This window comes from Haloquadratum walsbyi J07HQW2, from assembly GCF_000415985.1.
In the GTDB taxonomy this organism is placed as follows: Archaea; Halobacteriota; Halobacteria; order Halobacteriales; family Haloferacaceae; genus Haloquadratum; species Haloquadratum walsbyi_B.
This window is the reverse complement of the sequence record NZ_KE356561.1, coordinates 1,485,487-1,600,829: the sequence shown is the minus strand read 5'-3', so window position 1 is coordinate 1,600,829 and position 115,343 is coordinate 1,485,487. Positions and strand designations below refer to the sequence as shown.

Sequence of the window (115,343 nt, the reverse complement as noted above, 5' to 3'; positions counted from 1 at the left end):
CTTCAGGAAGGTACTCACGTACAAGGCGAAAGTCGAAGGTATCGAGGTGATGGAAGTGTCTGAGCGAGATACGTCGAAGACGTATTGTATCTGTGGTAGAAACGACGACAGTCAGCGTGTCGAACGCGGCTTATAGGTGTGCGGGGAACACAACGATGCGTTCAATCCAGACGTGAATGGGGCAGGGGCGGAGAACATTCGTTTCGATATAAACAACAGCGAAAGTAACTCCGAGTCCTCGTCAGAGGATATGTGTACCGGCTGGTCGGCACAGTCTTCAGTCTACCTGTATGACCTCTCCTGCGGATTCCAACCGCAGACGGAGGTAGTGGACTGTAGATGTTAATATCCCCACGCTTAGGATTCCTCCGCGTGAACGCGGAGGAGGATGTCAAGACTGTGGAATCAACGAGTATCAACTTGCGATAACGCCTTGACAGGGACATCAGTCTGTGCGCGTGCTTTTTTAATTCCCCTTGTCCCGGCAGCAATAAGCGCGAATACGCCTGTGAGTTTCGCATCCGCCTGCTTGACAATGTCAAGTAACAATTCCTGTGTTTCCCCTGATCGAATTAAATCATCAACGACAAGAACTGACTCTCCAGTTTCGATTGCACACGCAGGAAGATAGTATGTTAATTCAATACCTGATGTAAGACGCTGGCGAGATTCTATAAACTCCTCAACGGCGGTTTCTTTAGATTTCTTAGCGTATGCAACGCGGGAATCGAAGTAACTCGCCATTGCTGCACCGAGTGTAATCCCATCTGTCGCAGCTGTCAATACAACATCTGGACGCTCAAACGCGAACGTGTCTGCAGCAACAGGAGCAACGAGATCAAGAAATGACTGATCAAATACAATGCTTGAATTGTCTACATAACCCTCATTATCAACTTCGACTCGTGCATGCAACTCAGTAGCGAGTGCTTCCTGTCCAACATCATCAACCAGTTGACTCGCACGATTCGCTCCTGGAAGGACATGTCCGTTGACGTATCGATTGAGGTCCCCAGACGGTAACCCGGTTAATTCAGCAAGTTCGTCATATGTCCGCGTTTCTTTCAGCATCCGAAGAACGGCTATAGCCTGTAACTGTAATGCTGCTTTCTCCGCGCGATTCATGTGTTTGTTCCCACGGACATGTATGTATGAATACAGCGATACATGTAGACTCCAGGACACGGATGACCGTGTTCAGCCGTCTGTACTCTCATTTCAGGTCGCTTCGAGTGTCTGTATATATCATGTGTCCTCTTTATCGACAAGTAAATCAGTGGCTGTCACGAGTGATTCCATTTCGATGTTATTTGACTCAAGACGCTCATGTGCACCTTCTTGTCTATCAACAACGACGAGTACACGATTAACACTCGCCCCTGCATCTCGAAGTGCATTCACCGCTTCAACTGCACTTGTTCCGGTCGTTGCAATATCTTCAATTACAACAACTTCTTCATCTGCATCCAGTCTTCCCTCAATTCGATTTCCTGTCCCGTACTGTTTTGTCTTCTTTCGAACAACGACATATGGTTGCCCTGCAACCGTACTTGTCACAGCAACGAGTGGAACAGCACCCAGTGCGACACCAGCAAGAGTCGTACCATCAACCCGGTCGGCAAACGCGGATGCGATTACCTGTAGACACTCTGGGTCAGTTTCAAATAGGTACTTGTCTACATAATATTCTGAGGTCCCCCCGTGTGAAAGTTCAAATTCACCATACTGGACAGCATCAGTATTTCGAAGGGTATCAACAATATCGTCGGTTGTCGGTGATTGTGATGGTGTCATTATCAAAGTCGTTGGTACAATCCTACTGTCCAACAAATTAAACCGGACGATTCAAGACTCATATGCACCAACTGATCTGACCACACGTGGTAGATCAAATCTACAGGTAATTATCTATTTGATACAAATGGCGCTCAAACCGAATATCGTTAAATTCTCACGTGAGTGTCAGAGGATACATCTTTCTTAATTAGTACGGTTCTTGTTTGAGTCCAAGTACATATGCTCCGGCATTTGTTCCAACGTGCAACACTGGTGTTAAAACGAGTACAGCAACCATGACAGGCAGTGTAAATGTTACAATAGTCCAACGGGGTGCAAGAACGGTCGCACAAAAAATCGCCCCAACGACGAAGTCAAGCTGATCAACGACAGGAAATGGCACTCCTCGCTGTCGACCGCTCTGACGCTTAATAAATGAGGCAGCAATATCACCAAGCATCGCCCCAAATGAAAGCCCTACAGCTGCCCCGAGCGAAAATGGCTCAAGATCAGCCCCCATACGTGTGAGAACCGGAAGTATTCCATTTAATCCAAACGCGACTGCTATCCCAACAAAGGTTCCAACAACCGTTCCCCGCCACGTCTTTCCATCACCGAGCACTCGTCGATCATCAAGTGTGCGCCCGCCATCAATCGGCGCTCCGCCGCCAGCCAGCACCGCAACGTTATTTGGAACATACGCTGGCAGCATGGTCCATACTGCAGTGGTGACTACTTCGATAATCATACTGATAAGTTATACAGAGTTCATAAAGTCAGTACTGATACGCGTTTATATGCAGTTGCTGTATTATATCTCTACCAGTAGTTAATGCATGATCACTCAGACCTGAATTAGATGACTCCATCACTACAGGAGTGACACATAGGACAATACAATGTTCAATAATTAGACCAAAGATACGTTCTGATACGTAACTAGATCAGTATTATCTATCAGTGCGTCTGTATCCATCAAGTAAATATATAAATCTTGTAATTCTGTCAGAATGGTAGATTTCATCGAAGACCGAAGATGGAGATACGCACTAGACGCTGAATTGGATTCAATATATTTTATTCAACGCTCCATATTCTCATGATTAGATCCTCCGAGAATGTATGTGTGTTATTGGTCGATAAAAAACCCAAAACTGAACCAGTGGATATCATAAATAAGTTGATTGGGAATCAACTGCAGGAATATAAATAAGAGTCACTTTATATCTTCACAGGTGAAATTTAGTACAATCAATGTCTTCCTGGAGACGTGATTTCGCGAGTGGGCTTGTCGTTGTTATTCCGATATTGGTTATACTAACCGTGGTCAATTACCTTTACTCGCGAATTGTCGGACTACCCTTCGTCCGACGACTGCAAGAGCCATTTGGATTCTTTGCTGCCATTATTATCTTTGTGATGTTAATTTTCTCTGTTGGATACTTGATGCGAACAACAGCTGGACGACTGATTGAAAATTATCTTGATGCAGCGATGAATCGTGTCCCGCTCATTCGCGTTCTGTATAATGCATCGAAACTTGCTGTCGAAACGGCACTTAGTGGCACTGAAGAGCTCCAGACGCCTGTCAAGGTCGAAACGTGGCCTGGAATGCGTATGACGGCATTTAAAACAGGAAAAACGACAGCAGATGGTCGAGAGGTGTTATTCATGCCAACCGCGCCCAATATTACCACTGGATTTATTATTGAAGTCGATACTTCAGACATCACTGAAACCGATGAGACTGTTGAGGAGGCACTGACACGAACATTATCAGCTGGGTTCGGGGATGGGGATGAGAATCGTAATACAGGCACTGATATCTCTGCAGGAGCCGACTTTGGTAATACTGGAAACATCGACTCAACAGATAAGTAGTGGGACTACGAGAATGAGGACGACTGCATTAATTAAAAACTACAGACGTATGTTGTTTTAGTGGACCACTTCGGAATCAATCCTTATAACATTCGCCTCAATAGACTCTAATCTCATATTTACACCTGTCATATACTGCCTACGTTTAGTTTATTTGAGTCTCCCAGGATGAATTAGTCTCAAATAATCAACAGTCGATTCCGACAAAGATATATGATGATTCAGATAGCCGGCGCGTACAGCTCAGACATAACTAAACCACTCTGCATGTGCATCTGTCTCTCGATTAATAAGATCAAAGAATGCCTGTTGGAGTTCCTCTGTCACTGGACCTCTGCCTCCATCTCCAATTACAACATTGTCGACCTTTCGAATTGGTGTCACCTCAGCAGCTGTACCGCTGAAAAACAACTCATCAGCAGTATTAAGCTCACCACGTGATATCGTTGCACGGTCATGGACAGTGTATCCTCGATCTTGAGCAAGTTCAATGACAGTATCACGAGTTATTCCATCGAGAATGCTTTCTGAAAGCCCTGGTGTATATATTTCTCCGTCACGAATCATAAAGATGTTTTCTCCAGGACCCTCTGCAACATTACCCTCCTTATTAAGTACAATCGCCTCAGTATATCCGTTTCGTCGTGCTTCTTCGCCAGCAAGCAATGAATTTACATACAGACCGGTCGTTTTTGCGTTCGTCGGAATCTGACTTGATGCGTGCTTTCGCCACGAGGAAATCATCACTTCAACACCATTCGTAAGTGCCTCCTCACCAAGGTATGCTCCCCACGGCCATGCAGCAATTGCAACGTCAACTGGATTATCGCCCGGACTCACGCCAAGTGAACCATACCCGTAGAATGCGACCGGGCGGATATAACATGACTCTAATTGTTCTCGACGAAGTAGTTCTAATGTTGCTTCTGTGAGCTCCTCTCGCGTGTATGGGATCTCCATATCATATGGTTGTGCTGATTGGTACAACCGTTCGAGATGTTCATCCCATCGAAAGATTGCAGGACCATTTTGCGTATCATAACACCGCACACCTTCGAAAACACCCGTCCCATAGTGAAGTCCGTGCGTAAGAACATGTACCGTTGCATCATCCCAATCGACAAACGACCCATCCTGCCAGATCGTTTCGACATCCATCTCGTTAAAATCCATATGTCGTCGTTTGCGGTCTGACGTATAAAGAGTGCCCGACAACAGCTTTTCAATAATCGTCTTACTCAGTCCGTATGCGATAATTATAAATTATCACTCATTTCGTTTGTAAGTCGACGATCGATTTCTTATGTATACAATGAATTCAAATCAAATATACTGATACTATCCAAGTTGATCATCACCCGATATAAATAGTACTGATGATCGTCATAGATATGCTGTATACGAACCCTAAGCTAGTTCTTCAACTAATGTAGCCCCATCAATAAATGCCATATCGTTCTCGGCGGCGTATGTCTGTGCATCGGCGGGTGCCGTTGCGTTTCCAGTTGTATCATCAAGCATCTCACAGACAACAACCGCCGGTGCGCAGTCAGCCACATCAGCAAGTGCAAGTCCTAGTTCTGTGTGACCTCTTCGGTCCGATAATAACCCTGGTGCTCCCCGAAGCACATTGACGTGTCCAGGCGTCCGGAATTCAGCCGCAAAGTCCTCAGCAGTGTATTTACCGGTATCTGCTGCTGCTGCAATGACACCAAGACGCTGAATTGTCTTTGCCCGATCATCATCAGTGATACCAGTGAATGTTTCACGATGATTCACCGGCAATGAAAATGATGAGCGAGTATCATACCCAAGGTCATGATCTGCTGTGGCAGGGTGTTCCAATACATCCTCTAAGAACGGCAACTCAAGCGTTGTTGCAACAGCATCCGATACTGCAGTGCAGATCAATCCCCCAGCATCATTGCGAAGCCGAGCGATGGCATCTGCATCAATAGCGCGAGCAGGATAGATGATATCGGTCTCACCTTCCCGGTCGGTAAAATCGTGAATAAGCACCGGCTCATCGTTGCTAAATGCTGTCACCGCATCGGCAATGACCTCACTCGATTCAATATGTGTGTTAGTTGTAGTATCCATATTAGCAGCACCCGGATTAATATCGGTATTCGTATGCACTTCTATGAGACCGTGATCTGAATATTGTTCTTTTAGACATATTCATTTATTATCCATCACAGCTACTGTGTTATTGAATTGCGATAAACTCATTCTTTAGGTTTTAATCGCACTGTAAGGTTCTCTCCGTCGGTAAGATTCAAACTATCCCGAAGCCGATTTGGCGCGATAACTTCAAGTTGTGTCTCATCATGATGCGTTCGCTCCGGGACAATAATATGTGCCGTTCCTGCAGTTTTCTCAGTGAGTATAATCTCAGCCGGGTAGCATGTTGCTGGACCAAACGTTCGTTCTTCATCCTCCCAGCCGTCGATTTGAATCCCCGTGAGAGACGAAACAGCCGCCCGTGTTCGCGTACTATCATCATCAAGATCAATATTAAGCGTTCCAGGGAATGGCTCATATCCAAGTCGCTCTTCGAACTGCTCCATATACCCGGATAATGAGATATAATGACGTCCTTCACCCATCCCGCTTGTGACGGTTCCAGCGAGTTCAACAACTGATGAGTTGTCTTCAAATATCTCCTGATACTGTGTATACTCTTTATGAAGCGCTGTTTCACCGTCTTCGGTCAGTGAAACCCACTGTCCATCCGTGACAACGTCACGGTCAAGATACCCTGCCGTCTGAAGTCGTCGAAGTCGTCGTGATGCAGTCTGAGTTGACACCTCAAGTTGGTCACTCAGTCCTGAGCAAGATATTTTGATCGGCTCTGATCGTGCCCCTTCTAAGGCAACGAATTTCAATGCCGCAAGTTCATCATGACCAACGGCTGTCGTCGACTCTGACATTACTATACTTATAGCTTGATGCATGTTAAGAATAACGGGTATGTGATGCTTCTCAAAATTGATATGTACTAACATACGATCAAAAATCCAATACCAGAAATTAATCACTTGTATAGAGTCAGCTGGCGTGATCACAGTATCAAATATTGATTCATGATCACAGTGAGTATGCTTCTATTTTGTTCGGAAAAGTCTTTAATTACTCTTTATAAATATGAGATATGTTCAGAGCTTTTCGGTCGGAGGTGGAACACGCAATTGAATCAGCCCTGCAAACACTTGCATTCCCGACCGATGATTTAGGGGTGGAGACGCCGCCTAAGGATGTTCCAGCAACGCTCGCTTCGAGCGTCGCATTTCGTCTTGCGAGATCTGCCAACGACTCACCACCAGTTGTGGCAGATGATATCGCTGCCGCTATTGATCTTGATCCTGACTCTCAGAGTTATGAGTACATTGAGCATGTGGATACGCGCGGACCATACGTTAATTTTCATGTCAACGATGAATACTATACGGATACGCTTGCCGCTGGGCAGGATCCCGAATACGGACACCTTCCTGATACCGGTCAGTCTGTTGTTGTCGAGCATACGAGTGCAAATCCAACAGGACCAATCCATGTTGGACGCGGGCGAAATACGATCTTTGGCGACGCAGTCGCTCGATTACTCGAATACAATGGCGACACTGTGGATCGGCATTATTATCTCAATGACGCTGGTCGCCAGGTAGGCGTATTCACTTGGGCATACGAGAAATTTGATCCTGATTCACTTCCAGATCCAGAGCGTGACCGCATCGATTATGAACTTGTCCGGTACTATCGTCGTGGTAATGAATTTCTTGAAAATGCCGATGATACTGCTGTCGAATCCGCTGAGGCTGAGATTGCAGCGATAATTAATGGTCTCGACGCAGGCGACACTGAGACGTATGAACGCGTCGAGACTGTTGTGGATCAAGTTATTGAAGGCATGCAACTTTCATTTGGACGCCTTTCAGCAGCATTTGATGAATTCATCAAAGAGACACGGTTTATCCGGAATGGAGATGCCGATGCCGTAGTTGAACGACTCAAAGCCGCTGATTCCGCGGTTTATGAGGATGATGCGTGGCAGATTGATCTCAGTTCGCACGATATTGAAAAAAATCTCGTTTTTCTTCGTTCTGACGGGACAACATTGTACACGACACGTGATCTCGCTCATCACGAATGGAAGTTTAATAATTATGACGCTTCAGTGACCGTTCTTGGTGAGGATCACAAACTCCAGGCTGAGCAGCTTGATGCGACCCTTCAGATCCTTGGAAATGACACCGATCAACTCAGGCAACCGTTTTATTCATGGGTTAACCTTCCGGAAGGCGGTATGTCGACTCGCGAGGGAACTGGTGTTGATCTTGATGATTTACTTGATGAAGCCATCGCTCGTGCTCGTCAAGAAGTATATGATAGACTTGATTCACGCGATCGTGATGACTCTCTCACCGACGATGATATCGATCGCATTGCCCGACAGGTTGGTGTCGGTGCTGTTCGATATGATATTGTCTCGAAACAACCAACAAAAGGAATAACCTTCGAGTGGGACCGCGCGCTTGATTTTGAAGCACAATCTGCACCATATATTCAGTATGTCCACGCACGCTGCTGTGGTATTGAAGCGGAAGTTGAATCGAGTACAACTCTCAATATTGCTGATTTCACATCTGAGTCGATACCTGGCGCTACAGCACTTCATTCGGACGCTGAGCGTGCACTCCTTCGAGAGATCGCTCGATTCCCGTCAGTTGTCGAATCAGCAGCGACAGATCTTGAGCCACACGTTGTTGCCACATTCGCTCGCTCATTCGCCGAACAGTTCAATACATTCTATCGTGAATGCTCGGTGTTGAACGCAGAGAGTGAAGCCGTGACTGCGGCTAGAATCGCTCTTGTCCGCGCCGCTCGCAATACCGTTGCAAATGCGCTCGATATCGTCGGCGTTGACGCACCCCAATCTATGTAATGTAGTACACCATATCTGCTAGCTATTTCATCTGCTCTGCCGTGCCGTCGGTAAAATACTCCCCGTGACAGCTGCTGATAATTATCTGAGAATGGAACCCATGAGATCTTCATTATCATTGAATCGGGTGTCACTACCAGCGTTGTCAGTAGCTGCTGAGATACCACACCAATCTAGGTAATCAGCGATCCACCAACGAAAAAAACAGTCGCTGCACCTGCACCAAGCGTAATAAGTAAAAACATAATCAGCCACCAAAACGGCACCCCAGAATTAGTATCATCAGCTGCCATACTCCTGATTCATTGCAGAGAATAAAAGAAGCTCCTGTTTCGCTTTTCAAAATCATTGTATTACCGCATACTGGCTCTTATCTGCTATAGTCGCAGCATACTTACCGCCGAATATAGAAAGATAATCAATGAGTACCGACACCGAAAACGTGAGCAAGGACCGTCGTAAGTACGAGTTCCGAAAAGTTATCGAGGAACTTAGAGAGTACGAAGGGTCTGGTACGCAACTTGTTACGATCTATATTCCGCCTGATAGGCAAGTCTCCGATGTCGTCGCTCATGTTACACAGGAACACTCCGAAGCAGCCAATATTAAATCAAAACAAACACGCACAAACGTCCAAGACGCACTTACCTCAATTAAAGACCGACTCCGATATTATGATACATACCCGCCAGATAATGGTATTGTCTTATTCTCTGGCGCTGTCAGCACAGGTGGTGGACAGACGACAATGGTGACTCGGTCGCTTGAGAGCCCACCTGAGCCAATCCAATCATTCCGATATCATTGCGATTCTGACTTTTTAACAGACCCGCTTGAGAATATGCTTGCTGATAAGGGTTTGTTCGGACTTATTGTTCTTGATCGTCGAGAAGCAAATGTAGGATGGTTAAAAGGAAAACGTGTTGAGCCGGTCAAATCAGCGTCGTCGCTTGTTCCAGGAAAGCAACGAAAAGGTGGTCAATCCGCACAACGATTTGCCCGCCTCCGGCTTGAGGCAATTGATAATTTCTATCAGGAAGTCGCTGGGATGGCGGATGATCTCTTTGTTCCGAAGCGACATGAGATAGATGGCGTACTGGTCGGTGGTCCCTCACCGACAAAGGATGAGTTCTTGGATGGAGATTATCTTCATCATGAACTTGGAGACGTCGTTGTCGGGAAATTTGATGTTTCTTATACGGATGAATCGGGGCTACACGATCTTGTTGACTCTGCTCAGGAGGTTCTCGCTGATCAGGAGGTAATGAAAGACAAAGCCGAGATGGAAGAGTTCTTTGAGAAACTTCATGGCGGTGAGGAAGCAACATATGGCTTTGAACCGACGCGACAAAATCTCATGATGGGATCCGTTGATAGACTCCTACTTTCTGAGGATCTTCGATCTGATGTCGTCGTGTATGAATGTCCTGACGAGCATGAGGAGTATGAGGTAATTGATCGTCGACATGATGACCCAGATCACACCTGTAGTGACTGTGGAAGTACGTCTGAGAAGGTTAAACGAGAGGATGTCATTGAATATCTGATGAGTATCGCCGAACAGCGTGGTACTGAAACAAAGTTCATTTCGACTGATTTTGAGAAAGGCGAGCAATTACACGATGCCTTCGGTGGCATTGCTGGGATTCTTCGATACGCAACCGGAATATAATTGAATCAGTTTCCGTATACTGCAATGTTGATGAATCATTATCTTGGAACATCGCTAAGCTATATTAATTGGACGTTGGGCTCTTTATTTACAGTTACATTCCCAACGTCACAATTGACACGCTTAGAGTGGATGATTACATTATGACTTGATTTTATCTTTCTACGCTGACGTGTACCCGCGAGTGAAGTCCAAAAATATCTATCCAATACACGCGAGCGGCAAGTCCTTGGCTAATATTGTAGAGTTCTCAGCATAGTTGTATCTATTAATCAATGTGCATTATAAAAGTCAAATATGTATACCGATCGTGTTACAATTGTTATGTTAATCATCTTTCTCTGAGCACCTTGCACGGTTAGACCCGCAAGACCTCTGTATACTTAATATTTTGAGACCGTATTCGGAACTGGATTAATCGTCTGCCGGCGTTTGAACAACAGTTTCATCGGTTGTTTCAGACTCGTCTTCTTCTTGCTCTTCCTCTTCTTCCTCAGCTTCTTTTTTGTTCTTGATTTTCTTGAGTCTGAAAATCTCTTCACGTTCCTGTTCTTCGAGCTTCTGCTCGATATACTCTTTATTTTCATAGAGATCTGGCAGAAGCTTGAATTCCAATGCATTGACTCGACGCTTCGTAGTTTCAATCTCTTCGAGCATTTTTTTCATCGCTGTTTCAACTTCTGCGGCTAGAATGATTGTCTCTATGAGCTCTTCATACGCATCCGCAGCCTCATCGATACGTGCAGATGATCCAAGAAGTCCATATCCGCGCTGATCTAGTGATTTTTTGACACGCGATGATTCGATCTGTGGAACCACAACTCCCATTATATTCTTTGATCGTGTTGTGATCTCAGGATAATCCTCTAATGCGGCAGCAGCACCTCGAACGGCAACGTCGCCCTCCATCGCTCGTGCCATATTCAGTTTTTGCTGCGCAGTCTCATAATTAGTATTCAGATCTGCGCGGACATCCTGTGCCTGATCAAGAATATCCATAAACTCCATGATCAGTCCATCACGCTTCTGTTCAAGCGTATCATGACCGCGCTCGGAAAGCTGGATCCGATCGTCAATTGCCATCAGATTCTTTCGGGTTGGTTTGACGTCCTCAGCCATTTATACAATATAATTACGCACAGAGATGCTAAAGGTTTTGAATTACTGAATCGACATATATGAACATTATGTGGCGGTGTAATATACTCTCGATTGTATCGTAGTCACCGCAGTGAATTCCCCGTTTATATGATTAGCTGACTATGTGCTTTTGTATGTATGCACTTCGAATATCATACGGATATTCGAGACATCAGACATGGTTGTACCCTTTGTTCTCATATCGCTTAGTCATCTCTCTGATATTGCTACATGAGAGGTGTGAGTGCTAGTGCTACAACACCATGTCTGCGATAAAAACCGTACTTATGATTTTATAATTACTCTACAGCGACTTCTGCTGTTTCACCAGCGGTCTCTTCGCGATAATACTTCTCGATGAGGTCTTCATCAATCCGATTAAGTTCTTCTTTCGGAAGCATCGATAGGAGGTCCCATCCAATCTCAAGTGTCTCATCAACTGACCGATTTATATCGAATCCCTGATCAATGAACTCTGTCTCGAAACGGTCAGCAAAGTCGAGATACTTATTATCACGATCTGAAAGCGCCTCACGTCCAACAATATTCACCAGATCGCGAAGGTCCTCACCTTCAGCGTATGCAGCATACATCTGATCAGAAACATCAGCATGGTCTTCACGAGTCAATCCCTCACCAATTCCATCATCCATCAAGCGTGATAGACTTGGAAGAACATTAACCGGTGGTTGAACGCCTTGACTGTTCAGATCGCGGTCAACGTAGATTTGTCCTTCTGTAATATACCCAGTTAGATCTGGGATTGGGTGAGTATCATCGTCACCTGGCATCGTGAGAATTGGAATCTGTGTCACAGATCCTTCACGCCCTTCAATACGTCCAGCGCGTTCATATAGCGTCGCCAAGTCAGTGTACATATATCCAGGATATCCACGTCGTCCAGGAACTTCCTCGCGGGCAGCACCAATTTCACGAAGAGCCTCACAGTAATTCGTCATATCGGTCAGAATCACAAGAACGTGATATCCCTTGTCAAATGCAAGATACTCCGCCGTTGTCAGGACCATCCGGGGAGTAACAGTCCGTTCGACAGCTGGGTCGTCTGCAAGATTCATGAAGACGACTGAGCGCTCGAGTGCACCAGTACGCTCGAAGTCCTCCATGAACTCATTTGCCTCCTCTGCGGTGATTCCCATTGCTCCAAAGATCACAGCAAATTCTGACCCATCGTCTGTATCATCATCTGCGTTTTCCTCCTCAGGCACTGATGCCTGTCTGGCAATCTGTAACGCTAGGTCATTGTGTGGCAGTCCAGACCCAGAGAAGATCGGCAGCTTCTGTCCACGAACGAGCGTGTTCATACCATCGACGGCAGCAACGCCTGTTTCAATGAATTCTTCGGGATATTCCCGAGCATATGGATTGATGGCAGCACCAACAATCTCTCGACGCTCATCAGCAAGAATCTCTGGACCACCATCAATTGGCTGTCCTGACCCATCAAGTACTCGCCCCAACAGGTCTTCTGTGACTTTCATCTTGAGCGTCTCGCCGGCGAAACGAACCGATGCGTTTGTATCAATTCCTGACGTTCCCTCAAAAACCTGGATCGCAACGATCCCATCCTCAGACTCAAGTACTTGTCCTCGCTTGATATCACCGTTTGGCGTTTCAATCTCGACGATCTCATCATAGCCAATCGGTTCATCAACTTCAGCGTATATTAGTGGACCACTAATTTCGGTGACGGTTTGATATTCTTTCATCTCAGTAAAGCTCCTGTAGTTGTGTGGCGATGTCTTCTTTGAGTGTCGCGATATACTCCTCGTAATCTTCTTGTACACCAATCCGGTTCAGACGTGGTGTCGCATCGATGTTGACAATCTCATCGACTGGCACTCCAGCATCAAGTGCCTCAAACGCTTCATCATTGAATCGATGAATCGCTGTCACGGTAAGATACGTTTTTTCTGGGGAACAGTATGTATCAACCGGATGGAAAGCGTTCTGTTGAAGATATGACTCACGCAGATATCGTGCGACCTCAAGTGTAAGCTGTTGATCGTCCGGTAATGCGTCCTTTCCGACAAGTTGAACAATTTCTTGTAGTTCACTTTCCTCATCAAGTACGTCAACAGCCCACTGCCGCTCTTCCGGCCAGTCATCTTCGACGTTCTCTTGGAACCATGGGTCCAGTTGCTCTTTATACAGCGAGTATGACTCATCCCAATTAATCGATGGGAAATGCCGACGTTCAGCAAGATCAGCATCCAGTGCCCAGAATGTCTTCACAATTCGAAGCGTATTTTGAGTGACTGGCTCTGAGAAATCTCCCCCTGGCGGGGACACAGCACCGATTGCCGAGACTGATCCTTCGGTCCCATTGACATTCTCGAAGTAGCCCGCTCGTTCATAAAACTGCGCTAATCGTGCTGCAAGATACGCAGGATATCCTTCTTCACCGGGCATTTCTTCAAGTCGTGAGGAAATCTCACGCATTGCCTCAGCCCATCGTGATGTAGAATCAGCCATCAATGCAACATCATATCCCATGTCACGGTAGAATTCTGCAATGGTGATTCCTGTATACACACAGGATTCACGCGCAGCGACCGGCATATTCGATGTGTTGGCAATGAGCGATGTTCGTGCCATGAGCGGGTTTCCGGTCGATGGATCTTCAAGCTCGGGGAAGTCATCGATGACCTCTGTCATCTCATTCCCGCGCTCTCCACATCCAACATAAATAATGATGTCTGCATCAGCGTATTTCGCCAATTGATGTTGTGTGACTGTCTTTCCAGACCCAAACGGTCCTGGAATCGCTGCTGTTCCGCCCTTTGCGATTGGGAAGAGTCCATCAAGAATTCGTTGTCCAGAAATGAGTGGCTCACGCGGGGTTTTCTTCTCGACAGCTGGTCGAGGTTCTCGAACTGGCCACTCCTGTCGCATCTGGACTGATTCATCACTTGAAAGCTCGACAACAGTCTCCTCAACTGTGAATTCACCAGAGTTGACAGCGGTTACCTCACCACCCTCATAATTCGGTGGGACGAGTACCTTATGATCAATTGTTACTGTCTCTTCGACGACACCAACTTCATCACCGGATTCAACAACATCACCCTCAGTGACAGTTGGCTCAAATTCCCATTTTTTATTTAGCTCAATTCCTGGCGCATCAACACCTCGATCAAGATATGGACTTCCCATCTTGTCTTCAAGAATATCGAGTGGACGCTGAACGCCATCATAAATCGTATCAAGTAATCCCGGACCAAGATCAACACTGAGCGGCTCGCCTGTGTTTCTGACCGGTTCATCAGGACCAATTCCTGATGTCTCTTCATACACTTGCACTGTCGTGACGTTATCTTCAATCTCGATGACTTCACCCATCAGCCCCTCGTCACCTACATAGACAACATCATTCATTCGGGCATCAAGTCCACGCGCGGTCACGACAGGACCACTTACACTTCTGATAACGCCATCCTCACGGACTGCTTGTTCTGTCTGGCTCATAAGATAAATTATGTTGAGTTACGTTATGATTCGTCTTCTTCCATCAGGTCAATCCCAATGGCTCGTTTGATTTGATCACGAAGGCCGCCAGCACCTGCCCCACCACCAAGAGTCACAAGCGTCGGCTCGATGCTTGTCTCGACATCTTCGCGGATCGTTCGAGATAGGTGCTCAAGATCGTCAGTATGCATTACAATGATTCCAACATCATCATCACCAAGCGCCGACTGCACGGCTTCATCAAGCTGTTCGTCTTTATTTTCGTCTGGGACAGTTTCGAACTTTCGGACACCAGCAAGCCGGAATCCTGTTGTGAACTCTGGACTGCCGACGACCGCAATCTCCTGACTCATCGCTACATAAACTCCTGCTCAATCTCATCATCACTCAACCCTGCTTCACGTCCACGGGCAATCGCACGAATATTATCGACTTCCCGCTCTTTCGCAAGGATGTATGATACAATAGGGGTAACCGATAGTGGATGTACCGTTCCGAGCGTATCGGAGTATTCTAACAAAGCATTATCAAGTGCGCGTTCGAACTGAATAAGACTGTCTGCGGTCTCAATCCGATTGAGTGCCTCAGAAAGGTCATCGCCGTACCGAGACTGACGGATTGCCTCGATAAGTTCGGTCCTATTTTGTGCGAGTGTTGCAAGTTCAGTTGCAGTGAACAGCGATCCACCCTCGATATAGTACGCTGCAGGGTCAATGTCTGCACCGCTCTGTGCAAGTCTGAACGTGTTCTGAACATTTCGAAAGTCAACTTCAGCTTGAAGAAATTCCCGATATTGTGCTGTCGCCTCATCAACTGTCAGATCAGCGAGTAACTGCTCGTAGTATGTTCGATCGACAGCGTTCTCAAGCGGTATGAGCACCCCACTCTCATCATAATCATCATATGCTCTCTCAAGCTCTGATCCATAGATAGTTCCTGCTGCCGATAATTGCTCGACAATCTCTTCAATACTACCCGCATCAAGAAGAGTGTCGAGAAGGGTATCATCAAACTCGCCCGCTCGGATTAAATCATCATCAACAGTATTAGCTTCTGCTCCTGAGTAGATACCACGAATTAGTGTCTTAATATTCCACGCATCAAACTTTCTCAAATATCGTGCGATAAGATCGTATAGACGACCGTTCGCCCACTTGAGTAAGTCATCGAACTGTCTTGCAAGATTCTGATTTAGCGCATATTCAATGAGATCAACACCGGAGTACCGAGAGCCGAGTGCATTGATCTCTCGCTCATAATCTGATTCTTCCATCAGACGGGCGATTTCTGCGGGGGTCATCCGAACTAACTTACGATACTCCTCATCGTCATACAATGCGCTTCCCCGTGCTTTGACCCGCGCCGTTACATACTCTGGATTCGAACCTGATGCACTCATTGGTCAAATAACTGTTCGCTGACGTCTCCAAGCGTTTCTTCCCAGACAGTGTCGAGAATCGAATCGAATGTGTTATTCACTCGAACACGTGAGCGCTGCCCCTCAGCAACAACTCCTCCAAGACAATCATACTCACCGGCATACTCCGCTCTTTCGTACTCCTCTAATAATGAATTGAGGAGATTGGTATCATCAGCACGAGCATAAATCTTGACTGTCTCATCGTCATCAAACTCGGAAATCGCTGCGGTCAATAATGGCTCGGTTAATCTCTCTCGTCTTGTCCCTGATACTGATGCAAGCTCACTTTCAACATGATCAAGAACATCATCAAGAATATCACGTCGTGCTTCTAGACGGTTTTGCTTTGCCTCGAGATTTGCACTTGAGAGTGCTTGCTCACGTTCCCGCTCGATTTGTTCTTCAATTTCACTTTTTCGTTTTTCAAGGATAGCCTCTGCATCAGATTCTGCATCGCTAATGATCTTTTCTACGCGCTCATCGGCATCTGCTTGAATTTCGTTTGCACGCGCGCGCGCTTCGCCCCGAATATCTTCGACGACAGTGTCCAGACTCATTGATAAAAACCCAACGAGAAGAATTATATCAGGAAGAACCCGACGAGCGCGAGAATGAGAATCGTCTCTGGAAGGACAGTAAGAATCAGTCCGGTGACAAAGAGACTGTCATCCTCTGCGATAGCACCCATTGCAGCGGCGCCAATTCCACGCTCTGCGTACCCCGCGCCGAGGGCGGCAAGACCAAGAGCAATTGCGGCGGCGGCATTCGGTTCGATAGCTGGTGCGGTTTCCTGAGCCTGCTGTAGTAGTCCAATCATTGTATTAAATCACGACCGTGTTGTCGTTTCCGAACATACGTAGATGGACAGACAAATATCATAAAGCTTCTCAAATGCACCGACTGTAAATACAGCACGGATAGATTCTATCTAACATACTGACATAACGCCAATAGCTATTCATGCTGACAACAAAGCGAGTACACGTTTTACTCGAGATGGTGCCGTATTGTAGTTCTATTATATGTCAGAATTTGGGAAATATTAGTATGCTGTATTCCTGATTGTTTACAAAAAATCCGGGTGACTAACCGTTGCGCTATTACGATCTACATGTTCACAGCTTGGTATGTCAATATACTATGTGGTTACACGCACATAATATCGTCTGTATCGATCAGACTCAAAATATAACAAAAACGAAAACCAAAATTAAAATTAGATTTAGTCTTCAGTTGTGAATTCTCGTTCGTACCCGAATGGGCTATATTCGCGTCCCCCACCGTCATAGAACTTATTGAAGAATTCCACATACTCAAGTCGAACTGCTTGCAGTCCTGCGCTTGTAACACCAAGCGCCAGAACAAGGATATGACCAAGTATAAGAACGACCAATCCAATCAAAATCGTCGCTGCATCACCATGGATGAGCCCTCCAAACATAACATCAGTGACCTCATGCCCATGATATACTTCCCCAACCTGTGGCATTTTCTCAAGCCCAAAGTGCCACTCTGCTCCATCACCAGCATTCGTGACATAAACACCGAAGAACAGAAGATTCACAGTAAACGCCATTGCTGCTTTAGCAAGTAAGACTGCAGCAAGTCGTGTGTATGATAACACATTGACAAGAATATTGAGAAATTCAATCGCTTCGACTGGTTCACCAACTGCAAGAAGAACAAGCCCCAACACAAATATTGCGAGTGGGACTGTGATTGCTCCCATACCTGGAATGGTGAATACCTCCATTGCAGGGAATCCATTGAATCCAAGCGGTAGCACACCCTCAGCCGAGAACGTTGTGTAAATAAACTCTGGAGCAACCGGGCGAAGTGCATCGCTGAACACCCATATCCAGAATCCATTCATCATCAAGAGCCATGAACCATTCTCAAGAAACGCATCCTTTGCACCATGAAGTTCGATATCTTCAAAGAGTCCGAAAATCCATGCAATATTGAGATGAACAACTCCGACTAATACGCTCACAACGAGCCATCCACGAGCCCATTCGATACCAGCCGGTGAGAGACCCTTTTCAATCGGAGCGTGTGAGAGTCCAACCACTCCTTCCCAAAGGTATGTTGCAACAAGATGGAGTCCGAACACTTCCCCATATAGAATCCCAAAGATAATGGTGAAAATACCTGCAGTGATCGTTATACCACCCATGCTGCGGAACGCTGGGCGGTCTGTAAATCTAGAGCTAGTGTAGAGGAAATAACCAATGACGGTGTATATTAATCCATATCCGAGGTCTCCGATCATAAATCCGAAAAATGCTGGGAATGTCAAAAACAAAATGATAGTCGGATCAAACTCATAATAACTCGGTCGGTTGACTGCTTGAACAAGGATTTCAAATGGTTTGACCGCACCTGGGTTGTCTTGTACCGTCGGCGGTTCATCATCGTCCATGACGACCGCAGTCCCACCATCGGCACGAGCATCTGAGTCAATATCGCCTCCATCTGCGGCTGTCGGGGCTGGTGCGCCTGCGTTGCCACCACCACCACTTCCTGCAGGGATATCTTCACGTACATGATCATCTCCGCTTGCAGAGAACGTTGCACGCTCAATTTCATCAACTTGAGCGTGGTCACCAACAGCTTCAGCGAGCGCTTGCCTCAGTTCGTCATACCGCGAACTGGGGATCCATCCCTCGGCAATAAATGCATTCGCTGTTGTTGCAAATGATAATGGTGCTTCTGCTTTTTCGGCATCAATTGCCAGTTTTTCTTCTGCAGCAAGAAGAAATCCAGCAGTATCGGCGCGTTCATTCTCCAATTCCTCTTCAATCTCCTGGAACTTTTGTTCCAACTGCTGACGCCTCTGTTCAAGATTACGAACATACTCTTTCGGCGATAACTGCTTGGTATCACTGTCGAAAACAGTATTATCTCCAGATGCTGTGACTGTATCTGTCTCAGTCGTGATTGGTGTTGGTAGATCGACTGAGACAAACTCAGTACCCACAAGTACATCAGTGAGTGCTGTATCACTTGCGGCATCCGTCGGACGGGCAAAGATAGCCAATACATCACTGCCAGTAAATATCTCATACGTGCTGAGTGAATCAGCACTATCGATTGCTCGTTCGACTGATTGCTGATCGCCACGACCAATAGCCACCTGTAGCGTGTCATATCCGGTAAGTAAATCCAGATCAACGCCAAGTTCAATAAATGGCTCTGCGGCTTCAATTCGATCTTCGATTTCTCGGAGTTCTTGTCTTAATTCTTGTCGGCGGTCATCAAGCTGATTAACCGTTGTTCGAATTGATTCGAGTTCTTCGGAAATTTCTTCATCAGTAACGATTCGTGTTGGTCCAGCGTCTGCGTCATCAACATTGAGGATACTTTTCAGTGAACGAACCGTCACAAGCTTGTCTGCGGCTGTTTCTGCGCCCTGAACTGACCTACCAGGGTCAAATCCATCCCATGACCCGTCATAATCAGTAATATGGAATAGATTGAGATCATGTGTCGCTTCAATGACCGTTTCCAATACTTGTTTGGACCCAGTCACCGACACCCTACTCATCTGTTCAGGTCTGATCATTTACTTCCTGTTCAAACTGATTAATTGTATACTCAACGGCTTCATCAACTCGGTCCTCTGCAGATTCAATCAATTGCTCTCGTGCTGTTTTTCCATCCTCGATAATTTGCTCGCGCTCAGTCTCAATTTCCTTGCGGGCTTCCGAGAGCCGTTTGGATTCGTATTCATCAGCTTCTTGTTGTGCCTTTTCGCGAATCGTCTCAGCCTCCTCTTCGGCGGACGCAATACGCTTTTCGCGCTCAACCTCGGCCTCGTCGATGATTTCTGCTGCCTCATCTTCGGCTACTTTGATCCGTTCGAGAACCTCTGGTCTCGGCATGCTCGTATCAATAAAATAGTTTGTAACCGGGATATAAGGTGTTTCCGGAACGATAGTACCAATCCCATTAGCTATCAAGTAACCCGACTTGCCGTAGGACCGGGTAACAACTCTATATACCAATTTTGAGGTAATTATCGGACATTCGTCTGTAAATTATCTAATTCATCGAACTATAAGTAATATTCATCACTGAATGAGCGCCTGTGAGTCGGTGTGTATGGAAAGATGAAATCAAGAAAATGAGCCGACACAGCAACAAGTGTATCCGTGCGTTTCTGCAGTTTTCACGTCGTATATTCCTTTTATTCGAAGACGCTGAATCCGTAGCGTTATGATTCTGGCGTGTCCATACGAGATTAAATGGGAATACTTGAGGACAAAGCAAACGCGCGGTTGTTCTATAAATATCTCTCACAGGTGTATGACCGAATTAATCCATTTATTTGGAATGCAGAGATGCGTGATGAAGCGCTCAGAGAACTTGATATTGACTCAACTGATCGCGTTCTTGATGTTGGATGTGGAACTGGATTTGCGACTGAGGGACTGCTTCAATACAGCAAGAATATTCATGGACTTGACCAGAGCGCCCATCAGATGAAAAGAGCGTTCAATAAGTTTGGTCGGACTGATGATGTCAAATTTCACCGTGGTGATGCCGAGCGACTTCCGTTCGCCGATGACAGTTTTGATGCAATTTGGTCATCAGGCTCAATCGAGTATTGGCCAAATCCAATTGCTGCGCTCTGTGAGTTCCGACGTGTGGTCAAGCCCGGTAATCGCGTTCTTGTCGTTGGTCCAGACTATCCTGATTCATGGCTTTTCCAGCAACTTGCTGATGCGATTATGCTGTTCTATGATGAAGCGGAAGCACAAGAAATGTTTGAAACCGCAGGGTTTGTTGACATCGAACATCACATCCAGCAAGCACACCCTGGAACTCCACGGGCGATTACAACGATTGCTCGTGCACCGACAGCAAGTGATACTGTTGATACATCAGTCCAACAACAGGTGGGTGACCCAGCGGTCGCACCAACCAACGATTAGACATTAGAATTGAGACTGATTCTTTATTTTTCTCTACTTTGAATGCATTTTCTCTCACGTTTGAGATCTTTGCCCGGGTCTATCGCCGAACTGTTGCACCAATCTCTCCGATGACACCACGATAGAAAATAGTCACGTTCACGGAGCGACCTGGTAGTGGCTGAGGACTGTTCGTCCCAGCGACTCGAAGTTCCCTTGCTCGCCGACCGACCACACGCCATCATTTACGTTATTATATAATCCATATGGACCGCTAGGAAACCATTTCGCGGCAGAAAACGGAATAGATGCTTGATACGATGGTGGTTCTTGATCGATGTTGACTCGTATATTCACCATCGCAAGACGCAGCGACAGTCCAGCCTCATGTGTGAGAGTTATCAGCGTCTCAGACACAGTGAGTGACAGTGCAGTACTTGCTGTTTGATGTTTGGTAACTCTGATGATACTGAAGTATCAATGCGATTAGCACTTGAATACTCACTGATCTGACAGGTACCTGAGGGAATAATTATCTGCAGTGGGGTAGTTTTGACTGTAACAGCACTCGCAAGTGTAACACTGACGACAAGCAGCAGTGCAATACCAGTTATCGCGGCTGACACCCGATCTGTAGTCGACAATGAGTTCAAGAAATACTTACGACGTTTCTGATGTCTATGTTGCTCATGAAGCTTTGCCTCTGTTCATCAGAATACATATTTTGAATCACCGTGACCAAGCAATCACAACAGATTGCAGATGAAATATTTAGCATTTGACATACAGATGAGATACTCATGCAGATTACGACATAAGAAGGCATATGTGTGCAATCACTAAGATTCTTGATCACTCTTGGGTACTTCCTTTTTGTATAACAGCTTGATTATGTGAATCGCCCCGGAGTCAAATCCCGGAGGTATTCGATCTATCTGCCTGTAGATTGTCAATGACTGTGCGCTTGCACAATGTGACGGTCAAGATGAGCGGTATGGACTCGCTTGTTGATTTCAGTAAGTAATATCAAAGTCAACAGTGAGCGCAACATAATCAAGAACTAAGAGGCGAGAGTTGCGTAATCTACAGATAAACAAGGCGAGTGCCTCGGGGGGAGTCGGGGTTTCACCGGGTCAGGGTCATGGTGATGCTGGAGTGACAGTGACCGACTCCCACTGCCACTCACGGACGCTGCGGTGCAGTGCGGTGTTTTCGGGTGTGACTTCCAGCCGATTCCTCACGGGAAAGGAAGAGGTCGGGAGGAATTGAGTGAAATTCCCTTGCTGGGGTAGTGCGGTCGACACAGGGAAGCCTCGGCTTAGAGGGCTTGCCCCGAGGTACTTTATAATCCAATACTCTATACCGTATCTACAAACGAATCTGTCGACAGCCTAGCTGTCTCCACCTGATACTCGAACATTGCTACCAGCATCATTAACGCCTGTTTCAGTGCTATTCTCACGGGTGCTGTTTCCGACAGCGCCGTATATTAACGGTGGGAATGATGGGTCAATAGAGACCAATACAACAGAATTCCTATCGATAGCAGTCACTTGATATGTTCCATCAGGTGCGAGTGTCCACAGCGACCCATCAGACCCTGTTTCTCCAACAATCGTACTTTCACCACTCGGTGGACCGAGAGTCAATGGTGCATCGACTGGTTGCTCTGTAGCAGTGCTGTTTAGTTGGAATCGAACCGGTCCACCAGGATATGTCGGATGTGCAGTGAGCCGAAGTCCGTCCTTTACCGCTGAAAGTGATCGTCGCGTCGACGTCTGTGCAAGTGGTCGATGCTGAATTTCTTTAAATATCCGTGTATTACTGGTATGTATGAAACTCACGAGACGACCACGGTCATGATTGATCCTCACACGAGTAATCGGACCCTCTGGTGCTGTAACTGCTCTTTCCCGACGTAATGACGTAATCGTCGGATAAGCCTCAGTGGTCACATTTGTTGGAGTTGTTATATTCAGCTCGGTTCCAACGTTGGTCCCTCTGAGTCGCCCCCGATATGCTTCTCGCACGTATGCATCATTAATGAGAGTACCAACTACAACACTTTGCGGTCCTGACTGAATGACAAATCGACTTCGCTCAGTTGTTCCTGTGATGACCTCTGTAGCATGTTTACGAACCGGACTTGTGAGTGTCCGTAACTCAATACGGAGTGTCTCGAATCGCGACGCAGGAATACTGAATCCATCTATTGAGTTCGCGGCTGACTCCAGTCGTGATAATCGTGCAATCAGTGCACGTGATTCAGTATCAATTGCAGCAAGACGAGCAAGAAACTCTTCGGTGGTGACATTTTCATCTCCATATGCCGATATCTGAGTTCGTTGTTGCGAACGAAGTATCACTATTCGCTGCTCAGTTTCGCTAAGTGCCTGTAATAATCGTTGTTGACGCACAGATGGTGTTGACGCTGACTGAATTCGATTTAATGTTGTCTCCGTTTGAATTCTCGTTTCAGTCGCTATTGAAGCGAACTCAAGTCCACGACCGAGTTCAACATATGTCGTTTGCAATGCAGATCGTTGCACTTCGACTGGTGAAATACCAAGTGTTGATAGGATTGGTCCACTTCCTTCCTGATTGATTTGCGAGATACTCTTGCCACTTGTTTGTGCGTCACCGATAGATGCCACTGGAACAGCCCCGGCGACAGTCGCAGTAACAAGGATGATGGCAAGAAAGACAGAGACGGCACGCATATATTCGATTATATCAGGTGATAATAAAAACACTATCATTACCGTTTTATCCCATACTTACCTCTTAATATTCGAAAATACCGATAGAAAGGGTTTTGAGCGTTCCATGTACAATCGGCATCACATGCGGATGTCCGCGCTATTAGTTGTCCTCCTCCTCGCTGTTGCTCCCGTTGCAGGTGTAGCTGCAGGTACGAGTGCTGGTGCTGGTGTCACTCATCCGGTACCCACTCAGCCAGCGACGACATCAGTCTCATCTTCAGCGTCATTTGTGTCTGATACAACTGAGCTATCAAATATTGACACAACGTCATCGCCAGCACAGATTGATACGACAAATACGACACCACAGTCAGAATCTCAAACGACAATCACTATTTCTGTTCACGCTGATCAGAGTGCTTTCTGGCGGATTGAAACCCAATATGCACTCACTAATCCAAACGAGACACGTGCATTCGAAGAAATCGCACGTCAGTATGAGCGAAACAATATCAACATTGGACCACAAATTACACTGTTCAGGACACTTCAGACGGAAGCGACCGCATCAACTGACCGGCGAATGCAAATCCGCAATGTAAGCTATCATGCGAACGTTAGCGATAATCGCGGCACGCTTGCTCTCTCGTTTCGCTGGTCGAATTTTGCTCAGCAAGGGCAGAATGAAACACTATTGATTGGTGATGTATTTAAAATTGCGACCGATGAGGCAGATGTCCAGCGTACATGGATGTCAATTGTCGGTGTGAATCAACAAATTATCATCCATCCACCAAATCGATATACCGTTTCTCGAACAAGTATTCCAGTTCAACAACGAGAGAGTGCAGTCGTCCTTACACAACCATCTGACTTTGCGGGAAATTCAGGACTTGAAATACGATATTCTGCGGTTGAAGAAAACTCTATTCCAACAGCATTAATCGCTGGAGCAATTCTTGGATTCCTTGGAATAATTGGAATTCTCTATGGTAGTCGTCGATATCGGACCGACAATGGAGACCCTGACGGAACGGAAGATAATAATTCGTCATCACCAGGATCTGGACTTCCTCCGACAGCTACTGGCGATGTTGAGGGCGAGGACAACTTCGATTCTTCTGAAAATAATCCATCGATGCCAAGGCATGCGGATACCGCTTCCTCATCAGGTGTTTCTGGTGATTCAGCATCACCAACATCAGAACCAACATCGACATCGGTTTCGGATTCAAGTGATAGTCCACCTTCTGTAGACGGTGTGGAATCAGCTGAGACAGAGCCATTATCATCTGATACCCCTTCTGAGATGAATGCTACAACAGATGTTGACACTGCTGATTCATCGACGACAACAGAATCAACCTCAGAGATGGACCCGCAATCAAAGAGCGATTCGATGCCAGATATTTCGACCGACCCAGCATTACTCTCCGATGAAGAACGTGTTGAACAGCTACTCTCACGTAACGGGGGACGGATGCGACAGGCATCGATTGTCGATAAGACGGGATGGTCAGATGCAAAAGTATCACAAGTTCTCTCAATGATGGCTGAGGATGACCGGGTGGATAAACTTCGATTGGGTCGTGAGAATCTCATTTCACTTCCTGATGGATCAACGACAAGTACACAAACAGATGATGAGCAAATGAGCACCGATTAGATATCTGTTTCTGTCTACCCATAGATACATTCGGACTCAATGTGCCGACGTATGATATATCTCATCCGGATATTAGATCGTGTTACCGTCAGTGTATAATTATTGATCCAGAGTCATCTACATGCTTGGTTCCCTATCTACAGAGAGGACCGACTGGTCATTTTGTCTTGTGATAGCCGGAACCCATTTTACTTCGCCGATGAGACTGAAAATTAATGGAGTATCTGGAACGGCGGGTATCGATGGTTGAGGACCGACTGGAATCGGTCGTCGATACGATTGACCCCGCGGTGCTGTCAGATGAGGTTGCTCACGTTGCGTTGTCGGGCGGGAAACGTGTTCGACCAGCAGTGACAGTTCTTGTGTGTGAAGCTTGTGGTGGTGCGCCTGAGGACGCGGTTGACTTTGCTGTTGCAGTCGAATTGGTTCACAACGCATCATTAGTTGTCGATGACATCATCGATCGGTCAGATGTTCGTCGCGGCACACAAAGTGCATGGTCAGCGTTTGGGTATGGACCGGCACTGATTACCTCTGATGGACTTCTTGGTGAGGCATTTGCACTTCTTGCTGCTGATGAGCGTGCGACTGAGATTGTTGCCGAGTCGATGGTTGAACTCGGCGAGGGTGAGGCAACAGAGCTCGTCGCGCGACCAACAAATGAAGCGGAGTATATGCAACTGGCTCGACGAAAAACGGGAGCGTTATTCCGAGCAGCCGCAGAGGTTGGAGCTGTTGCTGGCGGAGCCGATCCGTTTACTGTTGATCTATTTGGTGAGTATGCAGAGCGGGTTGGTGTTGCATTCCAAATCCGTGATGATGTTCTTGATGCGACCGCGGACGCCACTGACCTTGGGAAACCAACAGGGCAGGATGCAGCAATGGACCGTCCGTCATTGATCCAAGTAACGACACTTGACGATACAGAGGCAAATGAGCGAGCGCATGATGAGTCCCAACAGGCGCTTGATGCACTTGCTGCTGCAAATATTGATGATACTGAATCACTTGGATATCTTCGTGATTTGGCAGAGTTTGTTGTTATCCGTGAGCGTTGAACGCTCAGTTGTATCGTTATCCTCGCGGTGGATCTGAACCTGATGTTGTCGTTGGAAATCGGGATTCAGCAACCGCAAACGCCAGTGTACTGAGCACCCCGAGTAGTGTTCCTGCGGTTAGTCCAACGGCAAGTTGTGCGAGCGAAAACGACTGCCCTGCAGCAGCACCTCCAGGAAGAAAAAATCCAGAGACAACGTATAATACGATGGAAATAGCACCCACATAGAACGGGGCGTTCAAATATCGCCATCGAAATCGATCAGCGAGATACTCATCTGTCACTTGACCAAGACTAGATGTGACACCCGCGGCTGCGAACCACTGAACTGACCCGTGGACAAACGCTGCTGCCCCGAGTACGAGAGTCATCTCAGAAACTGCCTGGCGAACAAGTTGCAGGAGTGCATATCCACGGAATCCACCTACGATAATAAGTGCAATCGCAGCAACATACGTGATGAACGTCACACGTCCCTCATAGAGCACGTCTCGTGTCCGAGCAACCATATCATCAAGTACATCCTCAATACCAAGCCCCCGTGAGAGTGTGTACAAGCCTAAGAGTCCTGAAATAATCCCAAGTACGACTGCACCAGGGACATCAAACAGACTTGCGACCGTGACAAATGGGTAGATGAGAAGCAAAATACCAAGTGGAATAAGAACGGTTCCCCGTGTCTCAGCGTCCGCAAGTACTTGTTTCATCGTATAATAAATCGATTCAAGATCTTGTGCCTGTCGTACAACGACACGTCTAACACTGTCGATTGGGACTCGAGAGCGGATCACTGGCAGTATAGATTCATCCTGTGCACCATCGGTAATCACAATCGCATTAATATTCTCACCAGTTGAGAGTCCAGCAAGTACGCGGTCAATTTCCTCCCCAATAACACGGTTCGCCTCGACATCTCCCCCGTCAACGCCAGTCACAGCGGCGACCGCAACATCTTCACCAACGGTTGTATCATTGGTTAGATTATCATATTGATGGATTCCTTGAAATAATACATTTACATCTGAATCCTCTGGATCTGCTGTCGCAAGATCGACAGCCGCACGTTCGATGGTCTCACGACCGATGACAGGCGTCTGAAGACCGGTCTTCCGACCCAGATCGTCATCAAGATCAACACAGAGGACCAAGAGCATCATTCAGTGATACATCCTAAGCATATATCTGTTTTCGGGGGCAACACCACCGTGGCTCATATTTTTAATCCAATATAATGTGAGTAATGAACTAAACCGGAGTAATGTGAGTATGTGCAAAGGTATAGTTATCATTGCATATGGGAATTTTCTACTTGGGATTAACAGCGAAACCGGATGTCCCGTTTAGATGTCGTATTGAACCTATGTTGAGTAAACAGAAGAGTAATACACTCTATCCTCTTGATGATTCATGAACTTTACAGAGTGAGCAATACAGAGATTTTTTACTTCATGCTGTTCTCCGGAGGTAAGAGTAAGAATAAGAGTATCCATTTGTACAGATTGTATTGAATATTAAATCTATCAGAGTAACTGTTACTGGGCACATGTATCTTCGACGGTTATTCTGTTCCATCGCAAGTAGCACGACTTTTGAGGCTTCATTGACTACACCTAATATATGATTTCAAAGGGGTGCGAACAGTGCGCAAAAGGCGGCAAAATGGTACTTTTTGTCTACGGTTACTGTGATCAGCGTGACTGTTTTTATTGCCCCCTAGGTGAGAATCGAAAAAACGTCACTGACGTGTACGCAAATGAACGGCTTGTCGAGTCCGACTCCGATATTATTGCAGAAGCACGTCGCATGGATGCGCTTGGCACCTCAATTACTGGTGGCGAACCACAGGAGGCGTTAGCAAAGACAACCCGTTATCTATCACTTCTGAAGGACGAATTTGGTTCGGATCATCATACGCATTTATACACTGGAATCACCGGAGGGCGAGAAAACATGCGTGCACTTGCATCAGCTGGACTTGATGAGATTCGATTCCACCCGCCATACGAACAGTGGGGTAGTCTCCACGGTACTGAGTGGGAAGATATTCTCTATATTGCACGCGAAGAGGGACTTACCCCTGCATTTGAAATTCCAGGAATTCGTGCAGAGTCAGAATTTCTTGAATTCCTCGATGAGGGTGCCGCTGAGTTCTGTAACGTGAATGAGTTTGAGATGTCAGACGGCAATTATCGTCGGATGCAGCAGAAGGGATATGAACTTCAAGATGGGCATATGTCGGCTGTTGAAGGATCTAAAGAGGCGATTCTCGACACTATGGGGAATCACGAGCAAGTGTACTTCTGTACATCTGTATTCAAGGACGCTGCACAGCATCGGAATCGTCTCAAGCGAATGGCACAGATTGTTGGTCGCTCATTTGATGAGATTACAGACGATGGGACGATTGTATATGGTAAAACATGGGTTGCTCCAAAAACATTTGATATGCTTGGTGTCCCAGATGAATTTTATACTGTCAAATCGGACCATGTCGAAATCGCATGGTGGCTACTTGAAGAGATGATCGAGGATGGCGATGTTGATGACGGTGAAATTGTTGAACAGTATCCAACAGTCGATGGGACAGTTGTTGAGCGGACGCCGCTAGCGTAATTATTGTTCGCTATTTTATTTATTGAAGAACCACGCTGATTCCTGCTTGCTGGTCTGTCCACCAGTCAATGCAGTATACAGACTTGGTGCAAACGCTATTGCCGCCCCGACGAAGAGCCATTCACCGCTATTGATATTCCCGCTATTACCAACATATCCGACTCCAACGGTTCCAATAAATGCAACGGTGATACCAACGATACCACTCAAGACTGCTACTTGTCGTTTTGTTTGTTGAGTTGGCGTAACACCACGAGCGGTCGCATACAAGGCGCCGCTAATTCCAATTCCAGAACCAAGAAGAACACCGATCAACGGTACTGAGATTAAACCGACAAACATGTATCCAATACCGACGAGAAGACACCCTCCAGCCGTCACTTGTGGAGTAAGTGGATTGACGTTCACGCCGTAGTGAACCGCATAACTCGCTGGTGGTGACATGAGAATAAACCCAATAAACAGAGAGTTGATTACAGCAGCGACCGAATTGTGCCCTCCAAACATTGTATAAAGCGTTCCAACAGTTCCAAGCATTCCAATCAATGCTCCTAGTATCAACACCCACCGCGGTCGAATTGTTTCAGCTGGATTTTCATCACGAAGCACTCCAAACCCAATAAAAGGATACGAACCGGTAGCGCACGCGAAGACCGTCGCAGTGAGCCCCCAATTAAGAATAGCTCCTGAGATAATAGCAACAAGACCGAAGAATACACCTACTATGATGGCAAATTCCGGGACATACTGATTAGTGCTAACGTTCATACGCACAGCTATCTTAATATGATAAAAAGCATTGTTTATATCAATATTTCCTCGCAAGTTCTTTAGACTGGGCAATTGTACAATATAATATGTCCGAGTGTCCGCTTGCAGATGACTGCCCCAGATACTCCGAGCGAATCAGTGGAATGGGATGTCAGTTTTACGGTGACCGCGGCGGAGCTGAGTGGTGTAGTAGTTATGATCAACCAATTCAGGATCTAAAAGCTCAGCCTGTTAAGCCTGGTGAGGAGGTCATTGTTGAAGTTGATGATATTCATGAGAGCGGAGCAGGTGTTGGGCGCACTGACGATGGGTTCATAATCCTTATTGATGGATTGCTACCGACATCGCAAGCCGTTGTACGAATTGATCGCGTCAAATCAAATCATGCGACAGCGAAAGAAATCGTTGAACGACTTCCAACCGATGAGGACGATGATAATGACGATGCCGATACCGATACTGATGAGCTCAACAACGACGTGGTTCATGACGATGAGTCAACTACAAATACTGGCAGCAAGAACAGCAGTTCTGGGTCAGACCGATCAACTGCACTTGGAAGTCGGGATAATTTCTGGGGCGGATAAATCACTTCTTTTACTAAATAGCAGATATAGATGATTGCAACCGGTGTTGAGGACGAAATCGACAGAACACGTCCCATCGCTACTCACCGTGGCGCTCTTGGGGGTACTCATATTATAATATGATAGAGACAACACAATTGATATCAACAATACAGTATTAATCAACCACAATCGTTTCTATCGAGATATTTATGTCAGACGATTAATCAAATAGAGAAGTTTATAATATTACAGCATATGACAGATAATGAAAAACTCGATACGAAGGTAGAAACCACTTCTGACAATAGCGTTGACTCACATTCAGATAAAAAAGAAAAAGAAAATGACACCGAGGATCTTGATGTCGATGCGATCCTTAGAGAAATTGGATTCGATCCTGACATAAATGTCCTCACACGACGCCAAGCGGAAGTACTCATACTGCGTGAGCGCGGATATCGGCAGTCTCGAATTGCTACTGCTCTTGGTACCTCTCGGGCAAACGTCTCAAGCGTCGAATCAAGTGCCCGAGAGAATGTCAAGAAAGCACGTGAGACTGTTGGATTCGCTGAGGCACTCACTGCACCTGTACAGGTCTCAATTGAAGCTGGAACCGATCTCTATGATGTGCCAAAAAAAGTGTATGATGCATGTGATATTGAAGGAGTGAAGGTAACACGAACTGCCCCTGAATTAATGAAAGCAGTAGCTGATGCTGCTGGTGATGCCGTCCGTGGGAGAGAAGTCAAACAGTGGCTGTTGGTCGGCGTAACAAATGATGGAACCATACAAGTTCGACGTTCTGGTAATAAAAAAAATAATGATATCAAAACAAATCCAAATCGGAATCCTGACACAACAAGATTTTGATATTTTATCCGATTGAAGCAGCGTCAAAATCAGAAAACCCCGTTTTCACGAAGCTTTGAGACAAGTGTTCTAACCGATTGAGCTTCATCTTTATCTATAACAAGCGTCCGGTCATCCCATGTGACGATAATGAGTCCAGAGACACCAACTGCCGATATGTGACCACCATTGCCTGCAATAATATTATCTGTACCATCAATTACCTGAACCTCAACGTCACCAACGGTGACGGTTTCTTCGCATGTTGTGGTATTAGACTGTTTATTATGCCCTGATACAGCTTGTGTATCAACAGTTCCATCGGTCAGTTCGTCCTGCGTGGCAAGTCGATCAAAAGCATCCCATGTGCCGATGTCGTCCCATATCATCTCAGTTGGAACGACCGCAGTTGCCTCAGATTGCTCAAAGATAGCTCGATCAACACTCTGTGAGTCGCTTGCAGCAAACGCGTCGGCGACTGACTTATCTGTATCATCGCGCAAGACGACCTGTAATGATGCAAGTGGTGAATCGGCTACAACAGCATTGAACACCGTGGGTCGCCAGGCGAATATTCCAGCATTCCAATAGTGTCCCGCCTCGATATACTGTTCTGCCATTTCGGGTTTTGGCTTCTCATGGAATGAGTGAACCGATTGCCAAGATACTGCGTCGCCATTGATATTATCAACAGTATTAGATGATTCTGCTGGCTCGATATATCCATATCCTGTCTCCGGTCGGGTTGGAGTGATGCCAAGAGTCACGAGTCGGTCAGTCTTCGCAGCAACAGTACTCATACGTTTCATAGCAGTATCAAATCCTGCTCCAACAACATGGTCACTTGGCGCAAGAAGCACGACTGGGTCAGTATCGTATGTTTTTCTAATATGTTGTGTCGCATACAGAGCTGCTGGTCCCGTGTCTCGTCTAGCTGGCTCGGTTATTACTGTCACGTCCGAGACCTGTTCTGTGACTGCTTCAACAAATTCATCGCGGGTGAGTATGAAGACTGAGTCAGTGACTCCACGAAGCCGATCAACTGTTCGTGTGAGAAATGAGCGATTGCCGAAAAGTGAGAGAAACTGCTTTGGTCGATGTCCTCGGCTTGCGGGATATAGTCTTGATCCAATCCCACCAGCAAGAACAACGCCGACAATATTGGTGGCAGTTGAGTCAACATCATTTGTTGCTTCCATCGTTATCGTGCTACCATGTTTCAACGATTCCATCCCGAATATCTCGCACGCACCCCTCACAATCAGGATGTCCGGACTCGAAACAGGATGGACGAGCCTCGCTATCCACCGTGACACTGCGCTTTTCTGCGGCGCGCCGACACACAATTCGGACTTGCCCTGTGTCATCGCATGCAAACACGGATGATGGGTGTGTGTGTCTGTGTCTAACTCTGAGTGTGTCCATTTCTTCTTGTTCAGACGTAGCTTCGTTTTGATTTTCTTGACCGTTCGTTACTGAGTCTGTGTTATCCTCAGTCTCAGCACATTTTTGACCCGATTGATACGCATCTCGTGCACGAGCGTACTCTCGACCAGCCTCACGAAATTGCTTCCGGAGGAACGACTTGAGTCGTTCGTCCATTGATATAATTTCAATCATCCAGTAAATATAATCTCACTGGTGTAGCTAAGAAAGCATCATAGAATATATTAAAGAATCCTCACAAATTCCCTGTCAGTGTGCTTTTGAATTAATATAGGAGACATCAGTGAAAGTAGCACATCACGGGCGACAAAGATGAGTACCTCAAATTGAAGCTTCTTGTGTGACCGTGTATGATATTATAAGACAGATTATTACATTCACGATCACGGGATCAAAATTTCACTTTCACCATACTCACGACAGTTTATTATCCACAGAGAAATTATCATTCTATGCCTCCCATTGAAAAACAGGGTGGAGGCGAGTAATATTATGACAGACCTGCAAACGCATGCAGCGGAGATTGCGGAACAGTTCTCTGAGGAGCTAAATGTTGATGAGGCGACGGTCCGTGACCGTCTCGACACATTGGTAGAGGAATACAGTGTTCCAGCTGATGAGGCTCGTCGATCAGTTGTCAACAGCTATCTTGAAGAAGCTGGTATTGACCGAGACGAACTAAGCGGAGCTGGAGAGAATGAGGAGGTTCCACTGGCATCAATCGATGAGGATGAACGATGGATCGATGTCACTGCAAAAGTTGTCGAACTCTGGGAACCACAAAACGAGGCTATCGCACAGGTTGGCTTGATTGGTGATGAATCAGGACGCACTAAATTCGTTGCCTTCGAGACATCTGATCTCCCACCAATCGAAGAAGGTGCCGTTTATTCGCTCGAAAATGTTGTTACTGATGAATATCAGGGCGATTACTCGGTAAAGCTCAATCGAACGACCGCGATTGAACAGCTCAATACTGATATCAAAGTTGGTGACAGTGCAACAACGATCGAGGGGGCACTCATTGATATCCAATCTGGCAGTGGACTGATCAAGCGATGTCCTATTGATGGATGTACGCGCGTTCTTCAAAATGGTCGATGCTCCGAACATGGAACAGTGGATGGTGAGTTTGATCTCCGAATCAAAGGTGTTATTGACGATGGTGAAGCTGTCACTGAAGTCATATTCACCCGTGAGATGACTGAAAAATTAAGCGGGATTACACTAACTGAGGCACAACAGATGGCTCGGGACGCGCTTGATACCTCAGTTGTTGTTGAGGAAATTCGTCAAGATCTTATCGGTGCATATTACCGTATCTCTGGACCGGAACTAGGTCGATATATTCTTGCAGATACTGTTGATCACCTTACTAATCCAACTGATCCAGAATCGGTCCTGATTAAAGCGAGGTCGATCTGAGATGAGTGCTGATGATATTCCGACACGTGAGGTCGCAAAGCGTGCGTTTGCTGCAGAGTTTAACGACGCTGCATTTAGTTTCAAGGAATCGGATGATGATCGAGCACCGGTATATTTGTTATTCCCGACTGGTGCGAAAGCAAATCGTGTCTTCGTCATAGGAACACTCACTGAAACTGAAGACGTTGGTGAGGATAACGAATACTGGCGTGGTCGGATCGTTGACCCAACAGGAACGTTTTTTGTGTATGCTGGTCAGTACCAGCCTGAGGCAGCACAGGAACTTCGTGAGCTTGACCCTCCAGCATACGTTGCTGTCAGTGGAAAACCGCGTACGTTTGAGACTGACGATGGTACGACGAATGTATCTGTTCGTCCAGAATCAATCACCGTCGTTGATGCAGCAACACGAGACCGCTGGGTTGTTGAGACAGCTGAGCGAACACTTGACCGAATTGCTGCATTTGGGGACGAAGGAAACGAGTATGCTCGAATGGCAAACGACGAATATGAAATGTCTGTTGATCAATATATCGAGTCGACTGTTTCTGCCGTTGAAAGTCTTGATGAGTCCGGTGACGAACTCAACACAGCATCTCCCGAAGGGACTACACAAAATCTGTGAACTGCTTCACTACTTACTCCCCCATATCTGTCGACTTCATTGACACTGAGGGTTCGGGGTAGCCTCACAATTGTTAAGCAACCGTGATAGTGGTTTTCGGTAGTATGCAGTTATATTCACAGCACGATTATGATTGATGGTGATCATCGCATCTCTCTCTTGTATTCATATCGTACAGCCAACAATGCAACAGACGTGTGTCCGACGAATTATTAAGTGAACTGCCTGAGTTAGGTTAATATACAGATGGGCAGTGCAAACGCGGATAAAAACAAAAATAAGACAATCTCGTTTCGGGTGAATGAAGACGCCTTTGAGACACTTCGTGAAATTGCTGAGGAGCGTGATATTTCACTCTCTGCTGTCTTTCGGGAATATGTTGACACACTTGTCGCACATGAAGGTGCTGTACAACTCGTTCCTGATCATGAAGTTCAAAAAACTCAATCAGGCGATGATGATATAACAGACTCCTTTCCTCCAACTGTGACCGTCCCAAAGGGATTCGTCCGTGAGCACGAACGGCTTGAACTGGAGACTGAACATCTTCGTGAACAGCTTGAGGAGCACAAACAATATCTCAATCATCTTCAAGATCAACTCGATGAGGAAGAAGAAATCATCCATCTTGAAGACCTCGACCGACCAGAGACAGATGGTCAGTCATTCAGACTTGAGTAAGTATATCACAGAAATAGCAGATTCTTTCACGCGTACGTTGAAGCTACGACGCTGATTATAGAGAGGACTATGTCTTTCAGCGATAAGAGGAGATCAGCTCTCTACTGTACTGTACTGTACTGTACTGTACTGTACTGTACTGTACTGTACTGTAATTTAGTTTAGTTTTATTCGTTTGAGTTATCAATTATGATGAAAGAACGACCCGAGCCTCGTGGAGCTTTTCTTCTGTCTCGGTATTTCCATCGACATCAGCAAGTGTCTCAGCAGCTTCGATGGTCCGAACTGCACTATCTAAAAATGAGAGTATGTCACCAGGATATGCGTAGAGAAAATATTCATCGGTCATTACGTCCACAATTGCATCTGGATTGAGCCCCTGTGCACGAAGTTCAAGCAAATACGACATGAACTGTCGTTCTGGATATCCCGTGTAGAGATCTTCTGGTTGTTCAGGGTCAAGAAAATCCTCCGCGAAATCGAGTAGTCGATCACGAGTTGTATCGTCAAGCTTCGTGAGCCCGTCTCCCGAATATAATACGTCAATTGTTGCCCCCTTGAATGCTCCTTTGGGAATCGACGTATCTAGCTGTGATACAATCTGTCTGTGGTTTTTGAGATATACCTTATCAGTGATAGCCATAGTTATAAATAAATTACACTGTACGGTGCAAAAACACGTCGATGGATAACTTATTAGTATTAAACTGCATGTGCAGACACAGTGATAGGCACATACGCAAAAATAGAGTGCATAGCGTTGAAACGACTTACAGCTAAGTCGTAACGTATTTTACTTCAACAAAGGTATTAATATGTGCATACACAGTGTCCGGGTTAGGGTAGTGGTTATCCTTCAGCCTTGTGGAGGCTGAGACGCGGGTTCGATTCTCGCACCCGGACTTCTACCGGTGCTGTACGGCGTTTTTCTAGGTTGTTCAGTGAGAGTCAACATTCCGTTCACGGCTGCCGAAAAGCTATCACATCAAAACCGCAGGACGGCGCAGACCTACTAAAAGTATCAGGGCTAAAACACTTTCATATGTCCGACAACCACGAAATCAACGCAGTACCAGATAAGACCAAATCACGACTCGAAGACAGACAACACACCGACTACCAAGCATACATGCAGCAACTGGTGGACTGGCTGCTCAACGTCGGAAAGAAACCCGACAAAGCACAGGGATACAGCAACTACACCGTCAAAACCGCTGTCTACCAGATCGATAAATTCCACCGCTTCATCTAGGACCAGGTAGAAGACGGATACACACTACAGATCACCACCGATCACGCAGACCAGTTCATGCAACACATCGCGGTCAAAGACTGGCAGCAATCCTACAAAACAAGTCTCCAGAAGTCCGTTAAGCGCGAGATGAAATACCGGAGGCACCGCCGCGGAACCCAAGAATGGGACCCTGAGATCAGTTACTACGACTCCGGATCCACCCACCAACCACGAGACTTCGTCTCAGAACAAGAACGAATACAGATCAGAGAAGCCGCCCTAAACTACCGATCCATACCCAGCTATTCCAACCTGACAGCCCAGGAACGCGATAAATGGAAAGCCCACCTCACACGAAGATTTGAACTCCCGAAAACCCAGGTCAAAAAAACACTGGAAACAAGCAAACAGCTACAAATTCCCATCGCTCGTCTGGACCAGTCTAGACGCGGGACTAAGACCCGTAGAAGTCGAAAGAACCGTCACCGACTGGATAGACCTCGAAAACAACGTGCTCCGTATACCGAAAAAAGACTCCATCAAAAACACGAACAACTGGGTCGCCGCACTAACCGACAGAACCACCACCGCACTCAAAAATGGCTGGAGGAACGCAGCCAACATGAAAAATACGACGGCAGGGACGAAATCTGGCTCACGCGCAGAGGCAACCCATACAACAGCAACTCACTCAGCTACCTGATGAAAAACCTGTGCGACGAAGCCGACATAAGCTATGAGAACCGGGACATGACCTGGTACATAATCCGGCACTCAGTCGGCACACAAATGACACGACAAGAAGGACTCGCAGCCACACAAACACAACTACGCTATGAAGACGAACGCACCACAATGCGATACGACCAGGCACCAGTCAAAGACCGACGAGACGCCCTCGACAGAATGGGCTGAAAAACTAACACAGGGATTCCTCTCCAGTTCAGCCCCGGTTACGGAACTCGTTGTACTGCTCAACACCGATATCACCCAGCCCATTTCTGTCCGCCACCTACCGAAGTTCAGCAGCCGACCCGAGCTTCTCGGCAGTCCCCGCTGTCCGGAGCCACCTGCTCAGCGATCACCTCCACAATCCCGTCCTCGACAACTCCAGGTCGAAAAGCCTGCGTCACACGCTGATTAAAAATATCGACAAACTCCGCCTCCGAATAAGGATCGAAGCATAGTATCGAGCAGTCTAGACGGCTCTCGCTTCTTAGATCAGACCAGAGCTGACGTGGATCCCGGTTCGGCACCATCATCAAACCTATGTCCTTCTCGATGCTGCTACTCAACATCTCCAAGTTATACACCACCTCAGTCTGGTCGCCTAAACAGTCGAGCTCATCCAATGCAATAGCCACACCGCTCCGATTCTTCCGGATAAACTCCTGCAACCGCGACAGTATCCCATCCACCGGACGACCCTTCCTCAGCGCCGGATATCCAATCTCGATCAGCAGTTCCGTGAGGAGAGAGGACCGGATGTTGTACTGCCGGCAGTTGATATATATCGCCCTGGTTGAGGTCTCATCCTCCAGCTGCTCGAACACATGACGCACACAGGTCGTCTTCCCGGCACCAGCCGGTCCATGAACCAGCAGATTCCCCACTCTCATTTCGAGTCAACGGCTTCACAGCCTCAGCAACCCAGCTGATCTCATCGCTGCGACCCACTGGCTCCTGTGGCGTGAAACCTCTCGCCAAATAGGTTTCAGAACGTAACACTCCCGACGTCCTCGACTTGTCAAACACAACTAGCTCCCTCTTCGATGCCAGACACCGGAACACCGACCGATTTAAACTAGGAATACCCCCGCATTTTGAATGAAAACAAAACAATCAGCCCGCAAAACAGCAGTAATCAAGAAAATCAATTCGAAACACAGCCTCCCTCGTCCCCGTGTAACACCTGGCGCCGCACAAAACAAACATAATCAAAATGAGCCTGGTAAACAACTAACGCCCACTACAACCCGAGTACATACCCGGCACGGGTGAACGTGGCGCACAGGTTGTTGTTCCCATTGATATAGAACCGGTCTCTCTCCCGCTCAGATGGGAGCTGGTCCCGGGCTTGTTATTCTGTGGGGGAGATGCTCGCTGGTCGACCTCTGGGTGTTGATCGGCGCTTTTCATCAGCAGGTTCTTGATGAGGACTTCTGTTCTGTCGGCGAGTTTGAAGCGACCAGCCTGGCTGAGTTCCTGGTACGCCTCGTTGAGGAGTTCGTACGCTTTCTCGGCGTGTTCGTAGCGCTGCATCGATTTCTCTGCCGCTCTTGGGATTCCCAGGTTGTGAGCCTGCTCGCTGATGTTTTCGAGCACCAACTCGGGTTTCTCCTCGCGGGAGAGGTCACCGGGTTCGATATCGTCGCCCTGACACTGCTCTGCGATTACCTCGGTGTAGGTGCCTCCGTGGGCGTTTTCCCGGTTTCGGCGCAGTGCCTGGACGGTCTGGGGTCCGAACCGTTCCAGTGCCTTCTTGTCGAGGCGTTCCTCGAACTCGAGGTCTCGCTTCATCGTGAGCCGGTGGGGCTACCGCTGGACCGCTTCCCGGTGTTTGCTGGTTTTTGCTGTTGTCTGTGTCGTGTGGTGTCAAAATTATACCATTTATCTTACATATCGTAAGACACATTTATAAACTAGTCTGACAGTTGGAGGGTTTTGACCATCCTGACGTCAGGTTCCACAGACAGGTCCTAAACAGCCCCCCACAACCCAACGATCAATATAACACATACCACATGACAGAACACGACCAGGATCACAGACCCCAGACAGAAAACGGAGACGCCACATCCATAGTACGAATACTGAGTGAACCGTGAATTAGTATTAACACAGAGAATTTGAATGTTCTGCTGGTCTGGGATCGACACAGTCTATACTTAGAGTTTGCTCTCAAAAGCGTCTCTGGAAACTCGATAATAGCTGTCGAGGTGTACTGTCGGTTTAATCTAAAATGTATCGTATATTTGATACAATCTTGTATAATCAATACGGCTACGATAGCACGCAGGAACTGCCCGAGATGTAAGCTCATGAATAACATTAAAAGAGAATGTTATTTGAGTTATATTTGAAGACGCAAACCACAAAGTATAACCTTAAATCATGAATGTTATGTAGTATGTCAAGCGAAAATGAAAACAAAACACAGCGCATAGCCAATCGACGAACATACCTGAAGGGACTTGGCACAGCAGGAACAGTGCTTCTCGCAGGGTGCAGTGGGAGCAGTAATGGTGACGGTGGTGGCAGTGATGATACGAACACTGATACCGACACCGAGGCTAGTGACGGCGGAACGATGGGTGGTGATGACGGAACACTCACCATCGGTGCTTTGCAACCGTTCACTGGTGGATTTGACTGGATTGCATCGAACACAAAACCAGCATATAATCTTGCGTTTTCTGAAATAGAGGAAGCTGGGATTCTCGGTGGAATGTCTCTTGAGGCGAACGAACAGGACTCAGCCACCGATCCACAACAGGCATTGAGCGGTCTTCAGACACTTGATTCAGCAGGTGTTCCGGCAATAATCGGTCCGTCAAGTTCCGTCATGCCGAATCTTATTCAGCCAATACAAAACAACGAAGTGCCAGTCAATACCGTCATGGCAGGGACCATCCAACTTGATGACACCGGAGGTGAGTGGTTGTGGCGCTCAGTTCCGAGCGACGCTGTCGGTGGGGCTGCCGCAGGCAAGTACGCATATGAAGACCTTGGACATGAAAAAATGGCACTCGCGTACAAGAACGACAAGGGCTCACAGAGTTTCTCCGCATCGGTTGGAGAAGCCTTCAAATCTCTTGGTGGATCAATCGTTGGCGAGGTTCCGCTTCCAATAAATGCGAGTGATTACCGAAGCCAGATTCAAGAACTTCAGCAGATGGACGTCGATTTCGTTCAGATGACTGCTGCGACCGAGGTGAGTGGATTATTCATGAAAAATTACGATGAGTTAGGTGCAAAGGAGGAATTTAATCTCGCACTTGGAAATGACGTCCTCACACCAGGATTCATTGAAACGGCTGGTGCTGAGGTCATGGAGGGAATGATTGGACAAGCACCCGCTGCAGGTCCCGCAAATGACCAGTTCGTTGCATCCTTTGAGGAAATGCACGGCGAACCACCAGGGACATTCTCTGCAGCAGCCTATGATGCTGCGAATCTATTTGCATTGGCGTTCCAGTCAGCCGGAGAGGTATCCCGAAGTGTCATCCCAGAGCATCTGCCAAAGGTCGCAACACCACCAGGCACAGAGGTGACAACCTTTGCGGAGGGGAAGGAAGCACTGGCTAACGGCGATGAAATAAATTACACCGGAGCATCAAACCCACAAAACTTTGATGAGAATGGAAATGTCGTTGGACCATTTAATGTTGTTCAAGCGCAGGATGGCGAGTGGAACCCAGTGACGACATACGAAGCATCAACACTACAGGAAGTCTACTAATCCCACCGAGGGATCGCCTGTATTGATATCTAATTTGTATTTATCCAGCGGATCATGAACATAGTAACACATATCCAACATAGTTGTACAACCCCTGTAGGTGTAAGATAAAAATGGGAGTTATTTCGCTTCAACTTCTTGTCCTTGTTGCTAATATCGCAGGCATATATTCGATCCTGGCTATCGGGATGAACATGCACTGGGGCGATACTGGCTTATTGAATTTTGCTCACGCGGGATTTTTTGCGATCGGTGCATATACGTCTGCAATTTTGACGACACCAGCCTCCGGTTCCGGTTCCGGCTTACTTGCCAACCGGATCATCGGTTTCGACTTCCCGATTGTTGTTGGTATGATAACTGCAACAATCCTTGCTGGAGTAGCAGGTGTGCTCATCGGTGCCACAAGCGTCCGATTAGACGGTGACTATCTTGCCATTGTAACCCTTGCAGGAGCTGAGATCCTTCGACTTGGGATTTCAAATGAGGGATGGCTCACAAGTGGTCAGCAAACACTGAAAAATATCCCACGCCCACTTGAGGGGACACTTCCAAGCATGCTCCCATATGGAGTCTATTACTTTCTGTTTGTGCTAGTCGTTCTCATCGCGTGTTATCTCACCTTTCGTTACCTTGCAAATAGTCCATTCGGGCGAGTGCTTCATGCGATCCGCGAGGATGAGGATGTCCCAAAAGCACTTGGACGTAATACCATGCAGTTCAAGCTCAAATCATTTGGACTCGGTGCCGCCGTTGCGGGGCTTGCTGGGTCGTTGTGGGCACACTTTATATTCGCATTACAACCGACGATGTTCACACCCGACCTCACGTTCTCTATTTGGGCTGCGGTCATCATTGGGGGCGCCGGCAGTTATCTCGGTGCAATCACCGGCATGACACTCATTACTCTCATTCGACAAGCCACGAGGTTTATTCCGAGTGATGTTCCTCTGGGCAGCAAGCTTCCGTATATCCGGCTCATCATTATCGGTGCATTGCTCGTGCTTATTCTATATTACCGACCAGAGGGACTATTAGGCAACAAAGAACGTGCGCTTGCTGGTATGGAGGAAAACTAATATGGTTGCATTCGATCCACAACTACTCTGGAATGGGGTTGTGCTTGGAAGTCTCATCGCGCTTGCAGCGTTAGGATTGACCCTTTTATTTGGTCTTCTTAATTTTATCAATCTCGCATACGGTGAGTACCTAGCATGGGGAGCGTATATTGCCCTCGGCGCAAAGTGGGCTGACGTTCCATTCATTCTCGCGATTACTCTTGGCGCGATTGGTGCGGGAGTAATCGCTGTCATCACCGATCGCGTTGTTTTCAAGCAGTTCTCAGACCGCGACCCGGTTGTTTTGCTTGTTGTCTCAATTGGCGTGGCGTTTATGTTACGTAACTTGATACGAGTTGTCTATGGTGGGAGTACATATTTCTATGAGATTAGCGGGGAGGCACCAGTTGTCCTTGGTATTCGGGTCTTACCAGCACAAATCGTCATCGTCACACTGAGTGTACTCATTCTCGCACTTGTCTTCTTGATACTCAATAAGACCCGAATTGGAATCGCGATGCGGGCAGCATCAGATGACACAGATTTAGCCCGGATTCGAGGAATCAACACAAAACGATTAGTCATTTATGTCTCACTCATCGGTGGGGTTATTGCGGGTATTGCAGGGACGATGCTCGGGATCGACTCAAATATCACTCCGACGATGGGATTCTTATTCCTGATTCCCATTTTTGCAGCTGTTATCCTTGGAGGGATTGGTGATCCAGTTGGTGCCGTTGTCGGAGGGTACGCCTTGGGTATCGGACAGAATCTGAGTATTATCTTCATTCCGAGTGAATATACGCCAGCATTTGCATTGCTCATATTGATAATTGGACTTTTGACCCGTCCAAATGGGTTATTTGGAGAGGCAACGCGATGAGTCGAACACCGATTCTTCAGGCTGAAAACGTGACAAAGACATTTGGTGGGTTGGTTGCTGTTGATGATGTCTCTGTAAGTGTTGAGTCCGGAGAGGTCACTGGACTTATTGGTCCAAATGGTGCTGGAAAGTCGACATTATTCAATCTGATGAGTGGGTTTTATAAAGTCGATGACGGATCAATTCAGTTTAATGGAGCCGATATCACAGACCTTCGACCTGAGCAACGTGCAGAGCGTGGTCTAATTCGAACATTCCAACTGACCCGTGAACTAGCCGGAATGACTGTCATGGATAATATGCTTCTTGGAGCACAAAATAATCCGGGTGAGAGCGTGATATCGCTTCTCACAGAGCCACGAGGGGTCAGTGACTTCGAACAAACTCATCAGCAACGAGCAGAAGAACTACTCAAGTATATCGAACTGTGGGATCTCCGTGATGAATATGCAGGAAATCTCTCAGGCGGACAACGTAAGTTACTCGAACTTGGTCGGTCGTTGATGTCGGATCCGGATTTGCTCTTACTCGATGAGCCTATGGCGGGAGTAAATCCCGATCTTACAGACCATCTGCTAGATAGAATAATGTCGCTTCGTAACAATCAGGAAATGACATTTCTGATCGTTGAGCATGATATTCAGACGATTATGTCGATTTCCGATACGGTCATTGGTATGCATAATGGACAGATCCTGACTGTTGGGAATCCTGATGAGGTACAGCAGGATGAGGAGTTGCTTGAAGCGTACCTTGGAGGTGGAGCAATATGACGTTACTTGATGTCTCAGGGTTAAAGAGTGGATACGGAGATTTCACCGTTATCCAAGATGTCGATTTATCTATCGAGCAAAACGAAATGGTGACCATTATTGGTCCTAACGGTGCCGGAAAATCAACATTGCTGAAAAGCATCGTCGGTCTCACCGATATCAAGACAGGAAAAATCTTTCTTGACGACATTGATGTAACGAATGTCCCACCTGAGGAGAAGATATACAACGGAATTTGTTATGTTCCACAAGTTGACAACGTCTTCCCGAATCTGACGATTCTTGAGAATCTTAAGATGGGTGCATGGGCGCTTGATTCCACCGATGATACGTTCGACGACCGGGTCACAGAAGTATATAAGCGATTTTCGGTTCTTGAGGAACGACCACAACAAAAAGCTCGAACTCTCTCAGGAGGACAACAGCAGATGGTTGCAATGGGTGCTGCACTCATACTTGACCCAGATCTTCTCATCCTAGATGAACCCTCCGCCGGTCTTGCCCCACAACTTGTTGATGATGTATTTAAGAAGATTGTTGAAATAAATAGACAATCAGAAACAGCCGTTTTAATGGTTGAACAGAATGCGAGACGCGCTCTTGAGGAATCAGATAGGGGTGTCGTGTTAGACCTCGGCAAGACGAAGATGCGAGGAGCCGGAACAGAACTTTTAGAGTCTGATGAGGCACAGGAGCTCTATCTTGGTACACAGTGAATGAGACACACAGAAACAATACCGAGACAGACACGGAAGGGGAGACGAATTAGTCTCGTGACTCAATAGCGAATGAAACAGAACAGATCACACAAATCGATGCTGAGGATCTGACGAAATTAAAATCTATGTAATTCGATGAGAGAATGCATACAGGAGATATGACTGTTTTGAACTCAGACGGCACTGAGAACATCGAAGGAGACCGTCTTCTTCTGTTTTAGAGACCAACCAGCGATTATATTTCTGATCCACCCAAGCAGTCATACTTTTCTATTAACCTGGGTATTAGAACCGGTAGGCTTGTTTAAACATAGTCCTCTCTGTCAATTACCACAACACGGAAAACCCGCTGCACGACACTGGATTCAACTGCGAGAACTATCATACTGTATCCCGACCCTGTGGATGCTGAGACGCAGGTTCGACTCTCGCACCCGGAGTTACTTTTTTTGCTTTCATTGCTTTCTACGGTCAGTTCCCAGTGCTGCTGACGAAGTGAACTAAACATATGCTCAAAGACCATGTCAGAGCCACGAATAGATATCCGGTGTCGTATGTCGATTTATGAGTTATCTGAGACTAATGTCGAAGTCTACGTCACATCGTGTTGCTTTGGCGATGGTAGTTTGAGTCACTAGCACGCTTATCTACGGCTGTTGTTCACCGTGGACTTGGAAATGATGTTGAATCACGCTCGGTCAATGCCGTCTTTGACCCTCGCGATTTGATAATAGTGAAAGCAGTCATGAGATCTGATCGAGAAATGAGTCCAACGAGCTCGTCATCTTCGATAACCGGCAGCCGACCAATATCATTTTCTTGCATCCGTTGCATCGCATCCATTGCATCTGCACTCGGATCGATTGTCGTCACATCAGGCGTCATCACGTCATCAACACGATATGCTTCGCGCTCGACTTCATCGACTGAGCGTGCATCGTCTAGCGTTACAACACCAATAAGAACACCATTATCAACGACAGGATAGCCAGTATGCCGTTCAGTAAACATCCGCTCAAGCAACGTTGCGACTGATACGTTCTGGTCAACAATATCAAGATCAGATTGCTCAGTCATGATATCACTGACAGTGACCCCATCGAAGGCAGCTTTCATAACTGTCTGCTGTGCCTCTGAGGACGCACCAATGTATATGAAAAATGCAAGTGCAACGAGAAACAAATTTGCAAACAATCCAACAATACCAAGTAAAAATGCAAATACTTTGCCTACCTCTGCAGCAATTTGTGTAGCACGTGCATGTGATCGAGTCCGCGCTAGTAACGCCCTGAGCACACGGCCACCGTCAAGAGGGAACCCAGGTAGCATATTGAACACAGCCAGCATTACATTTGTTAGCGCGAGGTACCCAATCACAAACTTTGCTGGCTCGAGTGATGCTGTCAGTGGTAATATAATAAACCCAATATATGAGATGATTCCAACCCCGACACTCACAATCGGCCCTGCAATGGCAATAATAAGCGACTGCTGCCAACGCTCAGGCATCTCGGTGAAGCTTGCTACTCCCCCGAAAAGCCACAATGTGATTGAATCAATCGTATATCCATAATACATCGCAACCAGCGAGTGACCAAATTCGTGTAAAAGCACACAAATAAACAATCCGATAGCTGTTGCAGTGCCAAGAATCCACTGTGTCAAGCCGGTGGTGAGTGGGTCAGCACTAATCGTCGACCCGAAAACATCATTCACAATACCAGTAAGCTGTGCAATATCGTTACCGATGAGCCAGGCAAACAACGGAAGAATAAGTAAAAATGTGATATCAAGTTTGATTGGAATGCCGAACGCGCTGCCGATTCGGATACCTCGCATATGGGTGCATTGTCTGTGCTAGGTCTTAGCAGTTGGTACCGATAATTGACTGACAGTATATTAGTGCTTAATCCTAGGTGATCTACGCACAGCGGGACAACTGTCTCAAGATTTGATCTTAGAGCGTTTCAGATAGTCAATAAATCACGGAGAATTATTAATCACTAAAAGCAAAAATAATAAATTACACTCCGACCGCATATTTAGTACATTCAACATCCTGGGATGTGGCTACGTCACTCATATTTTTGCATTGATGTTCATCTTGTATGGCGATATCAGACGAACAGCTAAAATACCCCGTCGACATAATTATGATGTGTCTCGACAGGTTAGTCGCGTCGACACCCTATTCCTCCACGAGATAGGAGAGGATTTCCTCGTCGTCGTTAGACGTGATGGTGGGCGCGTTTTTCAAGGAACACTTGAGTTAAAACAGACAAATGCTGGTCCTCGTCCAGCAAAATTCCGAGTCAAACATGGCGATAATGAAGAGCCGCAGGATCCGAGCAGCTTCGTCGATATTGCTCGAGAGGCTTCTCGCATTCGGATTTCACAACAAACGTCACCTACAAAACGAACAGCACTCTCCGAGTTACTTGATGGATATCAACTTGATGCGCTTGTAGTGCGCACATGCCGTTATTGTGCATCAAATGGTCGATATTCGCCAATTACTGATGATACTGCAATTGCGACTGACCGAGAGTATATCTGTCCTGACTGTGCGAAGCGTGAACTGGAACGTGAACTTGATTTCTCAACAGGCACGGGTCGTCTGACTGGAGCCGCACAAAAAAGGCTTGAAGAACTTCTCATAGAAACACAAGATCTCGATCGAATCACTGACCTTCTCTCAGGCGGTCTTGACCCTGATCTTACTCGATTTGATACAGTTAGTGCAACGACTGATGAAGTTGACCTTGTTGAAACAACAACTCTTGATCTTCATCCCGAACTACAGCCACTGCTTGAGGAACGGTTTGATACGCTTCTTCCAGTACAATCTCTTTCCGTCAATAATGGTCTCTTCGATGGTGATGATCAACTTGTCGTAAGCGCAACGGCGACTGGAAAGACACTTATCGGTGAACTTGCTGGGGTGGACCGTATTCTCACTGAGAACGGAAAACTACTATTTCTGGTACCGTTAGTCGCTCTTGCAAATCAAAAATACGAGGACTTTACTGAGCGATATGGAGATTTACTTGATGTAACAATTCGGGTCGGTGCCTCACGTATTGCTGATGAGGATAATCGATTTGATCCGGACGCAGATGTCATTGTCGGAACATATGAGGGCATCGATCATGCGCTTCGAACGAATAAAGATCTCGGAGATATTGGCACGATTGTCATCGATGAGGTTCATACTCTCAAAGAAGGCGAACGCGGTCACCGACTTGATGGACTTATCAGCCGACTTAGATATTACTGTGCAACCCGTGCCACTCGACATAGTGGATATGATGGCGCACAATCAATCTATCTCTCCGCAACTGTTGGGAACCCTGAAACGCTTGCCGAACGTCTTCAGGCAAAATTAATTGAATTTGAAGAACGCCCAATCCCAATCGATCGTCATGTAACATTTGCTGACGCGCGTGAAAAAGTTGATATTACAAATAAACTCGTTCGCCGTGAGTTTGATACAAGATCATCAAAAGGCTATCGCGGGCAAACAATTATTTTTACTAACTCACGACGCCGGTGTCATGAGATTTCACGAAAACTCTCATACTCATCAGCTCCGTACCATGCTGGATTAGATTATACCCAACGAGAACGCGTCGAACAGGACTTTGGGAATCAGGACCTTGCTGCTGTTGTCACGACTGCAGCTCTTGCAGCTGGTGTTGACTTTCCAGCCTCACAGGTAGTGTTTGATTCACTGGCGATGGGTATCGAATGGCTTTCTGTACAAGAGTTTGAGCAAATGCTTGGACGTGCTGGTCGCCCAGACTATCATGATGAAGGAACGGTGTACTTACTCGTTGAACCCGATGGGGCGTATCACAACTCAATGGACCGAACCGAGGATGAGGTTGCGTTCACATTGTTGAAAGGCGAGATGGAAGACGTAATGACAATATACGATGAGTCTGCTGCTGCTGAGGAGACGCTTGCGAATGTTGTTGTTGCTGGCAAGCATGCAAAACAAGTCAATGAGCGTATGATTGGGGAAGTGCCGACAAAACGCGCTGTTGGAAAACTTCTACAGTGGGAATTTATTGAAGGACTCGATCCAACCCCGCTTGGACGAGCTGTTTGTCGTCATTTTCTCTCACCACAGGACGCATTCATGCTGCTCGATCAAATTCGGAATGATGCAGATCCGTATGAAATTGTTGCAACGATGGAACTTGAAAATGACGAGTGAATTATATTACTTGTATAACTATCAGATATTTTCAAGATTTTAAAAGCTGGAATATCTCATCAAGAAGTTAATGCAATGTAGAGGACACAAACAAACACCAGAAATTCTCGATTCTTACTCATGAATACCTTTTCTGAGTCATCGAAGGTAGCATTCAAAACTATCAACACAGCTAATTCTACCATCGAATTGATGCCGTATCTGAGTAGTCGCAAATAGTGCTGATGGTTTTAGTATTCGGGGGTCAAAGTCTGAGTCTACCTATGATCGCATGCGGGGAATCTCAGAACCATTATCAGCAGGTTATCGATTAATTGTGCAGTTATTTAGATACCCAAATCACCTAGTCATTTTGACGAAGCGATACTTTTTCGTCCTAAATATCTCGTTATGTCTCAGCATTTATATGCCCGAAGTGCGAATCCATGCTGTATGTCGCTGATTGGTCCCGAACAGTTAGATAGTGTTGTATTGCAACTTACGCAATCAGATGTGTTCTCACAGATACAAAACGATGTATTATTAAGTTCCTCACTGTGGGTAAATATCGCTCTCGCTGGATTGTCGATTCTCCTATTTGTATATATGGGTCGAAATATTACCAGCGGGCGTGCCAAATTTATCTGGGGTGCAACATTGATGATCCCACTTGTTTCAATCTCAAGCTACCTTGGATTGGCGTCCGGACTTACAGTCGGATTTATTGAAATGCCAGCCGGTCATGCACTTGCCGGTCAGGAAGTTACGAGTCAGTGGGGGCGATATCTCACATGGGCGCTTTCAACGCCAATGATTCTGCTGGCACTTGGAGTGCTCGCAGACGTAGATCGCGGGAGCTTATTCACCGTGATTGCTGCTGATATCGGAATGTGCGTCACTGGACTTGGTGCTGCACTCATTACTTCATCATATCTGTTCCGCTGGGCATTTTATATTATTAGCTGTACATTCTTTGTTGTTGTACTATTTGCGCTACTGTTCGAATGGCCAGTCTCAGCTGCTTCAGCAGGCACTGACGACATCTTCTCAACGCTCCGCCTACTAACAGTTGTTTTATGGATTGGATACCCTGCTGTCTGGGCTATTGGAGTTGAGGGATTTGCCCTGACGACTTCGGTCGGACTCACATCTTGGGGCTATTCCGCACTTGATATCCTTGCGAAGTATGCGTTCTCGTTCTTATTACTGCGGTGGGTGGCTGAGAATGAGCCAACCGTATCCTCACCAGCAAGTAATACCGCCGAAAGTGGGGCGGTCGCTGATGATTAAAGATCCCACTAATTAGCTCGGACTCACGCGTGATGATTTCATCATGCGACTAACTCATAATCCGATGTAGCAAAGGTATAACTTAACAACATATTGCTACGTTACCCAGTTGATGCACTTTCTAGCTCATCTGAAGAGACGCTAGTTGAGGTTAAATCAATAGTTGATAATTATATTATCGACATTACACCGCTAGATGACTACCGTATGATCAACTAACCGACAGTCCACACTGATCCGTGTCATCGGTTGTTACTTAGCATCAGTATTAATATCGACACTACTCTCAGCATCGTGTTCAGCATCGTTAGTGTCGGCTGATTCGACATCTCCAGGTTCAAGAAAACCGTGGTATGGACAAACATATTCATCACGAATTAACTGTTCATCGACAATATCCAGTCCAAGTTCATCAATCTCACCTGCAATGCGATTTAGATCATCATGAGATTGCCCAATCGCATTCACGTATATATTTCGCTTCCCTGTCATGATCTCACGAACCGCTGTCACGCCATGGATGTCACGAGCGTGGTTTGCGAGCATATCCCGTTCAGGAACAGGTGCCGTGCAGATGATTTTTGTATACAGTGGATATCCAGCTAAATCATAATCAATATCGATGTAATACCCTCGGACGATTCCACTTTCCTCAAGTTTATTCAATCGCGTCCTGATCGTGCTAGGCGATAACCCGAGTTCTTCGCCGATATCACGAGAGGAGACCCCACGAGCATCCCGTTGGAGGTAATAAAGAATCTTCTTATCAACTGAATCAAGCTCACCATCCTTCATTACGGTACCCTGTTGATTTGTAGTAATCTGAATCTGAAATCTGTTCTCTGATTTAAGTATGTTTTTGTCATTATCTGAAAACCATTCATATACATACGCTTAAATACTATGCATTGAGTGTTTCGACGCTGTTAGAATGTTTGGTCATACTGTCTTGTCGATTCTCAGTGCCATATCATATCATCAATGTACCGCAGTTATCCTGACAGTGGAAACTCACATCGAATAATCTGAGCGATACTATCAGTATGTATGAGTTGATTGCAATCATAATCTATTTTCGCTAATTTCTATCATAAGATATTAACCGAATTTTACACATATACAGCTGAAAAATACATTATTTCGCCACGTTATGACAACATATATTCATTATTTATGCAGCTCAAAAGACTCCAAATTTCGGTAAGATGATGATGGACTGCCAATTGTCACCGGATGAAAGTCATGCTGTAGAAGATATTACGTAATACTGATATACCGAATGAATCGATATCTGTCTCAATTACCATCTCATATGCCTGTCTATGAGATTCATCAACAATGCAAGACAGCGTGCGCATGAAGTCACTTAGAGATAATATCATTAATTGGGGACACCACGGTACAGAACTTTTATACGGTATATCCATCATAATATTATTGAGATGACTACATCTGATATGATATATCGAATATTAGCTCAATGTTTGCGACGACAGACGGACGCGTGAGGTCAATGAATGGATATTGAAGGTCAACTTGAGTGTTTATTTTCTGCAGAAGTACAGGAAAGCGACGGACAGTCAGTCATTGAAATCCCAACAAACGAGATTTCACTCGGCGATATCGATACTGAGACGACATACCAGGTAGCACTTCTCTCGGAGTCACTGACGGAGACTGACCAGAGTAAAACTACCACCACTGGGTATGCTGACTCTACAACATCGGAAAGTGATATTGCGATACAGTCCGATAGCCCCGCAGGTGAAGATGTATCAATATCATCATCCACTGCACAATCATCTATCTCATCGCCTACAGAAACAAACCCAGACAGCGCGCCTGACACCGAGACGGATCGACCGGACCCGCCAGTTGATGAAGGTGAACAGCGAATTGTTACCATCGAAGATACCGGTGACTACGGTGATGGTCTCACCCGGGTTGAACGGGGGTTCGTCGTTATCGTTCCTGATGCAACAGAGGGCGACCGCGTCGCCATCGAGATTACATCTGTCAAAGAAACGGTTGCTTTCGCTGATGTCGTTGAGCGATTTGAGGAGACAAATTAGTTAGTATAACCTCAGTACTCTCATACAAAATGCGGCGAAAATAATCAATAATGTGTTTGAAACGATCCGTCACCCCAGAAAACGGCTCTTATGCTGTTGTCAGTATAATTTAGATGAAAAAGCCGAATCTAACTCAGTATTTCCCGACAGTACGGCACTAGTGAGTGAAAGCCCCTACCTTTTTATCGGCGGGAGGATGTTGATCCGCACAAACCCACTAGATTCTTACTCGTCTATGTACTATTATTGGTGATGTCTGATCTTACGCTGTACGAACTTGGCGGTTGTCCATACTGCGCAAAGGTAATCGATAAGATCGATGAACTCGGATTAGAATATGATTCTATTTCAGTTCCGCGATCACATAGTGAGCGAACAGAAGTTGAGTCAGTTAGCGGTCAAACCGGAGTTCCTGTGCTTGTTGATGAGGCGAACGATGTCTCAGGAATGCCAGAAAGCGATGATATCGTTGCCTATCTTGAGAAGACATACGGAAACTAATCTTACCGGTATTGATATCGCCACATCATCGATATCGGTAAACTAAATATTCTTACTGACTTGTAAAATAAAATAAAATATTTTTACCGTAGATCGTATGATCTGGCAGGTGACGACATAGTATCCGTATTAATACTATGCTCAGAAATGACCATTATTCGTCATCTGACAATATCTACTATTTATTACGCTTCAGTTGGCTTTTGTGATCGTTCACGAATGAGATCACGAATTGCCGCTGGATCCTCAATATTAGTGAGTTCTGCACAACTAACAAGCGCAGTTCCTTTGACCGCATCCTGCTTTGCATCAGTTTCAGTGAAATATACAGCACGTGTCTGCGTAACCTCACCCAACGAGGACATAATTCGTGCCCGCTTTTTCGCACTTTTTGTGAATGAAGAGTGACCTGTGAGCAGTGACATTACCCCATGACGATGGTCGTCATCTTCTCCAACAGCCTTGAATGGGGCTCGAGCAGTTGGGTGGACTGTAAAGCCGGCACGAGTAAGAACGTGTACAACATGCTCATCATTGGCATCAGGATCCGGATCATCAGGTGTTGGCTCAGAATCACGGACTGATTCTGCACCTTCCATTACTTCAAGCGGACTCGAAAATGGCTCATCAAACACCTCTTCAAGTTGGATTGCAATCTCAATACTTGCATTCATCCCATCTTCGTATTTTGAGACAGTTCGTCGTGATACTCCGAGTTCAGTTGCTAGACGTCCCAGACTCCACCCACGCTCCTCACGTTCATCCGCGAGAAGGTCCCCGTCGATATTAACATATAATCCTCCAGGTGCTGCATAAATCAATGGCGGTACACCCTCAACAAAGAGATCCATCGCAGTATCGGGGCTCAACACTGGAACCCCATGTCTAAAGTAGACAACATTCGGCTTAAGATCCTCATCACGTGTCCGAACCCCAATTACAAGTGGTGTTGCATCCAGATATGCACCAAGACGACGCATCTCTGCGCCTGTCATTTTATCAAGCGCATCAACATTTCCGAGGATCTTCAACAATACAAGATCTTCACCTCGACGTGCGGCAATATCAAAGCTCTTCGGACGAATCGCACACCGGTCGCTCACCAGAAACCCGGCGTCCTCTAACATCGCCGTAATGTTTCCAACTAGTGCGGACCGAGACATAGTTTAAATAGGTCATTCAGCGTATATATGTGTTGTGCACATGAAACACGCCGCTGTCGCTTAATTCGAGTCGTATTGATCATATTACTATTATCTACTGTGGTATATCAGTGAAAAATGTCGTCTGCTAATGACTGAATTCAGTATTTTTATGAATGAGTAATTATCGCCTTCATAGATTGGTTTGGATTCTATCTTATAGCTGCTAGTCTCTCTATGATGACATACGATTAGGAATATTATCCATACTTTCTCAGGCTATCCAATCGACAGTGGTTAATCTGACAGTTAGATACATCATATAATGACGATCATCGGTATCGATGATACTGACTCTCGTGACCATGGGATGTGCACGACATATCTCGCAACGCGGATTGCGACGGCAATTGAAAATACTGGTAGCACTGTCGACCGCCGTCTTCTGATTCGGCTAAATCCATCCGTCGAACATAAAACTCGAGGGAACGCAGCAATCGCACTTCATACCAACGTTGACCCACCAACAGCGGCTGATATATCGACACGACTCATCGAGTCATTTGCCATTAATGATGATCCACAGACAAGTCCTGGATTAGTTATTGCTAATAATGCTGACCCAGACTCAGTTATTGATTCAGTTGTTGAGTTCTGCTGGAAGGCGATTCGCGAATTTCATACGATAACCGATGCAGTCGATATTATCGAGCAGGCTGGGTATCATCATCAAGAATGGGATGGCGGTCGTGGACGAATTGGGGCACTCGCTGCCGTCGGGGCGTGGGCTGCTCTGACAGAGTGGACAGCTGAGCATATTGCCTACCGTGAGTTTGATCGCTGTGGGACCTCCCGCGATGTGGACGAAACGTCAATTTTTGAGGCTGCCAGAGACCAGTATCCAGTGGTGTGGGATACGGTCGACCGTGAAGAAGGTGAGGCTGTCTGCGTCCCGAGTGCACCAGGACCAATTCTCTATGGCATCCGCGGTGACGACATTACAGCGATCAAGACCGTTGCTGCAGAAATTGATAGCGAACCGATTGAACGGTCGTCGACATTCATAACGAATCAAGGCACTGATATTCACCTGCGTCCAGGCACGATTGGCTCATTACAAGACGGCCGTGCATACCGTGTCACTGGCACTATAACTTCGGATCCAGAAACACGCCGAGGAGGACATGTATTCGTCCCTCTCGCGAAAATGAAAGTAAATGATCATACTGAGGAGGCGGTTAGCAAAAAAAACACTATGTCAGCGGATATACACCGTTCACAAACAACACCGACAGATCTTGATATTCCTGGTCAAAATACAACATCAACTGTCGAATGCGTTGCATTTGAGCCGACAAAGCGCTTCCGCAAATGGGTCCGCAGACTTCGTATCGGTGATGTCATTACTGCCTGTGGGGAGGTATCTGATGGAACGCTCAAATTAGAGAAATTCGCCGCTCGATCACTTGTCAGGACAACTAAGAGAACGCCAATCTGCTCTGAGTGTAATCGGACAATGAAGAGTGCTGGTCGGAATCAAGGATATCGGTGTCGCGACTGTGGTACCTCATCGTCAGACCAAGCTGAAAAATCACTTGACCGCGTGCTATCGCTCAAATGGTATGAAGTTCCTCCGTGTGCTCGTCGACATATTGCCCAACCACTCATTCGTGGCGAATTTGATGCCCCAGTTGAGCCTGAACGATAACGACTGTACAATGCGACCCTTACACCTACTCTGGCGATATAGCATAAATCCGTTCTAACTTGGCTATGAATTGTAATAAAAAAACTCTTATTTCACGAATTGAAGAAATTAACAGTTATTTATTGACATCTCTCTAATTTCAATGATTAGTATGGAAACACGTCCCCGAATATTATTCACCGATGATCAGAATATCTGTATTAGCTCGTCGATCAACGTACGAACCGTTCGTTGGCGATTTAATATTGATGTGTAATGTGCCAGTTTGTTGATTTACACGAATCTCAGGACTAATGTTAACACTTGCAGATCCATCAGGTCCAGTTGTCGCAGTCACCATACTATCGGTTTGAGCACTTCTAGCTTTGATAATGACTGTGGCTGCTTCTACAGGCGCCCCATCTGGTTCGATAACAGTTAACCCAACTGTGTGGTCTTTTGGAGGTAATACCTCTTCAGACGGTTGAAAATCAAGTTCGGTCGCATCAGGTCCTTACACCTCTGAGAATATATTAAACATAACGCTCAGTGTTGCGACCCATACAACAAGCCCAATGACAAGTCTGATTGGAAGTCTCTCGATCCCGCGACCATCATCAATAAAAAGACGAATATTTTCCAAACATACCGCTGATGGTCACCTTTCATCGGATAAACGCTCGTCCAGATATTCATACAGGACCACAGAGACAGAATGCACATGTGAAAATATTTTTCGATGTTATTGGTCAAGAGGATGCTCACACTACTATTGGACCAATCGGTCATCTCGGAACATATCATACACGGCATGGAAGCGTAGGTGCCCCTGTTGGTATTGATTTTGACTAACCGCATACAGCTCCTATTATCGGTAAACGCGGATATGGAAATTCCTACACACTCGGTGTGCTAATTGAAGAGGCAGGTTGAACCACACGGTATCACGCCGGTTGTCATTGACCCGATGGGCGTTTTTGATGATATAATCGAGGATTCAGATGGTGATCCGGCACCAGCACATATTGAGAGAGCACCGAAGATACAATATAATCCCGTTCCACCCGCCCACTGGCGCTCTTGGGTGCAGATCCTGATAGTCCTCCTGGGACGTTGATTTGGGATGCGGCAGCCGTTGTCGAAACGCTTGCGGCGATGATTAATTATACCGTTGATTTGGCGGTCGATGGTCATGTCCGACGCGGCCTGTTGAATCGACTTCGACGGGAAATAACATGGGAGGTTTTTCACCCGCAGGAATCGATGTCAAAACACTTTCTGGAAATACGGCGACTATCTTTGACTGTCGTAATTTTGGGATGCAGCGATGAACGTACTTGTTGGTAGCATTGTAGGGGGAGCTATATACTGTACGCCTGTCCGAACAGACTGATACACTCCCGTGGCTGTTTGTTTCGATGGTATTGCTGCTGATACACTCAAAACATTGCTCACTCGTAGGCGCGCATCCGGCGTATCAACTGTTATTGCGCCCCAGCGACCAGGTGCGCTTCCAGCCGTTGCCGCATCCCAGTCCGACATTCGGATTATTCATTGCTTGACTGCTGGGTCAGACGTTCGTGCGCTTGCCGCCTCGGGTCCAGTTTATTTGGGTGTTGACCTCGCCTCAATAATCCCGAATCGTCTCGGTGAGGCACTTATTATCGACGATATTGCTGAGGCTGTTCGTCATTTTTGGGTTCGAAAGCGAGATACGTCACACGGTGGTGCCAGTCTACGGATCAGTGACAAGCTCCAGCCATCTTGATACTAATTACCTCTGTGGTCATGGTAGGTTTGAATTGATTACAGCCACAGTTACGGTCACAATTGTGAATATAATTATGTCTCCTTATTCATATAAACCGAAATAGCTGAATACCCTACTATTTGAATAGTTTTAATGCGACGACAAACTGCACCGTTGCTCGTTGGCGCCGGCGGGATCATTGGAGCAATAAGTCGATATTTGATCTCGGGCATTCTCCCCGGTGTCGGCGGAACACTGGTGGTCAATATGATTGGTACATTCGTTCTCGCTGTGGCAACCACAACAGTTCAAACATCTCGTATACGATTATTCCTCATGACAGGCATTCTTTCATCATTTACCACATACAGCACATTCGCAGTGCAAACAGCAACGGCTAGCCCGATGATTGGCGTTATCAACATTGGTGCAAACTATCTCTTCGGAATTATCGCGGCAATATGTGGGTTAATCGTCGGGAGACGACTTTTATGATTCAGTTAATTTCGGTTTGGAATGTATCATTACTCAGCGTCGAATTTATTAAAACGCTCCCAACACCGGTACTTGTCGGTGTCGGTGGCAGCCTTGGTGCAATTTGTAGGTTTGGTGTCGATAGAACAGTTACTACTGGACATCGTAGCATAATCGCTGTCAACATTATTGGGAGTGCTGCACTTGGCGCAGTCCTTGCAATGCCGCTTACTGCCTCTGCGATTGCAATCTTTGGGACTGGTGTTTGTGGTGCGTTCACGACATTTTCATCACATGCTGTGAGTCTCGCCGACACTATCGAGGAGGGCAATTACTTACGAGTTGGTATCAATATAACAGTAACACTCATCATTTCACTCACTGGTGTTGGAGTTGGTCAAACACTCGGTGGTATCGTACTGTAGACATGCTAGCCTGCTGGAAGGTACAGCAACCTATGTGGAAACAAAGACGAATGTCGTGATAACATATCTTGAATATATATCACTGTATATCTATTATTATGCAGAGATGATGTCGAAAAAGTTGAGCGCCCGAGGCGGGATTTGAACCCGCGTCACGACCGTGACAGGGTCATATGATCGGCCACTACACCACCCGGGCTTCAATGAAATATATTGCAGTTATGTAATTAAGGCTTGTCATCTGAATCGGTTTATGTGATCGCATACGAAGACACAGTTACTCTCAAAAAGTGACCACGACGGAGATTACTCAACACACCACCAGCAATGATAATCATACACAAACGCAAATGCTTCTATGGACTCGCTCGAATCATTTAAACTTCGGCATCGGATATCAATTATATGAAGCACGTAAAGGTCCCTCAGGACCGAATTGGTGTACTCATTGGTGAGGGTGGGGAGACGATGCGTGAGATTGAACGGCAGGCTGAAGTCCGACTTGATATTGATTCTGAGACGGGTTCAGTCGCGATTGACGATGTTGGTGACCCTGTACGTGGAATGCTCGCACCCGACATTGTACGCGCCATTGGTCGTGGATTCACACCAACGGTTGCACTCTCCATTCTTGATGATGAAATGCGAACATTCGAACTGATTGATATAGATGCACATACCCGAAATAAAAATGATCTTCAACGACAGAAAGGTCGATTAATCGGTGAGAATGGTCGAACAAGAGAGTTGATGGAGGAACTCACCGGTGCAGAGGTCGTCATTAAAGGAACAACACTCGGTGTTATTGGTCAACCTGAGGAGGTTGAAGCAGTTCGACGTGCAACTGGAATGCTCCTTGACGGCGCTCCACATGGAACTGTGTATGCGTATCTTGAACGGAAACATAATGAGTTGACACGCGGGTTCAATGTGCAGCAATCTGGATAAATAGTAACTATCGGGTTTCCATCAACTTCCCACTGGGTCTGATACCGTGTCATTTTGAATGTGGGATTTCATTTCTACGAACCCACTAACATCAATCATTCTATTGATGACCTCCTAGCAAAGTCCCGAAGTTGCACCCGAGCCGAATAATATCGTCAATTTTACTCATTGCGGATTAAACCACTGGCGATAGCTATACCGTATCATCGCAGATTAGTATATAAACGACGGTCCTATGGTAACTAATAGCACGTTGTGATACCTGTTCGTCGTCATTCAATTCCGAGAGCGTGAGATTTTTATAGAATCACAAACAATCATTGATTGATTATGTCTCAGCGAATGCAGCAGGGTCAACCGATGATTATTTTGGGAGATGATTCCCAGCGTACGCAGGGTAAAGACGCACAATCGATGAACATCTCGGCGGGTAAAGCCGTCGCGGAGTCTGTTCGGACAACACTCGGTCCAAAAGGCATGGACAAGATGCTTGTCGACTCCGGTGGTGATGTCGTTGTAACAAACGATGGTGTAACCATTCTTAAAGAGATGGATATTGACCACCCAGCGGCGAATATGATCGTTGAGGTGTCTGAGACACAAGAAGATGAGGTGGGCGATGGAACAACGAGTGCTGTGGTTATTGCCGGTGAGCTTCTTGATCAGGCTGAGGAACTTATTGATCAGGATGTCCATGCAACAACGATCGCACAAGGATTCCGACAGGCAGCTGAGAAAGCCAAAGAACAACTTGATCAGGATGCAATTGAAGTCTCTGAGGAGGATTATGACACCCTGTTAGAAATTGCTGAAACTGCAATGACAGGAAAAGGTGCTGAATCTTCACGAGACCTACTATCAGAGTTAGTCGTTGATTCTGTGCTTTCTGTTGCTGATGATGATTCAATCGACATAGATAATGTTTCGATTGAGAAAGTCGTCGGCGGGTCTATTAGCAACTCCGAGCTTGTTGAAGGCGTTATTGTAGATAAAGAGCGTGTGCATGAGAATATGCCATACATGGCTGAGGACGCCAACATTGCGCTCTTTGACGGTGCTCTTGAGGTTCGAGAGACAGAGATTGATGCAGAAGTTAACGTAACCGATCCAGATCAACTCCAAGAATTCCTTGATCAAGAGGAAGCACAGCTACGAGAAATGGTTGATCAGTTCGTTGATGCTGGCGCCGATGTTGTCTTCGCCGGCGACGGAATTGACGATATGGCACAGCATTATCTTGCTGAAGAAGGTATCCTCGCAGTTCGACGAGCCAAATCCTCAGATCTTGATAGTCTAGCCCGAGCAACAGACGGTACCATTGTCGGTTCAGTTGACGATATTGAGGCTGATGATCTTGGGTACGCCGGTTCTGTTGCACAGAAAGATATTGGTGGCGACGAGCGACTCTTCGTTGAGGATGTTGATGATGCAAGATCAGTAACACTCATTCTCCGAGGAGGAACCGAGCATGTTGTTGACGAGCTTGAGCGTGCTATCGATGATTCTCTCGGTGTTGTTCGAACGACACTTGAGTACGGACAAGTACTGCCTGGCGGCGGTGCCTCTGAGACTGAGCTATCACTCCATCTTCGAGAGTTTGCTGACTCCGTTGGTGGTCGCGAACAACTTGCTGTTGAGGCGTTCGCTGAAGCGCTCGATGTCATTCCACGCACACTCGCAGAAAATGCTGGACTCGATCCAATTGACTCGCTTGTTGACCTACGAAAGACACATGATGAAGGCGGGATCACATCTGGTCTTAATGCATACACCGGCGAGGTCATTGATATGGAGGAAGACGGTGTTGTTGAGCCGCTTCGTGTGAAGACACAGGCAATTGAGTCGGCAACTGAGGCAGCTGTAATGATTCTTCGTATTGATGACGTCATTGCTGCTGGTGATCTGAAGGGTGGCGGTACCGATGACGACGATGACGGACCTGCAGGCGGTCCTGGTGGTCCAGGCGGTGCCGGCGGCATGGGCGGCATGGGTGGTATGGGTGGCATGGGCGGCGCAATGTAAATTCTCGGAAGAGACAGTTACTCTACCATATCCCAAATCTATCGTTGAGCAAACGTTCGTTTGCTTTTTGTTCATACTCAAATGCTGAAGTGGAGTATTTTCTTATTTATATCCCAATCAATACATACCTCAGTTACCTATTTATAGACCTGATTAAACAATATCTATTGACGGAATTCTTTTCCGAGCAACGGGAGTGTCTACTCGTCACTCGTAAGGAACTATGCCGACGATTCGATTCAACTGACATATTCGTCTCGGATATCTCGTTCACCGTAGTGTGGTCTGTGCCCGTGATAAGCGGTAATCGATGTTGTAAGCCACACCGAAGTGTATATGATTTCTTGATGCAAGTCAGGTAGTTCAAATCAATAATAGTTAGACGGCTTGACTCATATGCTAATAAATGATTGTTCTTTGTAAATTTACAATTAGATCGAACGCGACAACAATCATTCGGCTCCGATATGAGTAACATATCATTGCGGTAATTATCTACTATTCATAAAAATTAAACAGTGATACCGCCAGTCAGCTGAGTTGCTGTCACGACAGGCAGTCAATCAAATGATTATATACTATTTTTAATTTCGATCTTATTGGCACTGATTTCAGTGAGTGTAACGGTGAAAGCGATTTCCTCTGATCTTAGCTCTGCAAGTTGGAAGCCATTTTAGACCGGACACAAATGATATATAGATAACTAAACAATGCACAAAATATGTGTTTTGATGTCAAGTGATTAGCTAAGATGGTAATTAGATTATTGATATTAAGAGCTATTACATTAAGTAAATCCATTCTGATTGCTAATATGGGTAATTTTATCCTTAATTGAAACTACTCTTCTATTGACAAATCTAGCTGCATATATAGATATAATCATAATACGGAACCGTTATTCATTACGAGAGATGTATTATATATAGCATGTCAAATGCTGTTACCTACTGGCTATTTGCCGGTGGATTTTTTGTAACATTACTTGGTGTTGGTGTTGTACAGTTCGCAGGCTTGCGCGGGGTAGACGATAATGATGAACGAGCATTTGACTACTGGATTGGGACTGGATCACTCCCAGGCTGGTGGATTGCTGCCTCATTAGCAGCCGGATGGTTATTGATTGGGTGGATGACATGGCAGATGTATCTGTGGTATATATTTGGGCTCGGTGCTATCTGGATTTTCACAATACCATGGGTTCTCTGTACGGTTGGACTCGTATTCGTCCCGAAACTATTTCGACGATTCCCTGGAACATCGATTCCAGAGATTCTTCGGTTTCGGTACTCACAAGCCGTACAGACGCTGTTAGGTCCTATCCAGAGCTTTGTATTCCTTTCTTGGCTCGCTGCTGAAGTCTTCGTTCTCAGTACAGCATTGTCAGTTCCGCTTGAAACGAGTCCTGAACTGCTGGCAGTTGTCGTCAGCGTTGTTTTTGGAGTATATGTTATACTGGGTGGCTTTCGATCGGTCCTTCGGACAGATCTGATTCAATTTGTACTTGCATCGGGTCTTCTAATTGCTCTGACTGTGGGTGCCCTTTCAGAAGCAGCATCAATCGCTGGTGGATTCGGAAATATTATCGGACAAATTAATCAAAATCCTCCAGCATTTGCTGATGGATTCTTTGACTGGGATTCCCCGGGTCTTGGATATATGCTGCTTTCAATTATCATCTACACACCTGGATTCGTCGTACTCCAGGGGGCATGGCAACGTGTGATGAGCGCAAAGAACGTTAATGAAGCGCAAAAGGGTATGTACTGGAATCTTGCATTCAATGTCGGCATCGTTGTTTTACTCCCAACGCTGATTGGGATTGCAACGTTAGTCATATTCCCGCCAATTAACGGTGAGGTAGCTTCCGAGGTCGGTACATTCGGATACTTCATCTTTACATCTCTTATCACTGAACTATTTGGAAGCCCAATTATCGGTGGCGTCCTCATCCTCTCATTGATGGGAATGGCACTCTCATCCGTTGATACGTACGTGAACGTCTGTGCAATGAATATCTCAAGAGATGTTCTTGATCCACTCGTCTATGAACGGTATGACGTCTCTGGCAAACAGAAACTGATAATTGGTCGGCTTCTGGTTGGTGTATTCATCATCTCAGCACTAGCGTGGGCATTTGTCTTCCCAGGCTTATTTGACATTTACTTCTTCTCAACTGCCTTACTGACTGCGACGACTGCAATTGCCGTCTTTGCTGCATTTTCTGATCGAACAACGACGCTAGCAGTTTATCTTGGTATCATATTCGGCGGGGTATCAACATTCGTGTTCTTTGGACTCCAACAAGCTGGATTAAACGGATGGGAGCCATCCTTAATCGCATCATCAGGACTCGGATATGGACTCTGGGGTCTGCTGTTTGGAATTGTAGGGTTTATTATTGGAATGAGATTCGGAGACCCACCGTCTGGTGAGAGACTCTCAATATATGACACAGAGTACTACTCTGGTCGAAGCGAGATGTTTGAACAGAATAAACAACTCAAACGCCGTGACGAAGAAATTCGAAGCCAACAAACCAACGTAGGTTCACAAGGACCCGCTCAATCTATTGAGGACGACGACTGAGATATAGATTCCATCTGTATTCGATTCGCATGTACCGTATGTAACTGGAATCAATAATTTATCATCATGGTTATGTTTTGATTCTGACTCTCATGTCCTTCCCTAGCTCTCTCAAGAACCGAGTGGGACAAGCAAGCAAAAAAACAACTATTCACCTATTATAATGAATAGAATACGATTCCGAACGGTTAGTGTCTAACATATCGATAGACAACATTCACTAGCAGGCTTAGAATAAGCAATCACATGGTCAGATCAACCATTTCTGTCATTACTAACTATTATTACAACAATTTAAGTATATATGCGGTTGCATCATTCATATTATCCCATATGCTCGAATAATCATCTTTTTGACAGTAACAAAATCGAAATTACGATGATACAATTATACCAGCTTTGTTGATGAATCCGAATTGCAGATTCAGACCTGACCATGAGTTACTGATCCAAGAAATAATTCGAATACGTAGTAACGGGCGCGACGGGATTCGAACCCGCGACCGTCGGATTAGAAGTCCGACGCTCTGTCCAACTGAGCTACGCGCCCATACATATGTATATTTAGTCAATAGTAAAATGCGTATGGATTTATGCACGATACAACAAAACCGTGTGAAGCCAGCTCACAGAAACAGCTTCTGTGGAATTGAGTTTGGATAGCACCAATGAAGTCATAACTCCGCAAATATACACTGTCTTAAGATAGATTTGAGATATTATCCTTCCCTTAGTTGGGATGCAGACATCGACAAGTTGTGACGACCATTTTAATACGGTCCACGGGCGGAACCTGTAAGTCTCGGTATCCTGAATTGGTTCATAATGAGGGTTATCGGTACTGTTGGACTTCCTGGAAGCGGAAAGAGTGAAGCTGCTGCTGTTGCACGTACACTTGATATTCCGGTCGTCACAATGGGTGACGTCATTCGCGAGGTTTGCCGAAGCCGAGGATATAATCCCGCAGAACATCACGGCACCGTTGCAAAGTCACTCCGCGAAGAAGAGGGACCAGCAGCAATTGCTGAACGATCACTTCCAATAATCAGGACAAAACTTGAAACAAATGCTACAGTACTCGTTGATGGACTTCGCTCTGATGTTGAGCTCAATTGCTTTCGTGATGCCTTCGATGATGATTTTGTTCTTATTAGCATTGAAGCACCCTTTGAGTCACGTGCCGTGCGTCTCGGCGAACGTGGGCGTGACAAAACAGATCTTGATGAAACAGCAGTTCAAAAACGTGATGAGCGTGAGCTCGGGTTTGGAATGGGCACAGCGATGGAGCGTGCAGATATCGTAATTGAAAACACTGAGTCACTCTCAGAGTTTCATGAGACAGTACGAGATGTTCTTACTCACCGGATTGTTGATACACCTGATCATACCGATAACAGTCAGCGGCAACATACACAAAGCGAATAGACGATTATCAAATATAGTGACAATAAATAATACCTACTATGATTTACCGCGTTGAGATTCAGATTACCACCCCAGTGCATGATACAGAGATAACAGATCGTGTCGAGGATGCGGTTCAAAATCTGTTTCCGAATGTTACATTTGAACAGAATCCAGGCGAAATTATTGGTGAGACGCACTCACTCGAACAATTCGCTACGTTACTACACGAACAAGAAATTCTCGACACTGCTCGTCGAGAATTCTTCAAACATGCCGACAGCGAGTCATTCCGATTTTCCGTAAAAAAACAGGCAGCATTCAAAGGTATAATTAATTTTGCTGTTGGGAGTGCGGACGAACTTGGTGATATTGAAGTGACAGTCACTGTCCATGATCCGGATGTTGAAAACTATATTGATCATACCGTTCCTCCGACTGAAGATGGGCAGCCACAACCCGTTGATACTGGGTGAGATGCTTGTGCTTGATACAGTTGTACTAATTATAACATTAGAGATAAATGTCAGATTATCCTGAATTACTACTCACATAGTCACTTGCAGTTGTAATCCAATGTGAAAGTCGCACACAATGATATTCTTAGATTTCTACAGATAAACAAGACGAGTGCCTCGGGGTCGGGAGTCGGGGCTTTGATACTGTACTGTACTGATGATCTGACCCCGAGACTGGGAGGGTGAAGCCGATATACACAGTGATGACGCTACATGATGTATAAACGTGCAGTCAGAAATCTCACAGACGGATTCCCGACCTTCATCTATTGCTGGTTGCGGTGGTCTGGAAACGTGGTCCCTGTCACCATCCGCCGGTGGCGGTGCGACGGGGACGGGGATTTCACCGGGTCATGGTCATGGTCATGATGGAGTGACAGTAATCGACTCCCATCCCCACGGACGCTGCGGTGTGGTGCGGTGTGTTCGGGTGTGACTTCCAGCCGATTCCTCACAGAGAAGGAAGAGGTCGGGAGGAATTGACCGAAATTACTTTGATGATGTAGTGCGGTCAACATAGGGAAGCCTCGGCTTGGGGCTCGCCCCCGAGGTACTTCAGAAGAAATACAATTATTCTGGTAGAGCACATTTTATGTACAAAAATAAATCAGGCGCAAATGTGTCAATACCAGCAGTGCTGCGTGAGCAAGGAGTAAATTACACTAATAATACAGCAAGAGCAGCAGTAATAAAAATAATCTTCAGCACCGTATTGACAATAATTACTTTCGAGCCAAAGGTTGGTCCCCAGATACCATATTGAAACGGGATGGAGCGTTTGAATGTTGAGACTGCAAATGATACAATCCCGCCGAGAAGCATCGTTGCAACGGCTGTTTGTGAAGTAAACGTCGGACCGACCATTGGAGCGATTGTTGCTGCGCCAGCTGTTGTGTCAAATGCAAAGACCGCAACAACAGGAAGTGCTGCACCAGGAAGCCCAAGTACTGCTGTCAGTGGCTCTGCAATTGCCGTCACCTCGCGAAGATCCTGTGTTTCGATTATAATCGTAATCAGCACATAAATAATCGCCAGCCGAGGGACGATGCGTCGAGTCTTTGACCACGTTTTTTCGCCGGCTGTGCGGAGTACAGCCTGAGTCGATCGATTATCATCGGTCGCTACAGGACCACCATCAGACCGCGGATTGTTATTCGTGGTAGTAGAATTTGCTTCTATTTGTTTTTCTGATCCTGGTTCTGGTTCTGTCAACGAATCAGGGGTAGTCTCTGTCGTATGCTTTTGCTGCTGGTTACTACCTAGTCCAGTCGGACCGAGAAGAACGGCTCCAGCGAGCACGCCCACAATAGAAATACCGAGTGCAATGGCTGCACGTGCACCAACATAGAGAAAGCCAACCCGTGCTCCGAGAATTGGGATCAATACTGGCGCGTAGAAAGTGAATATGTGTTGGACAAATCCAAAGAATGTGTTCATTGTCACGGCGATTAGCGTCTCTATGTCTGAGAGTCGTCCTGACTCTCTGAAGTCCGCAAGCATCCCGTATCCAGCTGTCGTTGAGGCAGCGGTTGTGACAATTGCAGTCCCTACCTCATCAGGGAGATTTGCAGGTCGAGTAAGATACTTTGAGATGACCGCAATACGCTCGACAAGTCCAAACCCAACAGCAACATTTGCGAGGAAGACACCAACAGTTACGAACACTGCAATCCGAGCAACCCGCGGGATAACATCTGCGAGGATTGGCCAGAGAGAATCAATCAGCGCCAGTACGTTCACAGTATTATATGTTAGCCCAAGCGACAAATTGGCGTCGGTATCAAGTATGACCGACTGGATACTTCATATTACATCCAATATTCAGTCAGACTGAGATGGCGGAGGAGAATATGATTGTGACTGTTCTTCTGTTTGCGTTTGTGGTTCTTTAATTTGAGACTGAATCACACGAAGTGGATATGACAGTCTTGGAGATGGCAGTAATGAAATTATCCATCCTCGAAGCACCATCCATTGTGTCCATATCTGCGGGTGGCGGCGTGTAATAACCGCTGTAATCGAGTCACCACCAATGATTAAGAACCCACCAAGGATCACTGCGAATCCTGTTATTGTGAGCATTGATATTGTCTCATCAAGAATGATCCATCCGCCAAGTGCTGAAACGACAGGAGTGAGATAAAATAATAGATTCGCACGTGTTGCACCCACGGTGTCAATCAATGCAAAGTAGCTGAGATATGCGATAGCACCGGACCCAATACCTACGTATAACAATGCAATCACCGCTATTGGTGTCACCGAGATAGCAGCCATCGACTCACCTGCCGTGGCGGCTAGAAGGTGTGTTACAATAGCAGCGATTGGGACACCCCATACAGTTCGTGCTGCACTTGACATAGTTGGTGTTGCCCATCGGATTATCACAGTACCAAGCGCACTCATGACAGCAGCACCGAATATAATTGGCAATCCAACACTTCCAATAAACGCGCTTGGATCGGGATTCGCTACCAGTCCAACACCAATAAGTCCTGCAACGATCCCGACAACTCCGCGTCGTGTGAGCGATTCATCTGATAGTGCAAATGCGGCGAAGACTGGCGTTAAAATCGGATTGAGGCTCATAATAATTGCAGCGACACCACTTGTCGTGTACTGTTGCCCAATGAAAATCAGTGCATTTGTTGATCCAATAACGAAAACACCAGTCGCAAGAATCGCAATGACATCACCCCGAGTACGCGGCTGAAGTTCGGCAAGGGATAATTTATACGCTGCGTACCCGGCTAACACAATGGCTCCGATATCAAACCGGATTGCAACAAATGTGAGTGGCGGAAAATATGGGAGCCCAGCTTTTGCACCAACGAATGTACCGCCGAACAGTACAGCTGAGGCGATGAAGAGCCCGAACGCTCGTCGAGAACTCATAATTGCTCACCACCAAATCGTTGAATCCAGTAATCGTCCACATACTATATTGCATCTTGATACACCTAATAGAATTGATAAAATATTGCATACGCTCTTGTAGTATCTCGGTGTGTGTATCTACTGTGGTGTGAAATGATTGCACGCGGCGAAGAGCGTATGACCTGGGATATAATTTACTATAGTATGGATGAAGCCTTATCAGAGATTGAGTTCCTTTCGCGATCAGAAAATCGCGTGCTTGTTCTCGAACGTCTCGCAGAGAATCGATATACACGAGGCGAGCTTGGTAAGGAGACTGACGCATCACAGGCAACTCTCGGGCGGATTCTCGAGGATTTTACGGAACGGTCATGGATACGACATGATGGAACTGAGTATGTAGCAACTGCAACAGGACGATTGGTCGCTGACAGCGTAACTGATCTGCTTGAGAGTCTCGAAACAGAGACAAAGCTGCGAGAGATTATTGATTATCTTCCGACCCATGCCATGGACTTTGATCTTGAACATCTCTCAGATGCAACAATTACTGTTCCAACACAGACGCGTCCGAGTGCTCCACTAAGAGAAGTACTTGCTGTTATGGAGGATGCAACCCACCTACGAGTATTCTCGCATGCATTTAATGAACAAAGCATTGAGATTGTTGAACGGAGAGTGAGAACCGGTGCCCAGACATTTGAAGCCGTTCTCTCTGAGTCTGCAATTACTGCAATTGCTAATAATGAAACGCTGTGGGAGCAGTTGCAATCAGTCGGAAGTGCCGATGACGGTCGCCTTCGGGTTCGAACTGACGGCGTTCCCCTTGCGGCAACACTCACAAATGAAACGGTTATATTTTTGCTTCGTGACGGTCGCGGGCTTGTCCAGGCATCACTTGCAAGCACCAATGACCGTGTGTATCAGTGGGCTGTTGAGACACACGATCATTACTGGCGAACAGCAGCACCGTTTGACCCGGATCAATACGATGTCACGGTCTCCTAGCTAAGCTGGCTTTCCTCACAACGTTCAATTGATTAATAGAGCGAATACTCTGAGCATCATACTGTTCAGAGTGGATCGGTAATTACACACTTCAGCTGAAGATCGGTAGTTCTCAAACACTCGAGAAATAGCTAACTGAGGTGTGCAGATGTTTCATCCGATTTCAAGTTTTTGACTACTTGCCTTCACTCAATTTTCAATACTGGAAGCGTTGCCCAAAACTATCGAAAGAGCGTCCCATCGATGATTGCAGACGCGACTGCCTTCGAATTAGTTTCGTCTAAACTCGCGCGACCAACAACTGGGGGTGCAATGTCGTACGTAGATCGATCAGTCTCATTACTGTCGGTGAGAACATATTTTGGATACGAAGATGAATCGAATCCCTCTATCAGGATGAACTGATATCCACTTGTTTTGAGATCAGAGACAACTGTATCAAGCATATCAGCCTCATCTTCGGTATCAGCCTTCCCACTTGTTGAAATCTGAAATGAGAGCGATGGTGTCACGCCAACAACGGTCTCAGCACCAGCCTGTCGGTGTCGGTATGTATCCTTTCCCGGTGTATCTGGTTCTATGTCGTGGTGTATTGATTTGATAGTTCCAACCTGACCGACTACACTGAGATGTCCAATGAGTGATTCAAGAAATGTTGTCTTTCCACTATCACTTGGTCCAACGATACAGAGCGGCTGTATCTCAGTATTTGTAGGTAGTGTTGACATACAATTATTTCTACTTGCTGCACATGTGATTTAGTTGTGGCGTATAATCATAGATAGTCAATTTATATTATACAGCAATATCTGAATATAATGATTGTATCAACCAATAAATTATCAACATAAATTATTTTCTGCTAATATCTATTCTAATAAAACCAATAATTTAAATGTGTAGTCAGTATTTGCACTAGATAAAAATATACTCCGACAGGTGTCATTTAGAACGTCACCCAATAATTGTGCATAAAGATTTATTATATACTTGTGTATTCAACGAAATACAATGATAAAATTAATTCACATACATGCGTGACATTGCTCACTCATATTTAGACGTCCACAGCATCATTCGCTAAGCATATGCATAGAAGATTCGATGTCAATGCTGACATGATCACTGCCGCTAGTTCGATATTGCATGATAAATAATAATAATCTGCATCTCTCAGTATTGCTTTGTTTGGTGAGATAGTGCAAATAAGCAGTAATAGTATTATTGATCTGATAAAAACACCACCTATCGGTCAGATGGTTAGTGGTCTTACTGATTCAGTACTTGACAGTGATAGGCATGTATTTAAATTCTACTATGATAATTACTGGATAAATGAATGCAAGACGGTTTGCAGTTGCTCTGTTTGGGCTCGCAGTGTTTACTGTCATTGGGTTTCTCGCATACGAATTTATTGCGCCGTTGACTATTGCTGTCTTCTTATACTACTCGACGCGTCAGTATTATTCCCTGCTAGAGAAGTTTCGGCTTCCTGCTAGCATCCGAGCCGCCATTGCACTTGGATCGCTCGCAATTCCACTTATATTCTTAATCAGCTATGCAAGTGTTCTACTAGTTGTTGAAGCCCGTGCGTTTGTTGATGAATATGATCTTATTTCCGTCGCAGCAGAGAACGTTTCGTGGTTTGGTAGCGTTAGCCGTGTCCCTGAATTCACAGTACAGGGGCTGTATGAGGCCTATCAGTCAGGACAACTCACCCCACTCATTGACTTTGCAACAGCTCATGCAAGTGTCCTCACAAGTATAATTTCACAGTTCACACTGAATTTATTTATCATTCTTATTGTTACGTACTATCTACTCATTGATGGTGAGAAAATCGGTGCATGGCTCCTCCGATTCGATGATGAAGCGATTATTCGTGAGTATCTTGAAGCGGCTGATCGAGAACTTGAATCGGTTCTTTTCGGTAATCTACTGAATGTGCTGTCAATTTCACTGATTGCCATTGGCGTTTTTACTCTGTATAATGTGGTTGTGCCTATCCCTGCCGAGGTACCGTATCCAGCTTTGGCTGGTGGGCTTACCGGCATTGCAAGTCTCATCCCTGTCGTAGGAATGAAAATTGTTTATTTCCCACTAACACTTTTAAGTGCGATTCCAATCCTTCTCGGTGGCGATCCATCTAACTTGATATATATCGCTGGACTGCTCGTTGTTGCTATTGTGGTTATCGACACAATTCCAGATATCGTGCTTCGACCTCTGTTGAGCGGCGATGAGACACACGTTGGATTATTGATGTTGGCATACACGCTTGGTCCAGTTGTGCTTGGATTCTATGGGCTCTTTTTCGCACCAATCCTGCTTGTTATTGGATTGACATTCGCGAACACAGCGCTTCCACGGCTTCTCAATACAGCGGATAACGCAGATGTGGCTACATCACCATCGGGTGTTAATACAACAAATAGCAGTGACGAAGGTCCAAGCGCAGCTACAAATGATTAATGACGGAAAGATTACAAGCAGGCACTCACGTTGTATGTGATCAATCAGCGATATACTCTGGGAGCGGAACAAGTGTCAATGGTTGTGGTGTTTGCTCGATCAACGAATGTGAGACACTTCCAAAGATCGCGCGCTCAGTGCGTGAGTGACGCCGAAGTGCAGTCACAATCTGATCTGCGTCGATCGCTTCAGCTTCTCGGAGTAACTCCTCTGTCGGCGATGCTTCACGATTGAACTGTGTTGTTGAGACAGGAACGTCAGTTCTCTCAAAACGGTCATTGAATATTTCAAGTGCAGTTTCACCATCCCGACGCTCCTCGATATCGGAGCTTGTCATAACATGAATAACGTTGAGGGTTGCACCGCTACCGAGAGTCTGCTCAAGATGGTCACAGATGACCTGACTTGCCTGCTCGCTATCTGTTCCGATCAAATATGTTGTCATGAAACAGGTCAGTATGAGTAATGAACGATACTGTAGGTTTCGGTATAAACGATGATTATCCTCTATGAATCGAATTTTATGATGGCGGCATGCTTATTACGCTCAGACGACAGAAATTCGTATGGTAACAGTTGCCTCAACTGAGGAGTTCGGCACGACAGAAGTGGCGTCCGCAGACGTTGATTCGACAATGATTTCACAGGTTGTTGAGTCACTCGATGCTGATATTATGACCCTTGATATCTACGAAGGCGACACATCCGGTCGACTGTATGTCGCGACGACAGACGGATATCAGCGTGTCACCGTCAGTACAACCGGATTATCAATTACACATGTTGAAACACCATCAGAGTCGATAAAAGAGTTATTTCGAATCGAACCTGATCCAGGTGAGACTGTCTCTGACGCAATTGACACTCTCAGTTTTGCCGGCGACTGATTGCTCTTATTTATATTATGATGATAATCATCAAAAGTGTCGATTATCCAATTTATCATGATTAATTCGCTCTAAATCGCTGTTTATCTGTAAATTATATCTACTATACGTATTGTGATATAATTTGTTTTGATAACAACATACTGTATACAACCGTTATAGTCTTCATCGAGTAATAGCTGGGATGATTCACGTAATAAATTTATCATAATGACATCACCACATACCCCCGATACGACTACTGATACTAGCTTACAATCAGTAACCACCGACGATACCATCGTCGATGAGTCACCACTCAGTGTCTATGAGTCAATGATGACAACGAGTCGTCGACTTACAACCGCACTAAACCGCGGTGTAATTACGCCTGTTGCCAAACATCATTTCGCGACAGATCGCGGATATCCGGTTACACAGGAATTACCTGATCACACCGAGCCATATCAGTTTAACAGTCACAATTTTAAGGCTCTTGTCCGCCCGGATGAACGAGAAGTTTGTAATGAGATGTATGATGACCGTGTGATCACCCCAACGATGCTTCTTCGCAATCCCTCAGTTGTTCCCACATTGTTTGAACGCGCTGAGACACTTTGGGAGGACACTTTTGACACGTATCAGCCAACACACACTCAACCTGATCATCCTGGACCATTTCCCTTCCAAGAAATCTCTCCGACGACCGTTGCGAACTCATTCGAGACCCATTATGAGACAATCTGTAATTCACAGTCACTTGCGGTCGCAATCAAGACGATTCAAGAAGAAATGCTCTCGATTGTCGCTGATCTCTTCGAAACAAGTGAATCTGAATTACACACTCCTGGAGGAACTGATCTCTCTGCACTCGCTCGTGCAGACTCAATTACAGTTCCATATAATGATGACTTAATCGCCATTTTATGTCCGGCAACGACAGGAATCCAATCAGACACGCCGACACGTGGTGTTATTGTTGGTTGTGATGACACACCTGTTGGTCTCTTTGCACACGTAACTGATGTGACAGCGCTGGATCCGACACAGGAGACGACACATGCAGCAATTCGTGATGCCATGGGATTTGACCGCGAACTTAATCCACATGTCGATCATGACCGGCTCAATGCCGCCCCAGGGGAGCGAATCCGGCTGCAAGGTGATCTCCGTGTCGAGCGTACCGATGATCTCGCCGGATTTCCAGAAGAAATTGCTAGAACAACCCGCCGTCGAGAAAATCGCCGGCTTGTTGATAATTATCTTGAATCAACGACGCTCCCGGCTGAGCATATTTGGGGACGGAGCGATTCGCCAGCAGTCAATGCGACACTCACAGCAACGGTATCTGAAACGGGTGCAGTAGTGCTTGAACCAGCAACTGCTGATGGGGATCTTGAATTACTCTCGTATGTTCAATTATTATTCGCTCTTGATCATGGTCCGGCTGTCGTCTATACCGGCTACGATGATGTCTCATATATCCGTAGCCCTCGCCGTGTTGGTGGACTCGCGGGCACACAACGGCTTTCTGTGACAATCGAAACCGCTCGTGAGGAAGCTAGTCGGTCACTTGAGGCGATGCTCGAAACGCAGCGTGAGGATATCGAAGCCACGGCTCGGGATCGTGCGAGTGACGCTCGTGTTGGGATTGACATACCAAAGCAAGTGAACCTCCCTGTTGATAATCATCTCACGTTTATCGAAGCTGGATATGCGCCTGCTGTTGAAACCGAACCGGTTCCGGTAGCAGTTCCATCTGAAACGACCTTACACATTGTTCACGATGAGCACAATACTGTTACCGTCCAGGTTGCCCCTGGTGTCTATCGATTTAGTCTTCTCCCACGAGGACTTCAACCACCTGCTGATCGTCCGACGTGGTCAACGGCTTGATTTGCTGTGTTGACCGTCATTACACTTGCTCAAAACAATAATTGGGCAGCAAACTTACACGAAACTGTTCCTAGCAGTCAGCTAAATCTGCAAGAGCAAGCCACCGCATATATTCCAGCGTTTTCAAAACACGGAGAGATCTCAATATACCCAGATTCCTCAGATACTAATGATCGACATAAATTAATTATTATCAAAACCATATTGACTGCTGATTAATGAGCATCTACATGCGTATCATTCTCCATGGTGGGGCTGGGGACAGCCCGGAAGCTCCAGCGCAGCGTCAATCGATCCTCGATGATACTGCCACACGTGCTGTTGGGTCCAGCACTCCGCTTGAGGCGGTTGAAACCGCGCTTCGACAACTTGAGACCGCTGATCAGTTCAACGCTGGAAGCAGTGGAGCGGTGCAAACTGATGGCACTCCCCGTACCGATGCAGGCATAATGCAGAGTGACCGGAGCGCTGGTGCCGCATGTGCGATGCCTGGCGTTGAACATGCCATTTCAGTTGCTCGAGTTGTTTGTCAAAAAACACCACATGTTCTAATTGCGGGCGGACAGGCGGTTGAATTAGCAGCCGATTATGGAATCACAACGGATGCCAATCTATGGAATGATGCCGATCAAGCTCGATGGGACGACACTGATATTCCAACCGACAGTTCGCAGGCTACAATTGAATGGGCTGCAGATCGCTTTGGCGGATACGATACAGTTGGCGCCGTTGCACATGACGGCGACCAATATGCCGCTGGAACATCGACCCGTGGACGATGGTTTGCACTCGCTGGACGTGTCGGCGATGTACCACAAGTAGGGTCCGGATTTTACTGTTCACCAGACGGTGGTGCTAGTGCAACAGGTGCCGGTGAAGATATTGCACGCGTCACACTGGGTCGAATCGCGGTCAATCATCTCATGAACGGTCACACAGCAGATGAGGCTGCCACAGCAGCACTTGAGACGTTTATCGATACAACAGCGTCTGAGGCAGGACTGATTGTAATGGGGTCTGAAACGGTCGGCATAGCCACGAACGCCCAGACGATGCAAACGAGTGTTGCACAAGAATAGAGATCATCTTTCAGCCGATATAAACTGATGTTATCCTAAGACGACTGTAATTGTCTTCAGCTCCTCCACGCACAAGCCACTGTAGCGTGAGAGTGTATGCACGTCACTAAGATAGATAATCATCTGTTGGAGTATCGGACCGTGCTATCCTCGGTGGTTTGTGTATATTCTGTTATCAGATTCATTCCTGTTGTAAAGAATGAGACGCCTTCTCCTCGTACTTTGATCAAATAATCGAACATAGTGAGCTTGAATCTCTCGGGGAAACTGACCTCATTGGTCTGATAACGACAATCAGTATCTAAAGTGAGGATACATAGATTTGGGATGGACGTATGTTACACCGCGTGGATACGAGATAAAAAACAGGATTGAACAGTGAGTCAAAATAGCGTCTAAAGATTTCAGCGAGAGTTCCACGGGTCACCCGACCCGTGGTCGTTTACTCCAATTAGTATACCAGTGACAACATACAAGTATACAGAAGAAAGTAATCAAGGGCAATCAATGGTATCAACAGACAAATAACATCTATATTCCTTCCACGCTAAAACAACACAGATCCGGGGGAATTCGATGAATATTGAAATCACTGCTCCCACAAGTCTAATTGACACATCTCCAGAAACCGCATATTTTTGGGGTCGTGTTGTTGGCGACGGGACAATCGCAACAAATCAAATCCGTGTTCGAGCGAGCGATGAAACAGCCGCTCACCGACTTGCCACCATTGCTGGAGCTGAGCAGACACGCGAGCCTAGCAATGAAAACGAACAGAAACAGAACGAAATAACCCACCAAATCCGCGAACGCGAGTATCTTCATGATACATCCATCACTCGTCGTGAAAACGAATATATAGTCACCGTAACTGGTGATATCGCGTCTGAGGCGACATCAATATTTGGACTGCCAATCCCAATGGAAACATTTGAGGAATCAGTATCAGATACTGTGTCTACTGCTGAGGACGATAGTAGTATCAGTATACCCGACTCAGCGTATAATTTCACAGAATTGACTGAGCATACACAGCCGTTGCTTCGTGGACTTTTCGAGGGATGTGGAACGATTTGTTATAAGCAATCTGCTGGAGCAGTCGGACTCTCATTCGTTCATAATAAGCAGGTGCTCGAACGGGTGGATAATCTACTTGGAGACCTGCCTGTGCCGACACCGACGAGTGACCCGGCTCCAGCTTCGAGTAACGGTCATTGGTTCAGTCTTGATGACGACGCTGCTCCTGCCGTTGGTCGTCAGCTCTACGCTAACACAGACTCGACCGGATTGTTCGCGCCCGGTCGCCGTCGCAAACTGCTCGGATGTCTCGACCGAATTGACGATGAGTAATCGGAACACCGAGTCATCGATTCCTCAATCATCGCAGCCGACACCTGCAGTTCGATCTGATCATGAAGCATCACGCGGACTACAACGCTTCGAAGAACATCAGTTTGCAGCATCTCCGTCGTTGGCAAAACGCAGATGACGGAGGCATACATATGGATGTGCGCTTGAATCGCGGGACGCTGAATATGAACGGCGAATATTTGCCTACCGTTGTTAATGATTAGAACAGGAGTCCACGCGAAAGCCTCAAGACGATTTACCGTATCTGATTCATTCCGAGATATTCGCTTCTGCAGTAATCACATCATCAAGAAATGACGCGATAGCAATACTAATTTCATTAAGAAACGTCTGAAAGTGGTGATCCGTCGGAAATGATTGGATATCAAATTCACTGTGAGATGTATTCTGCTGCATCATTTCAACGATTGGATCAACATCAACCACCTCATCTTGTGTTCCATAAATAAGCTGTGTCGGTATGTCTGCTTCATCAATAGCAACTGTTGTTTCGACAACCGACCCATCACCGACTGATTGTGGTGGAGCAAGTGCAGAAACAACATCAACAAATGTGCTCGTTGTTCCAACCCCAATTGCGAGTGCAGCTCCAAAACTATATCCAAATAGTCCACACCGGTCATATCGATTACGTACCCACTCAACGGCGTTTGCAACGTCGGTGTATTCACCGTGACCATGATCCCATGTTCCGTATGTAATCCGCAAGCAGTCAATCTCCGGAATGAGCTGATCACTTATCACACGAAGTCGCCTGTCCCCGCTATGACCACCATGCTGTGGATGTGGGGGACATGCAATAATACAATTATCAACAGTATATTGATCGTTCGCTTCTCCCGTATCTAGGTGCCCACGGGCGTCTCGTCCACCATTGAACAGGATAGTGTGACTCACAACTAGTTATTCATACGAGAGAATTTAAACAGCCTCACACCAAATAATATAGCATGGGAATCCTCTCACGCGCATCGTATGTCGTCCGTTCAAAACTGAACTCGCTGCTCAATCGCGCCGAGGATCCAACGGAAACACTTGAGTACTCCTATGAGCAGATGCGCGACGAACTGCAGGAAGTCAAACAGGGGATCGCCGATCTGACAACACAGAAAAAACGTCTCGAAATGCAGAAACGCCGTCTGGAAGAAAATGTTGAAAAACATAATGAACAGGCGCGAGAAGCTGTTCGTCAAGATCGTGAAGACCTGGCTCGACAGGCCCTCGAAAAGAAGCAAGCAAAAATGTCACAGATCGAGGATCTTGAAGGACAAATTTCTGAACTCCAATCGACGCAAGACAATCTCGTTGAGCAGAAAAATGAACTACAGAATCGTATTGAGGAGTTCCGCACGAAGAAAGAGACGATGAAAGCGCGATATGAAGCTGCTGAGGCATCATCTCGTGTTTCAGAAGCAATGACCGGTGTTGGCGACGAAATGAGCGATGTCAGCCAAGCGATCGATCGTGCAGAAGAACAGACCGATGAGATGGAAGCTAGATCAGAAGCAATGGATGAACTTGCTGATACTGGTGCATTCGATGAAGCCATTTCTGATAAAGATAGTATTGACCGCGAACTGTCCTCTGGTCGAACTGACGCCGCCGTCGATAGCGAGCTGGCAACATTGAAATCAGATGTTGAAGGAGGAAACGGAGATACAAGTAGTGCTACCTCTGATGGTCAAACTGAAAGTACGAGTGAGTCAGAAACATCCGTTTCGGATCCAGCTGTTGAGACGGAACTAGAGGAATTGCGAGATGACGAAAACAACTAATTGTCTCTTCAGACCTAACACCGACGTCGTATATGCTGTATAATACAACCGTTCTAACAGTTTCACCCGACTCCGTGTGACTACGCGACAGGTTTATGATCTAATTGTTATAATAAATAAAGAACGTTAGATGATACCTGTCGTTACTATCCATATAATCGGATGAACAAAGCGTCGGGTATACTGTTCGTAATAAAGACAAATGACAGACACCATCGATGCAGTTGAGAAGGCGCTTACATCGGATCAAAAAGAGATGTTTGATGCGCGGGTTGCTCGCGAAGGCGCTCGGCTCAAGCGTGATATCCGTAATGGGCAGTTTGATTCAGATCATGTGGCGGTCGGGCTTGAATTAGAAGCATATATGATTGATTCAAATACACAACTTGCCACCGCCCCGAAAACAGTATTTGAACTTGATGGATGCAGTCCTGAGTTAGGTGTACATAATGTTGAGCTTCACACAACACCAGACGCGATTGGGACTGAATCAGGTGATGACGGACGTGGATTCCGCCGTCAAGCAAGTGAATTACATCACATCCATGACTCGATCAGTGCTCATATCGATGATACTGATGGCACGCTCATTTGTGATTCATTATGGACTATCCCACCTGAATCGGGGACTGATACATACCTTCGAGCAGGCACAACAGAACGTGATATATTTTTTGCAGAGAATGTCCGCCCTATTCCTCGGTATCTCGCACTTAATGAAGTGATTCGCGACGAAAATGGTGGTACAATTAAACTTGGTCTACCAGGATTTGATACTGCCCCCTCAATGTTAGTTGAATCACTCGCCACCTCAATTCAGCCACATCTTCAAATACCGGATCCCTGTGATGCTGCGGCGTATCTGAACACCGCAGTCCGGACAATGGGACCACTTCTTTCACTCACAGCAAACTCACCGTTTCTCCCCGCTGACTGTTATTCAGGTGTTAGTGCTGAGGTCGCAACTGATCGACTGGCGCGGACGCCACATGAAATCCGGATTCCGATTTTCGAACGTGCAGTCGATACAGGTGTTGAGAAGTGTCGGGTTCCAGCGGATGCAGACGATATCTTTGAGATAATCGACAGAATTGTGACGGACCCAACGCTTGTTGCTTCATCAACTCTCGAAACACCGGTACCAACAGCCGATGCTGAGCCCTGCGATTTGTCTGCTTTCCCTACAAAACGTGGCACATACTGGCGATGGGTCCGACCGGTCTTCTGTGGACAGACGCCCCGTGATGGGTCAGAGGCAACCGCTGTACCGACAGATCACACTAATCATACAGACCATGCATCAGTGCGTGTTGAATATCGCCCACTCCCGACTCAACCAACGATTCGTGATACGATTGGAGTGCAAGCAGTTGTCGCTGGTGTGCTATACGGGGCTGTCACTACCGACCATCCAATTGAAGCGCTTTCGTGGGATGACGCTGAGAAGTCATTTTACGCTGCTGTTGCGGATGGTCCGACAGCAACACTCGCCTGGGTTGATGATGATGGGACATATCAAACAAACCAAGACGCAATCTATGATGACCTCTTTTCACTTGCACGTCGCGGACTATCTGCGCTCAATGTTTCTAATGAGACAATCGAGTGGGCGCTGACGCCAATCGAATCGCGTCGAGATGGACCATATCAAACCCCGAGTGAGTGGAAACGCAATCATGTCGAACAGGCACTGTCTGCTGGAACCCCGCTTCCTGCAGCGATTACACAGATGCAGAAAACATATATTGAGTACGCTAAACAAGAAATTCCATTTACTGAATGGTCATAACGGATCATATAATCAAGTACAATTAATTATGACATGGAGTTGATGTGGTCCCTCGGAATGAAATCCCACGAGAAGAAACATGGCGAATAGCTGTCTCTGGTGAAAATAACGATCTGCAATATTGAACGTGGCGATCAATTCAGTTGATGTGTTGAACCCAATTATCAGTTGGAGCGAACAAGAAGAAATTACAACGGAATCAGATTGTATTCGAGTGCTGAGTTTGTTTCCTACTGTACATACTCTCGTATGAGATACATTACAGCGCCGAGATCCGAATCGTCCAAAATTCATCAACTGCATCTTCAAGTGCCGATTTTGGCTCCCCGGTTGCATCCACGGTCTCTTGCCGGTCCGCGAGGTCACTAAATGCACCTAGCACTGTTTGCTCTCCAAGAACAATTACTTCATGTCCATCTACATCTGTCTGCGCCTGATTCCTCTCTCTGAGATGTGACTCAATCGCCTCGTGTGCGTGCTCAAGATGATCTTCGATTTGTTGATCACGGCGACGCTCAAAGCGCGCTTGTGAAAAACCACCTTTTGAGTGTGTATTCATTATATCAGTAGTAATTTCTGTCACATGTGTGAGCGTTGACCCATCATAGACACCGAGTGCAAAAATATCAGACCGGACAAGCACAACAGTCACTGGCTCAGTTGGAGCTACCCATTCCGGCTTGATATCAAATGTGTTTTTCCACTCAACGAATGGAGCCGGTGGGGCCGTCAGATCAATTGTAATAGCAATAATTCCAGTATCATCCATGCAGACAAGACACGGTGCGAGTCGCTGTACAAGCGCGCTTCGTTCATCAAGAGAGGTTTTTATGATATCAGGAACCGTTTCGGTGACCATGGCGGTCAACGCACCTTCTGGACCAGTTTCAACAGAGCGTATTCGATCGAGGATGTTTTTCCGGCGCGTGCCGCGGACATTCTGAGTCGTACGAACCGATATGTCACTCGTGTTCGATTTTGACTCTGAAAGTCGCTCAACACGTTCTTCAAGCCCCTCAATTCGGTCCTCAAGTTGATTGACTTCTCGCTCAGCCTCCTGACGCTCGCGAGCGGCGTCTGTCCGACGCTCTTCCTCGGCTGCGAGTTGACGCTCAAGATGGTGGTTCTTTTCTTCAAGCTCTTCGATTCGAGCCTTTAATTCGGCACGACCGAGCAGTTCATCAAGCATATAGCAAATAACTATGCCAAGCGATTGTTTGAGTGTGTGGGTTCATGTTATTGCTTGTCGAGCAGACTTCTTTCCCTGACCTGATGATCTTGTATCGATTGTTTGAATATAATAGTTCAGAATTACAGATGAGATTGTAAGCCAGGCTCACTATTTTATATTGTCCTGGAAAGGTATCGAGATAAAAATACGCATACAAAAATAGGAGCAAGCCAACGATTTATACTCAATACATAATCATACAATCATGTAACGGCGGAATCATCACCGAATCGATAAATGGGCGTTTATTTGCTCGTGATCATCTTGATAGACAGTGGGGAGATCCCTGTCTGCCGATTCAATATAAATTTTCCCGAAATAATAGCTGTCGAAGAATGATCCAAGTATTTATGATTCATAAATAATAATTCCTCTTTCTAATATGATATCTGAACCGATATCACTCCGCTTTATTTATTGCTGCTGTCATTGGCTATACAGCGATGAGACCAAGTGCAGCAGCTGGTGCAAGAGGAAGTATAAGCAATGAAACAAGATACGGAATGCCAACCGTTGCAAGGATACTTGATTGGATGTAGATAACTCCGGGATTGATGACAAGACAAACTAAGACACTCCCAACAAGAATCCACCCATGAGTTCCAAATCCTGCATCGGCTTGTGTCTGCCCCTCCGTATTAGTGCTCAATATGTAGAATTATAATCACCTTCTGATAGCCCTCACGATTCTCTAATATCCTACGTATATGAACAATACCACTTATCGATAATATCTCACGGATATAAGACTTGAATGTCTCATATCGGTGGGTTTTGCACTTCCTCAGCCTGCCTATATGTTGACAGCGGTGATGCAGTAATCTGGAGTTGATTGGAAGGATACGACTCAGACCGACGTCACGATTTGGATTATATGTCGCTCCGCAGGTAAGTACTCGCACATTCTTCCGGAGAATCTTGGGAGATACTCTGTACATCGCCTTGCTAATATAATCAACAACGCCACGAATATCAGTTATTCCACACATCTTATATGCACATAACAAATATCATAATTGATGTGTATGATTCGACAGCATCATATCCTTGGTAATTGTACCCTGATATGATGGCTGACCATAGCCACTCACTGGATAACATTGTCAGTAAACGGCAATCGTTCCTTGAGTCATTACGAAATAGCTCAAAGGGAAAGTGTGAACTTGAAACAGATCTCGACGTATCACGATCAACAGTTGACCGTGGAATCCGTGAGCTCGAGTCCGCTGGACTCATTATGCATACAAATAATAAATATCAATTGACGCTTGCTGGTCGGACAGCAGTCACAGCAGTACAACAGTATCACAGACGACTTCAAGAGATTGATACCGGTCGTGATCTTCTTTCGACTCTTTCAGGCGATATTGACATTGCTGATGACTTTCTTGATGGCGCTTCATCCATCCAGGCATCACCTGAGATTCCAGATCAGATAATCACATATCTTTTTGATAGTATTGAGTCCGCAGACATATTTCGAGGTATTTCTCCCGTCGCACTCGCAGGTCATCTCGACGAGTTTTATACCATGATGACTGTTAATGAAACAGTTGCAGAGCACATTATCGATGAGGATGTTGTCGAGACGCTGCTTGAAGCACCTGAACTCAACTCAGGATTCATCAAACAGATACGACATGACCGTGTCAGGATGTTGAGCTCTGATATTCCATTTACATATGGGCTTTGGATTGCTGATGATACTGAGACAGGAATTATATTTTACACTGAAACCGGTGTTCGTGGCATCATTATGAATGATAGTGATGCTGCGGTACAATGGGCACATACACAGTGGGAGTCAGCGATGGCTGATGCAACACAGATCAATGAATCAACCCTTCAGCTGACTGATTCAGATATTGAAGATGACTCCGGAACAAGAAACTAATTCCATCATAAGTGACGATACTAGTGTCGGAATTAATACTGATACCGACATATCATATCTTTAAAATAGTTCAGAGTCTTAACTATTATTTCTAAGACGCAGACGTAGCTTATCTCAATACTTTTCGCATTCGTGAGACGTTTATTTTCAGGTCATAAATGGACCGACATGGGTCAGGACAAAATAATAAAATTTGATCTTCACTCAGAAATACGCACAGATGGTTCTGGAGTGAATACAAACGACGATACAGACCACAATCATACTCATCATGCACACGATGTTGCCACACTTGGTGTTGCAATATTCACTATTTCATCTTCTCGTTCAGTCAGTAATGACGCTGCAGGTGATGCCATCGCAGCGGCGTTTGAATCTGAGGGGCATACAGTCGTCACGCGTGAAATTGTCGATGATGACACTACCCAGATCCAATCAGTTGTTGAGACAGCCATTTCAGACACAGATACTGATATTATCGTGACGACAGGCGGAACTGGAGTTACCCCAGACGATGTTACCATCGAAGCTGTTAGCCAACAATATGATAAATCACTTCCTGGATTTGGTGAATTATTCCGTCGCCGTTCAGAGGCTGAAATTGGGACTCGTGTTCTCGGGACACGAGCAACAGCAGGGATAATCGATACTGTACCAGTCTTTTGTCTCCCTGGGAGTGAAAACGCTGCAACACTTGGCAGTAATGAACTTATCGTGCCTGAGGCATCTCATCTTGCAGGACTCGCAGCGCGTGATGAGACATAGATTTCATACATGTATTAAACATCCCGCCGTATCATGCGTGTGCTTTTAATGCGCTTGTAGAGTATTTTATACCATGAGCAAGCAGACGCGCCGTGAGGACGGAACAGACAGCGATTCCACGTTCTCAACGGAAAAGGACCCAGAGCTCCCAAGTGCGGATGTGACAGAGGGTGCAGACCGAGCACCCCATCGAGCGATGTTTCGTGCGATGGGCTTCGATGACACAGACTTATCCTCACCAATGGTTGGTGTTGCCAATCCAGCGGCTGACATTACTCCTTGTAATGTTCATCTTGATGATGTTGCCGATGCAGCAATTGAGGGTGTTGAAGACGCCGGTGGTATGCCGATCGAGTTTGGGACAATCACGATTTCTGATGCCATTTCGATGGGAACTGAGGGAATGAAAGCGTCTCTTATATCACGCGAGGTAATCGCTGACTCTGTCGAGCTGGTCGCCTTTGGTGAACGGATGGATGCGCTCGTAACTGTCGCTGGATGTGATAAAAACCTGCCCGGCATGATGATCGCTTCAATTCGAACTGATCTCCCATCGGTGTTTCTTTACGGTGGATCAATCATGCCTGGCGAGCACGATGGTCGGGACGTCACCATTCAAAACGTGTTCGAGGGTGTTGGAACGTACGCTGAGGGTAACATGAGCGCAGATGAACTTGATGAACTCGAACGACATGCATGCCCTGGTGCTGGGTCATGCGGTGGAATGTTTACTGCCAACACAATGGCATCAATCTCAGAAGCACTTGGGATGGCACCGCTTGGTACTGCCGGTGCACCAGCTGAATCAACAGAACGATACAATATCGCTCAACGTGCCGGTGAAGCCGTTCTTGACGCTGTGGCAAACGACCGTCGCCCATCGGATATCTTATCGAAAAAGTCCTTTGAGAATGCTATTGCATTACAGGTTGCTATTGGAGGGTCAACAAATGCTGTACTTCATTTGCTTGCACTTGCGGCCGAAGCAGGCGTTGATCTCACAATAGAGGAATTTGACGCAATTTCGCGTCGCACTCCAAAAATTGCAGATCTCCAACCTGGCGGGACGAAAACAATGAACGATCTTCATGAGATTGGAGGAGTTCCAATTGTAATTCGTCGACTCCTTGATGCTGGTCTCTTCCACGGTGATGCACTAACCGTTACTGGACGGACAATCGCTGAGGAACTTCAGACGCTTGATTTACCTGCCGAAGACAATCTTGAGGGTGAATTTCTTTATTCCGTCGATGACCCATACCAGACAGAGGGTGCAATCAAGATTCTCACCGGGAACCTTGCTCCAGATGGTGGTGTGTTGAAAGTCACTGGGGATGATGCATTCCATCACAGTGGACCAGCACGTGTCTTCGAGAGTGAAGAGGATGCGATGCAGTATGTTCAAGAAGGACATATTGAATCTGGTGATGTGATAGTTATCCGCAATGAGGGACCACAGGGTGGTCCGGGAATGCGTGAGATGCTCGGCGTGACAGCCGCCGTTGTCGGACAAGGACATGAGGATGATGTTGCACTCTTGACTGACGGTCGGTTTTCAGGCGCGACTCGTGGTCCGATGGTTGGTCACGTTGCACCTGAGGCAGCGGTTGGTGGTCCAATTGCATTACTTGAGGATGGCGACGAGATCACAGTCGACATTCCGGAGCGGGAACTGAGCGTTGCTCTCTCAGATACAGAACTTGCTGCCCGCCGCGAGACATGGGATGGCGCTGACCGTCAATACAATATGGGTGTTCTTGCAAAATACGGCAATGAATTCGGATCAGCAGCGAACGGTGCAGTGACGAACCCTGGCGCGAAAACTGACACAAATCGCTAGAATAACTTAGACTCGACGTCTTAATGTTCGCCTTCGTGTTTGTATTTTTATCATTCTCACTATTTTGTTCAATAGAGAGATACGCATCGCTGACTACTTGGATTTCAGCTACAATAACATAATCCCGACATTTAGATTAAAGCGCGTAATAGCCTGTGTTAATTGTGGACACAGGATCGGGTGCGCAATTCTGTTTAAAAACTATTATTTGTCTTCGACAGCCGCAACAAGTTCGTCATAATCTGGTTCTGTTGTTGGCTCGTCGGCTTCCCAGGCGTACGAGACAGTGCCATCCTCATCTAGGATAAATACTGCACGGTTTGAAACCCCAAGAAGTCCGAGATCACCAATATCAGTCTTTGTATCGTAAGCATCGATTGCATTTCGGTCCATATCACTCACGAGATTGAATGATAAGTCGTGTTCGTCACGGAATGCATTTAATGAGAATGCTGAATCCGCGCTCACGCCGTATACCGTCGCACCGGCTTCCTCGAACTCACTAAGATGTTCTTCAAGTGCGACCATCTCATTTGAGCACGGCGGGGTGAACGCACCCGGGAAGAACGCAAGAACGACTGGTCCGTCGCCGAGTACGTCATCGAGTGCAAACGATTCAACATCGCCGTTTGCAACAGTCGCTTCAAAGGTCGGTGCAGGGTCGTCTGGTGATGGTTCAGCAGCCATTGATAGTAGTACTCCACTCTAGCAATTGATACCAGTAATTGAAAACGTGGCGATACAGGCACGCATCATCGGTATATCTGGATGAATAAATATCCAAAATAAGATTTCATTGACTATCCACGCTGCGGTGGAACTCTAACGATCCATGCAATTAGCTGCGTGCGAGAAATATATTTCAGGACTCAATCGAGAATAATCGCTGGTTATCTAATCTATACACTGAATGCTCAGTGTAACAGGATCTGCAATAACAAATCTATATTAACAACTATTTGCTCAGTCTTACTTTGACTTATATGTAGATATAATATCGCTTCTCGGTCAACTGCTTCGGGGGCAAGCCTCGAGGTATCCGCCTTGATTCTTGATGAAACCGCTGCGATAACAGCACATGTTAACGATCGCCAGCGTGCCGCGACTATCGCCGTTGCAACCGTAATTAATAAATATGAGACTAAACAGAAGAGACCGATGCAGGTTTGATGATTGGACTGACTTATTATCGGGACGTCGTCTCCAGTATATTGATGACACCCTGCCTCGGAATAAATGGAGTGCAGCTGGACAGGTACATTAATAAAGCTCATGAATCGGCACCTCAATTGATCATTTAGATATGATCCCACACTCACCTATGAACCGCACTGGGATCAAGCTCTAAAGGACTCGCCTTGTTCCACCTGTAGATGCACTAAGTCATGAACTAGTGATTTATTAACAAACACTACGGTTGCAACTTTTCGGGTGCTGTCGTAGAAGAGATCCTGTCGCCGCCGTCTTCGGTTACCGTTCCTGCAACTGACCCTGTGATCTATGCAGATGCCGATGGAGGGGTATTGCTACCTTTCTTTCGCGTAATGTATCCCGCGATTCGGTTTCGAACGCCCTTTGACTCGACATTTGTTAATGTTTCAACACTTTCTTTGTTTGTCTCAAAATCCGTATTGAAGGCTTGTGGATACTCCTCAAGCAGGACAGTCCCAAGCTGTTTGACATATTTCGGCTTAATTGCCATAAATAAATTTTTACCACAGAACACTAAAACGATTCGTTCCTGTGTACTCACTCATCAAAGACCGGAATTGCCTCTGGCTCATCAACTTGCGAGCGCCATTCTGTTACAGAATCCAACTGTGCGAACGCCGCCTGCTCTCGTGGACCACCACACCGATCAACAGTCTCAGCGAAATATCGGAGTCGATCAAGTAACGTATCGGTATCATAACTTGCCACATTCAGCCGAGAGGCAGCGACAGTCGCATCGATAACCGCCGCAAACCCTCTATTGATTGTGGGAACTGTGCGATCAATCACACCAGTTTCAACCGGTTGTATTGCCCATTGTTCCCACTGCGTTCCGCCGCGTTCGCCCTGTTCAAGACGCTCAGCGGTCACCTCTGCCCACGCGTGCGCTGTATCGAGTACCGGTTCATCAACCTCATAGATTGTTGTTGCCGCTGCGACAAACGCTCGCGGATCCGAGACAAACTGAATCACACCACCTCCCTCTCGGTGGAAGTTCCGGCGTGTGCGCGTGTTTCCCCACGTTGTTGCTGTGATAATACTTCTATTCGTACTCTCAGCTCCACTTTTAGCTTCTGTCGACGTTTTCACAGCAGTTGTCCCTGAATCATATGACTTGGAGCTATCTTGTGTCGAATCCACATTTTTATTATCAGACGTATGGTCAGACTTTTGACCAGGATGAGGGTCAGGTGCGTGCAATCCCAATGCAGCAGCGTTCCAGCGGTCATTCGGACCATGTGTTGTTACGATTGATTCTGTCACGCCACGAAGCCCAACTGGCCAAGCTGTTGATGTATCTGTCATATCATTACCTCATTTTCACGTTCAAGCGCAACAAATGTGGCAGCAACAAGTAAATCAGCTGTCGTTCCTGGATTAATCCCAGCCTTGATAAAGGCTTCATCTAGTTCAGCGATGGCTTCTGGGTCGTCACGAGCTGCTTGAGCGCGTTGTTTCACTTCGGCGGCAATCTCATCACCGTGCTCCGTTCGTACCAACGTATCTTCATCTTGTGCAAGTCGATCAACAAACGCGCGTGAAATCCGATCAGGGAGCGGTCCATCGTCTTCTTCGATTACTGTTGCTGTTTCGAACGTTCGCTTAAATCCACCTGTCCACTCGGTGGCATTCCCATCGTCTTCACTCGCATCCATCACATCATACAGTGTCATCTCACGATTGCGGAGTGTCGGAATCGCATCACTGCCACGACGAACATCGAGTGCAGCCATTCCTTCAGGTGGATCTTCGACTGCCACATCGACGTATTCGAATCCCCGATAGAAATTAGCCGAATCAGCAACTGTTGTTGAGTTAACGATTGAGCGAACACCTGCCGATGTAAGCTCCGTATCCTCGGAACCGGCTGCCCGAATAAGCGGCACTAAGAGCAACAAACAACCAAACTGTGTGTTTCCACCAGCCTGATTACTCATCCCAGCGACCGCTCGCTCAAATGCAGTTCCGACAGGTTGTCCTGCGGCTGCTTGACGGAGTCCCGCACCAGCACCAATTGCCCCAGCGAAAAAGTGTTCCATTCGTAATGCAGAGATATCATGATCTCGATCAACATTTCCTGGTTTCGGAGCCGATCCGACATCGAGTAATAACGCCAATTGCGCATTCGCTGCGGAATCCCGCGCAGTCTGGTAGTTCATACTTTTGTCTTCATCTAAACTACTACGATTATCTTCGGTTGAGTTGTGTGACTCTATCATTGCTGTATGTGAGAAAGCCGTGTATCAGTATTCATCGTCTCAAATACATCCTCCGTGGCACGACAAACGCGCCGACGGATATGCTGGTTAGTGCTTGGGCGACCGATACTTACCGCATCTGCGCCGTATTCATGATACTCGCGCACACTCTCGTGTCCACGAACGTTGTTATTCGCGATAATAAATAATTCAGGAGCTGCTGTCGCAATCCGTTCGATTGAGACCTCCGTATCCATCGCATCGACATGGATGATTTCTCCCCCAGCATCAGCAACCGTCCGCGCTATCGCTGCGAGATCAACATTATCGATTCCAGCACGAACTTTCACACTGACTGGTGCTCCACCAGCACGACCGGCCCTGATAAGTTCATGAAGCCGATCTCTACGATTATCCTGAAGTAATGATTCCCCGGCGCCAACCGTGCACATTTCATCCTGTCGACAATGAGCGTTGATTTCAAGAATCGCATTGTATTCTGCACACCGCCTGCCGACTGTCCGCACCGGCTGTACTGTTGTACTTCGAACGTTGACGCCAGGTGTTATTGTTACATCTGCAAGTGCATCAAGCTCGGCAGTAATGAATGCAATCGGATCTGGTGGGAGGAATTCACACCGTCCCCTATCAACGAGCCGACGTGCTGCATCTCGCGTAGCTGTATCGAGTGACACGCCTCCAATAAATGCTGCACCGGCATCGACTGCTCCATTTTTTGCCCATGTTGCGTCTGCCTCACCGCTTAGACTCGCAAGTGCGACCCGTGGTGTGAACATTATGTTATTTTTTCGAATGCCGTTTGAACAGCCTGTAAGACGCGTTTGGCGTCAGAATCAGTATTTAATTGTATGTCAGTCCTGACGACTGGCCGGTCTAGATTGGTTTGATCGGCTGTATCAAGAATGAACGCATCAGCGAATGAGTATGCTTCAGCAACACCTGCTGTTGAGGGCTCGAATCCAACCGCCTTCATGAGTGACGCTGCTGGTCCCGAAAATACCCTATCGTTAATGAATGGAGAAATAGCGATGACTGGTGTGGTTTCAAGTGCGCTATCAAACTCATCCATTGCAATCATCGGACCAATACTTGTGACTGGATTTGATGGACCAATCACAACTGGATCTGTAAGTGCAGTCTTAACCATCGGCGTCGGTGTTGCTGTATCGACGCCACGAAACTCGACATCTACAATAGATGGCTCTGCACGGTTGTGTACCCAATACTCTTGAAAATGCATTAACTCAGTCGCTGTTTCATCATTCTCATTCGCTTCGTTTCGTTTTTGTGCTGTATCAGATTCTGAGCCAGCCTCTGTATGTATTAATGTCGCCACAGGATCATCACTCATCGGTATCAGATCGATATCGAGTTCGAACGCATCTGTGAGTATCTCGATCACTTCGCTAAGACACTTACCCTCATCAAGTAACGATGTCCGGAGAAGATGGACTGCTCGGTCACGATCGCCAATCTCCATGAACTCAGCCACGCCTGAAAACCGACGCCACTGCGAAATCTGCCGACCGCTCGTTTGTGCGTCTGCACTCAGATATCGGGGGGTATTTTCAAACCCAGCTTTATTTGCGAGATCTGCCATTTCTGTATGTGTATTAGTGGTATCATTCTCGATTCCCCACCACCTGTCGGTATCAAGAACACCACCCTCAGAAAATAATACGGTATCAATATCTGGACAAACAAGATGACCTGCAAGTTCGACATCATCACCAGTGTTTGCGATGACTGTCGTCGCTGCGGGATCAAAAACAGCTGGTGCCCCCTGAAGGAGCTTTGGTGTTCCAGTCCCGCCAGCGAGGAAAGTAACCATACCTACAACATGGGCGTCAGCGGTTTCAACATTCTTTCGACGGCTATCTTATCCTCCGATTAATCTCTTCATATACACCACTAAATCATACTTATATGATACTCACTCTATTTGACATCCAGATGCTAGTATGCAATCCTACGTGTTGAATATACCATACAGACCGCATGACGGTCAATTTGACAGTGTCACTCAAGTGAATACAGCTATGAGTAGATATGACGGTCTTTACCTCGATACGTATATGACAACAATCAAAGATGGCGTGCACGACCATATTGAAATACAGGGTATCACCGCGGAACTTCTCGACACACCCCTGATTCAACGACTCCGCCGAGTGACACAGCTGGGAACTGTCCATCTTGTCTATCCAGCCGCTAGTCATACCCGATTTGAGCACTCTATTGGGGTATATTATCTCATGAATCGTGCGCTTTCACATCTCGGTCTTGATGGACCTCAAGCTGAACGCCTCCGTGCTGCAGCGGTACTTCACGATGTTGGTCATAGTCCGTATAGTCATAATCTCGAACCTGTTATACACCGACATACGGACAAATATCACGATGATGTCATTAATCTCTTGATTGACAGTGTTGTTGGTGACACGCTCTCTGAGCACGGTCACGACCCAGAACGAATTGCTGCACTCATTCGTGGAGATGGAAAGTATGGTCAGCTTATCTCTGGTGAGTTAGATGTTGATCGAATGGATTATTTGGTTCGTGATGCGCATCACACTGGTGTTCCATACGGAACTATCGATCATGAACGGCTTATCCGCGCACTCACCTTCGTTGATGGTGAGTTAGCGCTCGCTGCAGGAAATGTTCAGACCGCTGAGTCACTACTTCTTGCCCGCGCGCTAATGAATCCAACAGTCTATCGCCATCACGTAGCACGTATTTCAAAGACAATGCTTCGACGAGCAGCCGAGCGGTTAATTATTGTTGATTCAGTAGCAATCACAGCATCACAGTTACGCCGGATGGATGATCACGACCTCTATGCTGCACTACGCTCGACAGAACAAACAAGTCAAATCGCCTCACGACTTGATACTCGTAACCTCTATAAACGTGCTGTCTGGGCTGAACGGGACGCCGTACCTGAATCGATTATTGATGCAGATTACGACACGATCCGATCTTTTGAACGAACAGTCGCCGACCGCATAGGGCTTGATCCAGAAGAAGTGATTATTGATGTGCCCGAACGCCCATCAATGACCGAATCCTCTTCGCGGGTAGTCGTCAGTGGTGAGGTGCGACGACTCGCTGATCAATCACCTCTTGTGTCAGCGCTTCGCACAGCCCAAAAACAACAATGGCGACTTGGGGTGTACGTCCCTGCGGTGGAGACAGATCGTGCTGGGACCACCGCTGTCGAAACAATGGGACTTGACATTTCAGGAGCGCTTGTCTCTGATATCCAACAGGAAACAGTCACAGCGACTCTCGATGAGTTCAACGATTAACATGCGCTCGGACCGCAAAATATAGTTTATAAAAATTAATTGCGATTATGCTCACAGCGAGTAATTATGTAATTTTCATATGTACTTCAAAACGTATAATAGATACTTTTGAATTTAATTACATATCTTAAATTGAATCCCGCCTTCGCATCTTCAATTAACATTAGACCGGGGTATTCAAACCGCCTGCAAAGTGATTTACAGTGGATATTTGTGCTCGTCGAGGGTCGGATTATTATTCAGGATGTAAAGATAGCAGCGATTGAAGAAACAGCAGTCGAGTGAACGGACATTATTCTCTCGGCATTTATCAATCAATATACGCATCTCGGCGACTCGATTGTGAAGGAAGCTGGTGCAGGATTGTCACTTGATGTACTGGTGGCTCCACCAGATAGAATTAAACACCGCCTTCTTGATCCGGCAAGCCAACGTGAAATTATTGCTGCGATGCGGCGGTAACTCCGACTCATGACAACATCTGGAACGGCTGCATGTATTGAATTTCGTGAAGATGACGTCAGTGGTGCTGAAGCCATGCAGAAAGCAAGTGCAGATCTCACAATTGAAACTGTGATATTGGGTCGTGAATCAAAGTCGGTAATGCATATGACTGATGGATTTGGTACCTCAGACGCTCGTGATGGTGAACTTGAGCAGGTTCGTTCAGCCATCTGTGATGGAAATAAATTATTTGGAATTCGTGCTGGGGAACGCGACGCCGATTATATCACGCCCGCATTGAATATTGGTCCGGACTTCTTGACTCATATGGTTCATCTTGAGACAGATCACCTCACTCGACTTGCCACTGAGTAGATTCCTACCGTCGTTTGTCCGTGATCGAATCTCGTGACCGGTGCTGGTGTACCTCCAATCGGTGACCTCGCTGAGCGGACAACACTCGTTCCCGGGACTGACAATGCAATGTTGAATACGCCCTCGATGTTTCGGGAAACGGCATACACGGCGAAACTCGCTGATATTTCTGCACGGGCAATCCTAGAGATGGCGACAATCAACGATGCTGAGATTGCTAATCTTAATTATGGAATTATCGAACCAGGACATAAATCAAAATTGCTCGTCTTAGATGGTGAATCAGATAATCTTGTGGATACATAGAATATCATCCGCGCCGTGGTCCGTCGACCTGATGACGCAGGCGTGCAGAGAGTCATCAGCTAAGTCTTCCATATCAATACTATGAATTTGGCATTGAGAGAACACAGGATACAGTGGAAAAATTCAATCATGACAGCAATTAAGTAAACAATCAGCAGCTACTCTGAAGCATGCTTTTTACGATTGTATCAACTAATGATCATTATCTGTCCATGATAATAATCGATTATGCGAGGGGAGGGATTTGAACCCACGGACTCCTACGAGAGCGGATCTTGAGTCCGCCGCCTTTTCCAGACTCGGCCACCCTCGCGCCACAACTAGATATAGTGTCTTCATATTTATTTAACCCTCCGATTAAAATTAGGTAAGACTCGGCTGTCATATCATAAAATGTATATTATAACTGAAGATCATAGGAGTAATACGAAAAGAATTTGTTCTGTCTGATACTCCGAGGATATCAGGTAGCTACTGTGTCACCTACAGTGCAATTTAATAAAGTCACTCAAATCCTACGAAGTATTATATCCCTTCCAGTTGACACTAGCAGTATGATAATGACACGCCGGCAAACGCTCCTTGCTGCCGGGACTACTATGACGGCTTTCTTGACCGGATGTGCGGCGACACAACAGGAGTTTTGATTCAGTGCAACACCTGGACGCGTTACTCAACAGATACTGAGCGATACCGGATATACTCCAGACCAGCGAGAAGAGATTGTTCAACAACGCACTGTCGAAGCGGCTGGACAAGAACGCGACGTTACGGTGACAAATTATCTCCGGACGTATACCCGGTCAATATCACAAAGTGGGATCTCTCGTGAGCTCGTTGCTGCAGTGTTTACTTCGCCATCAATTTCGATTGTTGGACAACAGTTCAATTCACTTGCCGATCTTGAACTTAGATGATTACTCGAACGAACGCAGGGTCAATTTAGTGAGTATGGGGCTCCACAGTTACAAGAGATAACTCGTAGTGATGAATTTTCAATTCAGTCACTCTCGACAGAGGCGACCGTTGGCGTGTTCTCAGCCCGTCACTGATGGGACGCCAGCGATTGATATTGAGGTACTCATCAGCCGCTTCAAACACGATAATGATTATATGATCCTTCGCGGTGGCTATCCGCAGTCGATTACTGACACTGAACGACAGCGTGTCCGAACGCTCTTTGAAAATATTGTTCATGAGTCATCGGATTGAGTTCTTTCCACAGCTAGAGGCGTTTTCTTTTTGAATTTTTGTGAGAACACTTCTGATGCAGCACAGTAATAAGATACGAACCGGATTAATTATCGATATATTGTTATTAGCTGTGTAATTTTGACTTATTCATTCCCGATTTAGATATCGAGTGTAAGCTCACGCCATTGAGCGCGTTGGGTTCGACATCTCATAGAATTGCCCATGGAATCCGTACGGCACGCGGTGTGGAAGTACTGCCCGTGCTCGTTCGGTCATTGTCTCTGCATCAAGACACAACAGCAGTGAGCGCTCATCGTATCCATCAACTGCAAGTGACAGTAGCACTCCATCGTCTTCCGCTGTTGGATCTGGTGCTGGGACAAATAATGCTTCACCTGGATGTACCCCAGCCTCAGACCATCGCTGGGCAGTTGTCTGCTCAACATCAACCTTAGCAATAGATGTTGGAAGTCCACCGACATCGGTGGCTGCAAGGTATGCATACTGATATGATCGCCCATTATGTGCACCGTAGTTGATTGTTGGAAACTCAACTGGTCCACGGAATAATAACTCTCGTTCTGCAGTTCCCCCTTCAAGCGGTAATCGATATCGAACGAAATCACCCTCTGGGAGGTTGGGATTCTCACTACGAAGATTCGAAATCGTTAGATCAGTAACTGAAGCAATGTCGTCAAACCGTACGCAATCAACGATAATTGACTCGGATTCATTTTCCTCATATGCATTTGCAAAGTGATAAATGAAGAATGGATCCGCAGATACAGCGGCTGTCCGCTCACCAGTTGATCGATCAATAATATGAAATCGTGATTGACGTTCTCGTGAGGCAAATGCATCAAGAAATGTTCCTCCCTGAAGAGTGCCGAATAAGAGTTTACGAAAGTTGACCCCAAAACATGATTCAGGAATTACCGCATACTGTTCAGTGAGTGCAAACGCATGGATATATGGTGGATGTTCATCAAATTGCAGTTGAGTGATCGCCTCTGGAGAGCTTCCTTCTTCTCGTCGGAATAACGTATACGCGCACTCGGATCCGAACGTTGCACTCATTCCCCATTGCGTATTCTGCATAAAGTGCGTGTGTCCAAGTGTAATGTCACTATCTAATCCAGCGGTAAGATCGCGTCGACCAGTTGTTTCGAGTGTCTCCGGGTTGATCTCAAGACCGACTGGGCTCTCTGTGACAGCATATAATGTTTCATCAATTCGTGAGACCCCAATCGAGGGGTTATCTTGTAATCCCCCGGTAAGAGCCTGATAGAGTCGTCGCAGTCCTGAACCACTCGCAGGAGTTCCTGGAAGCGATCGGCGGACTCGATCATCTTCACGGGCGACTCTGAAATCCTCACTTTGAACAAATTGATTACTATACTGTGCCGATCCATCGGTGATCTCTATTCGACGTAGCATAGCGAATGCATCAAACCAGTGCTCAAGCGTCGTCTCACCGACCTCAAACTGCCCAGGACCATTACCGATGAATGTCCCATCAAGCCAGGTGGGGAATTCACCATGAACAGTCAAATCAACGTCACGACACTCTTCATGTTGTGTCTGTATACCCTTCTGCCAAGTATTTTCCATATATCGTTGTTATGTGGGTGACAGTATTCAATCCGTGGACAACATGACAAACTCACTGTCTATGGAGATAATCGATGCGGTAATTTCTCTATTTCAGTATCTGAGAAGAGACTTAGATTGCATATCTTAAACCGTCATTGTCGATTATCGTCATATGCCTCTCAGATATATAACCCACTAGTGTCAAAATCTCACTCAAGCTGTTCAGCATACTTCAGATCTTGTTTCGATGCCTCAGGATACACGTCATCAATCCTGACCTGCCACCCATGGAGCGTTGTCGGATCTTTAATAGCGTCTTCAAGTGTCTGTCGAACATCGGTAACATCGACACCATAGAAATCTGCTGGCACTCCTTGGAGATACTGCAATGCTGTGTTAAACAGTGACCGCATCCCATCGTCATTTTCGAAATCAAAATGTTTGTATGCTCCAGCAGCAACTTGAACCATTCCGTGAAGAAATGCACTCTCGACTGTCCCACGACCATAGTTGTACCACTCTGCTTCAAAACAATCATGTGACTTATGAAAGTTACCAGTGTTATACAGCCGGACGCCGTGAATCACTGCACGCCGAAGTGTTCCATGCTTCCATCCATTCGATTCAACTCCAGTCTTGTTCCACCCGGTTGGGTTCGCTCCAATCGGTGGACTGATACTGTCATCGCGAGTATGATCTGCCATATTAATAATGTATATTCATGACCGTGTGTTCGCTCACGTCCGTGATACAGTAATTGAATGAAAATAGTGTCACACTATCGACTCCATATATTGATGCTGCATCAACCGCATTCTAATTGGTGTCCTTACACATGCGTGCACACTCAATCAGTCATCGACAGTTAGTAAGTTCTTTTCGCTGATAAATACATTTTGGCTCAATTGACTCTGATGATGAGCCAAACTCAGCTTCAGTGATGAAAGCCTACTCTTCCAGTATAGATATTCCTATATTCAGCACCGCTTGAACCCATCGGAACGAAGCGTGGCTCGTATTTATATAATTATTAATTATACATTATACGTCTAAGCGCTGATAAAGTGATTTGAGCGTCTCGCTCATAGAATCGATAATGCGTATATACGAGCTTGGGGATGGAGTGCCAGAAATTGCGGTTGTCGGGTCCGTACATGGTGATGAGCCGTGTGGGGAACGCGCTATTGAGCGACTTGTTTCGAGTGATCCAACGGTCAAACGACCAATTAAACTCATCGTGGCAAATGAAGACGCACTCGAATCAGGTGTTCGCTATCTGGATGAGGATCTTAATCGAGCATTCCCAGGTGACCCTGCTGCCGATACACATGAGGGGCGACTTGCTCATGATCTCGTTCGCGAACTGCGAGGGGCGACTGTACTCTCATTACATTCGACGCAATCATACGCCGAGCCGTTTGCGCTTGTTGATGAGATTGATGCTGTCTCAAGAGCAATCTGTCCACATCTTCCAATGGAGAATCTTGTTGAGACTGGTCCGTTTTCTGATGGGCGGCTCATTGAACATGCGCATACGATTGAGGTTGAATGTGGTCTCCAAGGCTCTGATCGAGCAATAACGAATGCTTACTGGATAACACGGGCGTTTCTCTCAGCGACTGGCGCATTGCCAGCACCAATCGAAGGCGATGTTGACCCGCCGCTCTCGCTTCACCGACGTAATGATGATGATGTAACTGTATTTCATATGCTTGATCAGATCCCGAAGCAACCTGCTGAGACGTATGAGGTATTCGTTGATAATTTCGAGCGTGTTGCTCCTGGTGATCAGTTCGCAGCAGCTGATGGTGAGCAGTATAATGCTGATACTGAGTTTTATCCAGTATTACTCTCTGCGTATGGATATGAAGATGTATTTGGATATGCTGCTGACTGTCTTGGAACACTCGCGTGAACTACCCCGCCCTGCTCGCGCCAATGCGCTCGTTGAGGGCAGGGCTTCCTGCTTCGACGACGCGCCTTGCAAATACCGGTGACTCCACAGGCGTTGATTCGAAGTGTCCCACTCCTAGTCTCGTTGCCCGACGGCGACGGGGAAATTCCGCGGGACAGTGCACGCTTTATACCGCGTTTGAACGCTGTCCGTGTCTATCAGCTTCGCACGAAGTGAACCGTTTCATCCAGAACGACGATCGAGTCGAAGTTGACAGATTGAAATACCCATCGTAACGGTCCACCTAGCGTCCGACAATATAGATCCTTGCTGGGATCATGGGTCGGCAACAGAAGGTACAAAACAGACGATGACGGCGCTGTATCCCCACGCTACTGTGTTGCGTTCATTGTCTGCTGGCGCGGACTGCGGTACTCGTTGAGGGTGGGGATGGGGGCTTAGCGCATATATCAAGCTAAATTAATTATTTCCTCGTTTCTGTTTCCGGCTTAAACTGTGAGCTATCATACCATACCCTACCCTACTCACAAGCGGTGGCATACGATTTCAGGATATTTCTAATAATTATCTATGATTTATAAACGACTATATTTTAATTTGATGTCATATCAGGCGGTTTGAATTCAACAAGCGTCAACTCCCGATCAAGCTGACAGTAGTCGTGTGGGGGGTCACCATGCACAGTTTCGATCTGATATTCAGCGTCAAAATCTGCTCCATCAGGGACACAGTATTCATGACTTGGACACTCTGTATGTGGGCATGAACCAGGGAGCTTTGCCTTTCCTCCTGCGTAAGCTTCTCTTGCGGCAACATTTGCAACGATTGAGGTTGGTTCGACTTCGACAGCTTGGACACCAGTATCATGGACGGCACAATCGAGTAGCTGTCCATCATCACGAACATCTGTGATTTCATATCTCACACCCTCTGTTAGATTGAGACACTGCTTTCGATATGGGCACCCTTCACAGGCGACTGATTCGCCCTCATATACAAACTCTGTTCCAGTGCGTGCAAGACGGTCACCGATGAGTGTAACATGAGACATGACCAATATACGATATTATCTCTATCCTTAACAGTAATTGCACTAATTGTGTGAGCTAACATCATTCTATTTGCAATACTATGATGCTCGTTATAATCAGTATCGTCCATATCTCAGATTATCAGTGGTCTGTGCCGCGATTCTCTCATACATCCCGAAGGAACATTTATGTGTGCTCATAACTGACACACCAGTAGTCTCGGTCGATCGGTTGAGTGACCCACACGTCCGCACCGTCTGTCGATCCCTGACGTTCTGTCGTCTGTCGTTGTCATGTTGTTAACCAGACCTATGGGTATCCCGTGTGGGGTGATATCTCATCTCATGTATCCCCTGTCACTCCCCCGAGGCCATAAACAATGAACGGTACTAAAGCAACCCTTGAAAAACTGAGTAGCCAATATAAAGACTCGGTCCCATCAGACCTTCGTGATGCGAAGCGTTTCGATTGGTATCTTGATGAACTGTATGATGACCCACGAATCGCTCGGAATGCACACCAACGGGTCGCAGACATGTTTGATTATTACGGCACCGACTATGACGAAGACGCTGGTGTCGTTGAATATCGCATGGCATCTGAGGACCCACTTCATGATGGTGAGAACACATTCTATGGACGAGAAGTGCATGAGTCAATTCATGAGTTTGTCAACAAGGTAAAATCGGGTGCCCGGAGACTTGGTCCTGAAAAACGTATTAAGCTGTTACTTGGTCCTGTTGGTTCTGGGAAGTCTCATTTTGACTGGATGACCCGACGATACTTCGAAGCGTACACCGCCAGTGACGCTGGTCGAATGTACACATTCCGCTGGACAAATCTCATGGATGTCATCCCAGATCAAGATCCTGCTGATGATACTGTTCAATCACCGATGAATCAGGATCCACTTGTATTATTACCACAGGAACAGCGTGATGTCGTACTTGAGCGGCTTAATGAGGCTCTTGATGCACCATATACGATTCAAAATGGGCAATCACTTGATCCAGCTTCTGAATTCTATATCGATAAGCTCCTTGCGCATTATAACGACGATCTTGAAACAGTACTACAGAATCATGTCGAGATCATCCGTCTCGTTGCTTCTGAAAATAAACGTCAGTGCGTCGAAACGTTCGAGCCAAAGGACAAGAAGAACCAAGATGAGACAGAGCTCACTGGAGACGTCAATTACTCAAAACTTGCCGTCTATGGTGAGTCTGACCCTCGTGCATTCGATTATTCAGGGGCATTCTGTAACGCCAACCGCGGACTTTTCTCCGGAGAAGAGCTGTTGAAGCTCCAGCGGGAATTCCTTTATGACTTCCTGCATGCGTCTCAGGAGCAAACAATCAAACCAAAGAACAATCCTCGAATCGATATTGATGAGGTGATTGTTGGTCGGACGAATATGCCGGAATACCGTGAAAAGAAAGGTGATGAGAAGATGGAGGCATTCAATGACCGAACGAAACGCGTTGATTTCCCGTACGTCTTAGAATATGATGAGGAAGCAGAAATTTATCGCAAGATGCTCCGGAATGCGGATGTTCCGGATATGCATATCGAGCCACACGCACTTGAGATGGCAGGACTCTTTGGTGTGCTGACTCGACTGGCTGAACCTGATACCAATGCGTCGGTTGTGCAGAAGGCAAAAGCATATAATGAGGAACTTGATGACGGCGACGATATTGATATCCGGAAACTGCGTGAAAACGCAGAAGAATCCACCGACATTGGTGAAGGAATGGATGGTGTCTCTGCACGATTCATCGGTGATGAAATTGCAGAGGCAATTATGGATGCAACACATCGTGATCGCACGTATCTGTCGCCTCTTTCGGTCTTTTCACACTTTGAGACCAATCTCGAGAATCATGGGTCGATTCCAGAGGAGAATCTTGACCAGTATCACCGATATCTCGAGATGGTGCGTGAAGAATACCGCGAACGTGCTATTGAGGATGTCCGTCATGCACTTGCATATGATCTTGATGAGATTCAACGTCAAGGCGAGAAATATATGGACCATGTGATGGCTTATATCGACGATGCGACTGTTGAGGATAGTCTCACCGGTCGCGAGCAGGATCCAGACGAGACGTTCCTCCGCTCGGTCGAAGAAAAGCTCGATATTCCTGAGGATCGAAAGGATGACTTCCGACAGGAAGTCTCAAACTGGGTTTCACGTCGTGCCCGTGAAGGGACGTCGTTTGACCCACATGATAATGACCGTCTTCGTCGTGCGCTTGAACGCAAGCTCTGGGAGGATAAGAAACATAATATCAATTTCTCAGCGCTAGTTAGCGCAAATGAACTTGATGATGACGAACGAAATGCATGGATTGAGGCACTCGTTGACCGTGGATACTCACAAGCAGGTGCACAGGAAGTCTTAGAGTTTGCCGGCGCTGAAGTCGCCAAAACCGAACTTGAGGCTTAAACCGTATCCATGTGCCCGCATTGCTCGTTCTCAAATGTCCTTGTGCCTTTATTTGCCTCTACGATAGACACACATCACGGTTTTGCGATGTGCCAGGACTCACGGAGCAACGCAGCATGGAACGTCATAACGGGCACACGACCTGATTCCGACAATATCGACGCAGCTTTCAATCATAGTGTCTGTTCACTTTCCAATATTTTCACACCGAATTACAATACCGATAACCACCATAGTGTCACTCACTCACCGAGAACCGATAACCGATGAGAATGAATAACTACATCACCGACGCTGACGACCGGCTTCAGGGCACGTATGAAAAGCCAATGACGCTTGGCGAGTACGTTGATGCCGCCTTCGAACACCCTTCGATTGCCTCACATGCATCAAAATATCTTGTTGAGGCAATTGAATCGATGGGTACTCGAACGGTCTTTGAAGAGGGAGAAACCCGCGAACGATACCGATTTTTCGATGATCCAGCAAACGACGGTGAACATGCTGTCTTAGGCAATACGGAAGTATTGAATCGGTTTGTTGATGACCTTCGAACAATCGCGGCTGAGCGTGGCAAATCAGAGAAAATTCTCTGGTTTGATGGTCCAACAGCGACTGGAAAGTCTGAATTAAAGCGTTGTCTGATAGACGGGCTCCGAGCGTATTCAAAAACTGATGAAGGGCGCCGATACACTGTTGAGTGGAATGTCGCCGCAGCATCCGATACCCGTGGACTTTCGTATGGCGATGAAACAACAACCGCCGAGCGCGACGACGACTGGTATGAGAGTCCTGTCCAAGCGCATCCACTTTCGACATTCCCACGATCAGTTCGCCGAGAGTTGCTCATGGAACTCAATGACCGCGCTGAAGACCACATCCCAATTGCTGTTGGTGAAGATCTTGACCCATTCTCCAGAGAGGCATATGAGTATCTTGAGGAGACCTATCGCCGTGATGGTATTGAAGATTTATTCACCGCTATCACCGACCCGGATCATCTTCGAATAAAAAACTACGTTGTTGACGTTGGACAGGGTGTTGGCGTGCTACATTCTGAGGATGATGGGTCGCCAAAGGAGCGACTTGTCGGCTCATGGATGCCAAGCATGCTCCAAGAACTTGATTCCCGTGGTCGAAAGAATCCACAAGCATTCAGCTATGATGGTGTGCTTTCGCAGGGTAATGGTCTGCTTACAATTGTTGAGGATGCTGCTCAGCATGCAGATTTACTGCAAAAACTCCTGAATGTTCCAGATGAAGGGCATGTCAAACTCGACAAGGGAATCGGGATGGATATTGACACGCAATTACTGATCATCTCAAATCCTGATCTTGATGCTGAATTAGATAAATATGCAGACCGGAATGGTCAGGATCCACTCAAGGCACTCAAGCGTCGGCTTGATCGACATGAGTTCCGCTACCTCACAAACGTTGCACTTGAGACTGAGTTGATTCGACGCGAACTCACTGATGAAACAGCTGTCTGGAATGCGACTGATGAAAGTGACCTTCGTGAGCGAATTCGCGCTCCGCTTACACTTGAGGTACGTCGTGGTCCCGGCAAAATAACTGACCGTGAGCTCGCACCTCACACGGTTGAGGGAGCAGCAACATACAGCGTTGTCACGCGGCTCGAACCTGATGACCTCCCACGTGGTTATGACCTCGTTGACAAGGCACTATTGTACGAGTTTGGTCATCTACAGGAGGGTGACACTCGAACAAAAATTGATGAATTTGACTTCACCGCTGATGACGAGGGATCACACGGCATTCCTGTTACCTATACTCGGGATATCATTGCAGATCTTCTTCATGAAACAACCGACCGTCACCATCCCGAACTCAATGTTGGTGATGTAATTATGCCTACGGACGTTCTTGACGCGATGGTTGATGGACTCCGTGAAGCACCGGTATTTTCCCGAAGTGAACGAACGGAATATGAAGAACGTATTTCAACCGTTCGTGACCACGTCCGTGCTGAGCAAGAGACTGATGTGCTTGAGGCAGTGCTTTCAGAGCACTCTGTTGAGCGTGAGACCGTCGAATCATACGTTGAACACGTCTACGCATGGAATGACGATGGTAGTGTTGAAACCGATCGTGGTCCGGTAGATCCTGACCCACTCTTGATGAAACTTTTTGAGACCGAGCAACTCGGTCGATTTGACGAATCCGATTATACCGGCACCAAACCGACGAGTGCGGTCGAATCATTCCGTCGTGAAAAGGTAATCACGGCATTGAATCGATATGCATGGGAGAATCGCGATGCAGGATTCCAGATTGGAAATGTCGACCTTTCTGAAATTCCTGTTATTCGGGCAGTGCTTGATCGATATGACTGGGATGATGTCAAGCGACTGTATGAGGACTTTAATCCCGCACAGTGGGAGGATCCTCCAGCGAATACTGAAACTGCTCGAGTCAAGGACCGAACAATCGATGTACTCTGTGAGCGCGGCTACACGCCTGCCTCCGCAGAGCTTACCAGTCGTGCTGTAATGCGGGAGGTACGTCAACGATGGGACTAAGAGAAGATCTTGAACGATTTCGAGAAGTTGGTGAGGACCGCCGACAGGATCTTGAATCATTTATTCGATATGGCGATTTGAGCAACTCTGATGCGGATAATATCGAAATTCCGATCAAAGTTGTTGATCTTCCAGAATTCGAATATGACCAGCTTGACCGTGGTGGGGTTGGGCAGGGACAGGGTGATACACCCGATGTTGGTCAGCCAGTTGGTCAACCAGAACCTGGCGATGCAGACGGCGATGGTGATGAAGAGGGGGATGAAGAAGGCGAACCTGGTGATGGTAGTGATGACCACGGCTACTATGAGATGGATCCCGAAGAGTTCGCAACTGAACTCGATGAAGCACTTGGACTTGATCTTGAGCCAAAAGGCAAGGAAGTCGTTGAAGAGATTGAGGGTGATTTCACTGATGTTACTCGGACGGGACCGAACAGCACACTTGATTTTGAGCGACTATTCAAACAGGGACTCAAACGAAAACTGGCGATGGATTTCGATGAGTCGTTCGTCCGTGAAGCAATGCGTGTTGCTGATGAAACGCCTGAGTCGGTGTATCGATGGTGTCGTGAGCAGAATGTGCTTGTATCATTCTCATGGATTGAGGCTGAATGGGACGATATTCCTGATAGTGAGCGTGGACGATGGGCAGATTTTGAAGAGCTTGAAGAAAATGTTGAACACACCCCAGTTGGACAGCGCATCCGCCAGAATGGACTCAAGGAAATCCCACTCCGGAAAGATGATGAACGATATAGACAGCCTGAGATAGAAGAGACACGACAAAAGAACGTTGTCGTGGTCAATATCCGGGATGTCTCCGGGTCAATGCGAGAAACAAAGCGTGAGTTAGTCGAGCGGACGTTCACTCCGCTCGACTGGTACTTGACAGGAACATACGATAACGCTGAGTTTGTTTACATCGCTCATGATGCTGAGGCATGGGAGGTTGAACGCGAGGACTTCTTTGGAATCCGCTCTGGTGGCGGTACACGTATCTCAAGTGCGTATGAACTCGCTAAGGAGATTCTTGAAGATGAATATCCATGGTCGGAATGGAACCGATATGTGTTCGCTGCAGGTGACTCTGAGAATGCAGCCAATGATACCACACAGAATGTAGTGCCGCTCATGGAGTCAATCCCGGCAAATCAACACGCATACGTCGAGACACAGCCAGGTGGCACAGCAATCAACGCAACACACGCTGAAGAAGTCGACCGTGCCTTCGGTGATAGTAGCGACGTCGATGTTGTCTCAGTAACAGGTCCCGAAGATGTCACTGGGGCAATTGAATCAATCTTGAGCACCGATTCAGAGAGAAATTAAACTGATGAATATGAGAGTCCAAACGCGAATGAGAAATGTACAGAAAAGTAGTATCCCAGCACGATGATCGCTATTAATTCATGTAATGCGAGCGATATCTGCGATCACTACAGTATTCATATCAGTATGAACGATTATCACATTCCTCTGAGCGATACAGCCAATTCGATCACGACGATCACAACTGACAATACCACACAGGAGTTGAACATCAATGAGTAGTCGACCAATCCGTTTCCGTCGTCGCGCACAGACCGAGGCTGACCGACTTGAAGAACCAGCAACTGAAGCTGCTGCTCTTGCAGAGAAACTTGGACTTGATCCATATCCAGTAAACTACTGGGTTGTCGGTCATGATGAAATGAATCAACTTATCGCGTATGGTGGGTTCCAGCGTCGGTATCCACACTGGCGATGGGGCATGACATACGACCGCCAACAAAAACAAGACCAATTTGGGATGGGCAAGGCATTTGAAATTGTCAACAACGATGATCCAAGCCATGCATTCCTTCAGGAGTCAAACTCCCTTGCTGATCAGAAAGCAGTCATCACCCATGTTGAGGGACATGCGGACTTCTTCAAGAATAATAACTGGTTTAGTCGATTCTCTGGCGATCAGGAGCTTGATGCTGCTGCGATGCTTGAACGTCACGGTGAAACAATTCAAGGCTACGTTGATGACCCTGATATCGACCGTGATGACGTTGAGCGATTTATTGATGCTGTCTTGTGTCTAGAAGATACAATAGACCAACATCGCCCTGTTGATGTCAACCCTGACACTGAGCGAACACAACCGACAGATCTCCGTGATCAACTTGATCAACTTGATCTCTCTGATGACGTCCAACAGCAGGTATTCAATCAGGAGTGGCTTGATGAACTTGCTGAATCAGAGGCTGCCTCTGCATCGATTGATCACCCACGAACCGATGTGGTTGGATTTCTTCGCGATCACGCAACTACATACGACGATGAGGAAGACGAAGCTGTTTCAATGGAGTCGTGGCAACTCGATATTCTTGACACACTTCGTCGAGAGGCGTATTATTTCGCGCCACAGAAGATGACGAAGGTGATGAATGAAGGGTGGGCGAGTATTGTCGAGTCACTGATGATGAGCGATGAAGGCTTTGCAGATACTGATGAATTCATTACATACGCAGATCATCAATCACGCGTTCTTGGCTCGCCTGGATTGAATCCATATAAACTTGGTAAAGAACTCTGGGAATATGTTGAAAACTCCGCAAATCGTCGCGAAGTCGCGGATAAATTGCTTCGTGTTGAAGGAATTACTTGGCAGAATTTCCACGCGGAAATTGACTTTGCACACATTCGTGCACTATTAGAGCCTGACCCGCGAGTAGATGCAATCAGCAGTGATACCCTTGATCAACTGACATCACTTCCAAATGATGATCCCCGAATTGATTGGGAAATGCTTGACCGAGCGCTGTCAAACCCAGAGACAGTTGACATCGATGAATACCCTTGGAAGGTGCTCACGTATGAGGGGCTTGCAGAGCGACACTTCTCGCTTGTCCAGCCACAACATCGCGGCTTTCTTGAACAAATCCGCCGGTCAGAACTGCAAGAACACGCGCGATATCTTTTCGACGACAAGCGATATGAGACCGTTGAAGAAGCAATCGATGATGTAGATAAGACCGCTGGATGGGATCGTATGCGTGAGGTTCGTGAGAGTCACAATGATGTGACATTTATCGATGAATTCCTCACACAGGAGTTCGTCAGCGAGAACAACTACTTCACATACGAGTATACACAGACAACCGAAGACTACCGTGTTGCCTCGACGGAGTATCAGGATGTCAAACAGAAGTTGCTTTTACAGTTCACAAACTTTGGCAAACCAACGATTGCCGTCTTTGATGATAACTTCAAGAACCGCGGCGAGTTACTATTGGGACATCGCTACAACGGAATTGCGCTGGATATCCAGCAGGCTACTGCAGTTCTTGAACGTATTCACGACCTATGGGGTCGTCCAGTCAATCTTATGACAATCTCAAAGACGTATGAAGAACATGAGGTTGAAGTAGCACGTCGACGGAATCGTGAACCAGAGCCGACAGAGACAGGCGTCCGGCTACGGTATGATGGACATGAGGTAACTCGTAGTGAACTTGATAAGGACCTCACAGACCGTATTCGCGCAGCTGATATCGATTACGACACAAAACCTGATGAGTGGCTTGCGTAGATAACTTACCCAATCAATTCACAGAGACGACGATTATCGAAAAGCGATCGTTGTCATCCTGAGGAAGTTTCATCATTCAATCAAGATATCATCCTATTGGTTCAACTTCAGTTTCCTCAATTACAGTATCAAGTGTCTGGAAGTAGTCTTCACGTGGCACCTGATATGAATCCCGATAATTAATTGCTCCTTGCACGAACTGTTCAGCAATATTATACGCACCACTGAGCGCTGCTTGACGTGTCTCATGTGATTCAGTGATGGCTTCGACCTCTGGTTCAAGCGTTAAAATCACATGCCAACTGTCGGTCTGTATTTGCGATGCCCCTGGTCGGTTGGCTTGTGATCCATTTGTCACATGAATCGTTGGAAGACACATTGCTGGGAGGTCATTCCGCTCAGAGAATATATCCGGTCGAAATACAAAGATTCGCTTACCACCTGGTTCGTTATTCCATATCCGCCACCCTGTCGGTGGGTCCGCCATCTCATCTGCTTGATTGGAATCTGTACTCTCAAGTTGTTCTTCTGAGTCTGTCTCAGTTGGTGATTCGCCATTGCGCATATCTCGTTTTCACAATGAAGGTGCTTTCCTGTTCCGCTTAGACTCACGTATCTCTGTTTGTGTGTCTATGCTAGATTGACGGCGAATGTGACGGCATATTCTGATATATAAACCTAATGATAGTATAATTTGAAGATATGGACCTAGACTATCTCGATTTTATTTCTGTCTTCGGTTGTGTTGGTGCTAACTGCAGAGGGTTCAAAAAAGAGTGCTCGGTAGGGGATTCGAACCCCTGTCGTCGGCTCGAAAGGCCAACATGATTGGCCGGACTACACCAACCGAGCGTCCAATATAATGTGATAAGCATATTTGTTTAAACGTTCCGTTAGCGGTTGGACAGACGAGCTGTGTCTTGATATCGTCACAAATAAAACCGCAAATCTAACCACTATGTAGCTAAGTTATGCAGCCATTAATCATAATATGAGCGTTGAAAATCACTATTTATGACGACGATTTGTGACTGAATTATATTCCATCGGCTTCGTGCATGACTCGATAGATTGAGTGACTGTGAGGACTCAAAGCGTTCAAATAAAATAATAATTAGTAGGTGTATAATAGACAAGATGAAACTCGATAAGTTATGAACCGGACAGCAATTGCTAGAATCATTATACCGCTCATATTAATCGGTGGTGTCGTTTCACTTGGAGTTCACTATGATCTTCAAGAGGACAACCATGATCCATATCCCGACAGCACCGATCTCAAGATATCCCCTGGAGAATATGTTGACAGACAGGTATTTGTTTTCGGGATCGTTGAAGAACTGAGCGAAGAGCAAAACGCTGCAAGGATACGTATCGAGACTGATGAGGGTCCATTTACAGCTGAGATAACCAGATTTAGCACTCAAAACAGCGTACAATCAGGCGGAACTGTCCAAGTGTATGGTGTATTCGAAGGCGAATATCTTATTCAGGCGGATAATGTTCGAGTGGTAAACCCAGCCGGATCCTCAAAGGTCTACAAGTATGTAGCTTCAGTCGTGGCTGCTGTTCTCGTTATGATATTGTTTTTCCGGTATTGGCGCTTGAATATCCAAACATTGGGTTTTAAACTAAGGTAACGATGGCGGTACTTCTCACTCATATACTCGTTCCATATGTTATTTTGACCGTGGCAGGCTGGCAATTCAATTGGCTCACTAACCGATGGATTGTGATCAGCATGGCAGGGGCTGCGATTCCAGATCTGATTAAAATTCGGATACTTTTCGAAGATCGTGTAATTGAAGCACTGCTTGGCGTCCCATTCAAATATGAACCGATCAGTTCACTTGGTGGCACTTTGTTTATAGCCGGCGGCATTACTCTGTTTTTTGAGAGACAACGACGACGAATCTTCTCATTTTTGCTTTTTGGTGCTGTAAGTTCACTTATCGTAGACGGACTGCGGGTGTTTGCTGATGGTCGGTCCGGATTCTGGCTTTATCCATTTAGTTGGTTCCGTCCACCGACTCCAAGTCTGTATGTGACATCTGATGTACGTGTACTCATCACGGCAGTGCTGATCAGTGCAGTAGTGTTCGTGTTTGACCGGTGGAGGCACTCAACTGATATCACTGAATGAATCGACAAATCTACACAGTATATATCGAATGATATCTATTCATAACTTCCACTACAAAAAATTCAGAGAGAAATATCAGAATGTCTGAGAAACTGGATCGACAACGTCAGTTGAAACGCTGTCAGTGCCTTCAGGACTGACATCTCCCAGAGCGAGACTTATAATATATTTTTATCAACGAATGGTGAGACGACGCTTTCAGAGTTTCAATCGGCACTTGATATGCAGAAGCTCTCGTTGTATAGCATTCTCTCAACATTGCGCGAATGTGAGTTGATTAATTAATCAACAGGCTGAGCGATACACTGTCGACAATTAACGACCTCTGTGTACAACTTCTCTCTCATCATCTCAAGAAACAATCTCGACATGTGATGCGTCACCGATCGCGGGTTATCGTTTCACCAGGCTCGGTCCGTGCTTCACAACTAAGTGTCACACCTGGTGACAGACTCGTATTAATCCCAGTCTTGACGCCGTCCCCACAGACGACACCAAACTTTCGTCTTCCTGTTGATATCCGTTCATCCTTCACCGTCTGTTTGATGTCGGCATCATCATGACGGAGATTTGCAATCGTTGTTCCAGCCCCGAAATTCACATTACATCCAAGAATACTGTCGCCAACATACGATAGATGCCCGACAGATGTCCCCGAACGGAGGACACTATTTTTGATCTCAACAGCATGACCGACGTGGACAGTCGGTCCAATCACAGTCGCCCCCCGGATGTATGCATTCGGACCAATTGTTGCACCACTGGCAATGTAGACAGGACCGTCGATGACGACTCCCGGCTCAATTGTTGCGCCAGATTCAACAACAACAGTTCCTCGGAGGTCTGCATCTGGACTGACATCACCCTCAAATCGGGGACAACACTCGCTCAACTTCCATTCGTTTGCTTCGAGATATTCCCATGGACGACCAACGTCTAGCCACCGGTCGATATCCACTGGAGTGACGGAAACTGACTCACAGGTTTGTTGAAGTGTGTCAGTGAGCTCGTATTCATCACGCTCGCTTGGATCGACGTCAAGCCATCCCTGTGCCGTTTCAGGGAATGCGTATGCACCAGCGTTAATTCGGTTTGACGGCGGATTAGCAGGCTTCTCAACAACACCGCTCACGCGCTTAGACATATCCGATTCATTCTCATTATCCTCAGTGATCTCAAGCACCCCATACGCGCTTGGATTCTCGACACGAACGGTCCCAATCGATGGTGCAGATGCGTAGAGTGACTCCAGTGAGAAGATATCATAGAGATTGTCGCCATTGAGGACGACAAATGGGTCTCCAGTCAGTTCTGCTTTCGCAGCCCGAACTGCATCTGCTGTTCCGCGTTGTTCTGTCTGTGTTGCATATGCGACGGGAGTGTCCTGATATGATTCTCCAAAGTACTCTTTCACCGACTCTGCTTCGTACCCAATGACAAAGATGAGACGTGATGCCCCGGCACTGATTGCTGCTTGTGCTGTATGCGCTGCAATCGGTTCACCAGCAACAGGAAGCATCGGTTTTGCGGTTGACTCAGTGAGCGGTCGCATCCGTGTCCCCTTGCCGGCAGCGAGGATGACTGTTTGCATGAATAAATGCGGTATCGGGATTGAAATAGTGATTCGGGTTTATCATCTGGTCTTACCACCGAGCTGACACAATTAACATAATGTATTTGTTAGTTATGTTTGCGATTATATTATCGTACACATGATTACCAGTCATCACTCCCAGCTCGGTCAATACATCTCGTGTTTCATAAGCGTGCTCTTGCAGTACTTCCAAAACCTCGCTCAAATCGCGGTGGTCGAACGAGAAATGCTGGTCACTCGACCTGGACAGTCATGGACTGTATCGGTTGAGGGATGACTTTATTAAGTTCTGGTTTCGGTACACTGCGTCAAACCAGGGAACTCTCAAACAGGGTCAGACAGAAGCAGTCCGGGCATTAATTACAGAGACGCTACTGACCCACAAAATCCGGACGTTCGAGGGTGTTTTCCAGCAGCTCAATCACCAGCAGTTTCAGTCGGTTGTGCGTCGTTTAATTCTGCATTTGTCTGCATCTGTCTGAGTTCGGCAATACACCGCTTTGCGACCAGCGGATACACGTCTGCCGGTGTGAACAATCTATCGTATCAAGCGTCATCAGTTCCTGCCAATGCTCAGCCCAGATGTCCTCAACGACACGCTGGTAGAGGTCCTCATTGAGATGAAGACAAACTCACGTCCTTCCTCAACAACAAGCGTCCGGACCTGCTTTCGGATTCGGGCTGATGTACAGTATGTAGCGACGACGTATGCCACCCCGGAGTCAGCGTCTGCAGATCGCTGACCAAACTGCTCGCGATTACACTCTTGAAACGCCTCCCTGACGAGCTTTACGCGACGATCCCGAGTTGGACTTCGGATAACTATTCCCTCAAGTTGAACGTCATCTGCCAGCGACGAGGTGGGGAACGTGTACATCGTTGGGTCGAAGTCGCCGTCAGACTGCTTGGGGATTGGTGCTGGGACAAAGGACACATCAATTGGAACTTCATCAACGCGAAGTTGCTCAAAAATCGCCCATCTGTCTCATGATCGAGAAACCCCTCATATGTCTCCTCGTATGGACTTCCTGACGGTACCATTGTATTAACGTTGGCGTATGGGAGGATATCGAATCCCACCAACGCGGGAAGTTCGTTTGTGTCGAACCCATAATCAAGTGTTGAATACACGATTCTCGGCATAGATGATCAGTGGTCCGTCGAATGTGTCGTGTAGGTGTTGGAGAGGAGCCGTCTTAACACTCTCATTGAGACACCGTACTGCATAATAAAGTGCACCATCGATATTGGCGAGGACATCGCGATGACTACCGCGGATCTTCTTTCGCGTTCCAAAAACGAGGCTGCCATCTCCGGTAGCGGCTTCAATGACCGCCTCTGAGTACTGTGCTGCGTAGCGCTCATCATACAGTGTAAACCGGAACGAGTTTTCATCGACTTTCTCAGTAAGTGTGAGCGACTCGGAATCAAAAAAGTCCGACGGGACAACCGGATGATCGTAGCGCGGCACCTTCGGGTATCTTTTCATGATCGTATGATTCACCTCAACCGACACAACTCGACGGAATGGCACTATATCCTGAACCAGGGATTGAGTTTTTTACAGTTGATCCATACGGACCGGACAACCGCCCCGTCACAATCCGGCATGACCGGCAGATAGCCAACGACCGACTTATCGAACTGTTGCAAGCGTTTGTATATCCACCCAGCAAGAAATTCCCGTATCATTAATCCAATCAGGGAACAATCGCTTCTGACATCAAAACAAAAAACAATATCGATAATATCCTGTTCGAATAAACGTCGTTGTTGATATTGACTATTGTATCCAATCTCACTCAACCGTCACACTCTTTGCCAGATTTCGTGGCTTATCGATTGAGCGATTCATTCGGTCAGCCATGTGATATGCAACCAGTTGCAGTTGCGTATTTGCGAGCACTGGCGCTATCCTTGGATGGGTCTGTGGAATCTCAAGGGTGTAATTAGCGTATCGTCTGACTTCCGATTGCTCGTCAGTAACCGCAACCACCGGGGCATCGCGTGCTTGGACCTCTTTGATATTGCTGATTGTCTTTTGAGCGCGCTCTCCATTGCCGGTGACAACTGCGAATATCGGTGTCCGCTGTGTAACAAGCGCAAGTGGACCATGTTTGAGTTCGCCGGCTGCAAATCCCTCAGCATGTTCATATGTGATTTCTTTGAATTTGAGTGCCCCCTCTAGTGCAACAGGTCGGTGAAGTCCACGACCAATGAAGAAGTACGCATCATAATCGACATATTCCTCAACGACTGATTTTGCGGTTGAATTATCGATAACTGATTGCAGTTGATTTGGGAGATCACGAAGCGCCGGAATCAGCTCACGCGTTGACTCCGACGTTCTCTTTGTACCGCTCGCACAAAGTCTTTCGACGAGGAGATTCCCGGTTGCGAGTTGTGATGAGAACGTCTTCGTTGCGGCGACGCCAATCTCTGGACCAGCACGGATGTACACCACATGATCACACTCGCGAGCAGCAGTGCTTCCGACAACATTAGTCACTGCGAGTGTTGAGGCTCCCCGGCGCTGTGCCTCCCGAAGTGCACTGAGCGTATCCGCTGTCTCCCCGCTCTGTGTGATCCCGATGAGGAGTGAATCAGAATCGAACGGAGCTGGTGCTGTAACATACTCACTTGCGAGATGTGCCTGTGCAGGCACACCGCGCGCCCTGAACAGTCGTGCTACGTACAATGCAGCGTGATATGACGTCCCGCATGCAACCAATTGAACACTCCCTGGAGAATCAATATCAGATAATTCCTCAAGCGATACAGAGCCACTCAACTCGTGACGC

General features: G+C 46.5%; 104 protein-coding genes, 5 tRNA genes and 4 pseudogenes (1 of these 113 running past the window's edge). 60 read left to right on the top strand and 53 right to left on the bottom strand.

Translation table 11 applies throughout. The features are described 5' to 3' along the window. Positions 1–136, top strand: partial view of an RNA-guided endonuclease InsQ/TnpB family protein gene (locus tag J07HQW2_RS07440; RefSeq protein WP_303704022.1) — the final stretch only. 962 nt of this gene lie to the left of the window's left edge; only the last 136 of its 1,098 coding nucleotides appear in the window; its start codon lies off the left edge, out of view; it ends in the stop codon at positions 134–136. Positions 137–405: 269 nt separating this feature from the next. Here the strand turns inward: J07HQW2_RS07440 and J07HQW2_RS07435 are convergent, their stop codons facing one another. The 3 genes from J07HQW2_RS07435 to J07HQW2_RS07425 form a co-directional block, all read right to left on the bottom strand. After that, complete coding sequence (locus J07HQW2_RS07435) at positions 406–1,125, bottom strand: phosphoribosyltransferase family protein (protein WP_021054819.1); 720 nt, start codon at positions 1,123–1,125, stop codon at positions 406–408. A 120-nt stretch (positions 1,126–1,245) separates the two neighbouring features. Continuing rightward, a complete protein-coding gene (gene pyrE, locus J07HQW2_RS07430; protein WP_021054818.1) occupies positions 1,246–1,794 on the bottom strand; it encodes an orotate phosphoribosyltransferase in 549 nt (182 codons plus the stop codon). A 190-nt stretch (positions 1,795–1,984) separates the two neighbouring features. Beyond that, entirely contained in the window at positions 1,985–2,524 is a 540-nt protein-coding gene (locus J07HQW2_RS07425; protein ID WP_021054817.1) for a CDP-2,3-bis-(O-geranylgeranyl)-sn-glycerol synthase, read from the bottom strand. A 506-nt stretch (positions 2,525–3,030) separates the two neighbouring features. On the opposite strand from J07HQW2_RS07425, the gene J07HQW2_RS07420 reads away from it, so the two are divergent. Further along, positions 3,031–3,657 (top strand): DUF502 domain-containing protein, encoded by a 627-nt coding sequence (locus tag J07HQW2_RS07420; protein ID WP_021054816.1) that lies wholly within the window; start codon positions 3,031–3,033, stop codon positions 3,655–3,657. A gap of 243 nt (positions 3,658–3,900) precedes the next feature. Here the strand turns inward: J07HQW2_RS07420 and J07HQW2_RS07415 are convergent, their stop codons facing one another. The 3 genes from J07HQW2_RS07415 to J07HQW2_RS07405 all read right to left on the bottom strand — a co-directional run bounded on the left by J07HQW2_RS07415 (position 3,901) and on the right by J07HQW2_RS07405 (position 6,590). After that, entirely contained in the window at positions 3,901–4,830 is a 930-nt protein-coding gene (locus tag J07HQW2_RS07415) for a branched-chain amino acid transaminase (RefSeq protein ID WP_021054815.1), read from the bottom strand. 234 nt (positions 4,831–5,064) lie between these two features. Beyond that, complete coding sequence (gene ribB, locus J07HQW2_RS07410) at positions 5,065–5,757, bottom strand: 3,4-dihydroxy-2-butanone-4-phosphate synthase (RefSeq protein ID WP_048075543.1); 693 nt, start codon at positions 5,755–5,757, stop codon at positions 5,065–5,067. Positions 5,758–5,885: 128 nt separating this feature from the next. After that, complete coding sequence (locus J07HQW2_RS07405; protein WP_021054813.1) at positions 5,886–6,590, bottom strand: DUF120 domain-containing protein; 705 nt, start codon at positions 6,588–6,590, stop codon at positions 5,886–5,888. Between the two features lie 221 nt (positions 6,591–6,811). Between J07HQW2_RS07405 and argS the strand changes: the two genes are divergently transcribed. Together argS and prf1 are read left to right on the top strand one after the other, a co-directional pair. Next, positions 6,812–8,602, top strand: coding sequence for an arginine--tRNA ligase (gene argS / locus J07HQW2_RS07400; RefSeq protein WP_021054812.1), 1,791 nt, complete (start codon positions 6,812–6,814; stop codon positions 8,600–8,602). A gap of 421 nt (positions 8,603–9,023) precedes the next feature. Beyond that, entirely contained in the window at positions 9,024–10,274 is a 1,251-nt protein-coding gene (gene prf1, locus J07HQW2_RS07395) for a peptide chain release factor aRF-1 (RefSeq protein ID WP_021054810.1), read from the top strand. Positions 10,275–10,688: 414 nt separating this feature from the next. Here the strand turns inward: prf1 and J07HQW2_RS07390 are convergent, their stop codons facing one another. The 9 genes from J07HQW2_RS07390 to ahaH form a co-directional block, all read right to left on the bottom strand. Next, positions 10,689–11,393 carry a V-type ATP synthase subunit D gene (locus J07HQW2_RS07390; RefSeq protein WP_021054808.1) on the bottom strand — a complete coding sequence of 235 codons (705 nt, stop codon included), beginning with the start codon at positions 11,391–11,393 and terminating at the stop codon, positions 10,689–10,691. Positions 11,394–11,713: 320 nt separating this feature from the next. Then, a complete protein-coding gene (locus J07HQW2_RS07385) occupies positions 11,714–13,141 on the bottom strand; it encodes an ATP synthase subunit B (RefSeq protein ID WP_021054807.1) in 1,428 nt (475 codons plus the stop codon). Position 13,142: 1 nt separating this feature from the next. Next, complete coding sequence (locus tag J07HQW2_RS07380; protein WP_021054806.1) at positions 13,143–14,900, bottom strand: ATP synthase subunit A; 1,758 nt, start codon at positions 14,898–14,900, stop codon at positions 13,143–13,145. 23 nt (positions 14,901–14,923) lie between these two features. Further along, on the bottom strand, positions 14,924–15,253 hold the full coding sequence (locus J07HQW2_RS07375; protein WP_021054805.1) for a V-type ATP synthase subunit F: 330 nt from the start codon (positions 15,251–15,253) through the stop codon (positions 14,924–14,926). A gap of 2 nt (positions 15,254–15,255) precedes the next feature. Continuing rightward, entirely contained in the window at positions 15,256–16,299 is a 1,044-nt protein-coding gene (locus J07HQW2_RS07370; RefSeq protein WP_021054804.1) for a V-type ATP synthase subunit C, read from the bottom strand. Beyond that, positions 16,296–16,877: a V-type ATP synthase subunit E gene (locus J07HQW2_RS07365; protein ID WP_021054803.1), complete on the bottom strand. Its 582-nt coding sequence runs from the start codon at positions 16,875–16,877 to the stop codon at positions 16,296–16,298. Before J07HQW2_RS07365 ends, J07HQW2_RS07370 begins: the two co-directional genes overlap by 4 nt. A gap of 23 nt (positions 16,878–16,900) precedes the next feature. After that, a complete protein-coding gene (locus J07HQW2_RS07360; protein ID WP_021054802.1) occupies positions 16,901–17,137 on the bottom strand; it encodes an ATP synthase subunit C in 237 nt (78 codons plus the stop codon). A 405-nt stretch (positions 17,138–17,542) separates the two neighbouring features. Beyond that, complete coding sequence (locus tag J07HQW2_RS07355; protein ID WP_021054801.1) at positions 17,543–19,885, bottom strand: V-type ATP synthase subunit I; 2,343 nt, start codon at positions 19,883–19,885, stop codon at positions 17,543–17,545. Next, positions 19,872–20,204, bottom strand: coding sequence for an ATP synthase archaeal subunit H (gene ahaH, locus J07HQW2_RS07350; protein ID WP_021054800.1), 333 nt, complete (start codon positions 20,202–20,204; stop codon positions 19,872–19,874). The genes J07HQW2_RS07355 and ahaH overlap by 14 nt, the downstream gene beginning before the upstream one ends. 363 nt (positions 20,205–20,567) lie before the next feature. On the opposite strand from ahaH, the gene J07HQW2_RS07345 reads away from it, so the two are divergent. After that, positions 20,568–21,257, top strand: a complete 690-nt coding sequence (locus J07HQW2_RS07345; protein WP_021054799.1) for a methyltransferase domain-containing protein — start codon at positions 20,568–20,570, stop codon at positions 21,255–21,257. Between the two features lie 138 nt (positions 21,258–21,395). Here the strand turns inward: J07HQW2_RS07345 and J07HQW2_RS07340 are convergent, their stop codons facing one another. Next, complete coding sequence (locus J07HQW2_RS07340; protein ID WP_021054798.1) at positions 21,396–21,653, bottom strand: hypothetical protein; 258 nt, start codon at positions 21,651–21,653, stop codon at positions 21,396–21,398. A 974-nt stretch (positions 21,654–22,627) separates the two neighbouring features. Beyond that, positions 22,628–23,956 (bottom strand): DUF7096 domain-containing protein, encoded by a 1,329-nt coding sequence (locus J07HQW2_RS07335; protein ID WP_048075542.1) that lies wholly within the window; start codon positions 23,954–23,956, stop codon positions 22,628–22,630. A 124-nt stretch (positions 23,957–24,080) separates the two neighbouring features. Here J07HQW2_RS07335 and J07HQW2_RS07330 point away from each other — a divergent pair, with 124 nt between their 5' ends. Together J07HQW2_RS07330 and J07HQW2_RS07325 are read left to right on the top strand one after the other, a co-directional pair. Further along, positions 24,081–25,604: a helix-turn-helix transcriptional regulator gene (locus J07HQW2_RS07330; protein ID WP_021054796.1), complete on the top strand. Its 1,524-nt coding sequence runs from the start codon at positions 24,081–24,083 to the stop codon at positions 25,602–25,604. A gap of 215 nt (positions 25,605–25,819) precedes the next feature. Then, on the top strand, positions 25,820–26,662 hold the full coding sequence (locus J07HQW2_RS07325) for a polyprenyl synthetase family protein (protein ID WP_021054795.1): 843 nt from the start codon (positions 25,820–25,822) through the stop codon (positions 26,660–26,662). 16 nt (positions 26,663–26,678) lie between these two features. On the opposite strand, the gene J07HQW2_RS07320 is transcribed toward J07HQW2_RS07325, so the two are convergent. Then, on the bottom strand, positions 26,679–27,815 hold the full coding sequence (locus tag J07HQW2_RS07320) for a DUF373 family protein (RefSeq protein ID WP_021054794.1): 1,137 nt from the start codon (positions 27,813–27,815) through the stop codon (positions 26,679–26,681). Positions 27,816–28,278: 463 nt separating this feature from the next. Between J07HQW2_RS07320 and J07HQW2_RS07315 the strand changes: the two genes are divergently transcribed. Next, positions 28,279–29,274 carry a radical SAM protein gene (locus J07HQW2_RS07315; RefSeq protein WP_021054792.1) on the top strand — a complete coding sequence of 332 codons (996 nt, stop codon included), beginning with the start codon at positions 28,279–28,281 and terminating at the stop codon, positions 29,272–29,274. 15 nt (positions 29,275–29,289) lie between these two features. Here the strand turns inward: J07HQW2_RS07315 and J07HQW2_RS07310 are convergent, their stop codons facing one another. Then, positions 29,290–30,042, bottom strand: coding sequence for a hypothetical protein (locus J07HQW2_RS07310; RefSeq protein WP_021054791.1), 753 nt, complete (start codon positions 30,040–30,042; stop codon positions 29,290–29,292). 89 nt (positions 30,043–30,131) lie between these two features. Between J07HQW2_RS07310 and J07HQW2_RS07305 the strand changes: the two genes are divergently transcribed. Both J07HQW2_RS07305 and J07HQW2_RS07300 read left to right on the top strand, forming a co-directional pair. Beyond that, positions 30,132–30,632, top strand: coding sequence for a TRAM domain-containing protein (locus J07HQW2_RS07305; RefSeq protein WP_021054790.1), 501 nt, complete (start codon positions 30,132–30,134; stop codon positions 30,630–30,632). Positions 30,633–30,869: 237 nt separating this feature from the next. Then, on the top strand, positions 30,870–31,484 hold the full coding sequence (locus J07HQW2_RS07300) for a Tfx family DNA-binding protein (protein WP_021054788.1): 615 nt from the start codon (positions 30,870–30,872) through the stop codon (positions 31,482–31,484). Between the two features lie 29 nt (positions 31,485–31,513). On the opposite strand, the gene J07HQW2_RS07295 is transcribed toward J07HQW2_RS07300, so the two are convergent. Further along, complete coding sequence (locus J07HQW2_RS07295; RefSeq protein ID WP_021054787.1) at positions 31,514–32,662, bottom strand: mannose-1-phosphate guanylyltransferase; 1,149 nt, start codon at positions 32,660–32,662, stop codon at positions 31,514–31,516. Between the two features lie 10 nt (positions 32,663–32,672). Further along, positions 32,673–33,065 (bottom strand): DUF7091 family protein, encoded by a 393-nt coding sequence (locus tag J07HQW2_RS07290; RefSeq protein WP_021054786.1) that lies wholly within the window; start codon positions 33,063–33,065, stop codon positions 32,673–32,675. Positions 33,066–33,401: 336 nt separating this feature from the next. Between J07HQW2_RS07290 and J07HQW2_RS07285 the strand changes: the two genes are divergently transcribed. The 3 genes from J07HQW2_RS07285 to J07HQW2_RS07275 all read left to right on the top strand — a co-directional run bounded on the left by J07HQW2_RS07285 (position 33,402) and on the right by J07HQW2_RS07275 (position 35,640). Further along, positions 33,402–34,334 (top strand): hypothetical protein, encoded by a 933-nt coding sequence (locus tag J07HQW2_RS07285; protein ID WP_021054785.1) that lies wholly within the window; start codon positions 33,402–33,404, stop codon positions 34,332–34,334. Position 34,335: 1 nt separating this feature from the next. Then, positions 34,336–34,959, top strand: a complete 624-nt coding sequence (locus J07HQW2_RS07280; RefSeq protein WP_021054784.1) for an RPA family protein — start codon at positions 34,336–34,338, stop codon at positions 34,957–34,959. Between the two features lie 246 nt (positions 34,960–35,205). Then, positions 35,206–35,640, top strand: coding sequence for a DUF8146 domain-containing protein (locus J07HQW2_RS07275; RefSeq protein WP_021054783.1), 435 nt, complete (start codon positions 35,206–35,208; stop codon positions 35,638–35,640). Between the two features lie 187 nt (positions 35,641–35,827). On the opposite strand, the gene J07HQW2_RS07270 is transcribed toward J07HQW2_RS07275, so the two are convergent. Next, positions 35,828–36,283: a DUF5814 domain-containing protein gene (locus J07HQW2_RS07270; protein WP_021054782.1), complete on the bottom strand. Its 456-nt coding sequence runs from the start codon at positions 36,281–36,283 to the stop codon at positions 35,828–35,830. 188 nt (positions 36,284–36,471) lie between these two features. On the opposite strand from J07HQW2_RS07270, the gene J07HQW2_RS07265 reads away from it, so the two are divergent. The 3 genes from J07HQW2_RS07265 (at position 36,472) to J07HQW2_RS18110 (ending at position 37,789) form a co-directional block, all read left to right on the top strand. Then, a tRNA-His gene (locus J07HQW2_RS07265) sits at positions 36,472–36,543 on the top strand. 139 nt (positions 36,544–36,682) lie between these two features. After that, complete coding sequence (locus J07HQW2_RS18115) at positions 36,683–36,892, top strand: hypothetical protein (RefSeq protein ID WP_303704020.1); 210 nt, start codon at positions 36,683–36,685, stop codon at positions 36,890–36,892. Between the two features lie 771 nt (positions 36,893–37,663). Beyond that, positions 37,664–37,789, top strand: a complete 126-nt coding sequence (locus tag J07HQW2_RS18110) for a hypothetical protein (protein ID WP_303704019.1) — start codon at positions 37,664–37,666, stop codon at positions 37,787–37,789. A 107-nt stretch (positions 37,790–37,896) separates the two neighbouring features. On the opposite strand, the gene J07HQW2_RS07255 is transcribed toward J07HQW2_RS18110, so the two are convergent. Both J07HQW2_RS07255 and J07HQW2_RS07250 read right to left on the bottom strand, forming a co-directional pair. Continuing rightward, complete coding sequence (locus tag J07HQW2_RS07255) at positions 37,897–38,427, bottom strand: Cdc6/Cdc18 family protein (protein WP_303704018.1); 531 nt, start codon at positions 38,425–38,427, stop codon at positions 37,897–37,899. Between the two features lie 406 nt (positions 38,428–38,833). Next, a complete protein-coding gene (locus J07HQW2_RS07250) occupies positions 38,834–39,394 on the bottom strand; it encodes a hypothetical protein (RefSeq protein ID WP_048075190.1) in 561 nt (186 codons plus the stop codon). Positions 39,395–40,004: 610 nt separating this feature from the next. Here J07HQW2_RS07250 and J07HQW2_RS07245 point away from each other — a divergent pair. The 5 genes from J07HQW2_RS07245 (at position 40,005) to J07HQW2_RS07225 (ending at position 44,766) form a co-directional block, all read left to right on the top strand. Next, positions 40,005–41,336 (top strand): ABC transporter substrate-binding protein, encoded by a 1,332-nt coding sequence (locus J07HQW2_RS07245; RefSeq protein WP_021054777.1) that lies wholly within the window; start codon positions 40,005–40,007, stop codon positions 41,334–41,336. Positions 41,337–41,449: 113 nt separating this feature from the next. Then, a complete protein-coding gene (locus J07HQW2_RS07240) occupies positions 41,450–42,415 on the top strand; it encodes a branched-chain amino acid ABC transporter permease (protein WP_021054776.1) in 966 nt (321 codons plus the stop codon). A 1-nt stretch (position 42,416) separates the two neighbouring features. Then, positions 42,417–43,277, top strand: coding sequence for a branched-chain amino acid ABC transporter permease (locus J07HQW2_RS07235; protein ID WP_021054775.1), 861 nt, complete (start codon positions 42,417–42,419; stop codon positions 43,275–43,277). Continuing rightward, positions 43,274–44,050 carry an ABC transporter ATP-binding protein gene (locus J07HQW2_RS07230; RefSeq protein ID WP_021054774.1) on the top strand — a complete coding sequence of 259 codons (777 nt, stop codon included), beginning with the start codon at positions 43,274–43,276 and terminating at the stop codon, positions 44,048–44,050. Before J07HQW2_RS07235 ends, J07HQW2_RS07230 begins: the two co-directional genes overlap by 4 nt. Then, the gene (locus tag J07HQW2_RS07225) at positions 44,047–44,766 is read left to right on the top strand and encodes an ABC transporter ATP-binding protein (protein WP_021054773.1); all 720 of its coding nucleotides are present in this window, start codon (positions 44,047–44,049) and stop codon (positions 44,764–44,766) included. Before J07HQW2_RS07230 ends, J07HQW2_RS07225 begins: the two co-directional genes overlap by 4 nt. 663 nt (positions 44,767–45,429) lie before the next feature. Here J07HQW2_RS07225 and J07HQW2_RS07220 read toward each other — a convergent pair. Continuing rightward, positions 45,430–46,608, bottom strand: coding sequence for a CBS domain-containing protein (locus J07HQW2_RS07220; protein ID WP_021054771.1), 1,179 nt, complete (start codon positions 46,606–46,608; stop codon positions 45,430–45,432). A gap of 319 nt (positions 46,609–46,927) precedes the next feature. Here J07HQW2_RS07220 and J07HQW2_RS07215 point away from each other — a divergent pair, with 319 nt between their 5' ends. Both J07HQW2_RS07215 and J07HQW2_RS07210 read left to right on the top strand, forming a co-directional pair. After that, on the top strand, positions 46,928–48,988 hold the full coding sequence (locus J07HQW2_RS07215) for a DEAD/DEAH box helicase (RefSeq protein WP_048075540.1): 2,061 nt from the start codon (positions 46,928–46,930) through the stop codon (positions 48,986–48,988). A 432-nt stretch (positions 48,989–49,420) separates the two neighbouring features. Next, positions 49,421–50,257, top strand: coding sequence for a bacteriorhodopsin (locus J07HQW2_RS07210; protein ID WP_048075189.1), 837 nt, complete (start codon positions 49,421–49,423; stop codon positions 50,255–50,257). 252 nt (positions 50,258–50,509) lie between these two features. On the opposite strand, the gene J07HQW2_RS07205 is transcribed toward J07HQW2_RS07210, so the two are convergent. Then, complete coding sequence (locus J07HQW2_RS07205) at positions 50,510–51,052, bottom strand: Lrp/AsnC family transcriptional regulator (protein ID WP_021054767.1); 543 nt, start codon at positions 51,050–51,052, stop codon at positions 50,510–50,512. Between the two features lie 722 nt (positions 51,053–51,774). Between J07HQW2_RS07205 and J07HQW2_RS07200 the strand changes: the two genes are divergently transcribed. Then, positions 51,775–52,329, top strand: coding sequence for a TRAM domain-containing protein (locus J07HQW2_RS07200; protein WP_021054765.1), 555 nt, complete (start codon positions 51,775–51,777; stop codon positions 52,327–52,329). Positions 52,330–52,581: 252 nt separating this feature from the next. Next, positions 52,582–52,830, top strand: a complete 249-nt coding sequence (locus tag J07HQW2_RS07195; RefSeq protein ID WP_021054764.1) for a glutathione S-transferase N-terminal domain-containing protein — start codon at positions 52,582–52,584, stop codon at positions 52,828–52,830. A gap of 185 nt (positions 52,831–53,015) precedes the next feature. Here J07HQW2_RS07195 and J07HQW2_RS07190 read toward each other — a convergent pair whose 3' ends face one another. Next, on the bottom strand, positions 53,016–53,993 hold the full coding sequence (locus J07HQW2_RS07190) for a transcriptional regulator (protein WP_021054763.1): 978 nt from the start codon (positions 53,991–53,993) through the stop codon (positions 53,016–53,018). A 304-nt stretch (positions 53,994–54,297) separates the two neighbouring features. Between J07HQW2_RS07190 and J07HQW2_RS07185 the strand changes: the two genes are divergently transcribed. Further along, positions 54,298–55,680 carry a tRNA(Ile)(2)-agmatinylcytidine synthase gene (locus tag J07HQW2_RS07185; protein WP_021054762.1) on the top strand — a complete coding sequence of 461 codons (1,383 nt, stop codon included), beginning with the start codon at positions 54,298–54,300 and terminating at the stop codon, positions 55,678–55,680. Positions 55,681–55,852: 172 nt separating this feature from the next. Here the strand turns inward: J07HQW2_RS07185 and J07HQW2_RS18105 are convergent, their stop codons facing one another. Beyond that, the gene (locus J07HQW2_RS18105) at positions 55,853–56,020 is read right to left on the bottom strand and encodes a hypothetical protein (protein WP_021054761.1); all 168 of its coding nucleotides are present in this window, start codon (positions 56,018–56,020) and stop codon (positions 55,853–55,855) included. A gap of 293 nt (positions 56,021–56,313) precedes the next feature. On the opposite strand from J07HQW2_RS18105, the gene J07HQW2_RS18100 reads away from it, so the two are divergent. The 4 genes from J07HQW2_RS18100 (at position 56,314) to J07HQW2_RS07165 (ending at position 58,308) form a co-directional block, all read left to right on the top strand. After that, complete coding sequence (locus tag J07HQW2_RS18100; protein ID WP_021054760.1) at positions 56,314–56,511, top strand: hypothetical protein; 198 nt, start codon at positions 56,314–56,316, stop codon at positions 56,509–56,511. A 550-nt stretch (positions 56,512–57,061) separates the two neighbouring features. Further along, positions 57,062–57,427 carry an ATP-binding protein gene (locus tag J07HQW2_RS18095; protein WP_021054759.1) on the top strand — a complete coding sequence of 122 codons (366 nt, stop codon included), beginning with the start codon at positions 57,062–57,064 and terminating at the stop codon, positions 57,425–57,427. 135 nt (positions 57,428–57,562) lie between these two features. After that, complete coding sequence (locus tag J07HQW2_RS07170) at positions 57,563–57,904, top strand: fluoride efflux transporter FluC (RefSeq protein ID WP_021054758.1); 342 nt, start codon at positions 57,563–57,565, stop codon at positions 57,902–57,904. Continuing rightward, the gene (locus tag J07HQW2_RS07165; RefSeq protein ID WP_048075188.1) at positions 57,901–58,308 is read left to right on the top strand and encodes a fluoride efflux transporter FluC; all 408 of its coding nucleotides are present in this window, start codon (positions 57,901–57,903) and stop codon (positions 58,306–58,308) included. Before J07HQW2_RS07170 ends, J07HQW2_RS07165 begins: the two co-directional genes overlap by 4 nt. A 126-nt stretch (positions 58,309–58,434) precedes the next feature. Here J07HQW2_RS07165 and J07HQW2_RS07160 read toward each other — a convergent pair. Next, positions 58,435–58,507, bottom strand: a tRNA-Asp gene (locus J07HQW2_RS07160). Positions 58,508–58,713: 206 nt separating this feature from the next. On the opposite strand from J07HQW2_RS07160, the gene J07HQW2_RS07155 reads away from it, so the two are divergent. The 3 genes from J07HQW2_RS07155 (at position 58,714) to J07HQW2_RS07145 (ending at position 63,867) form a co-directional block, all read left to right on the top strand. After that, the gene (locus J07HQW2_RS07155) at positions 58,714–59,256 is read left to right on the top strand and encodes a KH domain-containing protein (RefSeq protein ID WP_021054756.1); all 543 of its coding nucleotides are present in this window, start codon (positions 58,714–58,716) and stop codon (positions 59,254–59,256) included. A 360-nt stretch (positions 59,257–59,616) separates the two neighbouring features. Next, positions 59,617–61,278, top strand: coding sequence for a thermosome subunit alpha (thsA, locus tag J07HQW2_RS07150; protein ID WP_048075539.1), 1,662 nt, complete (start codon positions 59,617–59,619; stop codon positions 61,276–61,278). Positions 61,279–62,208: 930 nt separating this feature from the next. Next, a complete protein-coding gene (locus J07HQW2_RS07145; protein ID WP_021054754.1) occupies positions 62,209–63,867 on the top strand; it encodes a sodium:solute symporter family protein in 1,659 nt (552 codons plus the stop codon). Positions 63,868–64,343: 476 nt separating this feature from the next. Here J07HQW2_RS07145 and J07HQW2_RS07140 read toward each other — a convergent pair. Then, positions 64,344–64,417, bottom strand: a tRNA-Arg gene (locus tag J07HQW2_RS07140). A gap of 275 nt (positions 64,418–64,692) precedes the next feature. On the opposite strand from J07HQW2_RS07140, the gene J07HQW2_RS07135 reads away from it, so the two are divergent. Next, positions 64,693–65,292 (top strand): AAA family ATPase, encoded by a 600-nt coding sequence (locus tag J07HQW2_RS07135; RefSeq protein ID WP_021054753.1) that lies wholly within the window; start codon positions 64,693–64,695, stop codon positions 65,290–65,292. A gap of 38 nt (positions 65,293–65,330) precedes the next feature. After that, the gene (locus tag J07HQW2_RS07130; RefSeq protein ID WP_021054752.1) at positions 65,331–65,747 is read left to right on the top strand and encodes an RNA-binding domain-containing protein; all 417 of its coding nucleotides are present in this window, start codon (positions 65,331–65,333) and stop codon (positions 65,745–65,747) included. A gap of 699 nt (positions 65,748–66,446) precedes the next feature. On the opposite strand, the gene J07HQW2_RS07125 is transcribed toward J07HQW2_RS07130, so the two are convergent. Beyond that, positions 66,447–67,529 carry a hypothetical protein gene (locus J07HQW2_RS07125; RefSeq protein ID WP_021054751.1) on the bottom strand — a complete coding sequence of 361 codons (1,083 nt, stop codon included), beginning with the start codon at positions 67,527–67,529 and terminating at the stop codon, positions 66,447–66,449. Between the two features lie 81 nt (positions 67,530–67,610). Further along, positions 67,611–68,684 (bottom strand): DMT family transporter, encoded by a 1,074-nt coding sequence (locus tag J07HQW2_RS07120; protein ID WP_021054750.1) that lies wholly within the window; start codon positions 68,682–68,684, stop codon positions 67,611–67,613. Between the two features lie 186 nt (positions 68,685–68,870). Between J07HQW2_RS07120 and J07HQW2_RS07115 the strand changes: the two genes are divergently transcribed. Then, positions 68,871–69,674, top strand: coding sequence for a helix-turn-helix transcriptional regulator (locus J07HQW2_RS07115; protein ID WP_048075538.1), 804 nt, complete (start codon positions 68,871–68,873; stop codon positions 69,672–69,674). A gap of 221 nt (positions 69,675–69,895) precedes the next feature. On the opposite strand, the gene mobB is transcribed toward J07HQW2_RS07115, so the two are convergent. Further along, complete coding sequence (gene mobB / locus J07HQW2_RS07110) at positions 69,896–70,402, bottom strand: molybdopterin-guanine dinucleotide biosynthesis protein B (RefSeq protein ID WP_021054748.1); 507 nt, start codon at positions 70,400–70,402, stop codon at positions 69,896–69,898. A gap of 607 nt (positions 70,403–71,009) precedes the next feature. On the opposite strand from mobB, the gene J07HQW2_RS07105 reads away from it, so the two are divergent. Next, a complete protein-coding gene (locus tag J07HQW2_RS07105) occupies positions 71,010–72,146 on the top strand; it encodes an AI-2E family transporter (RefSeq protein ID WP_021054747.1) in 1,137 nt (378 codons plus the stop codon). A 40-nt stretch (positions 72,147–72,186) separates the two neighbouring features. Here J07HQW2_RS07105 and J07HQW2_RS07100 read toward each other — a convergent pair whose 3' ends face one another. Continuing rightward, positions 72,187–72,591, bottom strand: coding sequence for a universal stress protein (locus J07HQW2_RS07100; RefSeq protein WP_021054746.1), 405 nt, complete (start codon positions 72,589–72,591; stop codon positions 72,187–72,189). Positions 72,592–72,712: 121 nt separating this feature from the next. Here J07HQW2_RS07100 and J07HQW2_RS07095 point away from each other — a divergent pair, with 121 nt between their 5' ends. The 5 genes and pseudogenes from J07HQW2_RS07095 to J07HQW2_RS19965 all read left to right on the top strand — a co-directional run. Further along, positions 72,713–73,033: a hypothetical protein gene (locus tag J07HQW2_RS07095; RefSeq protein WP_021054745.1), complete on the top strand. Its 321-nt coding sequence runs from the start codon at positions 72,713–72,715 to the stop codon at positions 73,031–73,033. A gap of 210 nt (positions 73,034–73,243) precedes the next feature. Continuing rightward, positions 73,244–74,908 carry a hypothetical protein gene (locus J07HQW2_RS07090; protein WP_021054744.1) on the top strand — a complete coding sequence of 555 codons (1,665 nt, stop codon included), beginning with the start codon at positions 73,244–73,246 and terminating at the stop codon, positions 74,906–74,908. A gap of 230 nt (positions 74,909–75,138) precedes the next feature. Continuing rightward, complete coding sequence (locus J07HQW2_RS07080) at positions 75,139–75,987, top strand: isoaspartyl peptidase/L-asparaginase (RefSeq protein WP_048075186.1); 849 nt, start codon at positions 75,139–75,141, stop codon at positions 75,985–75,987. Positions 75,988–76,563: 576 nt separating this feature from the next. Continuing rightward, positions 76,564–77,337: a hypothetical protein gene (locus J07HQW2_RS07075; protein WP_021054741.1), complete on the top strand. Its 774-nt coding sequence runs from the start codon at positions 76,564–76,566 to the stop codon at positions 77,335–77,337. A gap of 65 nt (positions 77,338–77,402) precedes the next feature. Continuing rightward, positions 77,403–77,561, top strand: a pseudogene (locus J07HQW2_RS19965) (RNA-guided endonuclease TnpB family protein); the annotation flags it as partial. 46 nt (positions 77,562–77,607) lie between these two features. Here J07HQW2_RS19965 and J07HQW2_RS07070 read toward each other — a convergent pair. Further along, positions 77,608–78,255 (bottom strand): dienelactone hydrolase family protein, encoded by a 648-nt coding sequence (locus tag J07HQW2_RS07070; protein WP_021054740.1) that lies wholly within the window; start codon positions 78,253–78,255, stop codon positions 77,608–77,610. A gap of 53 nt (positions 78,256–78,308) precedes the next feature. On the opposite strand from J07HQW2_RS07070, the gene J07HQW2_RS07065 reads away from it, so the two are divergent. Both J07HQW2_RS07065 and J07HQW2_RS07060 read left to right on the top strand, forming a co-directional pair. Then, on the top strand, positions 78,309–79,133 hold the full coding sequence (locus tag J07HQW2_RS07065) for a PspA/IM30 family protein (RefSeq protein ID WP_021054739.1): 825 nt from the start codon (positions 78,309–78,311) through the stop codon (positions 79,131–79,133). Between the two features lie 202 nt (positions 79,134–79,335). After that, entirely contained in the window at positions 79,336–80,922 is a 1,587-nt protein-coding gene (locus J07HQW2_RS07060) for a glutamate-cysteine ligase family protein (protein WP_021054738.1), read from the top strand. 259 nt (positions 80,923–81,181) lie between these two features. Here the strand turns inward: J07HQW2_RS07060 and J07HQW2_RS07055 are convergent, their stop codons facing one another. From J07HQW2_RS07055 to J07HQW2_RS07050, 3 genes are all read right to left on the bottom strand, one after another. Further along, positions 81,182–82,111: a Vms1/Ankzf1 family peptidyl-tRNA hydrolase gene (locus tag J07HQW2_RS07055; protein ID WP_021054737.1), complete on the bottom strand. Its 930-nt coding sequence runs from the start codon at positions 82,109–82,111 to the stop codon at positions 81,182–81,184. A 264-nt stretch (positions 82,112–82,375) separates the two neighbouring features. Next, the gene (locus tag J07HQW2_RS19960; protein ID WP_394324636.1) at positions 82,376–82,501 is read right to left on the bottom strand and encodes a DUF5802 family protein; all 126 of its coding nucleotides are present in this window, start codon (positions 82,499–82,501) and stop codon (positions 82,376–82,378) included. Positions 82,502–82,586: 85 nt separating this feature from the next. Continuing rightward, entirely contained in the window at positions 82,587–82,802 is a 216-nt protein-coding gene (locus J07HQW2_RS07050) for a DUF7977 family protein (protein ID WP_021054736.1), read from the bottom strand. Positions 82,803–83,219: 417 nt separating this feature from the next. Between J07HQW2_RS07050 and J07HQW2_RS07045 the strand changes: the two genes are divergently transcribed. The 3 genes from J07HQW2_RS07045 (at position 83,220) to ilvD (ending at position 86,652) form a co-directional block, all read left to right on the top strand. Then, positions 83,220–84,047, top strand: coding sequence for a helix-turn-helix transcriptional regulator (locus tag J07HQW2_RS07045; RefSeq protein WP_303704016.1), 828 nt, complete (start codon positions 83,220–83,222; stop codon positions 84,045–84,047). Positions 84,048–84,215: 168 nt separating this feature from the next. Then, the gene (locus tag J07HQW2_RS07040) at positions 84,216–84,812 is read left to right on the top strand and encodes a MogA/MoaB family molybdenum cofactor biosynthesis protein (protein WP_021054733.1); all 597 of its coding nucleotides are present in this window, start codon (positions 84,216–84,218) and stop codon (positions 84,810–84,812) included. Positions 84,813–84,885: 73 nt separating this feature from the next. Beyond that, positions 84,886–86,652, top strand: a complete 1,767-nt coding sequence (gene ilvD / locus J07HQW2_RS07035; RefSeq protein ID WP_021054732.1) for a dihydroxy-acid dehydratase — start codon at positions 84,886–84,888, stop codon at positions 86,650–86,652. A gap of 204 nt (positions 86,653–86,856) precedes the next feature. Here ilvD and J07HQW2_RS07030 read toward each other — a convergent pair whose 3' ends face one another. Beyond that, positions 86,857–87,339, bottom strand: a complete 483-nt coding sequence (locus J07HQW2_RS07030) for a redoxin domain-containing protein (RefSeq protein ID WP_021054731.1) — start codon at positions 87,337–87,339, stop codon at positions 86,857–86,859. Positions 87,340–87,696: 357 nt separating this feature from the next. On the opposite strand from J07HQW2_RS07030, the gene J07HQW2_RS18085 reads away from it, so the two are divergent. Continuing rightward, the gene (locus J07HQW2_RS18085; protein WP_303704015.1) at positions 87,697–87,822 is read left to right on the top strand and encodes a hypothetical protein; all 126 of its coding nucleotides are present in this window, start codon (positions 87,697–87,699) and stop codon (positions 87,820–87,822) included. 328 nt (positions 87,823–88,150) lie between these two features. Here J07HQW2_RS18085 and J07HQW2_RS07025 read toward each other — a convergent pair whose 3' ends face one another. Genes J07HQW2_RS07025 through cofD form a run of 5 tightly spaced genes read right to left on the bottom strand, consistent with a single transcriptional unit; the run spans position 88,151 to position 91,914 of the window. Continuing rightward, the gene (locus J07HQW2_RS07025; RefSeq protein ID WP_021052568.1) at positions 88,151–88,354 is read right to left on the bottom strand and encodes a 30S ribosomal protein S17e; all 204 of its coding nucleotides are present in this window, start codon (positions 88,352–88,354) and stop codon (positions 88,151–88,153) included. A 47-nt stretch (positions 88,355–88,401) separates the two neighbouring features. After that, the gene (locus tag J07HQW2_RS07020) at positions 88,402–89,169 is read right to left on the bottom strand and encodes a DUF447 domain-containing protein (RefSeq protein ID WP_021054730.1); all 768 of its coding nucleotides are present in this window, start codon (positions 89,167–89,169) and stop codon (positions 88,402–88,404) included. Then, positions 89,166–90,023 carry a triphosphoribosyl-dephospho-CoA synthase gene (locus J07HQW2_RS07015; protein WP_048075536.1) on the bottom strand — a complete coding sequence of 286 codons (858 nt, stop codon included), beginning with the start codon at positions 90,021–90,023 and terminating at the stop codon, positions 89,166–89,168. The genes J07HQW2_RS07020 and J07HQW2_RS07015 overlap by 4 nt, the downstream gene beginning before the upstream one ends. 56 nt (positions 90,024–90,079) lie before the next feature. Then, complete coding sequence (locus J07HQW2_RS07010; protein ID WP_021054728.1) at positions 90,080–90,859, bottom strand: tRNA-dihydrouridine synthase; 780 nt, start codon at positions 90,857–90,859, stop codon at positions 90,080–90,082. Continuing rightward, complete coding sequence (gene cofD, locus J07HQW2_RS07005; protein WP_021054727.1) at positions 90,859–91,914, bottom strand: 2-phospho-L-lactate transferase; 1,056 nt, start codon at positions 91,912–91,914, stop codon at positions 90,859–90,861. Before cofD ends, J07HQW2_RS07010 begins: the two co-directional genes overlap by 1 nt. 244 nt (positions 91,915–92,158) lie before the next feature. Here cofD and J07HQW2_RS07000 point away from each other — a divergent pair, with 244 nt between their 5' ends. Together J07HQW2_RS07000 and J07HQW2_RS06995 are read left to right on the top strand one after the other, a co-directional pair. Then, complete coding sequence (locus tag J07HQW2_RS07000) at positions 92,159–93,394, top strand: HD domain-containing protein (protein WP_048075535.1); 1,236 nt, start codon at positions 92,159–92,161, stop codon at positions 93,392–93,394. A gap of 186 nt (positions 93,395–93,580) precedes the next feature. After that, positions 93,581–94,516: pseudogene (locus J07HQW2_RS06995) on the top strand (amidohydrolase family protein); the annotation flags it as partial. 232 nt (positions 94,517–94,748) lie between these two features. Here the strand turns inward: J07HQW2_RS06995 and J07HQW2_RS06990 are convergent. Further along, positions 94,749–94,832, bottom strand: a tRNA-Leu gene (locus tag J07HQW2_RS06990). Positions 94,833–95,178: 346 nt separating this feature from the next. Between J07HQW2_RS06990 and J07HQW2_RS18080 the strand changes: the two are divergent. Together J07HQW2_RS18080 and J07HQW2_RS06985 are read left to right on the top strand one after the other, a co-directional pair. Further along, a pseudogene (locus J07HQW2_RS18080) lies at positions 95,179–95,436 on the top strand (DUF6517 family protein); the annotation flags it as partial. A 109-nt stretch (positions 95,437–95,545) separates the two neighbouring features. Further along, positions 95,546–95,731, top strand: coding sequence for a DUF6517 family protein (locus J07HQW2_RS06985; RefSeq protein ID WP_303704014.1), 186 nt, complete (start codon positions 95,546–95,548; stop codon positions 95,729–95,731). A 159-nt stretch (positions 95,732–95,890) separates the two neighbouring features. Here J07HQW2_RS06985 and J07HQW2_RS06980 read toward each other — a convergent pair whose 3' ends face one another. Both J07HQW2_RS06980 and J07HQW2_RS06975 read right to left on the bottom strand, forming a co-directional pair. Further along, the gene (locus J07HQW2_RS06980; RefSeq protein ID WP_021054722.1) at positions 95,891–97,324 is read right to left on the bottom strand and encodes a carotenoid oxygenase family protein; all 1,434 of its coding nucleotides are present in this window, start codon (positions 97,322–97,324) and stop codon (positions 95,891–95,893) included. A 191-nt stretch (positions 97,325–97,515) separates the two neighbouring features. Next, positions 97,516–98,010 carry a DUF309 domain-containing protein gene (locus J07HQW2_RS06975; RefSeq protein ID WP_021054721.1) on the bottom strand — a complete coding sequence of 165 codons (495 nt, stop codon included), beginning with the start codon at positions 98,008–98,010 and terminating at the stop codon, positions 97,516–97,518. A gap of 392 nt (positions 98,011–98,402) precedes the next feature. Here J07HQW2_RS06975 and J07HQW2_RS06970 point away from each other — a divergent pair, with 392 nt between their 5' ends. Beyond that, positions 98,403–99,221 (top strand): M14 family metallopeptidase, encoded by an 819-nt coding sequence (locus J07HQW2_RS06970; protein WP_021054720.1) that lies wholly within the window; start codon positions 98,403–98,405, stop codon positions 99,219–99,221. 592 nt (positions 99,222–99,813) lie between these two features. On the opposite strand, the gene J07HQW2_RS06965 is transcribed toward J07HQW2_RS06970, so the two are convergent. Then, positions 99,814–100,272, bottom strand: coding sequence for a UPF0179 family protein (locus tag J07HQW2_RS06965; protein WP_021054719.1), 459 nt, complete (start codon positions 100,270–100,272; stop codon positions 99,814–99,816). Between the two features lie 359 nt (positions 100,273–100,631). Between J07HQW2_RS06965 and J07HQW2_RS06960 the strand changes: the two genes are divergently transcribed. The 4 genes from J07HQW2_RS06960 to J07HQW2_RS06945 all read left to right on the top strand — a co-directional run bounded on the left by J07HQW2_RS06960 (position 100,632) and on the right by J07HQW2_RS06945 (position 108,805). Then, a complete protein-coding gene (locus J07HQW2_RS06960; protein ID WP_021054718.1) occupies positions 100,632–102,701 on the top strand; it encodes a PrkA family serine protein kinase in 2,070 nt (689 codons plus the stop codon). A 266-nt stretch (positions 102,702–102,967) separates the two neighbouring features. After that, complete coding sequence (locus J07HQW2_RS06955) at positions 102,968–105,244, top strand: PrkA family serine protein kinase (protein ID WP_021054717.1); 2,277 nt, start codon at positions 102,968–102,970, stop codon at positions 105,242–105,244. Continuing rightward, a complete protein-coding gene (locus J07HQW2_RS06950; protein WP_021054716.1) occupies positions 105,235–106,575 on the top strand; it encodes a YeaH/YhbH family protein in 1,341 nt (446 codons plus the stop codon). The genes J07HQW2_RS06955 and J07HQW2_RS06950 overlap by 10 nt, the downstream gene beginning before the upstream one ends. 214 nt (positions 106,576–106,789) lie before the next feature. Then, the gene (locus J07HQW2_RS06945; RefSeq protein WP_021054715.1) at positions 106,790–108,805 is read left to right on the top strand and encodes a SpoVR family protein; all 2,016 of its coding nucleotides are present in this window, start codon (positions 106,790–106,792) and stop codon (positions 108,803–108,805) included. Positions 108,806–108,893: 88 nt separating this feature from the next. On the opposite strand, the gene J07HQW2_RS06940 is transcribed toward J07HQW2_RS06945, so the two are convergent. Together J07HQW2_RS06940 and J07HQW2_RS06935 are read right to left on the bottom strand one after the other, a co-directional pair. Then, positions 108,894–109,292, bottom strand: coding sequence for a DUF5820 family protein (locus tag J07HQW2_RS06940; RefSeq protein ID WP_048075534.1), 399 nt, complete (start codon positions 109,290–109,292; stop codon positions 108,894–108,896). Positions 109,293–109,582: 290 nt separating this feature from the next. Next, positions 109,583–109,657, bottom strand: a tRNA-Glu gene (locus J07HQW2_RS06935). A 302-nt stretch (positions 109,658–109,959) separates the two neighbouring features. Between J07HQW2_RS06935 and J07HQW2_RS06930 the strand changes: the two genes are divergently transcribed. Both J07HQW2_RS06930 and J07HQW2_RS06925 read left to right on the top strand, forming a co-directional pair. Beyond that, the gene (locus tag J07HQW2_RS06930) at positions 109,960–110,445 is read left to right on the top strand and encodes an OB-like fold-containing membrane protein (protein WP_021054713.1); all 486 of its coding nucleotides are present in this window, start codon (positions 109,960–109,962) and stop codon (positions 110,443–110,445) included. Between the two features lie 2 nt (positions 110,446–110,447). Continuing rightward, complete coding sequence (locus J07HQW2_RS06925) at positions 110,448–110,948, top strand: hypothetical protein (RefSeq protein ID WP_021054712.1); 501 nt, start codon at positions 110,448–110,450, stop codon at positions 110,946–110,948. 379 nt (positions 110,949–111,327) lie between these two features. Here J07HQW2_RS06925 and glmU read toward each other — a convergent pair whose 3' ends face one another. Both glmU and J07HQW2_RS19955 read right to left on the bottom strand, forming a co-directional pair. Then, a complete protein-coding gene (gene glmU, locus J07HQW2_RS06920; RefSeq protein WP_021054711.1) occupies positions 111,328–112,539 on the bottom strand; it encodes a bifunctional sugar-1-phosphate nucleotidylyltransferase/acetyltransferase in 1,212 nt (403 codons plus the stop codon). A gap of 420 nt (positions 112,540–112,959) precedes the next feature. Next, positions 112,960–114,031 (bottom strand): annotated as a pseudogene (locus J07HQW2_RS19955) (hypothetical protein). Between the two features lie 38 nt (positions 114,032–114,069). Between J07HQW2_RS19955 and J07HQW2_RS18065 the strand changes: the two are divergent. Further along, entirely contained in the window at positions 114,070–114,237 is a 168-nt protein-coding gene (locus J07HQW2_RS18065; protein ID WP_021052538.1) for a hypothetical protein, read from the top strand. Between the two features lie 103 nt (positions 114,238–114,340). Here the strand turns inward: J07HQW2_RS18065 and J07HQW2_RS06910 are convergent. Beyond that, a partial coding sequence (locus tag J07HQW2_RS06910; RefSeq protein WP_021054708.1) for an SIS domain-containing protein occupies positions 114,341–115,343 on the bottom strand: 1,003 nt, incomplete at its 5' end.

Bases quoted from the DNA above. Each gene is read 5' to 3' on its own strand.
- J07HQW2_RS07435 (WP_021054819.1), bottom strand. From the start codon at position 1,125: ATGAATCGCGCGGAGAAAGCAGCATTACAGTTACAGGCTATAGCCGTT.
- pyrE (WP_021054818.1), bottom strand. From the start codon at position 1,794: ATGACACCATCACAATCACCGACAACCGACGATATTGTTGATACCCTT.
- J07HQW2_RS07425 (WP_021054817.1), bottom strand. From the start codon at position 2,524: ATGATTATCGAAGTAGTCACCACTGCAGTATGGACCATGCTGCCAGCG.
- J07HQW2_RS07420 (WP_021054816.1), top strand. From the start codon at position 3,031: ATGTCTTCCTGGAGACGTGATTTCGCGAGTGGGCTTGTCGTTGTTATT.
- J07HQW2_RS07415 (WP_021054815.1), bottom strand. From the start codon at position 4,830: ATGGATTTTAACGAGATGGATGTCGAAACGATCTGGCAGGATGGGTCG.
- ribB (WP_048075543.1), bottom strand. From the start codon at position 5,757: ATGGATACTACAACTAACACACATATTGAATCGAGTGAGGTCATTGCC.
- J07HQW2_RS07405 (WP_021054813.1), bottom strand. From the start codon at position 6,590: ATGTCAGAGTCGACGACAGCCGTTGGTCATGATGAACTTGCGGCATTG.
- argS (WP_021054812.1), top strand. From the start codon at position 6,812: ATGTTCAGAGCTTTTCGGTCGGAGGTGGAACACGCAATTGAATCAGCC.
- prf1 (WP_021054810.1), top strand. From the start codon at position 9,024: ATGAGTACCGACACCGAAAACGTGAGCAAGGACCGTCGTAAGTACGAG.
- J07HQW2_RS07390 (WP_021054808.1), bottom strand. From the start codon at position 11,393: ATGGCTGAGGACGTCAAACCAACCCGAAAGAATCTGATGGCAATTGAC.
- J07HQW2_RS07385 (WP_021054807.1), bottom strand. From the start codon at position 13,141: ATGAAAGAATATCAAACCGTCACCGAAATTAGTGGTCCACTAATATAC.
- J07HQW2_RS07380 (WP_021054806.1), bottom strand. From the start codon at position 14,900: ATGAGCCAGACAGAACAAGCAGTCCGTGAGGATGGCGTTATCAGAAGT.
- J07HQW2_RS07375 (WP_021054805.1), bottom strand. From the start codon at position 15,253: ATGAGTCAGGAGATTGCGGTCGTCGGCAGTCCAGAGTTCACAACAGGA.
- J07HQW2_RS07370 (WP_021054804.1), bottom strand. From the start codon at position 16,299: ATGAGTGCATCAGGTTCGAATCCAGAGTATGTAACGGCGCGGGTCAAA.
- J07HQW2_RS07365 (WP_021054803.1), bottom strand. From the start codon at position 16,877: ATGAGTCTGGACACTGTCGTCGAAGATATTCGGGGCGAAGCGCGCGCG.
- J07HQW2_RS07360 (WP_021054802.1), bottom strand. From the start codon at position 17,137: ATGATTGGACTACTACAGCAGGCTCAGGAAACCGCACCAGCTATCGAA.
- J07HQW2_RS07355 (WP_021054801.1), bottom strand. From the start codon at position 19,885: ATGATCAGACCTGAACAGATGAGTAGGGTGTCGGTGACTGGGTCCAAA.
- ahaH (WP_021054800.1), bottom strand. From the start codon at position 20,204: ATGCCGAGACCAGAGGTTCTCGAACGGATCAAAGTAGCCGAAGATGAG.
- J07HQW2_RS07345 (WP_021054799.1), top strand. From the start codon at position 20,568: ATGGGAATACTTGAGGACAAAGCAAACGCGCGGTTGTTCTATAAATAT.
- J07HQW2_RS07335 (WP_048075542.1), bottom strand. From the start codon at position 23,956: ATGCGTGCCGTCTCTGTCTTTCTTGCCATCATCCTTGTTACTGCGACT.
- J07HQW2_RS07330 (WP_021054796.1), top strand. From the start codon at position 24,081: ATGCGGATGTCCGCGCTATTAGTTGTCCTCCTCCTCGCTGTTGCTCCC.
- J07HQW2_RS07325 (WP_021054795.1), top strand. From the start codon at position 25,820: ATGGAGTATCTGGAACGGCGGGTATCGATGGTTGAGGACCGACTGGAA.
- J07HQW2_RS07320 (WP_021054794.1), bottom strand. From the start codon at position 27,815: ATGCTCTTGGTCCTCTGTGTTGATCTTGATGACGATCTGGGTCGGAAG.
- J07HQW2_RS07315 (WP_021054792.1), top strand. From the start codon at position 28,279: ATGATTTCAAAGGGGTGCGAACAGTGCGCAAAAGGCGGCAAAATGGTA.
- J07HQW2_RS07310 (WP_021054791.1), bottom strand. From the start codon at position 30,042: ATGAACGTTAGCACTAATCAGTATGTCCCGGAATTTGCCATCATAGTA.
- J07HQW2_RS07305 (WP_021054790.1), top strand. From the start codon at position 30,132: ATGTCCGAGTGTCCGCTTGCAGATGACTGCCCCAGATACTCCGAGCGA.
- J07HQW2_RS07300 (WP_021054788.1), top strand. From the start codon at position 30,870: ATGACAGATAATGAAAAACTCGATACGAAGGTAGAAACCACTTCTGAC.
- J07HQW2_RS07295 (WP_021054787.1), bottom strand. From the start codon at position 32,662: ATGGAAGCAACAAATGATGTTGACTCAACTGCCACCAATATTGTCGGC.
- J07HQW2_RS07290 (WP_021054786.1), bottom strand. From the start codon at position 33,065: ATGGACGAACGACTCAAGTCGTTCCTCCGGAAGCAATTTCGTGAGGCT.
- J07HQW2_RS07285 (WP_021054785.1), top strand. From the start codon at position 33,402: ATGACAGACCTGCAAACGCATGCAGCGGAGATTGCGGAACAGTTCTCT.
- J07HQW2_RS07280 (WP_021054784.1), top strand. From the start codon at position 34,336: ATGAGTGCTGATGATATTCCGACACGTGAGGTCGCAAAGCGTGCGTTT.
- J07HQW2_RS07275 (WP_021054783.1), top strand. From the start codon at position 35,206: ATGGGCAGTGCAAACGCGGATAAAAACAAAAATAAGACAATCTCGTTT.
- J07HQW2_RS07270 (WP_021054782.1), bottom strand. From the start codon at position 36,283: ATGGCTATCACTGATAAGGTATATCTCAAAAACCACAGACAGATTGTA.
- J07HQW2_RS18115 (WP_303704020.1), top strand. From the start codon at position 36,683: ATGTCCGACAACCACGAAATCAACGCAGTACCAGATAAGACCAAATCA.
- J07HQW2_RS18110 (WP_303704019.1), top strand. From the start codon at position 37,664: ATGACACGACAAGAAGGACTCGCAGCCACACAAACACAACTACGCTAT.
- J07HQW2_RS07250 (WP_048075190.1), bottom strand. From the start codon at position 39,394: ATGAAGCGAGACCTCGAGTTCGAGGAACGCCTCGACAAGAAGGCACTG.
- J07HQW2_RS07245 (WP_021054777.1), top strand. From the start codon at position 40,005: ATGTCAAGCGAAAATGAAAACAAAACACAGCGCATAGCCAATCGACGA.
- J07HQW2_RS07240 (WP_021054776.1), top strand. From the start codon at position 41,450: ATGGGAGTTATTTCGCTTCAACTTCTTGTCCTTGTTGCTAATATCGCA.
- J07HQW2_RS07235 (WP_021054775.1), top strand. From the start codon at position 42,417: ATGGTTGCATTCGATCCACAACTACTCTGGAATGGGGTTGTGCTTGGA.
- J07HQW2_RS07230 (WP_021054774.1), top strand. From the start codon at position 43,274: ATGAGTCGAACACCGATTCTTCAGGCTGAAAACGTGACAAAGACATTT.
- J07HQW2_RS07225 (WP_021054773.1), top strand. From the start codon at position 44,047: ATGACGTTACTTGATGTCTCAGGGTTAAAGAGTGGATACGGAGATTTC.
- J07HQW2_RS07220 (WP_021054771.1), bottom strand. From the start codon at position 46,608: ATGCGAGGTATCCGAATCGGCAGCGCGTTCGGCATTCCAATCAAACTT.
- J07HQW2_RS07210 (WP_048075189.1), top strand. From the start codon at position 49,421: ATGTCGCTGATTGGTCCCGAACAGTTAGATAGTGTTGTATTGCAACTT.
- J07HQW2_RS07205 (WP_021054767.1), bottom strand. From the start codon at position 51,052: ATGAAGGATGGTGAGCTTGATTCAGTTGATAAGAAGATTCTTTATTAC.
- J07HQW2_RS07200 (WP_021054765.1), top strand. From the start codon at position 51,775: ATGGATATTGAAGGTCAACTTGAGTGTTTATTTTCTGCAGAAGTACAG.
- J07HQW2_RS07195 (WP_021054764.1), top strand. From the start codon at position 52,582: ATGTCTGATCTTACGCTGTACGAACTTGGCGGTTGTCCATACTGCGCA.
- J07HQW2_RS07190 (WP_021054763.1), bottom strand. From the start codon at position 53,993: ATGTCTCGGTCCGCACTAGTTGGAAACATTACGGCGATGTTAGAGGAC.
- J07HQW2_RS07185 (WP_021054762.1), top strand. From the start codon at position 54,298: ATGACGATCATCGGTATCGATGATACTGACTCTCGTGACCATGGGATG.
- J07HQW2_RS18105 (WP_021054761.1), bottom strand. From the start codon at position 56,020: ATGGTGACTGCGACAACTGGACCTGATGGATCTGCAAGTGTTAACATT.
- J07HQW2_RS18100 (WP_021054760.1), top strand. From the start codon at position 56,314: ATGGTCACCTTTCATCGGATAAACGCTCGTCCAGATATTCATACAGGA.
- J07HQW2_RS07170 (WP_021054758.1), top strand. From the start codon at position 57,563: ATGCGACGACAAACTGCACCGTTGCTCGTTGGCGCCGGCGGGATCATT.
- J07HQW2_RS07165 (WP_048075188.1), top strand. From the start codon at position 57,901: ATGATTCAGTTAATTTCGGTTTGGAATGTATCATTACTCAGCGTCGAA.
- J07HQW2_RS07155 (WP_021054756.1), top strand. From the start codon at position 58,714: ATGAAGCACGTAAAGGTCCCTCAGGACCGAATTGGTGTACTCATTGGT.
- thsA (WP_048075539.1), top strand. From the start codon at position 59,617: ATGATTATTTTGGGAGATGATTCCCAGCGTACGCAGGGTAAAGACGCA.
- J07HQW2_RS07145 (WP_021054754.1), top strand. From the start codon at position 62,209: ATGTCAAATGCTGTTACCTACTGGCTATTTGCCGGTGGATTTTTTGTA.
- J07HQW2_RS07135 (WP_021054753.1), top strand. From the start codon at position 64,693: ATGAGGGTTATCGGTACTGTTGGACTTCCTGGAAGCGGAAAGAGTGAA.
- J07HQW2_RS07130 (WP_021054752.1), top strand. From the start codon at position 65,331: ATGATTTACCGCGTTGAGATTCAGATTACCACCCCAGTGCATGATACA.
- J07HQW2_RS07120 (WP_021054750.1), bottom strand. From the start codon at position 68,684: ATGAGTTCTCGACGAGCGTTCGGGCTCTTCATCGCCTCAGCTGTACTG.
- J07HQW2_RS07115 (WP_048075538.1), top strand. From the start codon at position 68,871: ATGGATGAAGCCTTATCAGAGATTGAGTTCCTTTCGCGATCAGAAAAT.
- mobB (WP_021054748.1), bottom strand. From the start codon at position 70,402: ATGTCAACACTACCTACAAATACTGAGATACAGCCGCTCTGTATCGTT.
- J07HQW2_RS07105 (WP_021054747.1), top strand. From the start codon at position 71,010: ATGAATGCAAGACGGTTTGCAGTTGCTCTGTTTGGGCTCGCAGTGTTT.
- J07HQW2_RS07100 (WP_021054746.1), bottom strand. From the start codon at position 72,591: ATGACAACATATTTGATCGGAACAGATAGCGAGCAGGCAAGTCAGGTC.
- J07HQW2_RS07095 (WP_021054745.1), top strand. From the start codon at position 72,713: ATGGTAACAGTTGCCTCAACTGAGGAGTTCGGCACGACAGAAGTGGCG.
- J07HQW2_RS07090 (WP_021054744.1), top strand. From the start codon at position 73,244: ATGACATCACCACATACCCCCGATACGACTACTGATACTAGCTTACAA.
- J07HQW2_RS07080 (WP_048075186.1), top strand. From the start codon at position 75,139: ATGCGTATCATTCTCCATGGTGGGGCTGGGGACAGCCCGGAAGCTCCA.
- J07HQW2_RS07075 (WP_021054741.1), top strand. From the start codon at position 76,564: ATGAATATTGAAATCACTGCTCCCACAAGTCTAATTGACACATCTCCA.
- J07HQW2_RS07065 (WP_021054739.1), top strand. From the start codon at position 78,309: ATGGGAATCCTCTCACGCGCATCGTATGTCGTCCGTTCAAAACTGAAC.
- J07HQW2_RS07060 (WP_021054738.1), top strand. From the start codon at position 79,336: ATGACAGACACCATCGATGCAGTTGAGAAGGCGCTTACATCGGATCAA.
- J07HQW2_RS07055 (WP_021054737.1), bottom strand. From the start codon at position 82,111: ATGCTTGATGAACTGCTCGGTCGTGCCGAATTAAAGGCTCGAATCGAA.
- J07HQW2_RS07045 (WP_303704016.1), top strand. From the start codon at position 83,220: ATGATGGCTGACCATAGCCACTCACTGGATAACATTGTCAGTAAACGG.
- J07HQW2_RS07040 (WP_021054733.1), top strand. From the start codon at position 84,216: ATGGGTCAGGACAAAATAATAAAATTTGATCTTCACTCAGAAATACGC.
- ilvD (WP_021054732.1), top strand. From the start codon at position 84,886: ATGAGCAAGCAGACGCGCCGTGAGGACGGAACAGACAGCGATTCCACG.
- J07HQW2_RS07030 (WP_021054731.1), bottom strand. From the start codon at position 87,339: ATGGCTGCTGAACCATCACCAGACGACCCTGCACCGACCTTTGAAGCG.
- J07HQW2_RS07025 (WP_021052568.1), bottom strand. From the start codon at position 88,354: ATGGCAATTAAGCCGAAATATGTCAAACAGCTTGGGACTGTCCTGCTT.
- J07HQW2_RS07020 (WP_021054730.1), bottom strand. From the start codon at position 89,169: ATGACAGATACATCAACAGCTTGGCCAGTTGGGCTTCGTGGCGTGACA.
- J07HQW2_RS07015 (WP_048075536.1), bottom strand. From the start codon at position 90,023: ATGAACTACCAGACTGCGCGGGATTCCGCAGCGAATGCGCAATTGGCG.
- J07HQW2_RS07010 (WP_021054728.1), bottom strand. From the start codon at position 90,859: ATGTTCACACCACGGGTCGCACTTGCGAGTCTAAGCGGTGAGGCAGAC.
- cofD (WP_021054727.1), bottom strand. From the start codon at position 91,914: ATGGTTACTTTCCTCGCTGGCGGGACTGGAACACCAAAGCTCCTTCAG.
- J07HQW2_RS07000 (WP_048075535.1), top strand. From the start codon at position 92,159: ATGACAACAATCAAAGATGGCGTGCACGACCATATTGAAATACAGGGT.
- J07HQW2_RS06980 (WP_021054722.1), bottom strand. From the start codon at position 97,324: ATGGAAAATACTTGGCAGAAGGGTATACAGACACAACATGAAGAGTGT.
- J07HQW2_RS06975 (WP_021054721.1), bottom strand. From the start codon at position 98,010: ATGGCAGATCATACTCGCGATGACAGTATCAGTCCACCGATTGGAGCG.
- J07HQW2_RS06970 (WP_021054720.1), top strand. From the start codon at position 98,403: ATGCGTATATACGAGCTTGGGGATGGAGTGCCAGAAATTGCGGTTGTC.
- J07HQW2_RS06965 (WP_021054719.1), bottom strand. From the start codon at position 100,272: ATGTCTCATGTTACACTCATCGGTGACCGTCTTGCACGCACTGGAACA.
- J07HQW2_RS06960 (WP_021054718.1), top strand. From the start codon at position 100,632: ATGAACGGTACTAAAGCAACCCTTGAAAAACTGAGTAGCCAATATAAA.
- J07HQW2_RS06955 (WP_021054717.1), top strand. From the start codon at position 102,968: ATGAGAATGAATAACTACATCACCGACGCTGACGACCGGCTTCAGGGC.
- J07HQW2_RS06950 (WP_021054716.1), top strand. From the start codon at position 105,235: ATGGGACTAAGAGAAGATCTTGAACGATTTCGAGAAGTTGGTGAGGAC.
- J07HQW2_RS06945 (WP_021054715.1), top strand. From the start codon at position 106,790: ATGAGTAGTCGACCAATCCGTTTCCGTCGTCGCGCACAGACCGAGGCT.
- J07HQW2_RS06940 (WP_048075534.1), bottom strand. From the start codon at position 109,292: ATGGCGGACCCACCGACAGGGTGGCGGATATGGAATAACGAACCAGGT.
- J07HQW2_RS06930 (WP_021054713.1), top strand. From the start codon at position 109,960: ATGAACCGGACAGCAATTGCTAGAATCATTATACCGCTCATATTAATC.
- J07HQW2_RS06925 (WP_021054712.1), top strand. From the start codon at position 110,448: ATGGCGGTACTTCTCACTCATATACTCGTTCCATATGTTATTTTGACC.
- glmU (WP_021054711.1), bottom strand. From the start codon at position 112,539: ATGCAAACAGTCATCCTCGCTGCCGGCAAGGGGACACGGATGCGACCG.
- J07HQW2_RS18065 (WP_021052538.1), top strand. From the start codon at position 114,070: ATGGCACTATATCCTGAACCAGGGATTGAGTTTTTTACAGTTGATCCA.